The sequence below is a fragment of the Klebsiella sp. D5A genome (assembly GCF_001620885.1).
Lineage (GTDB): Bacteria > Pseudomonadota > Gammaproteobacteria > Enterobacterales > Enterobacteriaceae > Klebsiella > Klebsiella variicola.
In genome coordinates, this window is record NZ_KV407481.1 from 1 (window position 1) to 113680 (window position 113680).

At 56.0% G+C, this 113680-nt stretch carries 111 protein-coding genes, 3 tRNA genes and 2 rRNA genes (1 of these 116 cut by a window edge); 71 read left to right on the forward strand and 45 right to left on the reverse strand.

What is annotated here, in order from left to right:
• The first annotated feature begins 83 nt into the window (after positions 1 to 83).
• The 3 genes from rrf (AS136_RS00005) to rrf (AS136_RS00015) all read left to right on the forward strand — a co-directional run bounded on the left by rrf (AS136_RS00005) (position 84) and on the right by rrf (AS136_RS00015) (position 443).
• A 5S ribosomal RNA gene (gene rrf, locus AS136_RS00005) occupies positions 84 to 199 on the forward strand.
• A 14-nt stretch (positions 200 to 213) separates the two neighbouring features.
• Positions 214 to 289, forward strand: a tRNA-Thr gene (locus AS136_RS00010).
• A gap of 38 nt (positions 290 to 327) precedes the next feature.
• Positions 328 to 443, forward strand: a 5S ribosomal RNA gene (gene rrf, locus AS136_RS00015).
• A gap of 431 nt (positions 444 to 874) precedes the next feature.
• On the opposite strand, the gene AS136_RS26050 is transcribed toward rrf (AS136_RS00015), so the two are convergent.
• From AS136_RS26050 to AS136_RS00025, 3 genes are all read right to left on the reverse strand, one after another.
• Positions 875 to 1096: a hypothetical protein gene (locus AS136_RS26050; RefSeq protein WP_015369447.1), complete on the reverse strand. Its 222-nt coding sequence runs from the start codon at positions 1094 to 1096 to the stop codon at positions 875 to 877.
• Positions 1097 to 1372: 276 nt separating this feature from the next.
• Positions 1373 to 4483 (reverse strand): efflux RND transporter permease subunit, encoded by a 3111-nt coding sequence (locus AS136_RS00020; RefSeq protein ID WP_063266630.1) that lies wholly within the window; start codon positions 4481 to 4483, stop codon positions 1373 to 1375.
• A 12-nt stretch (positions 4484 to 4495) separates the two neighbouring features.
• Positions 4496 to 5635, reverse strand: coding sequence for an efflux RND transporter periplasmic adaptor subunit (locus AS136_RS00025; protein WP_008806702.1), 1140 nt, complete (start codon positions 5633 to 5635; stop codon positions 4496 to 4498).
• A 378-nt stretch (positions 5636 to 6013) separates the two neighbouring features.
• Between AS136_RS00025 and envR the strand changes: the two genes are divergently transcribed.
• Positions 6014 to 6667 (forward strand): acrEF/envCD operon transcriptional regulator, encoded by a 654-nt coding sequence (envR, locus tag AS136_RS00030; protein WP_023298283.1) that lies wholly within the window; start codon positions 6014 to 6016, stop codon positions 6665 to 6667.
• Between the two features lie 84 nt (positions 6668 to 6751).
• Here the strand turns inward: envR and fis are convergent, their stop codons facing one another.
• The 10 genes from fis to msrP form a co-directional block, all read right to left on the reverse strand.
• Positions 6752 to 7048 (reverse strand): DNA-binding transcriptional regulator Fis, encoded by a 297-nt coding sequence (gene fis, locus AS136_RS00035; RefSeq protein WP_000462905.1) that lies wholly within the window; start codon positions 7046 to 7048, stop codon positions 6752 to 6754.
• Positions 7049 to 7072: 24 nt separating this feature from the next.
• Positions 7073 to 8038: a tRNA dihydrouridine synthase DusB gene (gene dusB / locus AS136_RS00040; protein WP_008806700.1), complete on the reverse strand. Its 966-nt coding sequence runs from the start codon at positions 8036 to 8038 to the stop codon at positions 7073 to 7075.
• 357 nt (positions 8039 to 8395) lie between these two features.
• A complete protein-coding gene (prmA, locus tag AS136_RS00045) occupies positions 8396 to 9277 on the reverse strand; it encodes a 50S ribosomal protein L11 methyltransferase (protein WP_008806699.1) in 882 nt (293 codons plus the stop codon).
• Between the two features lie 11 nt (positions 9278 to 9288).
• A complete protein-coding gene (gene panF, locus AS136_RS00050) occupies positions 9289 to 10740 on the reverse strand; it encodes a sodium/pantothenate symporter (RefSeq protein ID WP_012540444.1) in 1452 nt (483 codons plus the stop codon).
• Positions 10730 to 10972: a YhdT family protein gene (locus AS136_RS00055; RefSeq protein ID WP_012540445.1), complete on the reverse strand. Its 243-nt coding sequence runs from the start codon at positions 10970 to 10972 to the stop codon at positions 10730 to 10732. The genes panF and AS136_RS00055 overlap by 11 nt, the downstream gene beginning before the upstream one ends.
• A 110-nt stretch (positions 10973 to 11082) precedes the next feature.
• Positions 11083 to 12432, reverse strand: coding sequence for an acetyl-CoA carboxylase biotin carboxylase subunit (accC, locus tag AS136_RS00060; RefSeq protein WP_008806697.1), 1350 nt, complete (start codon positions 12430 to 12432; stop codon positions 11083 to 11085).
• A gap of 10 nt (positions 12433 to 12442) precedes the next feature.
• Complete coding sequence (accB, locus tag AS136_RS00065; protein ID WP_008806696.1) at positions 12443 to 12910, reverse strand: acetyl-CoA carboxylase biotin carboxyl carrier protein; 468 nt, start codon at positions 12908 to 12910, stop codon at positions 12443 to 12445.
• Positions 12911 to 12932: 22 nt separating this feature from the next.
• Positions 12933 to 13385 (reverse strand): type II 3-dehydroquinate dehydratase, encoded by a 453-nt coding sequence (aroQ, locus tag AS136_RS00070; protein ID WP_012540446.1) that lies wholly within the window; start codon positions 13383 to 13385, stop codon positions 12933 to 12935.
• Between the two features lie 232 nt (positions 13386 to 13617).
• Entirely contained in the window at positions 13618 to 14217 is a 600-nt protein-coding gene (gene msrQ / locus AS136_RS00075; RefSeq protein WP_023323329.1) for a protein-methionine-sulfoxide reductase heme-binding subunit MsrQ, read from the reverse strand.
• Positions 14217 to 15218, reverse strand: coding sequence for a protein-methionine-sulfoxide reductase catalytic subunit MsrP (gene msrP / locus AS136_RS00080; protein ID WP_012540448.1), 1002 nt, complete (start codon positions 15216 to 15218; stop codon positions 14217 to 14219). The genes msrQ and msrP overlap by 1 nt, the downstream gene beginning before the upstream one ends.
• Before the next feature lie 228 nt (positions 15219 to 15446).
• Here msrP and AS136_RS26060 point away from each other — a divergent pair, with 228 nt between their 5' ends.
• The 9 genes from AS136_RS26060 (at position 15447) to tldD (ending at position 27988) form a co-directional block, all read left to right on the forward strand.
• A complete protein-coding gene (locus AS136_RS26060) occupies positions 15447 to 15638 on the forward strand; it encodes a hypothetical protein (RefSeq protein ID WP_032691257.1) in 192 nt (63 codons plus the stop codon).
• Positions 15639 to 15717: 79 nt separating this feature from the next.
• A complete protein-coding gene (gene csrD / locus AS136_RS00085) occupies positions 15718 to 17658 on the forward strand; it encodes an RNase E specificity factor CsrD (protein ID WP_008806692.1) in 1941 nt (646 codons plus the stop codon).
• 305 nt (positions 17659 to 17963) lie between these two features.
• Complete coding sequence (gene mreB, locus AS136_RS00090; protein WP_002918653.1) at positions 17964 to 19007, forward strand: rod shape-determining protein MreB; 1044 nt, start codon at positions 17964 to 17966, stop codon at positions 19005 to 19007.
• Positions 19008 to 19077: 70 nt separating this feature from the next.
• Positions 19078 to 20070: a rod shape-determining protein MreC gene (gene mreC, locus AS136_RS00095; RefSeq protein WP_008806690.1), complete on the forward strand. Its 993-nt coding sequence runs from the start codon at positions 19078 to 19080 to the stop codon at positions 20068 to 20070.
• Positions 20070 to 20558 carry a rod shape-determining protein MreD gene (gene mreD / locus AS136_RS00100; protein ID WP_008806689.1) on the forward strand — a complete coding sequence of 163 codons (489 nt, stop codon included), beginning with the start codon at positions 20070 to 20072 and terminating at the stop codon, positions 20556 to 20558. Before mreC ends, mreD begins: the two co-directional genes overlap by 1 nt.
• A 7-nt stretch (positions 20559 to 20565) precedes the next feature.
• On the forward strand, positions 20566 to 21147 hold the full coding sequence (locus AS136_RS00105; protein WP_023323328.1) for a Maf family protein: 582 nt from the start codon (positions 20566 to 20568) through the stop codon (positions 21145 to 21147).
• A 2-nt stretch (positions 21148 to 21149) separates the two neighbouring features.
• Entirely contained in the window at positions 21150 to 22619 is a 1470-nt protein-coding gene (gene rng / locus AS136_RS00110) for a ribonuclease G (protein WP_008806687.1), read from the forward strand.
• Positions 22620 to 22656: 37 nt separating this feature from the next.
• The gene (yhdP, locus tag AS136_RS00115) at positions 22657 to 26454 is read left to right on the forward strand and encodes an AsmA2 domain-containing protein YhdP (RefSeq protein WP_063266631.1); all 3798 of its coding nucleotides are present in this window, start codon (positions 22657 to 22659) and stop codon (positions 26452 to 26454) included.
• Between the two features lie 88 nt (positions 26455 to 26542).
• Positions 26543 to 27988, forward strand: a complete 1446-nt coding sequence (gene tldD, locus AS136_RS00120; protein ID WP_008806685.1) for a metalloprotease TldD — start codon at positions 26543 to 26545, stop codon at positions 27986 to 27988.
• A gap of 35 nt (positions 27989 to 28023) precedes the next feature.
• Here the strand turns inward: tldD and aaeR are convergent, their stop codons facing one another.
• Positions 28024 to 28953, reverse strand: coding sequence for an HTH-type transcriptional activator AaeR (gene aaeR / locus AS136_RS00125; protein ID WP_008806684.1), 930 nt, complete (start codon positions 28951 to 28953; stop codon positions 28024 to 28026).
• Positions 28954 to 29084: 131 nt separating this feature from the next.
• Here aaeR and aaeX point away from each other — a divergent pair, with 131 nt between their 5' ends.
• From aaeX to AS136_RS00145, 4 genes are all read left to right on the forward strand, one after another.
• On the forward strand, positions 29085 to 29288 hold the full coding sequence (gene aaeX, locus AS136_RS00130) for a p-hydroxybenzoic acid efflux pump operon protein AaeX (RefSeq protein WP_002918640.1): 204 nt from the start codon (positions 29085 to 29087) through the stop codon (positions 29286 to 29288).
• 7 nt (positions 29289 to 29295) lie between these two features.
• On the forward strand, positions 29296 to 30228 hold the full coding sequence (gene aaeA / locus AS136_RS00135; RefSeq protein ID WP_008806683.1) for a p-hydroxybenzoic acid efflux pump subunit AaeA: 933 nt from the start codon (positions 29296 to 29298) through the stop codon (positions 30226 to 30228).
• Between the two features lie 5 nt (positions 30229 to 30233).
• Positions 30234 to 32201, forward strand: coding sequence for a p-hydroxybenzoic acid efflux pump subunit AaeB (gene aaeB / locus AS136_RS00140; RefSeq protein ID WP_008806682.1), 1968 nt, complete (start codon positions 30234 to 30236; stop codon positions 32199 to 32201).
• Positions 32202 to 32280: 79 nt separating this feature from the next.
• Positions 32281 to 32556 carry a barstar family protein gene (locus AS136_RS00145; protein WP_008806681.1) on the forward strand — a complete coding sequence of 92 codons (276 nt, stop codon included), beginning with the start codon at positions 32281 to 32283 and terminating at the stop codon, positions 32554 to 32556.
• Between the two features lie 38 nt (positions 32557 to 32594).
• Here the strand turns inward: AS136_RS00145 and AS136_RS00150 are convergent, their stop codons facing one another.
• The gene (locus AS136_RS00150) at positions 32595 to 32813 is read right to left on the reverse strand and encodes a hypothetical protein (RefSeq protein ID WP_012540453.1); all 219 of its coding nucleotides are present in this window, start codon (positions 32811 to 32813) and stop codon (positions 32595 to 32597) included.
• On the opposite strand from AS136_RS00150, the gene AS136_RS00155 reads away from it, so the two are divergent.
• On the forward strand, positions 32812 to 33834 hold the full coding sequence (locus AS136_RS00155; protein ID WP_063266632.1) for an alpha/beta hydrolase: 1023 nt from the start codon (positions 32812 to 32814) through the stop codon (positions 33832 to 33834). The two genes, AS136_RS00150 and AS136_RS00155, sit on opposite strands and share 2 nt — an antisense overlap.
• A gap of 111 nt (positions 33835 to 33945) precedes the next feature.
• Here the strand turns inward: AS136_RS00155 and yhcN-B are convergent, their stop codons facing one another.
• The 3 genes from yhcN-B to argR form a co-directional block, all read right to left on the reverse strand.
• On the reverse strand, positions 33946 to 34212 hold the full coding sequence (yhcN-B, locus tag AS136_RS00160) for a DUF1471 family stress response protein YhcN-B (RefSeq protein ID WP_008806680.1): 267 nt from the start codon (positions 34210 to 34212) through the stop codon (positions 33946 to 33948).
• A gap of 98 nt (positions 34213 to 34310) precedes the next feature.
• Positions 34311 to 34574, reverse strand: coding sequence for a peroxide/acid stress response protein YhcN (gene yhcN, locus AS136_RS00165; protein ID WP_008806679.1), 264 nt, complete (start codon positions 34572 to 34574; stop codon positions 34311 to 34313).
• Positions 34575 to 34947: 373 nt separating this feature from the next.
• Positions 34948 to 35418, reverse strand: a complete 471-nt coding sequence (argR, locus tag AS136_RS00170; RefSeq protein WP_002918625.1) for a transcriptional regulator ArgR — start codon at positions 35416 to 35418, stop codon at positions 34948 to 34950.
• A 414-nt stretch (positions 35419 to 35832) separates the two neighbouring features.
• Here argR and mdh point away from each other — a divergent pair, with 414 nt between their 5' ends.
• The 10 genes from mdh (at position 35833) to AS136_RS00220 (ending at position 45478) form a co-directional block, all read left to right on the forward strand.
• Positions 35833 to 36771, forward strand: a complete 939-nt coding sequence (gene mdh / locus AS136_RS00175; protein WP_008806678.1) for a malate dehydrogenase — start codon at positions 35833 to 35835, stop codon at positions 36769 to 36771.
• Positions 36772 to 36902: 131 nt separating this feature from the next.
• Complete coding sequence (locus AS136_RS00180; RefSeq protein WP_008806677.1) at positions 36903 to 37532, forward strand: GntR family transcriptional regulator; 630 nt, start codon at positions 36903 to 36905, stop codon at positions 37530 to 37532.
• On the forward strand, positions 37519 to 38184 hold the full coding sequence (locus AS136_RS00185; RefSeq protein ID WP_063266633.1) for a GntR family transcriptional regulator: 666 nt from the start codon (positions 37519 to 37521) through the stop codon (positions 38182 to 38184). Before AS136_RS00180 ends, AS136_RS00185 begins: the two co-directional genes overlap by 14 nt.
• 211 nt (positions 38185 to 38395) lie before the next feature.
• Positions 38396 to 39664 carry an SLC13 family permease gene (locus AS136_RS00190; RefSeq protein ID WP_008806675.1) on the forward strand — a complete coding sequence of 423 codons (1269 nt, stop codon included), beginning with the start codon at positions 38396 to 38398 and terminating at the stop codon, positions 39662 to 39664.
• A 32-nt stretch (positions 39665 to 39696) separates the two neighbouring features.
• Positions 39697 to 40596, forward strand: a complete 900-nt coding sequence (ttdA, locus tag AS136_RS00195; protein ID WP_008806674.1) for a L(+)-tartrate dehydratase subunit alpha — start codon at positions 39697 to 39699, stop codon at positions 40594 to 40596.
• Positions 40596 to 41213, forward strand: coding sequence for a L(+)-tartrate dehydratase subunit beta (gene ttdB / locus AS136_RS00200; protein WP_012967163.1), 618 nt, complete (start codon positions 40596 to 40598; stop codon positions 41211 to 41213). Before ttdA ends, ttdB begins: the two co-directional genes overlap by 1 nt.
• A 141-nt stretch (positions 41214 to 41354) precedes the next feature.
• Positions 41355 to 41606 carry an oxaloacetate decarboxylase subunit gamma gene (locus tag AS136_RS00205; RefSeq protein ID WP_012540458.1) on the forward strand — a complete coding sequence of 84 codons (252 nt, stop codon included), beginning with the start codon at positions 41355 to 41357 and terminating at the stop codon, positions 41604 to 41606.
• Between the two features lie 15 nt (positions 41607 to 41621).
• Entirely contained in the window at positions 41622 to 43391 is a 1770-nt protein-coding gene (gene oadA / locus AS136_RS00210) for a sodium-extruding oxaloacetate decarboxylase subunit alpha (RefSeq protein WP_023323326.1), read from the forward strand.
• A 15-nt stretch (positions 43392 to 43406) separates the two neighbouring features.
• Entirely contained in the window at positions 43407 to 44708 is a 1302-nt protein-coding gene (locus AS136_RS00215; RefSeq protein ID WP_023323325.1) for an oxalacetate decarboxylase subunit beta, read from the forward strand.
• A gap of 59 nt (positions 44709 to 44767) precedes the next feature.
• Positions 44768 to 45478 carry a hypothetical protein gene (locus tag AS136_RS00220; RefSeq protein ID WP_008806668.1) on the forward strand — a complete coding sequence of 237 codons (711 nt, stop codon included), beginning with the start codon at positions 44768 to 44770 and terminating at the stop codon, positions 45476 to 45478.
• 25 nt (positions 45479 to 45503) lie between these two features.
• Here AS136_RS00220 and degS read toward each other — a convergent pair whose 3' ends face one another.
• From degS to zapG, 3 genes are all read right to left on the reverse strand, one after another.
• Positions 45504 to 46562 carry an outer membrane-stress sensor serine endopeptidase DegS gene (gene degS / locus AS136_RS00225; protein WP_008806667.1) on the reverse strand — a complete coding sequence of 353 codons (1059 nt, stop codon included), beginning with the start codon at positions 46560 to 46562 and terminating at the stop codon, positions 45504 to 45506.
• 87 nt (positions 46563 to 46649) lie between these two features.
• The gene (gene degQ / locus AS136_RS00230; RefSeq protein WP_008806666.1) at positions 46650 to 48017 is read right to left on the reverse strand and encodes a serine endoprotease DegQ; all 1368 of its coding nucleotides are present in this window, start codon (positions 48015 to 48017) and stop codon (positions 46650 to 46652) included.
• Between the two features lie 173 nt (positions 48018 to 48190).
• Positions 48191 to 48589: a Z-ring associated protein ZapG gene (gene zapG, locus AS136_RS00235; protein WP_012540461.1), complete on the reverse strand. Its 399-nt coding sequence runs from the start codon at positions 48587 to 48589 to the stop codon at positions 48191 to 48193.
• Between the two features lie 190 nt (positions 48590 to 48779).
• Here zapG and zapE point away from each other — a divergent pair, with 190 nt between their 5' ends.
• From zapE to AS136_RS00265, 7 genes are all read left to right on the forward strand, one after another.
• Positions 48780 to 49910, forward strand: coding sequence for a cell division protein ZapE (gene zapE / locus AS136_RS00240; RefSeq protein WP_008806664.1), 1131 nt, complete (start codon positions 48780 to 48782; stop codon positions 49908 to 49910).
• 266 nt (positions 49911 to 50176) lie between these two features.
• Positions 50177 to 50605: a 50S ribosomal protein L13 gene (gene rplM, locus AS136_RS00245; RefSeq protein WP_002918559.1), complete on the forward strand. Its 429-nt coding sequence runs from the start codon at positions 50177 to 50179 to the stop codon at positions 50603 to 50605.
• A 15-nt stretch (positions 50606 to 50620) separates the two neighbouring features.
• Complete coding sequence (rpsI, locus tag AS136_RS00250; protein ID WP_000829815.1) at positions 50621 to 51013, forward strand: 30S ribosomal protein S9; 393 nt, start codon at positions 50621 to 50623, stop codon at positions 51011 to 51013.
• A gap of 57 nt (positions 51014 to 51070) precedes the next feature.
• Positions 51071 to 51283 (forward strand): hypothetical protein, encoded by a 213-nt coding sequence (locus AS136_RS28035; RefSeq protein WP_136047529.1) that lies wholly within the window; start codon positions 51071 to 51073, stop codon positions 51281 to 51283.
• 41 nt (positions 51284 to 51324) lie between these two features.
• Complete coding sequence (sspA, locus tag AS136_RS00255) at positions 51325 to 51963, forward strand: stringent starvation protein SspA (protein ID WP_002918467.1); 639 nt, start codon at positions 51325 to 51327, stop codon at positions 51961 to 51963.
• A gap of 3 nt (positions 51964 to 51966) precedes the next feature.
• Positions 51967 to 52461 (forward strand): ClpXP protease specificity-enhancing factor, encoded by a 495-nt coding sequence (gene sspB, locus AS136_RS00260; RefSeq protein ID WP_008806663.1) that lies wholly within the window; start codon positions 51967 to 51969, stop codon positions 52459 to 52461.
• 119 nt (positions 52462 to 52580) lie between these two features.
• Positions 52581 to 53285 carry an N-acetylmannosamine-6-phosphate 2-epimerase gene (locus AS136_RS00265; protein ID WP_023323324.1) on the forward strand — a complete coding sequence of 235 codons (705 nt, stop codon included), beginning with the start codon at positions 52581 to 52583 and terminating at the stop codon, positions 53283 to 53285.
• A 55-nt stretch (positions 53286 to 53340) separates the two neighbouring features.
• Here the strand turns inward: AS136_RS00265 and gltD are convergent, their stop codons facing one another.
• Both gltD and gltB read right to left on the reverse strand, forming a co-directional pair.
• Positions 53341 to 54759 carry a glutamate synthase subunit GltD gene (gene gltD / locus AS136_RS00270; protein WP_008806661.1) on the reverse strand — a complete coding sequence of 473 codons (1419 nt, stop codon included), beginning with the start codon at positions 54757 to 54759 and terminating at the stop codon, positions 53341 to 53343.
• A 9-nt stretch (positions 54760 to 54768) separates the two neighbouring features.
• The gene (gltB, locus tag AS136_RS00275; RefSeq protein WP_008806660.1) at positions 54769 to 59229 is read right to left on the reverse strand and encodes a glutamate synthase large subunit; all 4461 of its coding nucleotides are present in this window, start codon (positions 59227 to 59229) and stop codon (positions 54769 to 54771) included.
• Positions 59230 to 59902: 673 nt separating this feature from the next.
• On the opposite strand from gltB, the gene mnmL reads away from it, so the two are divergent.
• Positions 59903 to 60838, forward strand: coding sequence for a tRNA modification radical SAM protein MnmL/YtqA (gene mnmL / locus AS136_RS00280; RefSeq protein WP_008806659.1), 936 nt, complete (start codon positions 59903 to 59905; stop codon positions 60836 to 60838).
• A 46-nt stretch (positions 60839 to 60884) separates the two neighbouring features.
• Here mnmL and AS136_RS00285 read toward each other — a convergent pair whose 3' ends face one another.
• Together AS136_RS00285 and AS136_RS00290 are read right to left on the reverse strand one after the other, a co-directional pair.
• Complete coding sequence (locus AS136_RS00285) at positions 60885 to 62168, reverse strand: MFS transporter (protein ID WP_008806658.1); 1284 nt, start codon at positions 62166 to 62168, stop codon at positions 60885 to 60887.
• An 86-nt stretch (positions 62169 to 62254) separates the two neighbouring features.
• Positions 62255 to 63271, reverse strand: a complete 1017-nt coding sequence (locus tag AS136_RS00290) for a Zn-dependent oxidoreductase (RefSeq protein WP_023323323.1) — start codon at positions 63269 to 63271, stop codon at positions 62255 to 62257.
• Between the two features lie 288 nt (positions 63272 to 63559).
• Between AS136_RS00290 and uxuA the strand changes: the two genes are divergently transcribed.
• The 4 genes from uxuA to mtgA all read left to right on the forward strand — a co-directional run bounded on the left by uxuA (position 63560) and on the right by mtgA (position 68722).
• Positions 63560 to 64624 carry a mannonate dehydratase gene (gene uxuA, locus AS136_RS00295; RefSeq protein ID WP_023323322.1) on the forward strand — a complete coding sequence of 355 codons (1065 nt, stop codon included), beginning with the start codon at positions 63560 to 63562 and terminating at the stop codon, positions 64622 to 64624.
• A gap of 149 nt (positions 64625 to 64773) precedes the next feature.
• Complete coding sequence (gene arcB / locus AS136_RS00300) at positions 64774 to 67113, forward strand: aerobic respiration two-component sensor histidine kinase ArcB (protein WP_023323321.1); 2340 nt, start codon at positions 64774 to 64776, stop codon at positions 67111 to 67113.
• Between the two features lie 233 nt (positions 67114 to 67346).
• Positions 67347 to 68000: an isoprenoid biosynthesis glyoxalase ElbB gene (gene elbB / locus AS136_RS00305; RefSeq protein ID WP_023298275.1), complete on the forward strand. Its 654-nt coding sequence runs from the start codon at positions 67347 to 67349 to the stop codon at positions 67998 to 68000.
• Positions 67997 to 68722: a monofunctional biosynthetic peptidoglycan transglycosylase gene (gene mtgA, locus AS136_RS00310; protein WP_008806653.1), complete on the forward strand. Its 726-nt coding sequence runs from the start codon at positions 67997 to 67999 to the stop codon at positions 68720 to 68722. Before elbB ends, mtgA begins: the two co-directional genes overlap by 4 nt.
• 63 nt (positions 68723 to 68785) lie before the next feature.
• On the opposite strand, the gene npr is transcribed toward mtgA, so the two are convergent.
• From npr to AS136_RS00365, 11 genes are all read right to left on the reverse strand, one after another.
• On the reverse strand, positions 68786 to 69058 hold the full coding sequence (gene npr / locus AS136_RS00315; protein WP_002918431.1) for a PTS phosphocarrier protein NPr: 273 nt from the start codon (positions 69056 to 69058) through the stop codon (positions 68786 to 68788).
• On the reverse strand, positions 69055 to 69909 hold the full coding sequence (gene rapZ, locus AS136_RS00320; RefSeq protein ID WP_002918428.1) for an RNase adapter RapZ: 855 nt from the start codon (positions 69907 to 69909) through the stop codon (positions 69055 to 69057). The genes npr and rapZ overlap by 4 nt, the downstream gene beginning before the upstream one ends.
• A 45-nt stretch (positions 69910 to 69954) precedes the next feature.
• Entirely contained in the window at positions 69955 to 70443 is a 489-nt protein-coding gene (gene ptsN, locus AS136_RS00325) for a PTS IIA-like nitrogen regulatory protein PtsN (protein WP_004144926.1), read from the reverse strand.
• A gap of 70 nt (positions 70444 to 70513) precedes the next feature.
• The gene (hpf, locus tag AS136_RS00330) at positions 70514 to 70801 is read right to left on the reverse strand and encodes a ribosome hibernation promoting factor (protein WP_004206206.1); all 288 of its coding nucleotides are present in this window, start codon (positions 70799 to 70801) and stop codon (positions 70514 to 70516) included.
• A 22-nt stretch (positions 70802 to 70823) separates the two neighbouring features.
• Complete coding sequence (gene rpoN, locus AS136_RS00335) at positions 70824 to 72257, reverse strand: RNA polymerase factor sigma-54 (protein ID WP_012540467.1); 1434 nt, start codon at positions 72255 to 72257, stop codon at positions 70824 to 70826.
• Positions 72258 to 72304: 47 nt separating this feature from the next.
• Complete coding sequence (lptB, locus tag AS136_RS00340; protein ID WP_002918417.1) at positions 72305 to 73030, reverse strand: LPS export ABC transporter ATP-binding protein; 726 nt, start codon at positions 73028 to 73030, stop codon at positions 72305 to 72307.
• A 6-nt stretch (positions 73031 to 73036) separates the two neighbouring features.
• Positions 73037 to 73582, reverse strand: a complete 546-nt coding sequence (gene lptA, locus AS136_RS00345) for a lipopolysaccharide ABC transporter substrate-binding protein LptA (RefSeq protein ID WP_002918415.1) — start codon at positions 73580 to 73582, stop codon at positions 73037 to 73039.
• Entirely contained in the window at positions 73551 to 74126 is a 576-nt protein-coding gene (gene lptC, locus AS136_RS00350) for an LPS export ABC transporter periplasmic protein LptC (RefSeq protein WP_008806651.1), read from the reverse strand. The genes lptA and lptC overlap by 32 nt, the downstream gene beginning before the upstream one ends.
• Positions 74123 to 74689: a 3-deoxy-manno-octulosonate-8-phosphatase KdsC gene (gene kdsC / locus AS136_RS00355; RefSeq protein ID WP_008806650.1), complete on the reverse strand. Its 567-nt coding sequence runs from the start codon at positions 74687 to 74689 to the stop codon at positions 74123 to 74125. Before kdsC ends, lptC begins: the two co-directional genes overlap by 4 nt.
• Positions 74690 to 74703: 14 nt before the next feature.
• On the reverse strand, positions 74704 to 75708 hold the full coding sequence (kdsD, locus tag AS136_RS00360; RefSeq protein ID WP_075206807.1) for an arabinose-5-phosphate isomerase KdsD: 1005 nt from the start codon (positions 75706 to 75708) through the stop codon (positions 74704 to 74706).
• On the reverse strand, positions 75705 to 76682 hold the full coding sequence (locus AS136_RS00365; protein ID WP_008806648.1) for a calcium/sodium antiporter: 978 nt from the start codon (positions 76680 to 76682) through the stop codon (positions 75705 to 75707). Before AS136_RS00365 ends, kdsD begins: the two co-directional genes overlap by 4 nt.
• 209 nt (positions 76683 to 76891) lie before the next feature.
• Between AS136_RS00365 and mlaF the strand changes: the two genes are divergently transcribed.
• The 7 genes from mlaF (at position 76892) to murA (ending at position 81698) form a co-directional block, all read left to right on the forward strand.
• Entirely contained in the window at positions 76892 to 77704 is an 813-nt protein-coding gene (gene mlaF, locus AS136_RS00370; protein ID WP_012540470.1) for a phospholipid ABC transporter ATP-binding protein MlaF, read from the forward strand.
• A 7-nt stretch (positions 77705 to 77711) separates the two neighbouring features.
• Entirely contained in the window at positions 77712 to 78494 is a 783-nt protein-coding gene (gene mlaE / locus AS136_RS00375) for a lipid asymmetry maintenance ABC transporter permease subunit MlaE (protein ID WP_004150949.1), read from the forward strand.
• Positions 78495 to 78498: 4 nt separating this feature from the next.
• The gene (gene mlaD / locus AS136_RS00380) at positions 78499 to 79050 is read left to right on the forward strand and encodes an outer membrane lipid asymmetry maintenance protein MlaD (RefSeq protein ID WP_004206195.1); all 552 of its coding nucleotides are present in this window, start codon (positions 78499 to 78501) and stop codon (positions 79048 to 79050) included.
• Between the two features lie 18 nt (positions 79051 to 79068).
• A complete protein-coding gene (mlaC, locus tag AS136_RS00385) occupies positions 79069 to 79704 on the forward strand; it encodes a phospholipid-binding protein MlaC (RefSeq protein ID WP_002918386.1) in 636 nt (211 codons plus the stop codon).
• The gene (gene mlaB, locus AS136_RS00390; protein WP_008806646.1) at positions 79704 to 79994 is read left to right on the forward strand and encodes a lipid asymmetry maintenance protein MlaB; all 291 of its coding nucleotides are present in this window, start codon (positions 79704 to 79706) and stop codon (positions 79992 to 79994) included. The genes mlaC and mlaB overlap by 1 nt, the downstream gene beginning before the upstream one ends.
• Before the next feature lie 136 nt (positions 79995 to 80130).
• Entirely contained in the window at positions 80131 to 80385 is a 255-nt protein-coding gene (gene ibaG / locus AS136_RS00395; RefSeq protein WP_004144910.1) for a BolA family iron metabolism protein IbaG, read from the forward strand.
• 53 nt (positions 80386 to 80438) lie between these two features.
• Positions 80439 to 81698 carry a UDP-N-acetylglucosamine 1-carboxyvinyltransferase gene (murA, locus tag AS136_RS00400; protein WP_008806645.1) on the forward strand — a complete coding sequence of 420 codons (1260 nt, stop codon included), beginning with the start codon at positions 80439 to 80441 and terminating at the stop codon, positions 81696 to 81698.
• Between the two features lie 54 nt (positions 81699 to 81752).
• On the opposite strand, the gene sfsB is transcribed toward murA, so the two are convergent.
• Together sfsB and ispB are read right to left on the reverse strand one after the other, a co-directional pair.
• Positions 81753 to 82025, reverse strand: coding sequence for a DNA-binding transcriptional regulator SfsB (gene sfsB, locus AS136_RS00405; protein WP_008806644.1), 273 nt, complete (start codon positions 82023 to 82025; stop codon positions 81753 to 81755).
• Between the two features lie 196 nt (positions 82026 to 82221).
• Positions 82222 to 83193 (reverse strand): octaprenyl diphosphate synthase, encoded by a 972-nt coding sequence (gene ispB / locus AS136_RS00410; protein WP_008806643.1) that lies wholly within the window; start codon positions 83191 to 83193, stop codon positions 82222 to 82224.
• Between the two features lie 260 nt (positions 83194 to 83453).
• Here ispB and rplU point away from each other — a divergent pair, with 260 nt between their 5' ends.
• From rplU to cgtA, 4 genes are all read left to right on the forward strand, one after another.
• Complete coding sequence (rplU, locus tag AS136_RS00415) at positions 83454 to 83765, forward strand: 50S ribosomal protein L21 (protein WP_002918379.1); 312 nt, start codon at positions 83454 to 83456, stop codon at positions 83763 to 83765.
• Positions 83766 to 83785: 20 nt separating this feature from the next.
• Positions 83786 to 84043, forward strand: coding sequence for a 50S ribosomal protein L27 (rpmA, locus tag AS136_RS00420; protein ID WP_002434222.1), 258 nt, complete (start codon positions 83786 to 83788; stop codon positions 84041 to 84043).
• 92 nt (positions 84044 to 84135) lie between these two features.
• Positions 84136 to 85101: a DMT family transporter gene (locus AS136_RS00425; protein WP_008806642.1), complete on the forward strand. Its 966-nt coding sequence runs from the start codon at positions 84136 to 84138 to the stop codon at positions 85099 to 85101.
• 15 nt (positions 85102 to 85116) lie between these two features.
• Positions 85117 to 86295 carry an Obg family GTPase CgtA gene (gene cgtA / locus AS136_RS00430; protein ID WP_008806641.1) on the forward strand — a complete coding sequence of 393 codons (1179 nt, stop codon included), beginning with the start codon at positions 85117 to 85119 and terminating at the stop codon, positions 86293 to 86295.
• Between the two features lie 51 nt (positions 86296 to 86346).
• On the opposite strand, the gene dacB is transcribed toward cgtA, so the two are convergent.
• Entirely contained in the window at positions 86347 to 87780 is a 1434-nt protein-coding gene (gene dacB, locus AS136_RS00435; protein ID WP_008806640.1) for a serine-type D-Ala-D-Ala carboxypeptidase, read from the reverse strand.
• A 235-nt stretch (positions 87781 to 88015) separates the two neighbouring features.
• On the opposite strand from dacB, the gene greA reads away from it, so the two are divergent.
• Complete coding sequence (gene greA, locus AS136_RS00440) at positions 88016 to 88492, forward strand: transcription elongation factor GreA (RefSeq protein ID WP_008806639.1); 477 nt, start codon at positions 88016 to 88018, stop codon at positions 88490 to 88492.
• A 152-nt stretch (positions 88493 to 88644) separates the two neighbouring features.
• Here the strand turns inward: greA and yhbY are convergent, their stop codons facing one another.
• Positions 88645 to 88938 (reverse strand): ribosome assembly RNA-binding protein YhbY, encoded by a 294-nt coding sequence (gene yhbY, locus AS136_RS00445; RefSeq protein ID WP_002918374.1) that lies wholly within the window; start codon positions 88936 to 88938, stop codon positions 88645 to 88647.
• A 123-nt stretch (positions 88939 to 89061) separates the two neighbouring features.
• Here yhbY and rlmE point away from each other — a divergent pair, with 123 nt between their 5' ends.
• From rlmE to AS136_RS28520, 7 genes are all read left to right on the forward strand, one after another.
• Positions 89062 to 89691, forward strand: coding sequence for a 23S rRNA (uridine(2552)-2'-O)-methyltransferase RlmE (gene rlmE / locus AS136_RS00450; RefSeq protein WP_008806638.1), 630 nt, complete (start codon positions 89062 to 89064; stop codon positions 89689 to 89691).
• 99 nt (positions 89692 to 89790) lie between these two features.
• Positions 89791 to 91725 carry an ATP-dependent zinc metalloprotease FtsH gene (gene ftsH, locus AS136_RS00455; RefSeq protein ID WP_008806637.1) on the forward strand — a complete coding sequence of 645 codons (1935 nt, stop codon included), beginning with the start codon at positions 89791 to 89793 and terminating at the stop codon, positions 91723 to 91725.
• Between the two features lie 98 nt (positions 91726 to 91823).
• The gene (folP, locus tag AS136_RS00460; protein ID WP_012540474.1) at positions 91824 to 92672 is read left to right on the forward strand and encodes a dihydropteroate synthase; all 849 of its coding nucleotides are present in this window, start codon (positions 91824 to 91826) and stop codon (positions 92670 to 92672) included.
• The gene (gene glmM / locus AS136_RS00465; RefSeq protein ID WP_002918370.1) at positions 92665 to 94002 is read left to right on the forward strand and encodes a phosphoglucosamine mutase; all 1338 of its coding nucleotides are present in this window, start codon (positions 92665 to 92667) and stop codon (positions 94000 to 94002) included. The genes folP and glmM overlap by 8 nt, the downstream gene beginning before the upstream one ends.
• Before the next feature lie 229 nt (positions 94003 to 94231).
• Complete coding sequence (gene secG / locus AS136_RS00470) at positions 94232 to 94561, forward strand: preprotein translocase subunit SecG (RefSeq protein ID WP_002918369.1); 330 nt, start codon at positions 94232 to 94234, stop codon at positions 94559 to 94561.
• 9 nt (positions 94562 to 94570) lie between these two features.
• Positions 94571 to 94657: transfer RNA gene (locus AS136_RS00475), tRNA-Leu, on the forward strand.
• 297 nt (positions 94658 to 94954) lie between these two features.
• A complete protein-coding gene (locus tag AS136_RS28520) occupies positions 94955 to 95203 on the forward strand; it encodes a hypothetical protein (protein WP_162493299.1) in 249 nt (82 codons plus the stop codon).
• 41 nt (positions 95204 to 95244) lie between these two features.
• Here the strand turns inward: AS136_RS28520 and AS136_RS00485 are convergent, their stop codons facing one another.
• The 3 genes from AS136_RS00485 to argG form a co-directional block, all read right to left on the reverse strand.
• Positions 95245 to 95796: a YfaZ family outer membrane protein gene (locus AS136_RS00485; protein WP_008806633.1), complete on the reverse strand. Its 552-nt coding sequence runs from the start codon at positions 95794 to 95796 to the stop codon at positions 95245 to 95247.
• A gap of 349 nt (positions 95797 to 96145) precedes the next feature.
• Entirely contained in the window at positions 96146 to 96775 is a 630-nt protein-coding gene (locus AS136_RS00490; RefSeq protein WP_023323319.1) for a winged helix-turn-helix transcriptional regulator, read from the reverse strand.
• A gap of 171 nt (positions 96776 to 96946) precedes the next feature.
• The gene (gene argG / locus AS136_RS00495) at positions 96947 to 98290 is read right to left on the reverse strand and encodes an argininosuccinate synthase (RefSeq protein ID WP_008806631.1); all 1344 of its coding nucleotides are present in this window, start codon (positions 98288 to 98290) and stop codon (positions 96947 to 96949) included.
• Between the two features lie 307 nt (positions 98291 to 98597).
• Between argG and AS136_RS00500 the strand changes: the two genes are divergently transcribed.
• From AS136_RS00500 to mtr, 12 genes are all read left to right on the forward strand, one after another.
• Positions 98598 to 98674, forward strand: a tRNA-Met gene (locus AS136_RS00500).
• 208 nt (positions 98675 to 98882) lie between these two features.
• Positions 98883 to 99335, forward strand: coding sequence for a ribosome maturation factor RimP (rimP, locus tag AS136_RS00505; protein WP_002918364.1), 453 nt, complete (start codon positions 98883 to 98885; stop codon positions 99333 to 99335).
• Positions 99336 to 99362: 27 nt separating this feature from the next.
• Positions 99363 to 100850 (forward strand): transcription termination factor NusA, encoded by a 1488-nt coding sequence (gene nusA / locus AS136_RS00510; RefSeq protein WP_008806630.1) that lies wholly within the window; start codon positions 99363 to 99365, stop codon positions 100848 to 100850.
• 24 nt (positions 100851 to 100874) lie between these two features.
• Positions 100875 to 103565, forward strand: coding sequence for a translation initiation factor IF-2 (gene infB / locus AS136_RS00515; RefSeq protein ID WP_008806629.1), 2691 nt, complete (start codon positions 100875 to 100877; stop codon positions 103563 to 103565).
• 102 nt (positions 103566 to 103667) lie between these two features.
• Complete coding sequence (gene rbfA, locus AS136_RS00520; protein ID WP_002918248.1) at positions 103668 to 104069, forward strand: 30S ribosome-binding factor RbfA; 402 nt, start codon at positions 103668 to 103670, stop codon at positions 104067 to 104069.
• Positions 104069 to 105013, forward strand: coding sequence for a tRNA pseudouridine(55) synthase TruB (gene truB / locus AS136_RS00525; RefSeq protein WP_023323318.1), 945 nt, complete (start codon positions 104069 to 104071; stop codon positions 105011 to 105013). The genes rbfA and truB overlap by 1 nt, the downstream gene beginning before the upstream one ends.
• A 148-nt stretch (positions 105014 to 105161) precedes the next feature.
• A complete protein-coding gene (rpsO, locus tag AS136_RS00530; RefSeq protein WP_012540479.1) occupies positions 105162 to 105431 on the forward strand; it encodes a 30S ribosomal protein S15 in 270 nt (89 codons plus the stop codon).
• Between the two features lie 242 nt (positions 105432 to 105673).
• Positions 105674 to 107809 (forward strand): polyribonucleotide nucleotidyltransferase, encoded by a 2136-nt coding sequence (gene pnp, locus AS136_RS00540; protein ID WP_008806626.1) that lies wholly within the window; start codon positions 105674 to 105676, stop codon positions 107807 to 107809.
• A gap of 108 nt (positions 107810 to 107917) precedes the next feature.
• The gene (gene nlpI, locus AS136_RS00545; RefSeq protein WP_002918241.1) at positions 107918 to 108802 is read left to right on the forward strand and encodes a lipoprotein NlpI; all 885 of its coding nucleotides are present in this window, start codon (positions 107918 to 107920) and stop codon (positions 108800 to 108802) included.
• 104 nt (positions 108803 to 108906) lie between these two features.
• Positions 108907 to 108987, forward strand: coding sequence for a protein YrbN (gene yrbN / locus AS136_RS28040; protein ID WP_085903200.1), 81 nt, complete (start codon positions 108907 to 108909; stop codon positions 108985 to 108987).
• Positions 108980 to 110911: an ATP-dependent RNA helicase DeaD gene (gene deaD / locus AS136_RS00550; protein ID WP_012540481.1), complete on the forward strand. Its 1932-nt coding sequence runs from the start codon at positions 108980 to 108982 to the stop codon at positions 110909 to 110911. The genes yrbN and deaD overlap by 8 nt, the downstream gene beginning before the upstream one ends.
• A 143-nt stretch (positions 110912 to 111054) precedes the next feature.
• Positions 111055 to 112299 carry a tryptophan permease gene (gene mtr, locus AS136_RS00555; RefSeq protein WP_012540482.1) on the forward strand — a complete coding sequence of 415 codons (1245 nt, stop codon included), beginning with the start codon at positions 111055 to 111057 and terminating at the stop codon, positions 112297 to 112299.
• Positions 112300 to 112343: 44 nt separating this feature from the next.
• On the opposite strand, the gene AS136_RS00560 is transcribed toward mtr, so the two are convergent.
• Positions 112344 to 113351, reverse strand: coding sequence for a luciferase-like monooxygenase (locus tag AS136_RS00560; RefSeq protein ID WP_022066332.1), 1008 nt, complete (start codon positions 113349 to 113351; stop codon positions 112344 to 112346).
• A 143-nt stretch (positions 113352 to 113494) separates the two neighbouring features.
• Positions 113495 to 113680, reverse strand: partial view of a U32 family peptidase gene (locus AS136_RS00565; protein ID WP_008806623.1) — the 3' portion only. It continues 693 nt past the right edge of the window; only the last 186 of its 879 coding nucleotides appear in the window; the start codon falls outside the window, past its right edge; its stop codon occupies positions 113495 to 113497.

A 113680-nucleotide genomic window follows, 5' to 3' on the forward strand; every position in this document is an offset into this window, starting at 1 on the left:
TGTTTTGGCGATTTGAGAGAAGATTTTCAGCTCTGATACAGATTACTCGATGCGTCCGTGAGACGTGTTGAAAACAGAATTTGCCTGGCGGCGATAGCGCGGTGGTCCCACCTGACCCCATGCCGAACTCAGAAGTGAAACGCCGTAGCGCCGATGGTAGTGTGGGGTCTCCCCATGTGAGAGTAGGGAACTGCCAGGCATCAAATTTAGCGTGCTGATATGGCTCAGTTGGTAGAGCGCACCCTTGGTAAGGGTGAGGTCCCCAGTTCGACTCTGGGTATCAGCACCACTTTTTAGGTTAAAGTTCGGCACGTTGTAAAGAATTTGCCTGGCGACAATAGCGCGGCGGTCCCACCTGACCCCATGCCGAACTCAGAAGTGAAACGTCGTAGCGCCGATGGTAGTGTGGGGTCTCCCCATGTGAGAGTAGGGAATCGCCAGGCATCAAATAAAACAAAAGGCCCAGTCGAAAGACTGGGCCTTTTGTTTTTGTTATATCTGTTGTTTGCCGATGAGCGCTCTCCGGAGCAGGACAAATCCGCCGGGAGCGGATTTGAACGTTGCGCAGCAACGGCCGGAGGGTAGCGGGCAGGACGCCCGCCATCATTCCCAGGCATCAAATAAAACGAAAGGCTCAGCGGAAGACCGGGCTTTTTTGTTTTTTGCGGCCAGACGCGCCGCCAGCTCCCCCGGTGGCGCTGCGCTTACCGGGGCTACAGACCCGTAGCCCGGGAAAGGCGCATCGCGCCGCCCCCGGGAAAATGACCATATCAATATAAATGAAAGGCCCAGTCGTGAGACTGGGCCTTTTGTCTTTCTGGCGGCTAAGCCAAAGGGAACGCATCCCGGCTGTAGCGTTTGTGGAGAGGTATCACTAACGCGTAAGCGCCACGATTCCTAACGTGAGACCGGCAACCGCTGCGGCCCCACCGGCGATCGCACCAGCGGTTTCCCAGTTATCCTGAGTTGTGCCTTTTACACAGGTATTGGTATGCACCAGTCGGCCCTGCGAGTCATAGACCGGCACGCACGGGGAATCATGGGCACAGCCAGCAAGCAACGTTGCTAACAATGTCACTAATATTAATTTTTTCATGGTATTACCTCTAAATAACCGTTTGCAGTCAACGATGTCAACACATAACGGAATAGCTTATTTTACCACCGCAATGACCCAGGCCCGGAAGGGGAAATAATCTCAAATTATGAGCAGAGTAAATATCGTGAAGAGAAATGAGAAATAATGAAGAAAATATGTAGAAAGGGATATTTTCAATGCGTCAGGTGGGGATGGGAATTAATATTTCTACTAACTTGTTGTTCTGATAGAAATAAAAAAGGCGCCGGTTGGCGCCTTGATAATGGTAGTCGATTATTCTACGTGGCGGGTAAAGCGACGCCTAACGACCACGAAGAACACCGGAACAAAGAAGATCGCCAGCAGTGTCGCGGTAAGCATCCCGCCCATCACGCCGGTGCCCACTGCATTCTGAGCCCCGCTACCGGCACCATGGCTAATCACCAGCGGCATGACCCCTAGAATAAAGGCTAGTGAAGTCATTAATATAGGGCGTAGACGCATACGAGATGCTTCCAGGGTCGCCTCAATAATGCCTTTCCCTTCTTTATCCATAAGATCTTTAGCGAACTCGACAATAAGAATAGCGTTCTTCGCAGATAAACCAATAGTCGTTAACAGGCCAACTTGGAAATAAACGTCATTATTCAACCCTCTAAGCGAAGCTGCTAATAATGCGCCGATAACCCCTAATGGCACAACCAGCATCACTGAGAACGGAATCGACCAGCTCTCATAGAGCGCCGCCAGGCACAGGAAGACGACAATCAATGAGATGGCATAGAGTGCAGGCGCCTGGTTGCCGGAGAGCCGTTCCTGGTAAGACATCCCGGTCCAGTCGTAACCGATGCCGCTCGGCAGTTTACTGGCCAGTTGTTCCATCAGCGCCATAGCTTCCCCGGTACTTTTGCCTGGCGAGGCTTCACCGAGGATCTCCATGGACGGCAAGCCGTTGTAGCGCTCCAGACGCGGCGAGCCATAGATCCAGCGTGAAGTGACAAAGGCGGAGAACGGAACCATTTCGCCGTTGGCGCTACGAACGTACATGTTGTTAATGTCGCTCGGCAGCATACGGAAATGGGCATCAGCCTGGACGTACACTTTTTTCACGCGGCCGCGGTCGATAAAGTCATTGACGTAGTACCCCCCTAGCGCCGCGGATATCGTTTCATTGATATCGGAGAGGGATACGCCCAGCGCCTGCGCTTTTTCCTGATCGACATCCAGTTTGAACTGCGGCGTATATTCCAGCCCATTGGGCCGTACCCGGACCAGCTGATCCGGATGCTGTTTCACCATGCCGAGCAGTTGGTTTCGCGCCTGGGTCAGGGCGGTATGGCCAAGCCCACCCTGGTCGATCAGCTCAAAGTCGAAGCCGGTGGCGGTACCCAGCTCAATAATTGCCGGCATGTTGAACGGGAAAACCATGGCGTCTTTTATCTGGCTGAAGGCCACGGTGGCCCGTTTAATAATCGACTCCACGTTGTTTTCATCACCGCTACGCGCTTCCCAGGGTTTCAGGCTGACAAACGCCATGCCGGAGTTTTGCCCCTGGCCGCTGAAGCTGAAGCCGTTAACGGTAAAGACGCTTTCAACATTGGCCTTCTCGTTATGCAGATAGTAGTCGGTTACGGTATCCAGCACCTTCTGCGTGCGCTCCTGGGTCGCGCCGGAAGGCAGCTGGATCATGGTCAGGAAGACGCCTTGATCCTCGTCGGGCAGAAAGGACGTGGGCAAACGCATGAACAACACGGCCATCCCCACGACTATCACCAGGTAGATCACCAGATAACGGCCTGTTCCACGCAGAATGCCGCTAACGCTGTTGGTATAGTGATTGACGCTCTGGTCAAAGCGGGCGTTAAACCAGCCGAAAAATCCTTTTTTCTCATGGTGTTCGGCTGAGGCTGGCTTCAACAACGTGGCGCAGAGCGCCGGCGTCAGTACCAGCGCAACCAGCACGGAGAGCGCCATGGCGGAGACGATAGTGATCGAAAACTGACGATAAATCGCGCCAGTCGAGCCGCCGAAAAAGGCCATCGGGACGAATACCGCAGAGAGCACCATGGCGATACCCACCAGCGCCCCCTGGATCTGCGACATCGACTTTTCTGTCGCTTCTTTTGGCGAGAGCTTCTCCTCAACCATTACACGTTCGACGTTTTCCACCACCACGATGGCGTCATCGACCAACAGGCCTATCGCCAGCACCATGCCAAACATCGTCAGGGTGTTGATGGAGTAGCCAAACATCGACAGTACCGCAAAGGTACCCAACAGCACGACAGGAACGGCAATCGTCGGAATGAGCGTTGCGCGCATGTTCTGCAGAAACAGATACATGACAAGAAAGACGAGGATAATTGCCTCAAAGAGCGTTTTAACCACTTCGTGGATGGAGATTTTGACGAAAGGGGTCGTATCGTACGGATAGACAACCTTCATCCCCTGAGGGAAGTAGGGCTGTAGCTCGGCCAGCTTCGCTTTAATCGCGGTGGCAGTATCCAGCGCGTTGGCGCCGGTCGCAAGCTTAATACCCAGACCAGAGGCGGGTTTACCGTTAATTCTCGCGACGACGTTGTAGTTTTCTCCCCCCAGCTCAATGCGGGCGACGTCTTTCAGATGGACGACCGAACCATCGGCATTGACCCGGAGTGTAACCTTGCCAAACTCCTGCGGATCTTTAAGCCGGGTCTGAGCGATGATCGACGCGTTCAGCTGCTGGCCTTTCAGCGCTGGCGTACCGCCGAGCTGGCCGGCGGCGATCTGATCGTTCTGGACCTGCAGCGCATTGATGACGTCGACCGGCGTGAGGTTGTATTTATTCAGCAAATTGCCGTCCAGCCAGACGCGCATGGCGTACTGCGCGCCGAACAGCTGCACATCGCCCACGCCGTTGAGGCGGCTGATAGGGTCTTTCACGTTGGAGGCGACATAGTCAGAGATATCGTCCTGGGTGGTGGCCGGGTTATCAGAGATAAAGCCGGCAACCAGCAGGAAGCTGCTGCTGGATTTTTCGACGCTAATCCCTTGCTGTTGTACTTCCTGAGGCAGCAGCGGCGTAGCCAACTGCAGTTTGTTTTGCACCTGCACCTGGGCGATATCCGGATCGGTGCCGGACTTAAAGGTGAGCGTAATGGTTACCGAGCCAGCGGAGTCGCTGGTCGACGACATATACATCAGGTTGTCGATACCGTTCATATTCTGTTCGATAACCTGAGTGACCGTATCCTGCACGGTTTGGGCATCCGCACCCGGGTAGGTGGCGGAGATCGCCACCGCAGGGGGCGCAATCGTCGGATACTGCGCTATCGGTAGCTGCAGGATGGCCAGGCCGCCGGCAATCATCATAATGATGGCCAGCACCCAGGCGAAGACCGGTCGATGGATAAAAAACTTAGACATGGCTGAGTATCCTTATTGTGCGGCCGGTGCCGCACGCTCCGCTTCCGCTTTGACGGTGACGCCTGGACGGACTTTCTGTAAGCCGCTGACAATCACTTTATCGCCCGGCTTCAGTCCGCTGGTGATGAGCCATTTATCGCCAACGGCCTGAGTCGCGACCACTTCCCGGGTTTCAACCTGGTTTTTGTCATTCACCAACATCACGGAGGCATCGCCCCGCGGCGTGCGGGTCACTCCCTGCTGCGGCACCAGGATGGCCTGCGGATCGACACCTTCGTCTATGCGAGCACGGACGAACATCCCCGGCAGCAGGGCATGCTGCGGGTTAGGGAAGATAGCGCGTAGCGTGATAGAGCCCGTGCTTTCATCGACAGTGACGTCAGAGAACTGCAGCGACCCTTTAAGCGGATAGGCCTGGCCGTTCTCCATCACCAGCTCAACGCTTTTTGTATCACCGCCGCGCTGCAGGCTTTCCTGCTTAAGGCGCATAAAGTCATTGCTGGACTCCGTCACGTCGACATAGATGGGGTCGAGCTGCTGGACGGTGGCCAGGGCATCCGACTGACCGTTGGTGACCAGCGCGCCCTCGGTGACGCTCGATTTGCCGATGCGCCCGCTTATGGGGGAGGTCACTTTGGTGTAGGCCAGGTTGATACGGGCGGTGTCTACGGCGGCTTTGGTGGCGATGACGTCGGCGTCGGCCTGGCGTGCAGTGGCCACCGCCTGATCGTATTCCTGCTGGCTGATATATTTGGTACCCAGCAGTGGAACGTAGCGTTTCACCGTCAAATGGGCGATGGCGGCTGCGGCTTCGGCCTTGGCCTCATCGCCTTTCGCGCTGTTCCAGGCGGCCTGATAGGTTGCCGGATCGATCTGATAGAGCGACTGACCTGCTTCGACATCACTTCCTTCAACAAAGTTACGCTTCAGGATGATACCGCTCACCTGGGGGCGGACTTCCGCCACGCGAAAAGCAGAGGTGCGGCCTGGCAGTTCGGTGGTGACCGACAACGGCGCACTGTTCACGACATGGACCGTCACCTGCGGCGCCTGTGCATGGGGTTGCGGGTTGCCCGAATTATCGCAGCCGGTAAGCAACAAGGCAGAGATAATTAAACCGGATAAAAGTGTCACTCTGGCGTGAGTTGTCATTGCGGTTCCTTATAGATTACGTGCCAAATTCGGCGGCGAATCTGTGAAAGAAAGAGGGAATCAAAAAGCAGTTTGCCATCCTACAAATAAACGCCATTGGATGTAAGAGTTACTTATTTTTAAGCAATCAGCAAGGCACGCAAAAACAAAAAAATGGCCGATCTGTTTTTACTATTTATCTTAATTGTAAAACATAATAAACAGACATTGTTTTAATGAATGAGTTGGCTATTAATATTCATTAAGGTGATTCGTTGGTTTTCTACATCAGAATTAGCTTGTCTGCATTTTTGCTAAATAATATTGTGCACCGAATGTTAGATTAAGGGATCTTCAGAAAAATCTATATTGCCTGTTAATCGGGAACTGAGATCTTATATGGCGAGAAAAACCAAAGAGGAGGCGCTGCGCACGCGGCAGCTCCTGATTGAGTCCGCGATCCAGCAGTTCGCCCTGCGGGGGGTGACCAATACGACCCTGACGGATATCGCTGATGCGGCGGGGGTGACTCGCGGTGCCGTATACTGGCATTTTGCCAGTAAGACCGAGTTGTTTAATGAGATGTGGCAGCAGCAGCCACCGCTCAGGGATTTGATTCAGCAAAACCTGGCGACAAGGAATGAGCAGGAGCCCTTAAAAGATTTGCGCCAGCGATTTATTGCCGGCCTGCGCTATATTGCTGAGAATCCTCGCCAGCGTGCCCTGATGCAAATCCTTTATCAACGCTGTGAGTTTGCCAGCGATATGTTATCGGAGAGCGAAATTCGCCAACGCATTGGATTTAACTATTCCGTTATTGGCGGCATTCTGCAGCGCTGTGTGCGTAACAATATATTGCCAGCCGAAACAAATATCGACGTGATATTAATTGTTTTACATAGCGCCTTTTCCGGCTTGATTAAAAACTGGCTGCTTGAACCGCAACGCTTCGATCTGTATCAGCAGGCACCTGCGCTGGTGGATAATATTATGGCGGTGGTCTGTGTTGCTCGTTTATCGCAGGAGCCTGTACTGCGGGTAGTGAATCAGTAATGTGTTCTGTCGGCGCAGATAATAAAAAAGGCGCTTCCCCATGCCGAAGAGCGCCTTTTATATCAAGCAAGCAACTGACTAGTATCAGTTCATGCCGTATTTTTTCAGTTTTTTACGCAGTGTACCGCGGTTGATGCCCATCATCAGGGCTGCGCGGGTCTGGTTACCACGGGTGTATTGCATCACCATGTCCAACAGGGGCTGTTCAACTTCAGCCAGTACCAGCTCATACAGGTCATTCACATCCTGACCGTTCAGTTGAGCAAAATAGTTCTTCAGTGCCTGTTTAACCGAGTCACGCAGGGGTTTTTGAGTTACCTGATCCTGAGAGTTAACGGTAGAAACGGTCAGTACGTCAGAATTTACGCGTTGTTCGAACATAGTTCTGTCAGCTCTTTATTTCTATTACGCAAAATTTTCGAAGTATGCCTCCAACGCCTCCAGCTGTTCGCTGGCATCCTCAATGGCGTTGAATGTGCGCCGAAACTGGTCATCTGGAGCATGTTCCTGAAGATACCAGGAGACGTGTTTACGCGCGATTCGGTACCCTTTTGCCTGACCGTAAAAGTCATGCAATTCCCGAACGTGCGCACAAAGCAAGCGCTTAACCTCTGCCAGTGGCAGCGGGGGCAGCAGCTCTCCAGTGTCCAGATAATGCTGGATTTCCCGAAAGATCCAGGGTCTTCCCTGAGCTGCACGGCCTATCATCAGGGCATCAGCCCCTGTATAGTCGAGCACAGCTCTGGCTTTAAGCGGGTCAGTAATGTCACCATTCGCGATAATCGGAATGGAAACTTTCTGCTTAACTGCCCGAATACTGTCGTACTCAGCGTCTCCGTTAAACAAGCAGGCGCGGGTGCGTCCGTGAATAGTCAGAGCCTGAATGCCACACTCTTCGGCCAGTTGGGCAATCTCTACGCAGTTACGGTGTTCCGGTTCCCAACCGGTGCGAATCTTGAGAGTCACAGGAACGTCCACCGCGTTGACGACCGCCGTCAGGATTGACTTCACCTGCTCGGGGTACTGCAAGAGGGCTGAACCTGCAAGCTTGCGATTCACCTTTTTCGCCGGGCATCCCATATTGATATCTATAATCTGGGCGCCACTTTCCACGTTAATCCGCGCGGCTGCAGCCATCTCTTCCGGTACGCTACCGGCGATTTGCACGGTACGAATACCGGGCTCATCAATATGCACCATCCGTAAACGGGACTTGTCGCTCTCCCACACCTGTGGATTAGAGGACATCATCTCGGAAACGGTTAAACCCGCTCCCATCTCATAGCACAGCGTCCGGAATGGTCTGTCAGTAATGCCAGCCATGGGCGCTGCGATCAGGCGATTTCTGAGCTGGTGGTGTCCGATGCGCATGAGTTAAGAAATGACCATACTGTGACTGCAAGGCGGCGTATATTACGCATTTTTTGCACGAGATGAAAGGCCAAACTTTGAGCAATCCTCTGTTGCAGATCAATGAATCCGGGACTAGCGTAAAAGCGATGAATAAATACTTATATTAATCATTACTTTAATTGATGATGGGTAATTTGTGTCCATTTATAAAATCGTAAAACTTCTCGATTTTTCTTAGATAAACTCGCTGCCTGACGGCATAAAACGCTGTTTTTGTAGCCAAAAAAGTACTCTGTAGTGCGATCTGCCTCTCATTTCCAGGCATTATTTGGTGGCTACTGGAAACAAAAATGCGGCCCGCAGGCCGCATTGTGCTTAGTTTTTCCGGCCGGTGATCCGGCACCACTCCTCTTTCTCCACCACCGGGTCGAGGGTGAAGAGCGGGGCGTAGGCTTCGCAGACGCTTTCCGCCTGGCTTGCCAGAATGCCGGAAAGGCCCAGCAGGCCGCCTGTAACCGGCAGGACGCTGATTAATGGGGCCAGCTCACGTAACGGGCCCGCGAGGATGTTTGCGACCACGACATCGGCTTTCATGGCTTCTGGCTGATCCTGCGGCAGATACAGTTCAAGACGCTCGGAGACGCCGTTACGCTGGGCGTTATCACGGCTGGCCTGGATGGCCTGTGGGTCGATATCAATCCCGATCGCTTTAGCGGCACCCAGTTTCAGGGCGGCGATCGCCAGGATGCCGGAACCGCAGCCAAAATCGATAACGGTTTTGCCCTGCAGGTCGAGACCGTCGAGCCACTGCAGACACATGGCGGTAGTGGGATGAGTGCCGGTACCAAAAGCCAGTCCCGGATCAAGCATCACGTTGACCGCGTTCTCATCGGGGACATCGCGCCAGCTCGGACAAATCCACAGGCGCTCACCGAAACGCATCGGGTGGAAGTTATCCATCCACTCGCGCTCCCAGTCTTTATCTTCCAGCTGTTCAATTTTATGCGCAAAGCCGGCGCCGAGCAGCGGATGCTGCTCCAGTTGGGCAACGACCGCTTTCATATCGGTTTCGGCATCGAACAGGCCGATCACGTCGGTATCGCCCCACAGCCGGGTTTCCCCGGGCAACGGCTCAAATACCGGCGTATCGTGCGTATCCTGGAAGGTGATGGAGACCGATCCGGCCTCCATCAGCGCATCGCTAAGATCTTCTGCGTTCGCGCCGGTAGTATTTAGTTTCAGTTGGATCCATGGCATAGCAAAACTCTTTATTTATCAGTAGTCATCACAGGGGCTGGCGGGACGGGTTGGCCGAAACGGTTCCCGACGACAAAAGCCAACAAACTTAGCAGTAGCGAGGGCACGATAGGATGGAAGCCCAGGAACTGAATATGAAACGTCGCGAGCACGGCATACAGCACGCCGCCCACCAACATCGCGCTGAGCGCCCCGGCAGCGTTTGCTCGCTCCCAGTAAAGGCCCAGCACCAACGGCCATAAAAACACCGCTTCCAGGCCGCCGAAGGCCAGCAGATTGAGCCAGATAATCATTTCCGGCGGCCGCCAGGCGGCCAGCATCATTAATATACCCAGCACTAAGGTGGCGATCGTTGAGATCCGCTTGAGCTTCTGCTCATTGCGTTTTTTTGTTGGCTGCGCGCTGAGCCACAGATCTTTAATGATCGTAGCCGATGCCTGCAGTAAATGGGCGTTCACGTTCGACATAATCGCGGCCATCGGCGCGGCTAAGAACAGTCCTGCAGCCCACGGCGGCAGCACCTGGACCATCAACGTGGGGATCACCAGATCGGGCACGGTGAGGCCCGGCAGGACGGCGCGGCCAAGGGCGCCGGCGAGATGCATGCCGAACATCAGAATCGCCACGACGATCGTGCCAATGACAATCCCGCGGTGCACGGCTTTGCTGTCTTTATAGGAGATACAGCGTACGGCGGTATGCGGCAGGCCGATAACGCCGAAGCAAACCAGCACCCAGAACGAGGTCATAAAGGTGGGGGACAGGATATCATCCGCACCGTGCGGCGACACCAGCTGTGGGTCGATCCGCTGCAGTGTGTCCACCGCCTGATGCAGGCCGCCGGCAGCATGGACGACACCAACCAGCAGGACGATCGTCCCGATCAACATCACCATTCCCTGCATCGTATCGTTGAGTACGCTGGCGCGGAAGCCGCCGAAAGCGGTATACAGCGCGATGGTGATCCCAAAGATCAGCAGACCGGTTTCGTACTTGATCCCGGCAGCGGTTTCCAGCAGGCGCGCGCCGCCAATAAACTGCACCGCGATGGCCCCGACAAAGGCCACCAGCAGGCTGACGCTGGCAATCCATACCACCGCGCGGCTTTGGTAGCGCGCCTGCAGCATATCGTTAAGGGTAATAGCATTGTAGCGTCGCGCCAGGATCGCGAACTTCTTGCCGAGGATCCCGAGAGAGAGCCAGATCGTCGGTACCTGGATCATCGCCAGCAGTACCCAACCCAGCCCATATTTATAGGCGGCGCCGGGGCCGCCTATAAACGAGCTGGCGCTAATATAGGTGGCGGTGAGGGTCATGGCTAATACAAACCCCCCCATCGATCGACTGCCGAGGAAATACTCGCTAAGGAAGTTCCCGGTGCTGCGTTTACGCATCGCGTAAATCGACAGTCCGAAGACCACAAACAGATAAGCGATCAGCACCACGATAATCTCAAGCTGCATCGTTATCCTCCAGAGAGATATCACGGAAGATAAAGCGCACCATCGCCCAGCACAGCAGTATAAACAGCAGCGGCACCAGCAGGCAGGCCATTTCAAACCAGTGCGGCAGGCCGGTAAAACCGATACTGACGCCCGGCAGATAAGCCGCCGCCAGCCAGGCGGCAAGATAGAGAAGGGTCAGCCACAGCGCCCAGCGCGCTTCTTTATGGGCCTGAACAAAGCGTTTGTCCATTTTTTGTCCCTTGAGGATGAAGAAAGCGGGGATTGTACCGCATGGAAAAGTCGAGGGGAGAGAAAAAGAAAAAAGGCCGGATTAACCGGCCTTTTGCAGCAAATACAGGATTATTTTTCCTGCAGTCCGAGCTTTTTCTCCAGATAGTGGATGTTAGTGCCACCATGCTGGAAGTTCTCGTCGCTCATAATGCGCATCTGCAGATCGACGTTGGTTTTGATGCCATCGATGATCAGCTCCTGCAGCGCATTCTTCATGCGGGCAATCGCCACGTCACGGCTTTCGCCGTAGCAGATCAGTTTACCGATCATGGAGTCATAGTACGGCGGTACGGTGTAACCGGCGTAAATATGAGACTCCCAGCGCACGCCAAAACCGCCCGGCGCGTGGAAGCGGGTAATTTTACCCGGGCTCGGCAGGAAGGTGTTCGGGTCTTCGGCGTTGATACGGCATTCCACCGCATGGCCTCTGACGACCACTTCATCCTGCTTGATGGACAGCGGCTGGCCAGCTGCAATACGCAGCTGCTCTTTGATCAGGTCAACGCCGGTGATCATTTCGGTAACCGGGTGTTCTACCTGAATACGGGTGTTCATTTCAATGAAGTAGAACTCGCCGTTTTCGAACAAGAACTCGAAGGTGCCCGCTCCGCGGTAGCCGATATCCACACAGGCTTTCGCGCAACGTTCGCCGATGTAGCGACGCAGTTCCGGGGTGATGCCCGGCGCCGGCGCTTCCTCGACCACTTTCTGGTGGCGACGCTGCATGGAGCAGTCACGCTCTGCCAGATAGATAGCGTTACCCTGACCGTCCGCCAGTACCTGGATCTCGATGTGGCGAGGATTTTCCAGGTATTTCTCCATGTAGACCATGTCGTTATTGAAAGCCGCTTTCGCTTCCGCTTTGGTCATGGAGATAGACTGCGCCAGTTCGGCGTCGCTACGCACAACGCGCATACCGCGACCGCCGCCGCCGCCGGAGGCCTTGATGATCACCGGATAACCAATGCGTTTGGCATGGGCGCGGTTAGCGTCCATATCGTCGGTCAGCGGGCCGTCAGAACCTGGAACGGTCGGGACGCCGGCTTTCTTCATCGCGGTGATTGCGGACACTTTGTCGCCCATCAGGCGGATAGTGTCGGCTTTCGGACCGATGAAGATAAAGCCGGAGCGCTCAACCTGCTCGGCAAAGTTGGCGTTCTCGGAGAGGAAACCATAACCCGGGTGAATCGCTATCGCGCCGGTGATTTCCGCCGCACTGATGATAGCCGGGATGTTGAGATAGCTTTTTACGGACGGAGCCGGGCCAATACAGACCGTCTCATCCGCTAACAATACGTGTTTTAGATCGCGATCCGCGGTGGAGTGCACAGCGACGGTCTTGATGCCCAGTTCTTTACAGGCACGCAGGATGCGCAATGCGATCTCGCCACGGTTAGCGATGACAATTTTATCCAGCATGTTCGCCTCGTTACTCGATAACTACCAGCGGCTCGTCGAATTCTACCGGTTGGCCGCTTTCGATCAGAATGGCTTTCACCACGCCGGCTTTGTCGGCTTCGATCTGGTTCATCATTTTCATCGCTTCGACGATGCACAGGGTGTCGCCCACGTTAACTTTCTGGCCAACTTCCACAAACGCTTTCGCGTCCGGGCTTGGCGTACGATAGAAAGTACCAACCATCGGGGAACGTACGATGTGACCACTGATTTCCGCTTTTGCCGGCGCTTCAGCTGCAGCAGCTGGTGCGGCAGCCGCGGCGGCAGGCGCCTGAGGCTGCATCATCGGCGCAGCATAAGCCTGCTGCATAACCGGATAGCTTGCGACCGGTGCAGAGCGGCTGATGCGAACAGACTCTTCGCCTTCAGAAATTTCCAGTTCGGAGATACCTGATTCTTCAACCAGCTCGATCAGTTTTTTAATCTTACGAATATCCATGAGTGGGTTCCGTACTCTTTGTTTAGTGTGATTGTGACAGGCGTTTTACCGCCGTCTGTAAAGCGTATGAATAGCCGTCCGCCCCCAGTCCGCAAATGACGCCAGCGGCGACATCTGACAGGTATGAGTGCTGGCGGAAGGGTTCGCGTGCATGCACGTTGCTCAAGTGAATCTCGATAAACGGGATGTTCACGGCAAGCAACGCGTCACGGATTGCTACGCTGGTATGCGCGAACGCGGCCGGATTAATCAGGATATAGTCCACGTTGTCTTTAGCCTGATGAATTCGGTCGATTAACGCATACTCCGCGTTGGACTGCAGGTGATCCAGGCTCACATTCAGCGCCGCCGCCTCAGATGTCAAACGGTTAACAATTTCAGCCAGCGAGAGGGTGCCATACTTATCAGGCTCGCGGGTACCGAGCATGTTAATGTTTGGACCATTCAAAAGCAAAATGTGAAACTTGTCAGCCATCGTGTGGCGATCTCCTGCCATCTTCGGGTAAAAAACAACATATACCTTCAATGCGCCCTTGTCACCTTTTCAGGGTCAGAAAACCCCGTCAGGAAAACCAAAGTCGCACATTATAACGATTTCGTAGCAATTGGCAGCTAAATACTGGTCTTATCAGGGAAGATTATCAACCGCTATCGTAAAAAGAGTCGCGGTTGATAAAAGATCTGCGGGAAACTGCACATTACCGGATTCAGCGCCACCACTGGCGGAACTTCTTATAACGGCATGCCAAAAGCACCACCGCCAGCAGGGCATAAATGATGGGCTGCGGCGAGACGATCTTCACTGACCACAGGTAGTGAATCGGCGCGAGGATCGCCACCAGATAGACGAAATTGTGCAAAAGTTGCCAACGACGGCCCAGTTTTCGCTGCATCGCCTGCGTCGAAGTCGCCGCCAGCGCCAGCAGGATCACCCAGCAGATCATGCCTAACGTCAGATAGGGGCGATTGATAATCTCCGAGCCCAGCAGCGCCAGATTGTTAATGCCCAGCTCCAGCAAGGTGTAGCTGGTCAGGTGCAGCGTCGCCCAGGCAAAACACCATAAACCTAACAGGCGGCGAATGCGAATCAATAATGGCTGCTTCGCATAGCGCGCCAGCGGGGCGACCAGCAGAGTCGCCAGCAGAAATTTAAGCGCCATCCTGCCGGTAAAGTGCTGGATATCCTTGGCCGGATCGGCGCTAAAGTAGCCCTGATACCCGGCCCAGAACAACCAGACCAGCGGTAAAAACCCCGCCAGGTGGAGGAAGACTTTCAACCACGCGATCTGTTTGACGGTGAAACGCACTAGAAGTTCTCCCGCAAGTTCATACCGCGATACAGTGAGGCCACCTCGTCGGCATAGCCGTTAAACAGCAACGTCGGCTGACGTTTCACATCGAGCACACCGCCTGAGCCGATGAACCGCTCGCTGGCCTGCGACCAGCGGGGATGATCGACATGGGGATTAACGTTGGCAAAGAAGCCGTATTCGTCCGGCGCCGCCAGATTCCAGGTGGTCGGCGGCTGCTCGCGCGTCAGCTCAATGCTGACGATGGATTTAATGCCTTTAAAACCGTACTTCCACGGCACGGTCAGGCGGATCGGCGCGCCGTTCTGCGGCGGCAGCGCTTTGCCATACACGCCGACGGTAAGCAGCGTCAAGGGGTGCATGGCTTCGTCAAGCCGCAACCCTTCCACGTAAGGATAAGCAAGTCCCCCGCCGATAAAACGATCTTTCTGCCCGGGCATTTGATCCGGGGCGTAAAGGGTTTTGAAGGCGACATAGCGCGCGTTGCTGGTGGGTTCCACCAGCGCCAACAGTTTATGCAGCGGGAAACCGACCCAGGGAACGACCATCGACCAGGCTTCCACGCAGCGCATACGGTAAATGCGCTCCTCCAGCGGAAAGCGTTTGGTCAGATCGTCATGGTCAAGGGTCAGCGGCTTCGCCACTTCACCGCCGATGGTCAGTGTCCAGGGATCGGTGCGCAGGCTACCTGCGTTCGCCGCCGGGTCGGCTTTATCGAGGCCGAATTCATAAAAGTTATTGTAACCGGCGACCTTATCTTCCGGGGTGAGCGTCAGATTAGCCTGCCACTCGGCGGGTTTAGCAAAGTCCAGGGCCTTGCCCGCCGGGGCCGGCGGGCGGTCATTTCCTTTAAACCAGTCCAGCAGATCGGCCTGCGCGGCGGCGGGAAGCGAAAGCGCCGTCGCGCTGATACCCAGCATTTTCAGCACCTGGCGCCGCTTGAGCATAAAAACGGATTCGGCCGTGACGTCGGCTTCCGTCAGTTTTTTTCTTTTCATGGTGTCCTCCGTCATGCGTTTCCCTAAGCATGACGGAGACGACGATTTATCGCGAATATGTCACGAAAAATTGCAGATTAGGATGAGGAGCCGCCGCCGAAGCAGAGGCGCGGTCGTCCAGGAATCATCGGAAAGTGGCGCAAGACGTTTCCTTTACCGCGCATGACCCGGCATCTTTAGCAGGGAAAAGAGGGCGGTAAGCTGGCCAGACGGTAAACCGGTAATAATTTGCGTCGCTGGCGCGGGTTTGCCATCCTGCGTCTAAAATTAAAGCGCTTCTGGCGCAGGCCGCAGGCGGGCAATGATTGGCAAATTTTTTCTGCCGACTATACTCGCTATCGGCATACTTTCGCCGATAATACGCATTCCATTGCCAGACTCGCCATCTTTGATAGTATGCGTCGCGCTTTAAAAGGTTAATGCTAGCGGCAAGGCGCGCGCCAGCACGGGAGCCTGATGGTTCATCGGGCAGTCATTCACTCGCGGAGTTAACACAGGGATGCGATTAACGACGAAGTTCTCAGCCTTTATCACGCTGCTAACTAGCCTGACCATCTTTGTCACGCTGATTGGCGCTTCGCTGAGTTTTTATAACGGCATTGAGAACAAGGTCGAAAACCGGGTTCAGGCGGTGGCGACCATGCTGGATAACCGGCTCATCACCACCTCTTTTGATCAGCTTGAGCCGCAGCTGGATGAGCTGATGACGCCGATCGAGATCGTGCATATCGATTTCATGCTTAACGGCAAACCACTCTACAGCCACTCCCGAACCGACAGCTACCGCCCGCTTGGCAGCCATGAGCAATTCCGTGAGATCACGGTCCCGTCGCTTAAACACCCCGGTATCACTCTGCATCTGGTCTACGTTGACCCAATGGTGAACTATTTCCGCTCGCTGTCGATCACGGCCCCGCTGTCGATCTCCATCGGCTTTATGGTGGTGATTATTTTCTTCGCCGTCCGCTGGATCCGCCGCCAGCTGGCTGGTCAGGAGCTGCTTGAGCTGCGTTCCACGCGCATCCTGAGCGGCGAGCGCGGGCCGCAGGTGCGCGGATCGGTCTATGAATGGCCAGCCAGCACCAGCAGCGCGCTGGATATGCTGCTGTCGGAGCTGCAATTCGCCAGCGATCAGCGCAGCCGTATGGATACGCTGATTCGCTCCTATGCGGCACAGGATTCTAAAACGGGCCTGAATAACCGCCTGTTCTTTGATAATCAGCTGGCCACGCTGCTGGAAGACCAGGAGAAAGTGGGCGCCTACGGCATCGTCATGATGATCCGTCTGCCGGAGTTCGATCTGCTACGGGACAACTGGGGACGGGCGGCCGCCGAAGAGCATTACTTCACGCTTATCAACCTGCTCTCTACCTTTATTATGCGTTATCCCGGCGCGCTACTGGCGCGCTATCACCGTAGCGACTTCGCCGTGCTGCTGCCGCACCGCACGTTAAAAGAGGCGGATAGTATCGCCGGGCTGTTGCTGAAGGCCATGGACGCACTGCCGCCGACGCGCATTCTCGATCGCGACGATATGATGCATATCGGGATCTGTGCTTTCCGCAGCGGGCAATCGACAGCGCAGGTGATGGAGCACGCGGAAGCGGCAACGCGCAACGCGGTGCTGCAGGGTAGCAATAGTTGGTCGGTTTACGATGACACCCTTCCTGAGAAAGGTCGCGGCAACGTTCGCTGGCGGACGCTGATCGAACAGATGCTGAGCCGCGGGGGACCGCGGTTGTACCAAAAACCTGCCGTTACCCGCGATGGCCGGGTGCATCACCGTGAACTGATGTCGCGGATGTACGACGGTAAAGAAGAGGTGATCGCCGCCGAGTACATGCCGATGGTGCTGCAGTTTGGTCTGGCGGAGGAGTATGACCGCCTGCAGGTGACGCGCCTGCTGCCATTTTTAGGCTTCTGGCCTGAAGAAAACCTGGCGTTACAGCTGTCGGTGGAGTCGCTGATCCGTCCCCGTTTTCAGCGCTGGCTGCGCGATGCCTTAATGCAGTGTGAAAAATCGCAGCGTCAGCGGATTATTTTTGAACTTGCGGAGGCAGATGTTTGTCAATATATCGGCCGTCTGCAGCCGGTTATGCGGTTGGTTAACGCCCTGGGCGTTCGGGTGGCGGTCGTTCAGGCGGGACTAACCCTGGTGGGAACCAGCTGGATCAAGCAGCTGGATGCGGAGTTGATCAAACTGCATCCTGGGCTGGCGCGCAACATTGAAAAGCGCAGTGAGAACCAGCTGCTGGTGCAAAGTCTGGTGGAAGCCTGCAAAGGCATGCCTATGCAAGTTTTTGCGACGGGCGTACGCAGCCGCAGCGAGTGGTTAGTGCTGTCCCAATGCGGTGTCACAGGCGGTCAGGGGGAATTTTTTGCGGCCTCACAGCCACTTGACACAAATGTGAAAAAATATTCGCAAAGATACTCGGTTTGATCTGCCGTTTAGCGTGATTTCACGTAGAATAACGCGCGCCATCGTGAAGGGGGTGTGCTTGTCTACTCGCCGGATCATCGCAATGTAAATGCCAGTGACCCTCCTTTGACAGGTTACAAATTCAGGCGTGGAGCGCTGCTGAAGATTTCAGCAATGAACGGAGTCGGAAAAATTTGTAACAAAGGAAATGAACTGCACTAATTTTCACCGCAGCAGGTGATTTTTGCGCCTTGTCGCTGCTGCGTGTGGTTGGTAAAGTAAGCGGATTTTGTTTTCCGCCCCAGCTTTCAGGATTATCCCTTAGTATGTTAAAAAAATTTCGTGGCATGTTTTCCAATGACCTGTCCATTGACCTGGGTACCGCGAATACCCTTATTTACGTAAAAGGACAAGGCATCGTATTGAATGAGCCTTCCGTGGTGGCCATTCGTCAGGATCGTGCCGGATCGCCGAAAAGCGTCGCCGCCGTAGGTCATGAAGCGAAGCAGATGCTCGGCCGTACCCCGGGTAATATCGCGGCGATTCGCCCGATGAAGGACGGCGTCATCGCTGACTTCTTCGTGACGGAAAAGATGCTGCAGCACTTTATCAAACAAGTGCACAGCAACAGCTTTATGCGCCCGAGCCCGCGCGTGCTGGTGTGCGTACCGGTTGGCGCCACCCAGGTTGAGCGTCGTGCGATCCGTGAATCCGCGCAGGGCGCTGGCGCTCGTGAAGTCTTCCTGATCGAAGAGCCGATGGCGGCAGCGATTGGCGCAGGCTTACCGGTTTCTGAAGCGACCGGTTCTATGGTTGTCGATATCGGCGGCGGTACTACCGAAGTCGCGGTTATTTCCCTGAACGGCGTGGTCTACTCTTCTTCCGTGCGTATCGGCGGCGACCGTTTCGACGAAGCCGTGATTAATTACGTGCGTCGTAACTACGGCTCCCTGATCGGTGAAGCGACCGCTGAGCGTATCAAACACGAAATCGGTTCGGCTTACCCGGGCGATGAAGTGCGTGAAATCGAAGTTCGCGGCCGTAACCTGGCGGAAGGCGTACCACGCGGCTTTACCCTGAATTCCAACGAAATTCTTGAAGCGCTGCAGGAGCCGCTGACCGGCATCGTGAGTGCGGTCATGGTTGCTCTGGAACAGTGCCCGCCGGAACTGGCTTCTGATATCTCCGAGCGCGGGATGGTTCTTACCGGCGGTGGTGCGCTGCTGCGCAACCTGGACCGTCTGTTAATGGAAGAAACCGGTATTCCAGTCGTGGTTGCTGAAGATCCGCTGACCTGCGTAGCGCGTGGCGGCGGCAAGGCGCTGGAAATGATCGACATGCACGGCGGCGACCTGTTTAGCGAAGAGTAGTCAGCCTGAAGGTCTGGGGTGGCTTAGCGGCTGCCCCTGGTCTTTACTGACACGAGAATACGCATAGCCTATGAAGCCAATTTTTAGCCGTGGCCCCTCGCTACAGATTCGCCTTATTCTGGCGGTGCTGGTGGCGCTTGGCGTCATTATCGCCGACAGCCGCCTGGGTACGTTCAGTCAAATCAGAACGTACATGGATACAGCCGTCAGCCCTTTCTACTTTGTCTCTAATGGTCCCCGGGAACTCCTCGACAGCGTATCGCAAACGCTGGCGACCCGCGATCAGCTCGAACTGGAAAACCGCGCGCTGCGTCAGGAACTGTTGCTGAAAAACAGCGATCTGCTGATGCTGGGCCAGTACAAGCAAGAGAACGCGCGTCTGCGTGAACTGCTTGGCTCGCCGCTGCGCCAGGACGAACAAAAAATGGTGACGCAGGTCATCTCAACGGTCAACGACCCCTACAGCGATCAGGTGGTTATTGATAAGGGCAGCGTGAACGGTGTTTACGAAGGCCAGCCGGTTATCAGCGATAAAGGCGTAGTGGGGCAGGTCGTGGCCGTGGCGAAAATGACCAGCCGGGTGCTGCTGATCTGCGATGCCACCCATGCGCTGCCGATCCAGGTCCTGCGTAACGACATTCGCGTGATTGCCGCCGGTAACGGCTGTACTGACGATCTCCAGCTTGAGCATCTGCCGGCGAATACCGATATTCGCGTCGGCGATGTGCTGGTGACCTCTGGTCTCGGTGGCCGCTTCCCGGAAGGGTATCCGGTCGGGGTGGTCTCCTCGGTGAAGCTGGACACTCAGCGCGCCTACACCGTGATTCAGGCGCGTCCGACGGCCGGGCTGCAGCGCTTGCGCTATCTGCTGCTGCTGTGGGGCGCCGATCGCAATGGCGCCAACCCGATGACCCCGGAAGAGGTCCATCGCGTGGCTAACGAGCGCCTGATGCAGATGATGCCGCAGGTGCTGCCTGCGCCGGATGCCATGGGGCCGCAGATGCCGGCGCCAGCCACCGGGCTGACGCCATCGCAGCCGTCTCTGCCTGCAGGGGGGCAATAGTGGCAAGTTATCGTAGCCAGGGACGCTGGGTTATCTGGCTCTCGTTTCTTATCGCGCTATTGCTGCAAATTATGCCCTGGCCGGCGGACATCAGCGTTTTCCGGCCCAACTGGGTATTATTGATCCTGCTGTACTGGATCCTCGCCCTGCCGCACCGGGTGAACGTGGGGACGGGCTTCGTGATGGGGGCTATTCTTGATCTCATTAGCGGCTCGACGCTGGGCGTTCGCGCCCTGTCCTTAAGCATTATCGCCTATCTGGTCGCGCTGAAATATCAGCTGTTCCGTAACCTGGCGCTGTGGCAACAAGCGCTGGTGGTCATGCTGTTATCCCTGGCCGTGGATATCATTGTTTTCTGGGCAGAGTTTTTAGTGATCAACGTCTCTTTCCGTCCGGAAGTATTCTGGAGTAGTGTAGTAAACGGTGTCCTCTGGCCATGGCTCTTCCTGCTGATGCGCAAAGTGCGTCAGCAATTTGCAGTGCAATAAGGTTGATATGACAACTCTGTATCTTGCTTCAGGTTCCCCGCGTCGGCAGGAACTGCTGACTCAGCTTGGTCTCACTTTCGAGCGTCTGGTTCCCGGTATTGAGGAACAGCGCCAGCCGCAGGAGAGCTCCGAGCACTATGTTGTCCGCCTGGCGCGCGAAAAAGCGCAGGCCGGGGTGGCGATGGCATCGCGCGATTTGCCGGTGCTGGGGGCGGATACGATTGTCATTCTTAACGGCGAAGTGCTGGAGAAACCGCGCGACGCTGAACACGCTGCAGCAATGCTGCGTCTGCTTTCCGGCCAAACGCATCAGGTCATGACGGCGGTGGCGCTGGCAGATACGCAGCAGACGCTGGACTGTCTGGTGGTCACGGACGTGACCTTCCGGCTGCTTAGCGAGCAGGATATCGCCGAATATGTGGCCAGCGGCGAGCCTTTAGATAAAGCAGGTGCATACGGTATTCAAGGGTTGGGTGGTTGCTTCGTCAGGAAGATTAATGGCAGCTATCACGCCGTAGTCGGCTTACCGCTGGTGGAAACGTATGAGTTGCTCAGTAACTTTAACTCACTGCGTAAAGAAAAGGGATAAAGATGACGGCTGAATTATTAGTTAACGTAACGCCATCCGAAACGCGCGTCGCGTATATCGATGGCGGTATTCTGCAGGAAATCCATATTGAGCGTGAAGCGCGACGCGGAATAGTAGGCAATATCTACAAAGGTCGTGTTAGCCGAGTGCTGCCGGGAATGCAGGCGGCTTTTGTAGATATTGGTCTCGATAAGGCGGCGTTCCTCCACGCCTCCGATATCATGCCGCATACCGAATGTGTCGCTGGTGAGGAGCAAAAGCAGTTTACCGTACGCGATATTTCGGAGCTGGTGCGCCAGGGCCAGGACCTGATGGTCCAGGTGGTCAAAGATCCGCTGGGCACCAAAGGCGCGCGTCTGACCACGGATATCACCCTGCCTTCCCGTTATCTGGTGTTTATGCCAGGCGCCTCCCATGTGGGAGTATCCCAACGCATTGAAAGCGAAGCCGAGCGTGAGCGGTTGAAGAAGGTTGTCGCAGATTACTGCGACGAGCAGGGCGGATTTATCATTCGCACCGCTGCGGAAGGGGTTCACGAGCAGGAAATGGCCGCCGATGCCGCCTATCTGAAGCGCGTCTGGACCAAGGTGATGGAGCGCAAAAAGCGCAATCAGACCCGTTATCAGCTGTACGGCGAGCTGGCCCTGGCTCAGCGCGTGCTGCGTGATTTTGCCGATGCGCATCTCGACCGTATTCGCGTCGACTCTCGCCTGACCTACGAGGCGTTACTTGAGTTCACAGCTGAATATATCCCGGAAATGACCAGCAAGCTGGAACACTACAGCGGCCGCCAGCCGATTTTCGATCTCTTTGATGTGGAGAACGAAATTCAGCGCGCGCTGGAGCGTAAGGTTGAGCTGAAGTCCGGGGGCTACCTGATCATCGACCAGACCGAGGCGATGACTACCATTGATATCAATACCGGGGCGTTTGTCGGGCACCGGAATCTTGACGATACTATCTTCAATACCAATATCGAAGCCACCCAGGCGATAGCCCGCCAGCTACGTTTGCGTAACCTCGGCGGCATTATCATCATTGATTTCATTGACATGAACAATGAAGACCATCGGCGACGGGTACTGCACTCCTTAGAGCAGGCGCTGAGTAAAGATCGGGTGAAAACCAGCATCAACGGTTTCTCTCAACTGGGGCTGGTGGAGATGACCCGCAAGCGGACGCGTGAAAGCGTGGAGCATGTGCTGTGCAACGAGTGCCCGACCTGCCACGGACGCGGAACGGTAAAGTCGGTTGAAACGGTATGCTATGAGATTATGCGTGAGATCGTCCGCGTGCATCATGCTTATGATTCCGATCGCTTCCTGGTCTATGCTTCCCCTGCGGTGGCGGAAACCCTGAAAGGGGAAGAGTCGCACGCGCTGGCGGAAGTGGAAATCTTTGTCGGTAAGCAGGTCAAGGTACAAATTGAGCCGCTCTATAATCAAGAGCAGTTCGATGTGGTTATGATGTAAGACACCGCGTCATTGTGCGGCTGACAAGGAGAGAGGCGTGAGGCGACTGCCCGGGATTTTATTGCTCACCGTGGCAACATTGATTGTTATCGTCGCGCTGCTGGTGAGTGGCTTGCGTCTCGTGTTGCCGCAGCTCGACGCCTGGCGTCCGCAGCTGCTGGAGAAGATCTCCACGCTTACTGGCACGCCGGTGGATGCCTCGCAGATCACCGCCAGCTGGCAAAATTTTGGTCCGACGTTAGATGTCCGTGATATTCAGGTCGGGCTGAAAGACGGCGGCAAAATGGCGGTGAAGCGCGTGACCCTGGCGCTGGACGTCTGGCAGAGTTTGCTGCATATGCGCTGGCAGTTCCGCGATCTTACCTTCTGGCAGCTGCAGGTTCATACCAACACCCCTATTCAGACCAATGACGGCGGCGAAAGCCTGAAAACCGACCGCATCAGCGATCTCTTTTTACGTCAGTTCGACCACTTTACCCTGCGCGACAGCCATCTGAGCTTCCTGACCATTTCCGGTCAGCGGGCGGAGCTGGCAGTCCCGCAGCTGACCTGGCTTAACGGCAGGAACCGTCACCGCGCCGAGGGGCAGCTTAGCCTCTCCAGTCTCACCGGCCAGCATGGCGTGATGCAGGTGCGGATGGATCTCCGCGATGAGGATGGCCTGCTGAATAAAGGGCGAGTCTGGCTACAGGCTGACGATATTGACGTCAAACCGTGGCTCGGCCGCTGGATGCAGGACAATATCGCTCTGAAGAGCGCCCGCTTCAGCCTTGAAGGTTGGATGACCATTGAAAAAGGCGATGTGGCAAGCGGTGACGTATGGCTGAAAAAAGGGGGCGCCAGCTGGCAGGGGGATGACGAAGTTCATCACCTGTCAGTGGATAACCTGACGGCGCATCTCTCCCACGACAAGCAGAGCTGGGGCTTCTACATTCCCGATACGCGGATCGCTATCGACGATAAACCCTGGCCAAGCGGCGCGCTGGCGATGGCCTGGATCCCGGCGCAGGACGTCGGTGGCGACGACCATCAGCGTAGCGATGAATTACGCATTCGTGCCAGCAACTTAACCCTCAGCGGCCTCAGCGGATTACAGCCCTTCGCCGATAAGCTGGCGCCTTCCCTGGGCGAGCTCTGGCGCACCACGCAGCCCAGCGGCAAAATCAACCTGCTGGCGCTCGATATTCCCCTGCAGGCGACGGAGAAAACGCGCTTTCAGGCGCAGTGGAGCGATCTGGCATGGAAGCAGTGGAAACTCCTGCCGGGAGCGGAACACTTTTCCGGCAGTCTGAATGGCAGCGTTGAGCACGGGGAACTGCGCGCCCGCATGACGCAGGCGCTGATGCCTTATACCGGTGTTTTCCGCGCCCCGCTGGAGATCGCCGCTGGCGAAGCCACCCTCAGCTGGGTGAAAAACGACAAAGGGTTTATGCTTGATGGCCGCGATATTGACGTGCAGGCGACGGGTGTCCGCGCCCGCGGCGGCTTCCGCTATCTGCAACCGCAGGGAGATGATCCCTGGCTGGGCATTCTGGCGGGCATCAGCACCAATGATGGTGGCCAGGCATGGCGTTACTTCCCGGAAAACCTGATGGGCAAGGCGCTGGTGGACTATCTCAGCGGCGCGATTAAAGCCGGACAGGCTCGCGATGCGACGCTGGTGTATGGCGGCAATCCGCATCTTTTCCCTTACCCGCACAATGAAGGGCAGTTCCAGGTTTATGTCCCGCTGAAGAACGCCACTTTTGCCTTCCAGCCGGACTGGCCGGCGCTGACCGGGCTGAACATCGACCTCAACTTCATCAATAACGGGTTGTGGATGCGGGCGGATAAAGCGATGCTCGGCAATGTCACCGCCAGCAATCTCGATGCCGCGATCCCGGACTATACCGCTGAAAAGCTGTTGATTGATGCCGATATCAAAGGCCCGGGCAAAGAGGTGGGACCTTATTTCAACAATACGCCGCTGAAAGAGACCCTGGGAGCGGCGCTGGATTCCCTGCAACTGGACGGGGATGTGAGCGCTCGCTTACATCTTAACATCCCTTTAGATGGCGAAATGACCACCGCGAAAGGCGATGTGCGTCTGCAGAATAACAGTCTGTTTATCAAGCCGTTAGACACCACTCTGCAAAACCTGAGCGGGAATTTCAGCTTCGTGAATGGCGATCTCAATAGCGAAACGTTGAGCGCGACCTGGTTTCATCAGCCGCTGAATCTCAATTTTTCCACCCGGGAGGGCGAAAAAGCGTTTCTGGTGGACGTCGGGATGAACGCCAACTGGCAGCCATCGCATACCGGGTTGCTGCCAAAAGCCGTCAACGAGTCGCTGAGCGGCAGCGTGCCGTGGGAGGGCAAGGTCGCTATCGAACTGCCGTACCATGGCAACGCCAGCTATAAGGTTGATATCAACGGCGACCTCAAGAATGTGAGCAGTCACTTACCTTCGCCGGTCAATAAGCCCGCTGGAGAGCCGATGCCGATCAAAATTAACGTCGCCGGCGGTTTGAGCAGCTTCGACCTGACCGGCTCCGTCGGCGCGAAGAATCATATCAACAGCCGCTGGTTGCTGAACCATAAGCTGACGTTGGATCGGGCAATCCTTACTTCGGACAGCAAGGGGCTCTCTCCGCTGCCTGACCAGCCTGGGGTTGAACTCAATTTGCCACCGATGGATGGCGCTCAATGGCTGGCGCTCTTTCAAAACGGGGCGGCGAATGAAGTCAGCAGCACCATACTCTTTCCCCAGCGCATTGTGCTGCGTACGCCGTCGCTGGCGCTTGCCGGTCAACAGTGGAACAACGTCAGTCTGATGTCGCAGCCGGTCGCCGGCGGCTCGCAGGTCGAGGCGCAGGGGCGTGAAATCAACGCTACCCTCACGATGCGCGACAATGCGCCCTGGCTGGCGAATGTGCGTTATCTCTATTTCAACCCGACCAGCGCCAATGGCCAGACCGGTGAGAAGAACGCAGCCCCGCAGGCAGAGACGCGGCTGGATTTCCACGGCTGGCCCGATCTGCAGCTGCGCTGTGCGGAATGCTGGTTGTGGGGGCAAAAATATGGCCGTATTGACGGCGATGTGGCGATTAAGGGCGATACCTTAACGCTCTCCAATGGTCTGGTGGATACCGGGTTTGGCCGACTGACGACCGATGGCGTCTGGGTCAGCGCGCCGACCGGTGTACGCACGTCGCTGAAAGGCAAACTGCATGGCAATAAAACGGATGAGTTTGCCAGTTTCTTCGGCGTTTCCACGCCGGTGAAGGATTCGCCGTTTGACATCGACTATGATCTGCACTGGCGCGCGCCGCCCTGGTCGCCCGATGTCGCATCGCTCAATGGGATCATTAAAAGCCACCTCGGCAAGGGACAGTTTACCGACCTGAGTACTGGACACGCTGGCCAGCTGCTGCGTTTGCTGAGCGTTGATGCCCTGCTGCGTAAGCTGCGCTTCGACTTTAGCGATACCTTCAGCGAGGGCTTTTACTTCGACTCGATTAACAGTACGGCATGGATCAAGGATGGCGTGCTGCATACCGACGATACGCTGGTGGATGGCCTGGAAGCGGATATTGCCATGAAAGGTTCGGTCGATTTGGTGCGTCGCCGGCTGGATCTGCAGGCGGTGGTGGCGCCGGAGATCTCTGCGACCGTCGGCGTGGCGGCGGCTTTTGCCGTCAACCCTATCGTCGGCGCGGCGGTGTTTGCCGCCAGCAAGGTGCTGGGCCCGCTGTGGAACAAAGTCTCGATTCTGCGCTATCGCATTACTGGTCCGATTGACCAGCCGCAGATCAATGAGGTGCTGCGCCAGGCGCGTAGCAACAAAAAGCAATGATTTGACGATTGCCGGGAATTGCCGCAATCTCAATAGATCGCCTTCTGTATTTCCGCCTGTCAGGCGGCAACAAACGAGTAGCATAACGATGAGTCTGAACCTGGTAAGTGAACAATTACTGTCGGCAAATGGCCTGAATCATCAGGATCTGTTTGCCATTCTTGGTCAACTGACCGAGCGCCGCCTCGATTACGGCGATCTCTATTTTCAGTCGAGCTATCACGAATCCTGGGTTCTGGAAGACAGCATCATTAAAGATGGGTCGTACAACATTGACCAGGGCGTAGGCGTGCGCGCCGTCAGCGGCGAAAAAACGGGCTTTGCCTATGCGGACCAGATTAGCAAGCTGGCGCTGGAGCAGAGCGCCCAGGCGGCGCGGACGATTGTGCGTGATACCGGTAATGGCAAAGTGCAGACCCTGGGAGCCGTTGAGTACAGCCCTTTGTACACCAGCATCGACCCGCTGCAGAGCATGAGTCGGGAAGAGAAGCTGGATATTCTGCGCCGGGTGGACAAAGTCGCCCGGGCGGCGGACAAGCGCGTGCAGGAAGTTTCGGCCAGCCTGAGCGGCGTTTATGAGCTGATTCTGGTGGCCGCCACCGACGGCACCCTCGCCGCGGACGTTCGCCCGCTGGTGCGCCTTTCGGTCAGCGTGCTGGTGGAAGAGGATGGCAAGCGTGAGCGCGGCAGCAGCGGCGGCGGTGGACGCTTTGGCTATGACTATTTCCTCGCCTCCCAGGAGGGCGACGTGCGGGCTGATGCCTGGGCGAAAGAAGCCGTGCGCATGGCGCTGGTGAACCTTTCGGCAGTCGCCGCCCCGGCGGGGATGCTGCCGGTGGTGCTCGGCGCCGGCTGGCCTGGCGTCCTGCTGCACGAAGCGGTCGGCCATGGGCTGGAAGGTGATTTCAACCGTCGCGGCACCTCGGTCTTTAGCGGCCATATGGGGGAATTAGTTGCCTCTGAGCTGTGCACCGTGGTGGATGACGGCACCATCGTCGATCGTCGCGGGTCGGTTGCCATCGATGACGAAGGCACGCCGGGGCAATACAACGTGCTGATCGAAAACGGCATCCTGAAAGGCTATATGCAGGATAAGCTCAATGCGCGTCTGATGGGCGTCGCGCCGACCGGTAACGGCCGTCGCGAGTCGTATGCTCATCTGCCGATGCCGCGTATGACCAATACCTATATGCTGGCGGGCCAGTCGACGCCGCAGGAGATTATCGAGTCGGTCGACTACGGTATCTTCGCGCCTAACTTTGGCGGCGGGCAGGTGGATATCACCTCCGGTAAGTTTGTCTTCTCTACCTCCGAAGCCTATCTGATCGAAAAAGGGAAGGTCACGAAGGCGGTGAAAGGGGCCACGCTGATCGGCTCCGGGATTGAAACCATGCAGCAGATTTCGATGGTAGGGAATGACCTGCGGCTGGATAACGGCGTTGGCGTTTGCGGCAAAGAGGGCCAGAGCGTGCCGGTGGGCGTCGGCCAGCCGACCCTGAAGGTCGATAATCTTACCGTCGGCGGTACCGCCTGATCCTGACCAGGTTCCCGGCGCTGCCGGGAACCGCTTCACCGGGCGATCCCGCGCCCGTGCATGCCCTGATAGATCTTCGCCACGTCGACAAAATACTCTGTCAGATAGTTGATACAGACCTGCACTTTCAGCGGCAGTTTATCCTTTTCCGTATACAGCGCGTAGACCGGCCGCGGATCGGACTGGTAGCTGGGCAACAGGATCTCAAGCTCGCCGCGGTTGATCTCTTCGATCGCCCACATCAATGGTACATAAGCGATACCCACCCCGGCTGTCAGCCAGCGTATCAGCGTCATGGGATCGTTGGTCACAAAGCGCCCCTGCGGGATCAGGCGGGTTGAGATCCCTTCCGGGGCGATAATTTCAAATTCGTTATCCGGACGTACGCTATATTCGAGCCATGAATGGCTGGCGAGGTCGGCCGGTTTCTCCGGATTGCCTGCCTGCGCCAGATAGCTTTTGGCGGCGCATAATACCATCGGCATTGAGCCCAGGCGGCGGGAAAAAAGGCTGGAATCCTGCAGGGCCCCCACGCGGATCACCACGTCAAGGCCGTCGGCGATCAGGTCAGGGGCTGGTATGCCGGTGACCAGATTGACGGAGAGTCCGGGGTATTCTTTCAGCATTTCCGCCGTTATGCGCGCCAGAACATTTTGTGCCATAGTTGAAGAGCAACCGATGCGCAGCGTCCCGATGGGGGTGTTATTAAATGCGTATAATTGCTCATGGACATCCTGCGCTTCAAACAGCATCCTACGGCAGCCCTGGTAATAGATTTTACCTGCTTCAGTTAAGCCAAGGCTGCGGGTGCTGCGGTTGAGCAGCTTTACCTGCAGCTCATCTTCCAGTTTGGCTACGGTCTGACTGATCGAAGAAACGCTCATCTGAAGCTGGCGGGCCGCCGCGGTGAATGAACCTAATTCGACCACTTTGGCGAAAACGGACATGCGTTTTAATCGTTCCATTATTCACTCTGGCTTAAAAGTGATTTAGATCACACATTGTAGATAATGCGGCAATCGTTACGTTAATATATTGTTAGCTACATAATAAACGCATCTGCTCACTACCTGTACGCTTCTTATTCAAGGTCATCATGAGTCTGTTTCCTGTCATCGTGATTTTCGGCTTATCGTTTCCGCCGATCTTCTTCGAGTTGCTTTTGTCGCTGGCCATCTTTTGGCTGGTGCATCGACTGCTGGTTCCGACCGGCATTTACGATTTTGTCTGGCACCCTGCACTGTTTAATACGGCGCTATATTGCTGCCTTTTTTATTTGATATCGCGCTTGTTCGTTTGAGGTTGATGTGAAAACACTAACAAGAAATATCCTCCGTACCGCTATTACCGTGATACTGGTCATTTTGGCTTTCGTGGCGATTTTCCGCGCCTGGGTCTATTACACCGCTTCGCCGTGGACGCGGGATGCGCGCTTTAGTGCTGACATTGTGGCGATTGCCCCTGACGTCTCCGGGCTGATTTCCCAGGTAAACGTCAAGGATAACCAACTGGTTAAGAAAGACCAGGTATTGTTCGTTATTGACCAACCTCGTTACCAAAAAGCGCTGGCGGAGGCGGAAGCCGATGTCGCCTACTACCAGACCTTAGCGCAGGAGAAGCGCGTTGAAGCGGGTCGGCGTAATAAGCTGGGCATACAGGCGATGTCGCGGGAAGAAATAGACCAGGCGAACAACGTGCTGCAAACCGTTGAGCATCAGTTGGCGAAAGCGGTAGCCAGCCGCGATCTGGCCAGGCTGGACCTCGAGCGCACAGAAATTCGCGCCCCCGCGGATGGCTGGGTGACCAACCTTAACGTCTATACCGGGGAGTTTATTACCCGTGGCTCCACGGCGGTGGCGCTGGTGAAAGAGAATACGTTTTACGTCATGGCCTATCTGGAAGAGACCAAGCTGGAAGGCGTCCGCCCTGGCTACCGTGCGGAGATTACCCCGCTTGGCAGCAGCAAAACCATTAAAGGGACAGTGGACAGTATCGCTGCAGGGGTGACCAACGCCAGCAGCAGCAGCGACTCGAAAGGGATGGCCTCGGTCGACTCCAACCTTGAGTGGGTGCGTCTGGCGCAGCGTGTGCCGGTGCGTATTCGCCTCGACCAGCAGCAGGGCAATCTGTGGCCATCGGGCACCACGGCGACGGTGGTGATCACCGGTAAAGAAGACCGCGATACCAGCCGGGCCAACTTCTTCCAGAAACTGGCTATGCGCCTGCGCGAATTCGGTTAATCGCTATGGGGACATATACCATTGCTCCCCGGCATCTCCGCTTTGCCATTAAGCTTGCATGCGCGGTGGTGCTGGCGCTGTTCGTCGGTTTCCATTTTCAGCTCGAAACACCGCGCTGGGCAGTACTGACGGCAGCGATCGTCGCCGCCGGGCCGGCCTTTGCTGCCGGCGGCGAACCTTACTCGGGCGCGATCCGCTATCGTGGGATGTTGCGAATTGCCGGGACCTTTATTGGCTGTATTGCGGCGCTGATTATCATCATCCTGATGATCCGTGCGCCTCTGCTGATGATGCTGGTTTGCTGCCTGTGGGCCGGGTTTTGTACCTGGATTTCGTCGCTGGTTAAGGTCGAGAACTCCTATGCCTGGGGACTGGCCGGGTACACTGCGCTGATTATCATTATCACCATCCATACCAATCCGATGCTGGCGCCGCAGTTTGCGGTCGAACGCTGCAGTGAAATTGTCATCGGTATTGTCAGCGCTATCGTCGCCGACCTGCTGTTCTCTCCACGTTCGATTAAAAAAGAGATCGACCTTGAGCTGGATAACCTGCTGATTGCGCAATATAAGCTGATGCAGTTATGCGTCGCCCACGGCGAAAAAGAGGAAGTGGATCAGGCCTGGGGCGCGCTGGTCCGTCGCACTACGGCGCTGGAAGGTATGCGCAGTAATCTGATCATGGAATCCTCTCGCTGGGCGAAGGCGAATCAGCGCCTGAAGGCGATCAATACCCTTTCATTAACGCTTATCACCCAGGCTTGCGAGACCTACCTGATTCAGAACTCGCGCCCGGAAATGGTGACGGATGACTACCGTGAGCTGTTCGCCGAGCCGGTGGAGACAGTGCAGGACGTCCACCAGCAGCTGAAGCGTATGCGCCGTTTTCTGACCTGGAAAGGCGAGCATAATACGCCCGTCACCATCTACAGCTGGGTGGGTGCCGCTACGCGCTACTTATTGCTTAAGCGTGGCGTGGTGGGTAACACCAAAATCAGTCGCATTGAAGATAGTGTGCTGCGCGGCGAAGCGGTGGTCAAAGTGGAATCTGCTGAGCGCCACCATGCGATGGTGAACTTCTGGCGTACCTCCGTCTCCTGTATCCTCGGGACGCTGTTCTGGTTGTGGACAGGCTGGACCTCAGGCAGCGGCGCGATGGTGATGATTGCCGTCGTTACCGCGCTGGCGATGCGCCTGCCTAACCCCCGAATGGTGGCGATGGACTTCCTTTATGGCACCCTGGCGGCGTTACCGCTGGGTACCCTGTACTTCCTGGTGATCATGCCGGCGACGCAGCAGAGCATGCTGCTGCTTTGCATCAGCCTGGCGGCGATGGCGTTCTTTATCGGTATCGAAGTGCAGAAAAGGCGTCTCGGATCGCTGGGAGCGCTGGCGAGCACCATTAACATTCTGGTGCTGGATAACCCGATGCAGTTTCAGTTCAGTCAGTTCCTCGACAGTGCGCTGGGGCAGATCGTCGGCTGTTTCCTTGCCCTGATGGTCATTCTCATTGTCAGGGATAATTCTCGGGCCAGAACCGGTCGGGTGCTGTTGAATCAGTTTGTCTCTGCGGCGGTCTCTTCGCTGACAACGAACTCGGCGCGTCGTAAAGAGAACCATCTGCCCGCGCTCTATCAGCAGTTGTTTTTATTGCTCAATAAGTTCCCCGGCGATGTCGCCCGCTTCCGTCTGGCATTGACGTTGATTATTGCCCATCAGCGCCTGCGTGATGCGCCCGTGCCGGTGAACGACGATCTGTCGGCCTTCCATCGACAGCTGCGACGTACCGCAGATCATGTGATCTCTGCCGGGAGTGATGATAAGCGTCGGCGCTACTTTACCCAGCTGCTGGCTGAGCTTGATGTCTATCAGGAGAAGTTGCGGGTCTGGGAGGCTTCGCCCCAGGTGACCGAGCCCGTGCGGCGGCTGGTTGAGATGTTGCACAAGTACCAGCATGTGCTGACCAGCAGTTAACCCCTAAACCGACGCCCAGGCGTCGGTTTTTTTATCGCTATACTTAACGGCGACAGGAAGAGAAGCGGGAGGGGCTGCCATGACCACCTATACGTTTGATTTTGACGAAATCGCCGAACAACAGGATTTCTACCGGGAGTTTTCCCGAACCTTTGAGCTGGCTCAGGATAAGGTCAACAACCTCGATTCACTGTGGGACGCGGTGACTGGTGGGCTGCTGCCATTGCCGCTGGATATTGAGTTTATTCATTTAAACGACAAGCAGCGTCGGCGCTTCGGCGCGCTGATTTTATTATTTGATGAAGCAGAAGAGGAGCTGGAGGGGGAGTTGCGCTTTAACGCCCGGCATGGCTAAACGTTCATCTTTTAAACCGAGAAACACGGCTTTGATTTTCAGGATGACGTCATCTGTATCCTGCCGGCCACTAACATTGTGCTGTCGTTCGTGACCAGTGTTGAGCGATAAATGGCTGTTTTCATCAAAAAAGTAGATGAATTTAATACAAAAAGCGCATTATTCATGGTGATTTTTCGGGGATACACTGCCTGAAACGCGATCGCATTTTGTATTTGACCTGCTATTGGCAGGTATTCTCCAGGACTGAATACCATGAAAACCCTTCCTTTGTTATTCACCAGCGGCCTGATGCTGGGCACCATGTCTGCGACAGCCTACGCTGCGGAACTCCCTGGTTATGCTGATGGTGCGCAGGTTATTCACGTGGACCAGACTCGTGGCCGTATCGACACATTCAATGGCGTGGTTTATGGCCAGGTTAAAAACGCGGTCTCTGTGCGTCAGATGCATATGTCTTTGCTGGTGCCGCGCAATCACGATCTAAAGCCCGCCATTGTCTACTTCCCTGGTGGCGGCTTTACCAGCGCGGCATGGGATAAATTTATCGAAATGCGCATGGCGCTGGCGGAAGCCGGATTTGTCGTCGCAGCGGCGGAATACCGCACGGTACCAGACACGTTTCCGGCGCCGGTTGTCGATGGTAAAGCGGCTATCCGCTACTTGCGCGCCCACGCGGCGGAATATGGCATTGATCCTAAACGTATCGGCGTGTTGGGCGATTCTGCTGGCGGCTATATGGCGCAGATGATGGCGCTGACGCACGGCGAGAAAGCCTGGGAGCAGGGCGATTTTCTCGACCAGTCTTCCGATGTCCAGGCCGCAGCGACGCTATATGGCATCTCTAATCTATTGAATATTGGTGAAGGCTTCTCACCAGAGGTTCAGCACGTGCACGCCTCGCCGGCCGTGACGGAGGCGCTCCTGGTCCATGGCAGCGCTTTTCGCGACTGGCCTGGCGCGGCTATCGGCAGTGACCGGCAAAAAGCGCTCAATGCCAGCCCGATGGGGCATATCTCTCGTAACGAACCGCCAATGTTGATTATGCATGGCAGCGCTGACACCCTGGTTTCACCTGTCCAAAGCGCGCAGTTATATAAGGCATTAAAAGCGGAAGGTAATAAGGCAGACTATGTACTGGTCGAAGGCGCTGAACATGGCGACGATAGCTGGTATCAGAAGCCGGTTATCGATCGCGTGGTCAACTGGTTTAAAGCGACGCTCGGCGCGCCGGTTCACACTGCCAACGGGACGAAAGATAAGGACGCCAATCTGTAAATCGCTGTTCCGTTATGGAAGCGGAACGCATTGTTCGGACGGGTCTGGCGATGAACCAAAAAAAAGCCCCCGGCAGGCGGGGGCAAGTCGTCGAAATAAGACGACGAGGGTTTATTTGTACAGCTCAGCGGTGGCGTGCCAGCTATCGCCGGTACGTGCTTCAATAATACGGTAGCTGCTGGCGCCTTCTTTCTCGGCTTTAGCGGCCAGCTCCTGACGCATGTCCATTGGCGCACTACCTACCTGGGATACGGAGATGGTGCCCATGGACTGCAGGTTTTGTGCTTGTTCAGCGTTAACTTGCTGAACGGCCGCGCTTGCGCCGAAAGAGAGAACGGAAGCCAGGCCAAGGGATGCGATGATCATTGCGCGTTTCATAATCTTTACTCCAGTCTTTGTTTTGCCGCGGCGGGGGATGTATGCGCCCAGGCCGCGGTAGAGAATCTGTGTCGGGTTAGTCGTTGACGAACTACAACTTATTTATAAAGCTCAGCGGTGGCATGCCAGTGGTCGCCAGTGCGGGCTTCGATAATGCGATAAGAAGAAGCCCCTTCTTCCTGCGCTTTCTTGTTCAGCATTTCATGCATATCCATCGGGGAAGAGGCTACCGCGCCGACGGAAACTGTGCCGATGGCCTCGCGGCCCTGGGCTTGCTCGCTGTTGATAACGTCAGCGGCAAAAGCGCCAAACGACACGACGGACAGGATGCTGAGTGCTGCTACAGTGGTTTTGATTTTCATGATGTTCACCTCGTCGAATCTTTTTGTTGAGGGTCTTTGTTTCGTGACCCTCATCACAAAACCAAGTATACACTAATCACCAAAAATATTAATACCATGCTAATTGTTTTGCGCGTTAATAGTTACAATGAATTGCGCTTTTTATAACCTATAAGAATTAAAAATGACAACTTATCCGCAGTGATAAGATTTATTTCTAATAAAATCATAAAGGTATGCGAATTTGATCTTTTGTGCGTTTTAGGCGTTTCCCTTAAGTAAAAGAACGTATAGACGCGTTAAATCACACAAAATGTTAAATAATTGTTGGATTGAGGGGCGTGAGAGAGAAAGAAAGGGGAGTCGCCCTCTGACGATTGCCAGAGGGGAATACTCAGAGTTCCTGTTCGAACAGGACCAGGATGGCGTCGTGCAGATCTTTCACCGTAAAGCCGCGCGCAGGGGTGGTGAAGATGGTGTCATCCCCGGCGATGCTGCCGAGAATACCTTCCGCCTTGCCCAGCGAGTCGAGAAGACGGGCAATCAGCTGCGCCGCGCCGGGGCTGGTGTGAATCACCACGACGGCATCGTTATAGTCGATATCCAGCACCAGATTTTTCAGCGGGCTGGAGGTGGTCGGCACGCCAAGCTCAGCAGGCAGGCAATAGACCATTTCCATTTTGGCGTTACGGGTACGAACCGCGCCAAATTTGGTGAGCATGCGGGAGACCTTCGATTGGTTGATATTCTCGAAGCCTTCTTCCTGCAGCGCCTGGACGATCTCACCCTGCGAGCTGAATTTTTCTTCTTTAAGCAGCGCTTTAAACGCTTTAACCAGTTCTTCTTGTTTTGCCGAACTTCGCATAAGTCACCCAGATTATGGTGGTAAAAACAACATCATTATGCATAATCGTGAATTTTTATGCAAATAATCCGCAACGGGATAGGTCAATAATGTTATGAAGGGGGCATATTTTAGCAAAAAAACCATATAAGGAACATGTTCACATCACAACGCTTAAAGCCATGTAAAAGTAAATGAAATGTTATTGAGTTGGTGTTGTTTTGCGCAACTGGCTGGGTGTATTGTAACCAACAGTCGATCCGGTACTTCGCTTTGCTGGATGGTCAGTCAGGAAGCATAAAGTGCGCCGCTGTTCTATTGCTACGCACAATAATGCATTCTTCAGCCATAATCATTGTAATTGTTCATCTTGTGAATTAAGGTCCAGGCGACGGAATAACGAAAGACTAAATTAACCATAATAAGGAGTTTAGGATGAAAGTTGCAGTCCTTGGCGCCGCCGGTGGTATCGGCCAGGCGCTTGCCCTACTACTTAAGACCCAACTGCCTTCAGGTTCAGAGCTCTCGTTGTACGACATCGCTCCGGTTACGCCGGGCGTGGCGGTAGATCTAAGTCATATCCCCACAGATGTAAAAATTAAAGGATTTTCCGGTGAAGATGCTACCCCGGCGCTGGAAGGCGCTGATGTGGTGCTGATCTCCGCGGGCGTAGCGCGTAAGCCCGGCATGGATCGTTCCGACCTGTTTAATGTGAATGCCGGCATCGTTAAGAACCTGGTGCAGCAGATTGCCAAAACCTGCCCACAGGCCTGCATCGGTGTTATCACCAACCCGGTGAATACCACCGTGGCTATCGCCGCCGAAGTGCTGAAAAAAGCCGGCGTGTACGATAAAAACAAGCTGTTCGGCGTCACCACGCTGGACATTATCCGCTCCAATACCTTTGTCGCTGAGCTGAAAGGTAAATCGGCAACCGAGGTGGAAGTCCCGGTCATTGGTGGTCACTCCGGCGTCACCATTCTGCCATTATTGTCGCAGATCCCGGGCGTCAGCTTCAGCGATCAGGAAGTGGCCGATCTGACTAAACGCATTCAAAATGCCGGTACCGAAGTCGTGGAAGCGAAAGCGGGCGGTGGGTCGGCGACGTTGTCGATGGGTCAGGCGGCTGCGCGCTTTGGTCTCTCTCTGGTTCGCGCGATGCAGGGAGAGAAAGGTGTGGTGGAGTGCGCCTACGTGGAAGGCGACGGCCACTATGCGCGTTTCTTCTCCCAGCCGCTGCTGCTGGGAAAAAACGGCGTGGAAGAGCGACAGTCTATCGGCAAACTCAGCGCCTTTGAGCAGCAGGCGCTGGAAGGCATGCTGGACACCCTGAAGAAAGATATCGCGCTCGGCGAAGACTTCGTCAACAAGTAACCTCGCACGTGCAAAAAAGCCGGAACCGTTGTTCCGGCTTTTTATTGCCTCACTTTTCGCCTCCATGCGCCAGCGGTCGGGCAAATCTGCTAAAATCCCCCGCGTTTTAAGCCACCAGCCATGAGGACAGCGTGAAAAAGATCGAAAGAAAACAGACCCGGGACCAAATCGCGCAGATGATTCGTTATCAGATCCTCTCCGGCGCCATGAAACCCGGGGAGGAACTGACTCAGGAGAACATCGCGGAACAATTGGGACTTTCACGTATGCCGGTTAGGGAAGCGCTACAGTCCCTTGAACAGGAAGGATTTCTGGTGCGCTTGCCTAACCGACATATGCAGGTCTCCACGCTGGCCGTCGAGGATGTGAGCCATATTTTTCGCGTTATCGCGGTGATGGCTGCTGAACTGTTTGCCCTCGTGCCGGCAAATCAGGGGGAATTACTTCGCGCGCGCGCGCAGGAGCTGGCGCGTGCTGGCGATAATGCCGGTGAACTGGCGTTTCATCAGTTGCTGATTTCCTATCTTGATAACCGCTATCTGGCAAAGGCGTATCAGCAATTTTTGGACGGTTATATTTCCTATGTCATTCTGTACCTGAAAGAGGATGGCCAGGAGTCGGCGCAGATCCTGAACGAACTGGCGAGCGCCATTGGCCATGGCGAAGGCGAAAAAATTGCTCAGGCAACACAGCGTTATTTCCTTATGCTTGCGGAGATAATGCGTCAACATATGAAGGATTGGGAAAGTGCAGAAGCCTAAATTAGGGAAAATTAAGCTTCTTTCCGCGAAGGAGCAGGTGGCGGCGGTTTTGCGTAAAGCGATCCTTTCGCGGGATTTAGTGGAAGGGAAGGAAATTACCCTTGAAGGGATTGCCAAAATGGTTGGCGTTTCCAGCATGCCGGTACGTGAAGCGTTTCAGATTTTAGCCGCCGATGGTCTGATTCAAGTGCGGCCGAATAAAGGTGCGGTGGTGCTGGGGATTAATGAGCAGACTATCCGCGAGCATTACGAAATTCGCGCTGTACTGGAAAGTGAAGCGGTGGCGAAAGCTTCTCGTCCAGGGACCGATATTTCACGCATCGCTCAGGTTCACTATGCCGCAGAGAAGGCGCTGGCAGACAATAATTCTGCTGAATATTCCGACCTGAACCAGGCCTTCCACATGGAGATCTGGAACGCGGCGGGAAATGAAAAAATGAAGATGCTGCTCTGCAACATGTGGAACGGACTGTCGATGGGGCACAAGGTGACCGAAGAAGAGTACGCCGTCATTTCCCTCCGTGAACATAAAGCGATCTTACAAGCGCTTGAGCAGCATAACGAAGCGCTGGCCCGTCAGCGAATGCATGAGCATATCATCCGCTCGATGGAGAATATGCTCACGCGTTACCTGCCCGATCCTGCTCCCTGACCGGATCGATCGCCAGCGAATAGCTGGCGTTTGTTATATTTATCAACGTTATTAATTCCTCAACGTGACGATCTGCGCAGGATCTTGATGTAGATCTCATTGCGCGATCATTCCACAAAAACGCATTGACTTACTTTTTGCATGGGAATAATTTCTCCCTCGTCAATATTGGATACAATATCATATATCATTGATAGGAAGAATTATAAGTATGGAACCGATTACCATCACCCTATGTTTGCTGGTGTTCGCTATCGTCATGTTCGTCTGGGAGAAAGTGCCGCTGGCAGTGACTTCCATGGTGGTTTGTGTGGCGTTAGTGGTCACTGGCGTATTGGATCTGAAGCAGGCCTTTGCCGGTTTTATCGACAGCAATGTCATTCTTTTTGTCGCCATGTTCGTCGTCGGCGGGGCGTTATTTGAAACCGGGATGGCCAATAAAGTCGGCGGGGTGATCACTCACTTCGCCAAAACCGAAAAACAGCTGATTTTCACCATCATGGTGGTGGTCGGCGTGATGTCGGGCTTTCTTTCCAACACCGGTACGGCGGCGGTGCTGATCCCGGTCGTCATTGGCGTGGCCGCCAAATCGGGGTTTTCCCGCTCGCGTCTGCTGATGCCGCTGGTGTTTGCTGCCGCGTTGGGCGGCAACCTGTCGCTGATTGGCGCCCCGGGCAACCTGATCGCGCAATCGGCCTTACAGAACATCGGCAGCGGCTTCGGTTTCTTTGAGTATGCGAAAGTGGGTCTACCGATGCTGGTCTGCGGCATCCTCTATTTCCTGACCATCGGCTATAAGTTTTTGCCCAATAATCCAAACAGCGGGGAAGTGGGCAGCGTCGGCGAACAGCGGGATTACAGCCACGTTCCACGCTGGAAGCAGATCCTGTCCCTGGTGGTGTTGATCGCCACGATCCTCGGCATGATTTTCGAAAAACAGACCGGCATTAGCCTGGCGGTGGCCGGCTGTATCGGTGCCCTGGTGCTGGTGGTTACCGGGGTGCTGACGGAAAAGCAAGCTTACAAAGCTATTGATTCACAGACTATTTTTATTTTCGGCGGCACCCTGGCGCTGGCAAAGGCGCTGGAAATGACCGGGGCGGGCAAGCTGGTGGCTGACCAGGTTATCGGTCTGCTGGGCAACAACTCCTCGCCGTTCATGCTGCTGGTGGTGGTCTTTGCCCTCTCCGTGGTGATGACCAACTTTATGTCCAATACCGCCACCGTCGCGCTGTTGGTGCCGGTGAGCCTGTCGATTGCCGCCGGTATGGGCGCCGATCCGCGTGCGGTGCTGATGGCGACGGTGATTGGCAGCTCCTGCGCCTATGCGACGCCGATCGGGATGCCCGCCAATATGATGGTGCTGTCGGCCGGGGGCTATAAGTTCGTCGATTACGCCAAATCCGGCATCCCTCTGATTATCGTTTCCACCATTGTCAGCCTGATCCTGCTGCCAATCCTTTTCCCTTTTCATCCGTAACTTACGGACGCTGTTCTGACTAAGGAGCCTTTATGAGCAAAAGCGAACAGATATCCCGCATGACCGACATCATGGCCAGATTTGTGGGATATACCGGCAAAGTATTGCCTGATGACGTCACGGCAAAACTAAAAGAGTTGCATAAGAAAGAGACCAGCCAGCTGGCGGACGTCATCTTTACCACCATGATTGAAAACCAGCGTCTGGCGAAAGAGCTGGATCGTCCCTCCTGCCAGGATACCGGCGTGATCCAGTTTCTGGTGGAGTGCGGCGCCAACTTTCCGCTGATCGGCGAACTGGAAGCGCTGCTGCGCGAATCGGTGATCAAAGCCACCGTCGACTCCCCGCTGCGTCATAACAGCGTCGAGACCTTTGATGAATACAACACCGGTAAAAACGTCGGTAAAGGTACGCCGACGGTCTTCTGGGAGATCGTTCCCAATTCCGATCAGTGCAGCATCTACACCTATATGGCTGGCGGCGGCTGCTCGCTGCCGGGTAAAGCGATGGTGTTAATGCCTGGCGCTGGCTATGAAGGGGTGACCCGCTTTGTGCTGGATGTGATGACCAGCTATGGCCTGAACGCCTGTCCGCCATTGCTGGTTGGCGTTGGGGTGGCAACGTCGGTGGAAACCGCGGCGCTGCTGTCGAAGAAAGCGCTGATGCGCCCGATTGGCTCGCACAATGATAACGAACGGGCGGCATCGCTGGAAAAAATGCTCGAAGACGGCATCAACAAAATCGGTCTGGGCCCGCAGGGGATGTCCGGCAATACCTCCGTGATGGGCGTCAATATCGAAAATACCGCACGCCATCCTTCCACCATTGGCGTGGCGGTCAACGTCGGCTGCTGGTCGCACCGCAAAGGACATATCGTTTTCGATAAAGACCTGAACTACACCATTACGTCTCACACAGGAGTGGCATTCTGATGGCTAAAAAAATACTCACTACGCCCATTAAAGATGAAGATTTAGCTGATATTAAAGCGGGCGATATCATTTATCTCAACGGCCATATTGTGACCTGTCGCGATGTGGCTCATCGTCGCTTAATTGAGGGCGGGCGTGAATTACCGGTCAATGTTGCCGGTGGCGCGATATTGCATGCCGGGCCGATTGTGCGACCGATTAAAGGTTCGGAAGATAAATTTGAAATGGTCTCCGTTGGGCCGACCACCAGTATGCGCATGGAGAAATTTGAAAAAGAGTTTATTGCCAGGACTGGCGTGAAATTAATCGTTGGTAAAGGCGGTATGGGGAAGGGAACCGAAGAGGGTTGCGCCGAGCATAAAGCCTTGCACTGCGTGTTCCCGGCCGGCTGCGCGGTCGTCGCCGCGGTCTGCGTGGAAGAAATCGAAGATGCGCAGTGGCGTGATTTAGGGATGCCGGAAACCTTATGGGTATGTCGTGTGAAAGAGTTCGGGCCGTTAATTGTCTCAATCGATACCCACGGCAATAACCTGTTTGAGCAGAATAAAGTGATCTTTAATCAGCGCAAAGACATGGTCGCCGATGAAATCTGCAAACATGTGAGCTTCATTAAATAACCCCGATTGAATATATAGCGCAGTAATGGCAGCGGCAGCTGACTGCTAAACAGAGGCTTCTGACCAGGCGGTCCGGGGAAATCCACTCGGCTAACGCGGTCTGCTGTTAGCCATTATTGCGCCCCTCCCAAAGGCTATTTTATGACTGACAATGCCGTCCTGTTAGGCGAAGGCTTCACCCTGATGTTTCTCGGCATGGGCTTTGTGCTGGTGTTCCTGTTGCTGCTCATTTTCGCCATCCGGGGAATGTCCCTCGCCGTCAACCGCCTGTTTCCCGAGCCGCCTGCCGCCCCCAAACCGGCCCCGGCCGCCGTCGCGCCCGCCGACGACTTCGCCCGCTTAAAGCCGGCGATTGTCGCCGCCATTCACCACCATCGCCGTCTTCACCCTTAATTCACGGAGGAATTTATGACCGTTGCCATTACCGATGTCGTCCTGCGCGACGCCCACCAGTCCCTGTTCGCCACCCGTCTGCGTCTCGACGATATGCTCCCCGTCGCCGCTCAGCTGGATGACGTCGGCTACCGCTCCCTTGAGTGCTGGGGCGGCGCCACCTTTGACGCCTGCATCCGCTTCCTCGGCGAGGACCCGTGGGTCCGCCTGCGCGAGCTGAAAAAGGCGATGCCGAAGACCCCGCTGCAGATGCTGCTCCGCGGCCAGAACCTGCTCGGCTACCGCCACTACGCCGATGACGTGGTGGAGCGCTTCGTGGAGCGCGCCGTCAAAAACGGCATGGACGTCTTCCGCGTCTTCGACGCCATGAACGACCCGCGCAACATGCAGGCCGCCCTGCAGGCGGTCCGCCGCCACGGCGCCCACGCCCAGGGTACGCTTTCGTACACCACCAGCCCGGCGCACACCCTGCAGACCTGGCTCGACCTCACCGAACAGCTGCTGGAGACCGGCGTTGACTCCGTCGCCATCAAGGACATGTCCGGCATTCTGACGCCGCATGCCGCCTTTGAGCTGGTCAGCGAAATCAAAAAACGCTACGACGTCACCCTGCACCTGCACTGCCATGCCACCACCGGGATGGCGGAGATGGCCCTGCTGAAGGCCATTGAAGCCGGGGTCGACGGCGTGGATACGGCGATTTCGTCCATGAGCGCCACCTACGGCCACCCGGCCACCGAGGCGCTGGTCGCCACCCTCGCCGGCACGCAATATGACACCGGGCTGGATATCCACAAGCTGGAGAGCATCGCGGCCTACTTCCGCGAGGTGCGTAAGAAGTACCACGCCTTCGAAGGCCAGCTGAAGGGCACCGACAGCCGTATCCTCGTCGCCCAGGTCCCGGGCGGGATGCTCACCAACCTCGAAAGTCAGCTGAAGCAGCAGAACGCCGCCCACCGTCTGGATGAGGTGCTGGCGGAAATCCCCCGCGTGCGCGAGGACCTCGGCTTCATCCCGCTGGTCACCCCGACCTCGCAGATTGTCGGCACCCAGGCGGTGCTCAACGTCCTGACCGGCGAGCGCTACAAAACCATCGCGAAGGAGACCGCCGGTATCCTGAAGGGCGAGTACGGCCACACCCCGGCGCCGGTGAACGCCGCCCTGCAGGCGCGGGTGCTCGACGGCGCTGAAGCCATCACCTGCCGCCCGGCCGACCTGCTGAAGCCGGAGCTGGCGCAGCTGGAAGCCGACGTCAGACGCCAGGCGCAGGAGAAGGGCATCACGCTTGCCGAAAACGCCATCGACGACGTGCTCACCGTGGCCCTGTTCCCGCAGCCCGGCCTCAAGTTCCTCGAAAACCGCCACAACCCGGCAGCCTTTGAGCCGGTACCGCAGGTGGAAGAAGCCAGACCTGCCGCGAAGGCTGAGAAACCAGCCGCCTCCGGCGTCTACACCGTGGAAGTGGAAGGCAAAGCCTTTGTGGTCAAAGTCAGCGACGGCGGCGACGTCAGCCAGCTCAGCGCCGCGCCGGTGGCCGCTGCGCCTGCTGCCGCCCCGGCTCCGGCCGGCGCCGGCACCCCGGTGACCGCCCCGCTGGCGGGCACTATCTGGAAGGTGCTGGCCGCGGAAGGCCAGACGGTGGCCGAAGGCGAGGTGCTGCTGATTCTGGAAGCCATGAAGATGGAGACCGAAATCCGCGCCGCGCAGGCCGGGACCGTGCGCGGTATCGCGGTGAAAGCCGGCGACGCGGTGGCGGTCGGCGACACTCTGCTGCAGCTGGCGTAAGGACGAGGAGCGGAAATGGAAAGTCTGAACGCCCTGATTCAGGGCATGGGGCTGATGCACCTGGGGGCCGGCCAGGCGGTGATGCTGCTGGTCAGCCTGCTGCTGCTGTGGCTGGCGATTGCGAAGAAGTTCGAGCCGTTACTGCTGCTGCCGATTGGCTTCGGCGGCCTGCTGTCGAACATCCCGGAGGCCGGGCTGGCGCTCACCGCCCTGGAGAGCCTGCTGGCCCACCACGACCCGGCGCAGCTGGCGGTGATTGCCGCGAAGCTCCACTGCGCGCCGGACGTCCACGCCATTAAGGAGGCGCTGGCGCTGGCCCTGCCGTCGGTGCAGGGGCAGATGGAGAGCCTCGCGGTGGACATGGGCTACTCCGCCGGGGTGCTGGCCATCTTCTATAAGGTGGCGATTGGCTCGGGCATTGCGCCGCTGGTGATTTTTATGGGCGTTGGGGCAATGACCGATTTCGGCCCGCTGCTGGCCAACCCGCGCACCCTGCTGCTGGGGGCGGCGGCGCAGTTCGGGATCTTCGCCACCGTGCTCGGGGCGCTGACGCTGAACTACTTCGGCATCATCAGCTTCACCCTGCCGCAGGCGGCGGCCATCGGCATCATCGGCGGCGCCGACGGCCCGACGGCGATTTACCTGTCGGGCAAGCTGGCGCCGGAGCTGCTGGGGGCCATCGCGGTGGCCGCCTACTCCTACATGGCGCTGGTGCCGCTGATCCAGCCGCCGATCATGAAGGCGCTGACCAGCGACAGGGAGCGGAAGATCCGCATGGTGCAGCTGCGCACGGTGAGTAAGCGGGAGAAGATCCTGTTCCCGGCGGTGCTGTTGCTGCTGGTGGCGCTCCTGCTGCCGGACGCCGCGCCGCTGCTGGGGATGTTCTGCTTCGGCAACCTGATGCGCGAGAGCGGTGTGGTGGAGCGGCTGAGCGATACGGTGCAGAACGCGCTGATCAACATCGTGACCATCTTCCTCGGGCTGTCGGTGGGGGCCAAGCTGGTGGCGGACAAGTTCCTGCAGCCGCAGACGCTGGGGATCCTGGTGCTGGGGGTGATCGCCTTCTGCGTGGGCACCGCGGCCGGGGTGCTGATGGCGAAGCTGATGAACGTGTTCAGCCGGCACAAAATCAACCCGCTGATCGGCTCGGCGGGGGTGTCGGCGGTGCCGATGGCGGCGCGGGTGTCGAACAAAGTGGGTCTGGAAGCGGACGGGCAGAACTTCCTGCTGATGCACGCCATGGGCCCGAACGTGGCCGGGGTGATCGGCTCGGCGATCGCCGCCGGGGTGATGCTCAAGTACGTGCTGGCGATGTAGGCCAGCCTGTTCCCGCGGCTGGCATACCGGCCGCGGAGATTTCTCATAAGGAGACGGTGATGAATGAAGCCATAGCATGCTGTCCGGAAAACCGGACATCAACACGGGAGGCGGTGGTTGACGCCATGCTGGCGTCAGGCGATGAACTTGCACAACTGCAGCCGGCGCTGAACCTGCTTTCGCCCCCGCTGAACGCCACGCCTGGTGAAGCGCTGCTGGCCAGCTGTTATGAGGCCGGCGCTGACCATAACGCTGACGAGGCGACACGGGCGGTGATCGCCTTACCGGCGGCGGTCGTGCGCTCTGCGACGCCCTCGCTGCAGCGCAGCGGTCTGCTGTGCATGGCGGCCGGGGCGCTCAGCGCCCGGCAACTTCCGCTGACGCACAACCGGCTGTGCGACGTGGCGGGGCAGTTCGCCCGCGCAATCCCTGAAGGCGATGAAGAGGCGGGCAGTGGATTTTATACCGTGCGCAGCGTGTCCCTGCCCGTCTACCGGCGGCTGCGGCGGGATAACCATTCCCACAGCGTCTGTCTGCAGCAGGCGCTGCTGCATTTGCTGGCCTGGAAGAGTGAGTCGCCCTGGGCGCGGCAGCAGGCGCAGCGCCTGCTCTGGCAGGGTGGCGTGCTGGGTGAGAAGGGGGAATTTGCGCTACTGACGCTGGATGATGAGCTTCGTGAGCGACAGATAGTCTGGCCCGGGCTGAGATCGCTGCTGGCGGTGACCGGGTTTCTGGTCAGATTCCCGGCCGGTCCGGTATTTAGCGATTAACGTGGCTCCCCAAACGGGGAGCCGTTTAGTTGGTGGCCGGGTATTCCTGAACGGCGATATGGAGCGTAATTTTCTTATCATCACGCATGATGACTACCGGAATTTCCGATCCCGGGCGGATCTCGGCCACCTGATCCATCGTCTCCAGTGCAGAAACCGCAGGTTTGTCATTCACGGAGATGATCACGTCGTTGGCGCGGATCCCGGCTTGTGCTGCGGGGCCATCAGGCGCCACATCGTTAACCACGATCCCCTGGATCTGATCGATCCCGCCGCCCTGCGCGTGCAGCGGGGCGATCTCCCGGCCGCTAATGCCGATATAGCCGCGGATCACCCGGCCATCCCGGATCAGCTTATCCATAATTTTGGTCGCTAACTGGAACGGGATCGCAAAGCCAATGCCTTCCGGCGTTTCGCCGTCATTGCTTTTGTCAAAGGAGAGGGTGTTAATCCCCATCAGCTCGCCGAGGGAGTTCACCAGCGCCCCACCCGAGTTACCGTGGTTAATCGAGGCGTCAGTTTGCAGGAAGTTCTGGCGGCCGGTCGGGTTGAGGCCAATGCGCCCTGTGGCGCTGATGATCCCCTGAGTGATGGTCTGCCCCAGGTTATAGGGGTTGCCAATCGCCAGGACGACATCGCCAATATGCGGCGTGCGTTTCGGGTTGATCGGGATCACCGGCAGCCCGCCGGTGGCGTTGATCTTCAGCACGGCGAGGTCAGTCAGGGTGTCGGATCCGACCAGCAGCGCTTCGAAGACGCGGCCGTCCTGCAGTGCGACAATGATCTGATCGGCATCATTGATAACATGCTTGTTGGTCAGGATATAGCCGCGCTGATCCATGATCACCCCGGAGCCAAGCGTCAGCTGATTATGGCTGGTGCTGTTCAGGGCGCGGTTATAGACGTTCACCACGGCGGGCGCCGCGCGGCGTACGGCGGCGTTATAGCTCACAGGGGAGTCGTCTGCCGTATCGTTTTGGGTGGTCGGCGTCAGCTGCCACTGGCGCAGCGATGGCATCAGGGCCAGCAGCAGTCCCCCGACAATCAAACCGATGAGTATCGAACGTAATAACTTTCCAGGCATGATGCAAATATCGTTAATGAATGGTCAGACGCAGCATAGCATGAGTTGTCCGGACATCGCACATGGCGGCGATGTCCGGGAAGACAATCAGCGTAGCAGCAGATAGATGCTTTCGTTGCCGCGGATCACATTCAGGGCGATGACCGGCGGTTTGCCTTCAAGCACTTTGCGCAGTTCGGCAATCGAATGAATACGTTCCCGGTTAAGGCCAATGATAATGTCATCCTTATGCAGGCCGACCTGGGCGGCGGCGCTGCCTTTATCGACATTATCGATCACCACGCCTTTGGTACCGTCCTTCATCTGACCATCGCTGAACGAGGCTCCCTGCAGGGCAGGGATAATCAGCTCGGCGCTGGCGGTGGAGGAGGTGCTCTTATCCAGCGTCACTTCGACATCGACCGGTTTTCCGTCGCGCAGCAGGCCCAGTTTGACCTTGGTCCCCGGTTCGGTGGTGGCGATGCGCGAGCGCAGTTCGGCAAAACTGTTCAGCGGCTTGCCGTTCAGACTGACAATGACGTCGCCGGATTTGATCCCTGCTTTGGCGGAACCGGAGTTTGGTAACACTTCACTGACGAAGGCGCCGCGCTGAACGTCGAGATTCATCGCCTTAGCGATATCGGCGCTCATTTCCATGCCTTTAATGCCCAGCAGGCCGCGCTTGATTTCGCCAAACTGAATGAGCTGGTCGGCGAGGGTTTTCGCCATGTTGCTTGGAATGGCGAAGCCGATGCCGATGCTACCGCCGCCCGGCGCCAGGATCGCGGTGTTGATCCCGATAAGCTCGCCGTTGAGGTTCAACAGCGCGCCGCCGGAGTTACCGCGGTTAATCGAGGCATCGGTCTGGATGAAATTCTCCAGCCCTTCCAGGTTCAGGCCGCTGCGGCCAAGGGCAGAGATAATGCCGGAGGTGGCGGTCTGGCCAAGGCCGAACGGGTTGCCGACGGCGACGGCGAAGTCGCCGACGCGGAGTTTATCGGAGTCAGCAATGGCGATTTGCGTCAGGTTCGCCGGCTTGATCAGCTGCAGCAGAGCGATATCGCTCTGTTCATCGCTGCCGACCAGTTTGGCATCAAATTCACGGCCATCGTTCAGCTGGACGCTGATCTTCTGCGCCTGATTGATGACGTGATTATTGGTTAGCACGTAGCCTTTCGCTGCGTCGATGATGACGCCGGAGCCGAGCCCTTCAAACGGCTGCGCCTGCTCCTGCGGGGCGTTATCACCAAAATATTTCTTCAGCTCTTCCGGCATATTGAGCGTCGGCGAGGCGGTGCCTTCCACCTGCACGCTGACCACCGCTGGCAGGACCTTTTCCAGCATCGGCGCCAGGCTCGGTAACGCGCCCTGGCCGGGCACCTGAGTCGGTAAGGATGCTGCTGCCGGAGGCAGGGCCGACAACGATAACCCAATGCTTAACGCTAACGCACTCAACAGCAAAGTCTGTTTCTTCATTAGATGCTGGCTCTCGTAACCTGAGGTGTATGGAAAAACGTCCTGAATAACCTGATGTTATTGAATTTTTGCACAGGTAACAATGTGGGTACTGGTTTAAATTGTAGCCGGGAAGTGGGGGAAGGAGCGGGCGCGGTGGGCGCGCCCGGAGATATTTTATCAGACGCGATCAGTTAATCGCGTTTTGCGCCACCGCGCAGTAAACCGGATGCGCCTTCAGAGTAGTCGCGCGGCATCTGGACCGGCGCCTGATCGTTGCTGGCTTCAGACTCTTCCAGACGGTTGCGGAACGGGTTGGCGTCTGCCATAGAGTCCGGCAGCAGGTTGTTAGAGCTTTTCGCCATATGCTGATACAGCTGACGATAGTCATGCGCCATGTTATCCAGCAACTCGGCGCTGCGCGCGAAGTGGCTGACCAGCTCTTCACGGTATTCTTCAAGCTCGGCTTTATTCTTTTCCAGTTCGAACTGCAGCGCCTGCTGCTGGCGCAGTTTGCGGTTGCCGAAACGCATGGCGACGGCACCAATAATGATACCGACGACTAACCCAATTAGCGCGTATTCCCAGGTCATGAACATCTCCCGTTGTTTTGTGGTTCCGTAGGGTGGCTCTTAGGCTCTCCGCCTGCGCCCGATAGTGCCACTATAACCGCTAATTCCACAGAAGTGGAATCCTGGCGTATCATCGCGTAGTGTAGAACGGCCTTTTTTTCGTCAATCGTGAGCTTCGGCATTACGGTTTTCAAGGAATAACAATTAGATCATGCAAAGCCTGTCTCCAACATCGCGTTACCTTTTAGCCCTGAAAGAGGGCAGCCATCAACCCGACGACGTCCAGCAAGAAGCGGTGAGCCGCCTTGATACCATTTACCAGGAACTGCAGACTCAGCCCGCGCCCGTCGCGTCAGGCGGCGGTTTGCGCGCGAAATTCGGCAAACTGCTGGGCAAGCGCGAACCGGTTGTCGAGGCGGCACCTGTCCGCGGCCTGTATATGTGGGGCGGCGTGGGGCGGGGGAAAACCTGGCTGATGGACCTGTTTTACCAGAGTCTGCCGGGCGAGCGTAAGCAGCGCCTGCATTTCCATCGCTTCATGCTGCGCGTGCACGAAGAGCTGACCACCCTGCAGGGACATAGCGACCCGCTGGAGATTGTCGCCGACCGTTTCAAGGCGGAAACGGATGTGCTCTGTTTTGACGAGTTTTTCGTCTCTGATATTACCGATGCCATGCTGTTAGGCGGGTTGATGAAAGCCCTGTTTGCCCGCGGCATCACCCTGGTCGCCACTTCCAATATTCCGCCGGATGAGCTCTATCGCAATGGCCTGCAACGGGCCCGTTTTCTGCCGGCGATCGACGCCATCAAGCAGCATTGCGATATTATGAACGTCGATGCCGGCATCGATTATCGTCTGCGTACGCTGACGCAGGCGCACCTGTGGCTGTCGCCACTGAACAGCGAAACCCGCGAACAGATGGATAAACTGTGGCTGGCGCTGGCCGGGGCGCCGCGCGCTGCTGCCGGGCCGACGCTGGAGATCAATCACCGCGAGCTGCCCACGCTTGGCGTCGAAAACCAGACGCTGGCGGCGTCGTTCGCCACGCTGTGTGTGGATGCCCGTAGCCAGCATGACTATATTGCCCTCTCCCGTCTGTTCCACACCGTGATGCTGCTCGACGTGCCGGTGATGACCGCGCAGCTGGAGAGCGAAGCGCGGCGCTTTATCGCCCTGGTGGATGAGTTCTATGAGCGCCACGTGAAGCTGGTGGTCAGCGCCGCGGTGCCGCTGTACGACATTTATCAGGGAGAGCGGCTGAAGTTTGAGTTCCAGCGCTGTCTGTCGCGTCTGCAGGAGATGCAGAGCGAAGAGTATCTCAAGCGTCCGCATATGCCCTGACAGGGCGCTTTTTCCCGACGGATTGAGAGCCGGAAGGCCACCCCGGGGCCTGCCTGAAAAATCTCATAAAGGGGTCGATCTTTGACCCCGACTTCTCTATAATCTTGCGACCCCACGTTACGAGAAGGTTTTTTTCCCGAAACTTTCTATGCGCCGGCATAGGCTATTCGAAGGGGTAGGTTTGCTGGACAATGTCGTGTGAACCTCAACTGACTAAACGTTTGGGTGTTCACCAACGTGTAACTTATTATTTGGGTAAGCTTTTAATGAAAACTTTTACAGCTAAACCAGAAACCGTAAAACGCGACTGGTATGTTGTTGACGCGACCGGTAAAACTCTGGGCCGTCTGGCTACTGAACTGGCTCGTCGCCTGCGCGGTAAGCATAAAGCGGAATACACTCCGCACGTTGATACCGGTGATTACATCATCGTTCTGAACGCAGAAAAAGTTGCTGTAACCGGCAACAAGCGCGAAGACAAAATGTACTACCACCACACCGGCCACATCGGTGGTATCAAAGAAGCGACCTTTGAAGAGATGATTGCCCGCCGTCCTGAGCGTGTGATTGAAATCGCGGTTAAAGGCATGCTGCCAAAAGGCCCGCTGGGTCGTGCTATGTACCGTAAACTGAAAGTTTACGCGGGTAACGAGCACAACCACGCGGCACAGCAACCGCAAGTTCTTGACATCTAATCGGGATTATAGGCAATGGCTGAAAATCAATACTACGGCACTGGTCGCCGCAAAAGTTCCGCAGCTCGCGTATTCATCAAACCGGGCAACGGTAAAATCGTTATCAACCAGCGTTCTCTGGAACAGTACTTCGGTCGCGAAACTGCCCGCATGGTAGTTCGTCAGCCGCTGGAACTGGTCGACATGGTTGAGAAACTGGATCTGTACATCACTGTTAAAGGTGGTGGTATCTCTGGTCAGGCTGGTGCGATCCGTCACGGTATCACCCGCGCTCTGATGGAGTACGATGAGTCCCTGCGTGGCGAACTGCGTAAAGCAGGCTTCGTTACTCGTGACGCTCGTCAGGTTGAACGTAAGAAAGTCGGTCTGCGTAAAGCACGTCGTCGTCCGCAGTTCTCCAAACGTTAATTGTCTTCTGCTCACGCAGAACAATTTGCGAAAAAACCCGCTCCGGCGGGTTTTTTTATGGATAAAACGGCTGTTATCCACAATCATGCCGCCGGTTTTCGCCACTTTTTCAGCATTTCCAGAATCCCCTCACCACAACGTCTTCAAAATCTGGTAAACTATCATCCAATTTTCTGCCCAAATGCTGGTGATTGTTCATTTTTTGTTTTATTCGTGAACGAAGGTGACATCGCGCTACTGGGGTTTTTACATCTGGCCGGTCATGAGTGACTGGCAGCAGTACAAAATTCTGAATATACCTGGAGGTTTTCATGGCTGTCGCTGCCAACAAACGTTCGGTAATGACGCTGTTTTCTGGTCCTACTGACATCTATAGCCATCAGGTCCGCATTGTGCTGGCTGAGAAGGGTGTCAGTTTTGAGATAGAGCACGTGGAGAAGGACAACCCACCTCAGGATCTGATTGACCTCAACCCGAATCAAAGCGTACCGACGCTGGTGGATCGTGAGCTCACTCTGTGGGAATCTCGCATCATTATGGAGTATCTGGATGAGCGTTTCCCGCATCCGCCGTTAATGCCGGTTTATCCGGTGGCGCGTGGAGAAAGCCGCCTGTATATGCAACGTATCGAGAAGGACTGGTATTCGCTGATGAACACCATCCAGAGCGGTACCGCAGCGCAAGCTGATGCTGCGCGTAAGCAGCTGCGTGAAGAACTGCTGGCCATCGCGCCGGTCTTCACCCAGAAACCTTACTTCCTGAGCGACGAGTTCAGCCTGGTGGATTGCTACCTGGCGCCGCTGCTGTGGCGTTTGCCGGTTCTCGGTGTGGAACTGGTTGGCGCAGGCGCGAAAGAGCTCAAAGGCTACATGACTCGCGTATTTGAGCGTGATTCCTTCCTCGCTTCTTTAACTGAAGCCGAGCGTGAAATGCGCCTCGGTCGGGGCTAAATAATGGATGTATCACAGCTGACGCCGCGTCGCCCGTATCTGTTACGGGCGTTTTATGAGTGGCTGCTGGATAACCAGCTGACGCCGCACCTGGTGGTGGATGTCACTCTGCCGGGCGTGCTCGTACCGATGGAGTACGCGCGCGACGGACAAATCGTTCTCAATATTGCCCCACGTGCGGTCGGCAATCTGGAGCTGGCGAATGACGAGGTGCGTTTTAACGCGCGCTTTGGCGGCGTGCCGCGTAACGTGTCTGTTCCGCTGGCTGCGGTACTCGCCATCTATGCCCGTGAGAACGGCGCCGGCACGATGTTTGAACCGGAAGCGGCCTATGACGAAGATGTCAGCAGCCTCAACGATGATGACGTCGCGCCTGAGAGTGAAAGCGAAACGGTGATGTCGGTGATCGATGGCGATAAGCCGGATAATCACGACGACGATCCTGACGACACGCCGCCGCCGCGCGGTGGTCGCCCGGCGCTCCGCGTTGTGAAGTAACGCCTGACAGGCCCTCCGGGGCCTGTTTTTTTTCCTGCCTGCTTTGTTAACCCCGCCACACACGACGCGCCCCTGCGGCTGGTACTGTTATTGCCACACTTATCTTTCAGGGAGCAGTCATGTCTTTACTTGCACAACTGGATCGGCGTATTCGCCATTACGGTGGGTTAATTGTCTCCTGTCAGCCGGTGCCGGGCAGCCCGCTGGATAACCCCGCCATCGTCGCGGCGATGGCGCTGGCGGCGGAACAGGCGGGGGCGGTGGCGCTGCGCATAGAAGGTTTGGCCAACCTGCAGGCCGTTCGTCCGTTAGTGACGGTGCCTGTTATCGCGCTGATTAAGCGCGATCTGCATGATAGCCCGGTGCGTATTACGCCGTGGCTTGAGGATGTGAATGCCCTGGCGCAGGCGGGGGCCGATATCATTGCGGTTGACGGCACGCGGCGCCAGCGTCCGGCCTCTGTCGCATCGTTGTTGGCGGCAATTCACCGCCAGGGGAAAAACGCGATGGCAGATTGTTCCTCTCTCGACGATGCCCTGGAATGCTGGCAGTTGGGCTTCGATATGGTTGGCACTACTCTCTCCGGCTATACCGCAGAGGAGACACCGGACGAACCGGACCTGGCGCTGGTGAAAAGCCTGAGCGCCGCGGGCTGCCGAGTGGTCGCAGAGGGGCGCTACAATACGCCTGCGCAGGCGGCTGAAGCGATGCGCTGCGGCGCGTGGGCGGTGACCGTCGGCTCGGCGATCACCCGCTTAGAGCATATCTGCGGCTGGTATAATACGGCGCTGAAAGCGGCGGTTTGTCCGGCGAATGAGCAATAAAAAAGCCCGATGGCGTTAACCATCGGGCTTTTATGCGCTGAGGCTCAGAGTCTAATCAGACTTCAAGGTAGTTGAGGATCCCGTCCGCCGCTTTACGGCCTTCGGCAATCGCGGTGACCACCAGGTCGGAACCGCGAACGATATCGCCACCGGCGAAGATTTTCGGGTTGCTGGTCTGGAACGCGTTGTCGCTGCCTTCCGGCGCGATGATGCGGCCCTGAGAGTCCAGCTCGACGCTGTGCTTCGCCAGCCACTCCATGCTGTGCGGACGGAAGCCAAAGGCCATTACCACCGCATCAGCCGGCACCACGTGTTCAGAACCAGCGACGATCTCCGCGCGACGGCGGCCTTTCGCGTCCGGCTGGCCCATCTCGGTGCGCGCCATCTTCACGCCGCACACTTTGCCATTGGCATTCACTTCCACGCCCAGCGGCTGGACGTTGAACTGGAACTCAACGCCTTCTTCACGCGCGTTTTTCACTTCGCGTTTTGAACCGGGCATGTTCTCTTCGTCACGACGATAGGCACAGATCACGTGCGCCGCATTCTGACGAATGGAGGTCCGCACGCAGTCCATCGCGGTGTCGCCACCGCCGAGCACGACCACGCGTTTGCCTTCCATGCTGACGTAGGGCTCATCAGCTGTTTCGCCAAAGCCCATGATCTGCTTGGTGTTAGCGATCAGGAACGGCAGCGCGTCGTAGACGCCCGGGGCGTCTTCGTTGTCCAGTCCACCGCGCATCGACTGATAGGTCCCGACGCCGAGGAACACGGCATCGTACTCTTTCAGCAGGTCGTCGAGCTGTACGTCGCGACCCACTTCGGTATTGAGTTTGAACTCAATGCCCATGCCGGTGAAGATTTCACGGCGGCGGGTCATCACCTCTTTTTCCAGCTTGAACGCCGGGATACCGAAGGTCAGCAGGCCGCCGATTTCCGGATGGCGGTCAAACACCACCGCCTTGACGCCGTTGCGGGTCAGCACGTCGGCGCAAGCGAGGCCCGCCGGGCCAGCACCGATGATCGCGACGGTTTTACCGGTCGGCTTCACGCCGGAGAGATCCGGACGCCAGCCCATTTCGAACGCTTTGTCATTGATATAGCGTTCGATGTTGCCGATGGTCACCGCGCCGAACTCATCGTTCAGCGTACAGGAGCCTTCACACAGGCGATCCTGCGGGCAAACGCGCCCGCAGACTTCCGGCAGGGTGTTGGTCTGATGCGACAGCTCAGCCGCCTCAAAAATACGTCCCTCGTTGGCCAGCTTCAGCCAGTTCGGGATGTAGTTATGCACCGGGCATTTCCATTCACAGTACGGGTTGCCGCAGGAGAGGCAGCGATCTGCCTGCGCCTTGGCCTGGCCTTCTGAAAACGGCTCGTAAATTTCCACAAACTCAATTTTACGGATCTTCAGCGGTTTCTTTGGCGGATCAACGCGCTGCAGGTCGATAAATTGATAAACGTTCTGACTCATCTTAACCCCTTACTGCGCCTGCACCCGCAGCTCAGCTGCGGAACGACTACGGTGACCCAACAGTGCTTTAACATCGCTGGACTTCGGTTTAACCAGCGCAAACTTCGCGGAGAAGGCCGGCCAGTTGGCGAGGATCTCTTCGCCACGTTGCGAACCGGTAAGCTGCACATGTTCGGTGATTAAACCGCGCAGGTGCTCTTCATGGATAGCCAGAGAATCAACGTCCAGCACTTCCACCAGTTCCGGGTTCACGCGTTTACGGAAGTCGCCATCTTCATCCAGGACATAAGCAAAGCCGCCGGTCATCCCTGCGCCAAAGTTGACGCCGGTTTTACCGAGCACGCAGACGATGCCGCCGGTCATATATTCACAGCCGTTGTCACCGATGCCTTCCACCACGGTAATGGCGCCGGAGTTACGCACGGCGAAACGCTCGCCTGCGCGGCCTGCGGCGTACAGACGACCACCGGTCGCGCCGTACAGGCAGGTGTTGCCGATAATGCTGGCTTCATGGCTGCGGAACGCAGAGCCGACCGGAGGACGAATGGCCAGCAGACCGCCCGCCATGCCTTTCCCGACATAGTCGTTGGCATCGCCGGTCAGATGCAGCTCTACGCCACCGGCGTTCCACACGCCGAAGCTCTGGCCTGCGGTGCCGCTAAAGTGGGCGACGATCGGATCCCCGGCCAGTCCCTGGTCACCATGGGTCTGGGCAATATACCCGGACAGCGAGGCCCCCACGGAGCGGTCGGTATTGCGGATATCGAACCAGAACGTTTTGCTCTGCTTTTCATCCACGTACGGTTTCGCCTGCTGCAGCAGCTGCGCGTTGAGTACACCGTTATCGAACGGTGGGTTGTTCTCGGTGCAGTACAGCGCTTTGCCCGGATGCGGCTCTGCGGTCTCCAGCAGTTTACCCAGATCCAGTTTCTGCTGTTTGGCAGTAAACCCATCCAGCTCTTTGAGCAGATCGGTGCGGCCAATCAGATCCACCAGACGCTTGACGCCCAGCTGGGCCATCAGCTCGCGGGTCTCACGGGCGATAAATTCAAAGTAGTTGGTCACTTTGAACGGCAGACCGTGATAGTGGTTCTTACGCAGTTTGTCATCTTGAGTCGCCACGCCGGTCGCGCAGTTGTTCAGGTGGCAAATACGCAGGTATTTACAGCCCAGCGCGACCATCGGGCCGGTACCGAAACCGAAGCTCTCTGCGCCGAGGATCGCCGCTTTGATGATATCGAGGCCGGTTTTCAGTCCGCCGTCCACCTGCAGACGGATCTTATGACGCAGACCGTTAGCGACCAGCGCCTGCTGGGTTTCCACCAGGCCAAGCTCCCACGGACAGCCGGCATATTTCACCGATGAGAGCGGGCTCGCCCCGGTACCGCCGTCGTAGCCGGCGATGGTGATCAGATCGGCATAGGCTTTGGCCACGCCGGTGGCGATGGTGCCAACGCCCGGTTCAGAAACCAGTTTGACCGAAATCATCGCTTTCGGGTTGACCTGCTTGAGGTCGAAAATCAGCTGCGCCAAATCCTCGATAGAGTAGATATCGTGGTGCGGCGGCGGGGAAATCAGCGTCACGCCCGGTACGGAATAGCGCAGTTTGGCGATATACGGGGTGACTTTATCACCCGGCAACTGACCGCCTTCACCCGGTTTCGCCCCCTGGGCGACTTTGATCTGGATGACGTCGGCATTGACCAGATAGGCTGGCGTGACGCCGAAGCGGCCGGACGCGACCTGCTTGATGCGCGACACTTTATTGGTGCCGTAGCGCGCCGGGTCTTCACCGCCTTCACCGGAGTTAGAGAAACCGCCGATGCTGTTCATCGCTTCCGCCAGCGATTCGTGTGCTTCCGGGCTCAGCGCGCCGATCGACATCGCCGCGGTATCGAAGCGTTTAAACAGCTCTTTCGCCGGTTCTACGTCGTCGATACTGATAGCGTCTTCGCCTGGATTGAGCGCCAGCAGATCGCGCAGCGTGGCCGCCGGACGTTCGTTAACCAGTTTCGCGTATTGTTGATAGTCGCTGTATTCGCCGCTCTGCACGGCCTTCTGCAGGGTCTGAACCACGTCCGGGTTGTAGGCGTGATATTCACCGCCGTGCACGAACTTCAGCAGGCCGCCCTGAGCCAGTGGCTTACGTGCCAGCCAGGCGCGTTTCGACAGATTCAGCAGATCCTGCTGGAAATCGTCGAAGCCGGCGCCGCCGATGCGGCTGACCACGCCCTGGAAGCAGAGATCGGAAACCTCGCGATGCAGACCGACGGCTTCGAACAGCTTCGAGCAGCGGTAGGACGCGATGGTGGAGATCCCCATCTTCGACATGATTTTGTACAGACCTTTGTTGATACCGTTGCGATAGTTCAGCATCACCGCACGGTAGGCTTTATCGATAGCTTTGCTGTCGACCAGCTTCGCCAGCGTTTCATAGGCGAGGTACGGATAGATAGCGGTCGCGCCGAAGCCGAGCAGGACCGCAAAGTGATGCGGATCGCGGGCGCTGGCGGTTTCAACGATGATGTTGGCATCGCAGCGCAGACTTTTATCGACCAGACGGGTCTGGATCGCGCCAACGGCCATCGGCGCCGGTACCGGCAGACGGTCTTTGGCGATGTTGCGGTCGGACAGCACCAGCAGCACGGTACCCTCGCGCACCATTTGCTCTGCTTTGTCACACAGGGCTTTCACCGTCTCGCTGAGCGAGGCCTCTGCCGGGTTAAACGTGATGTCGAGGACGTCGGCACGATAGTGCTCTTCTTCCATCGTCGTCAGCTGTTTGAAATCGGAGTACAGCAGGATCGGCGATTTGAAGCTCAGGCGATGGGCCTGGCCTTCCGCTTCGCAGAAGACGTTCATTTCGCGACCGATGCTGGTGGCCAGCGACATGACGTGCGCTTCACGCAGCGGATCGATAGGCGGGTTAGTCACCTGGGCGAACTGCTGACGGAAGTAATCGTAGATAATGCGCGGCTGGCTGGAGAGCACGGCGAAAGGTGTGTCATCGCCCATCGAACCGACTGCTTCCTGGCCATTTTCGCCGAGCACGCGCAGGACGGAGTCCAGCTCTTCCGCGCTGTAGTTAAACTGTTTCTGGTAGCTGGCGAGCGTGTCGTCATCCAGTTGGCGGCTGCCGACTTCTTCTTCCGGCAGATCTTCGAACGGCACCAGGCGACGAACGTTTTTCTCCATCCACTCTTTGTACGGGTGGCGGCTCTTCAGATCGTCATCGGTTTCCGCCGAGTGCAGAATGCGTCCGGCGCGGGTATCGATAACCATCAGCTCGCCCGGGCCCACGCGGCCTTTCTCGACCACTTCGTCCGGCTGGTAGTCCCAGATACCGACTTCAGAGGCGCAGGTGATGAGCTTATCTTTGGTAATGACGTAGCGCGCCGGGCGCAGGCCATTACGATCGAGGTTACAGGCAGCGTAGCGGCCATCGGACATGACGATGCCCGCCGGGCCGTCCCACGGCTCCATGTGCATAGAGTTAAAGTCGAAGAACGAACGCAGCTCCGGATCCATATCCGGGTTGTTCTGCCAGGCTGGCGGCACCAGCAGGCGCATGGCGCGCACGATATCCATCCCGCCGGCCAGCAGCAGCTCCAGCATGTTGTCCATTGAACTGGAGTCAGAGCCGGTTTCGTTAACGAACGGCGCGGCGTCGTGCAGATCCGGGATCAGCGGGGTCTGGAACTTATAGGTACGGGCGCGGGCCCACTGGCGGTTGCCGGTGATAGTGTTGATTTCACCGTTGTGCGCCAGGTAACGGAACGGCTGCGCCAGCGGCCAGCGCGGCACGGTGTTGGTGGAGAAGCGCTGGTGGAACAGGCAGATAGCCGACTCCAGGCGCAGGTCCGCGAGGTCCAGGTAGAAGCGCGGCAAATCCGCCGGCATACACAGACCTTTATAGATGTTGACCAGGTTGGACAGGCTACAAACGTAGAAATCTTTGTCTTCCTGCAGGCGTTTTTCAATGCGACGACGCGCAATAAACAGACGGCGCTCCATATCGCGCGGGCGCCAGCCAGCCGGGGCGTTCACAAAGATTTGCTCAATACGGGGCAGCGAGGAGAGGGCGATTTCACCGAGGACGCCTTCGTTGGTCGGCACATCGCGCCAGCCGACAATCGACAGGGTCTCAAGCTGAAGTTCTTCTTCAACGATGCGGCGCGCCGCTTTAGCCAGCTCAGGATCTTTATTCAGGAACAGCATCCCAACGGCGTAGTTTTTGGCTAAACGCCAGCCGCGCTCTTCAGCAACGATGCGGAAGAAACGATCGGGTTTTTGCAGCAGCAGACCGCAACCGTCGCCGGTTTTACCATCGGCAAGGATTGCGCCACGGTGCTGCATGCGGGCCAGTGCGTGTATCGCGGTTCGCACTACCTTGTGGCTAGGTTCGCCTTCTATGTGGGCGATCAGGCCGAAACCACAGTTATCCCTCTCAAGGGATTTGTCGTACAACATATCAGTGAACCTCCCCAGGCTCTGCGGACACCCTCCGATACCGATTGCGCACAGGCACAGAAAGAGTATGGCGACGGGGTTTGCACCTCGCATTCGCCCTCTTTAAATCCTTTTCGCATCGGTACACAAGTTTGAGGACTTGCTGTTAAGAGGGAATCTCAATTACTGCATAAATATGATGAGCAGAGTGCTCATCCAGAAAGCTTCCAGCGGATTCCCAACTTATCGGGAATCCACACTTACGTCAAATGGCAATCTTATTAATACAAAAATGTGCTATACAGGTGTTAACTTGTTGTTTTAAAAATAAATAGTGCCATTTTTCGTGCTATGAATACGCCTCAGGAAGGTCAGGCTAGTGTGATCTGTCTCACTGTGCACGCGGCTTTGCATTACCGTTATGCGCTGAAATGCATGTCATCATTAGCATATTTGACTGCCATATATTTTCTCAATGGATATTAATACTGTTTTTTGCCGTGAAGAAGATTAGGGCTATCCGCAGGTGAAATATAAGGAAAACTCATCACCACAGAGGTGAATGAAATTGCAGTAATCATGATTGTTTATGCAATGAGGGTGGCCGCCGCGCTGACGATTGATCCAGGTCATCGCCGTCGGTGACAAAAAGTGGCAGGCTTGGCCCCCTTTGTTGAGGCCGGTCTATCAGATTATGCAGTTACAGAAATTAGTCAATATGTTTGGTGGGGATCTTATGCGCCGCTATGGCGAAAAGGTCCATAAGCTGACGCTGCACGGCGGTTTTAGCTGCCCGAACCGCGACGGCACGCTGGGCCGCGGCGGTTGCACTTTCTGTAATGTGGCTTCCTTTGCCGATGAGGCGCAGCAGCATCGCTCCATCGCCGAACAGCTCGCTCATCAGGCGCAGCTCGTCAACCGGGCAAAGCGCTATCTGGCCTATTTCCAGGCCTATACCAGCACCTTCGCTGAAGTGCAGGTGCTCCGCTCGATGTATCGTCAGGCCATCAGCCAGGCGAATATTGTCGGCCTCTGCGTCGGCACCCGCCCGGACTGCGTGCCGGAGGCAGTCCTCGATCTGCTGAGTGAATATCATGAGCAAGGATATGAGGTATGGCTGGAGCTGGGACTGCAAACCGCGCACGATAAAACCCTGCATCGGATTAACCGTGGGCATGATTTCGCTTGCTACCAGCGTACTGCGCGTCTGGCGCGAGCGCGAGGGCTGAAGGTCTGCGCACATCTGATCGTCGGCCTGCCCGGAGAGACCCAGGGCCATTGCCTGGAGACGCTGGAGCGGGTGGTGGCGACCGGCGTGGACGGCATCAAGCTGCACCCGCTGCACATTGTCAAAGGCAGTATTATGGCCAAAGCGTGGCAGGCCGGGCGTCTCAATGGCATTGAGCTGGAGGCGTATACCGTGACCGCCGGGGAGATGATTCGCCATACGCCGCCGGAGGTGATCTATCACCGGATATCGGCCAGCGCCCGTCGACCCACGCTATTGGCGCCGCTGTGGTGCGAAAATCGCTGGACCGGAATGGTTGAACTGGATCGCTATCTGAATGAGCAGGGCGCTCAGGGCTCGGCGCTAGGCCGCAGCTGGGCTGTGCCCCTGGCGGAGAAGTAGAAGCAGACGATGTCCGGGCCAAGGCCGGACATCGCTCTTCAGCCATTTATGCCTGACTGGCTTTCATCGTCATCCGTGGGGTTTTAATCACCAGTAGCACCAGCACGGCGCCAAGCGCGGCGATAGTGCCGGCGAGAATAAAGGCGCTGTCGAATTTGCCGGTGGACTGCACGATATAGCCCGTGACAATCGGCCCCACGATGCCGGAGACGCTGCCGATAAGATGGATAAAGCCGCTGGCGCCGCCGACGCGGGATTTATGCACCACGTCCTGAATAATCGCCCAGTAGATCGCCCCGGTCACATAGAGGAAAAAGATGGAGACCGACATCAGCAGAACGGCAGGAACGACGCTGCTAACGGTACCGGCGAGCCCCACGCAGAGCGCGGCCATTAGCAGGCATACCACCAGCACGATTTTGCGCGACAGCAGCAGCCTTCCGGTAAGGTTAAATATTTTATCGGATATATAACCCCCCAGCGCCAGACCGACAAAACCGACGATCCACGGGATCATGGTGGTGAGACTCATCTGTTTAATATCCAGATGGTGCTGCTGGACCAGATAGGACGGAAACCAGCTGAGAAAGAAAAACAGAATATAGTTGTAGCAGAAGAAGGCAAATGCCGTCACCAGAATAATAGGCTGCTTGAGATAATAACCCAGTGAGTGGGCCGTTTGATTTTCTACGGTTTCCAGGGCGTCCTCCTCTTGCTTCATTTTATTAATGAGCATGAGCTCTTCCTGACTGACATGCTTATGTTTGTCAGGCGAGTTGGCGGCAATAAAAAACCACACGACCATCCACACAATACCGATGGCGAAAATAATCATAAACGCGGGACGCCAGCCGAAAGCCAGGGCCAGATAACCGACGATAGGTCCGGCGACCGCGCCGCCCAGCGGAGAGCCGGCGCTGAGGAACCCCACTGCGGTTGCTGCTTGCTTTTTAGGAAACCAGCCGTTAATCATCTTGTTCGCTGAGGCGCAAATCGGGCCCTCTGCCATCCCGAAGAGCACGCGGAGCACCAGCATGGAATAAAAGCCGGTGGCAACCGCGGTTAAGCCGCAAAACAGCGACCATAACCCAACCGCCAGGCCCATCACCAATGTGGCGCCAAATTTATCGACGGCGAGGCCGCCAATAAAATTAAAGACCGCGTAGCCGAAGAAAAAGCTGCCGAAAATCATACCAAATTGTTCAGCGTTAAGTGCAAGGTCCTTTTCAATCATCGGCACCGTAATGGATAACGCCACCCGGTCCAGATAATTTATCATATACACTAAAAATAATAACAGGACGATAATCCAGCGAATATTTTTTCCCATGATAGCACCATGCTCATTATATGATTTATATCAGGCGCGGCGGATCTACAGATATCCGTCGGCCGTTATTTAAAAATAATGTTGGCTTAGCTTAATTGCAGCAGCACTTTGCAACAGGTCTTCCGATCGTTGGCGAAAATCTCCATGGCTTCTTTCACCTGCTCCAGCGGCATACAGTGGGTGATTAACGCCTCAGGATGGATAAGGCCTTTTTCCATCCAGTCGATGACCAGCGGAAAGCGCCCGCTGTTCAGCCGCGAGGAGAAAATGGAGATCTCTTTACTGGTGATGCTTTGCTGGGTCAGCGTGGACGCCTCGCCGGAGAAACCGAGTATGCCGATGCGGGCTGCAGGGGAGGCGAGGAGGATTGCCTCCTGCAGAATGGCTGGGTGGCAGGCGGCATCAATGACCAGCGTGGGGGCTATCTGCCGCTGCGCCAGCTGATCCGCCAGCGGCTGATGGGTGTTATCGAGCGTCAGATCGGCGCCGTTGTCCCGTGCCATCTGTAGACGTTCGGCAATGCGGTCCACGACGATCACCTGCTTAACGCCATACACCCCCTTCAGCGCCTGGATCACCGTCAGGCCCATTGGGCCAGCGCCGTAAACCAGGGCGATATCCTGCGGCGTGGGCTGCAGCTGGGCGGTAATATTTGCCGCAATAGTAAAAGGCTCAACCATTGTCGCCTGACGATCGCTGATAGCCTCCGGAATGCGCCAGGCATTTTTGGCCGGCACGCAGGCATAGTCGCTGAATCCCCCATCGCGGTGCACCCCGATGACCTGGAGCTGCGCGCAAACATTCGGCCGACCAACCGAGCAGGGATAACAATGGCCGCAGCTGACCACCGGATCGACCGCGACGCGTTCGCCAATACGCGCCGGAGAGACCTGCTCGCCGACGGCATCGACAATGCCGAAGAATTCATGACCAATAACGCGGGGATATTTCGCGAAGGGGTTGTGGCCCTGATAGATGTGTACATCGGAACCGCAGATCCCGGCAAAGGCGATTTTCACCCGTACTTCATGGCTGCCCGGAACGGGAACCGGACGTGATGCAATGTTCAGTTGGCCTGGCTCTTTGACGATGACGCTTCTCATTTCTGTTCCTTCCATTGTCTGTTTCGCGAACGAATTTCGCCTGTTTTTATTACCATACAAGTATGCATTTGATCATAAATAGCTCTGGATCACATTTGGAAGAGGTCGTCAGAAAAAGCCAGACTATTATTAATCTATTGAAATAAATTGAAAAAAAATATGAATGCGCCGGGATGGGCTTGCCCGGTGCAGGAATGTGATCGTTATCACGACAGGAAAGGGCAATTCGATTATGATTTCTGGTATGGTAGTAGGGTAAAAACACAAATTATGAAGCAGGTGATAACGATGCAGATGACAATGCGCTGGTTTGGGCCAGAGGAAGACAAGGTTTCATTAGAGCATATACGACAGGTGCCCGGCGTGGAGGGGGTCGTCGGCGCGCTCTATGACGTCGCGGTGGGTGAGGTATGGCCAGTCGATAAAATTGAGCGTCTGGTCAGCCAGGCCCATGCCGCGGGCCTGAAAATGGAGGTGATAGAGAGCGTCAACATTCATGATGACATTAAAATCGGCCTTCCTTCCCGTGACCGCTATATTGCCAACTATCAGCAGACCATTCGCCACCTTGCCCGCTTCGGCGTCAAAGTTATCTGTTATAACTTCATGCCGGTTTTTGACTGGATGAAGACAGATATGAACTACGTCCTGCCGGATGGTTCGTTGACGATGGCTTTTGAGAAGAAAGATATCGATAAACGGCTGGAAGACGTAGTGAAGGAGGTACTGGAGAACTCAAACGGCTTCGCCTTGCCGGGCTGGGAGCCAGAAAGGCTGGCGGAGGTGCAGACCCTGTTTGCCAAATATAGCGCGGTGGATGACCACAAGCTGCGGGAGAACCTGGTCTATTTTCTGCGGGCGGTGATCCCGGTCTGTGAAGAGGTCGGGGTGAAAATGGCGATCCATCCGGACGATCCGCCGTACTCCATTTTTGGCCTGCCGCGGGTGGTCAAAAACCGCGACGATCTGGACTGGATCTGCCGGGCCATCGATTCGCCCGCTAACGGCATCACGCTCTGCACCGGCTCGATTGCCGAAGATCCGGATAACGATGTGTACGCCATCCTGGCAGAGTTTACCCGGCGCAAACGGATCCACTTTGCCCACGTCCGCAATATTAAGCTGATACGGGATAAAGATTTTTACGAGTGCGCCCATCCGTCAGAGTACGGTTCCCTGGATATGTACAAGGTGATGCAAGCGCTGTATGACAACGGGTTCGACGGCTATATTCGCCCGGATCATGGCCGCTTTATCTGGGGAGAGACCGGACGGCCAGGCTATGGCTTGTACGACCGCGCTCTCGGCGTGACCTACCTGAAGGGGCTCTGGGAGGCGTTAAGCAAGCGCTAATCGTTCTCCTGACCTTGCCTCTTTTTAGCGGCTGGTTCGCCTTGGCGACCAGCCGTCATATCAGCTCCTTCCCGCATTTTTTGCACAACTTACAGCGCATTGCTCAGAATTGAGTATTATTGTGCGGAGTTGTCGTGAAGGAATCCCCTATGAAGCAAATTCGTATGCTGGCGCAGTATTATGTCGACCTGATGATGAAGCTGGGTCTGGTCCGCTTTTCGATGCTGTTGGCTCTTGCGCTGGTGGTGCTGGCCATTGTGGTACAGATGGCGGTCACCATGGTGCTGCATGGCCAGGTAGAAAGTATCGACGTTATCCGCTCTATCTTCTTTGGTCTGTTGATTACCCCCTGGGCGGTCTACTTTCTCTCGGTGGTGGTGGAGCAACTCGAAGAGTCTCGCCAGCGTCTTTCGCGGCTGGTGGACAAGCTGGAGGAGATGCGCGAGCGCGATCTGAAGCTGAATGTGCAGCTGAAAGATAACATCGCGCAGTTGAATCAGGAGATAGGCGAACGTGAAAAAGCAGAAGCCGAGCGCGAGACCACTCTCGAGCAGTTGAAGATCGAGATGAAAGAGCGTGAAGAGACGCAGATCCAACTCGAACAGCAATCCTCCTTTCTGCGCTCTTTCCTCGACGCTTCGCCAGATCTGGTTTTCTACCGCAATGAGGATAAGGAGTTTTCAGGCTGTAACCGGGCGATGGAGCTGTTGACCGGCAAAAGTGAGAAACAGCTGATCCATCTCAAACCGCAGGACGTCTATAGCGAAGAGGCCGCGGAAAAGGTGCTGGAAACCGACGAGAAGGTGTTCCGCCACAATGTATCGCTGACCTATGAGCAGTGGCTGGACTATCCCGATGGTCGCAAAGCGTGCTTCGAAATCCGCAAGGTCCCGTACTACGATCGCGTCGGTAAGCGTCGCGGCCTGATGGGCTTCGGGCGCGATATCACCGAACGAAAACGCTATCAGGACGCCCTCGAGCGCGCCAGCCGGGATAAAACTACCTTTATCTCGACCATCAGCCATGAGCTGCGTACCCCGCTAAACGGGATCGTCGGGCTGAGCCGTATTTTGCTGGATACCGAACTGACCAGCGAGCAGGAGAAATACCTGAAAACCATCCATGTCTCGGCGGTGACGCTGGGGAATATCTTCAATGATATTATCGACATGGATAAAATGGAGCGCCGTAAGGTACAGCTCGATAACCAGCCGGTGGACTTCACCAGCTTCCTTGCCGACCTTGAAAACCTCTCCGGTCTGCAGGCCCAGCAGAAGGGCCTGCGCTTTGTATTGGATCCCTCGCTACCGCTACCGCATAAAGTGATCACCGACGGTACGCGTTTGCGCCAGATCCTGTGGAACCTTATCAGCAACGCCGTGAAGTTTACCCCCCAGGGCGGCGGGGTGAATGTCCGCGTGCGCTATGACGAAGGCGATATCCTGCACTTCGAAGTGGAAGACTCCGGAATTGGTATTCCTGAAGCGGAACAGGACAAAATTTTCGCCATGTATTACCAGGTCAAAGACAGCCACGGCGGCAAACCAGCCACCGGAACCGGCATTGGTCTCGCCGTCTCGCGTCGCCTGGCGCGCAATATGGGCGGCGATATCAGCGTAACCAGCCAGCCGGGTAAAGGGGCGACCTTTACGCTCACCGTCCATGCGCCTGCCATTGCGGAAGAAGTGGAAGATACGTTGGCGGAAGACGACATGCCATTACCCGCGCTTAACGTGCTGCTGGTGGAAGACATTGAGCTCAACGTCATTGTGGCCCGTTCGGTGCTGGAAAAGCTGGGCAACAGCGTGGATGTCGCCATGACCGGGAAAGCCGCGCTGGAGATGTTTGAGCCAGGCGAGTACGACCTGGTGTTGCTGGATATTCAATTGCCGGATATGACGGGGCTGGATATCTCTCGCCAGCTAAAACAGAACTTTGCCGCGGATGAGCTGCCGCCGCTGGTGGCCCTGACCGCCAACGTACTGAAGAATAAGAAAGAGTATCTCGACGCCGGGATGGACGATGTGCTGAGCAAGCCGTTGTCGGTGCCAGCGCTCACGGCCATGATCAAGAAATTCTGGGATGCGCCGGAAGAGGAAGCGCAGGAAGCGCCGGCGGCCGATCTGCATAAAGCCGACGCGGTGCTGGATACCGATATGCTGGAGCAATATATCGAACTGGTGGGACCGAAGCTTATCAACGATGGCCTCGCGGTGTTTGAGAAGATGATGCCGGGCTATATGTCTGTCCTCGAGTCCAATCTCACCGCCCGCGATCAAAAAGGGATTGTCGAAGAGGGGCATAAGATCAAAGGGGCGGCGGGTTCTATTGGTCTGCGCCACATCCAGCAGCTGGGGCAGCAGATCCAGACGCCGGATCTGCCAGCCTGGTCTGATAATGTCGCTGAATGGGTTGAAGAGATGAAATCTGAGTGGCAAAACGACGTGGCGGTACTGAAGGCGTGGGTGGCGAAGGCCGGGAAAAAATGACCCCGGACAGACCGGGGTGCGCGAATACTGCGCCAACACCAGGGAACTGGTGGTTGAGCCAGTGTTATTTGAGTGATGTTGTTACGTGGCGCAACCTGAGAAGTGGATTGCTCGCTCATTAAGATAGCAAAGCTTAACTAATTTGTTACATGAATCAGTAAAATATGTGAAGCATAGCGAGTAAATCGACATTTTTGACTGGTTTCAGCGAGTTGCATGGAGGAGCGAAAGCGATGAAAAAAATTGGTGTGGTACTGAGCGGCTGCGGCGTGTACGACGGCAGTGAAATTCATGAAGCGGTGATTACCCTGCTGGCGATCGCGCGCAACGGCGCGCAGGCGGTGTGCTTTGCACCCGATAAACCGCAGCGCGACGTCATCAACCATCTGACGGGGGAACCGCTGACGGAGCAACGCAATGTGCTGGTGGAAGCGGCGCGAATTGCCCGCGGCGACATCTTACCGCTGACGCAGGCGCGTGCGGAGACGCTGGACGCGCTGATCGTCCCCGGCGGCTTCGGCGCGGCGAAAAATTTAAGCAGCTTCGCCGCCGAGGGCAGCGAATGTCAGGTGGACCGCGATCTGCAGGCTCTGGCACTGGCGATGCATCAGGCCGGCAAACCGCTGGGTTTCATGTGCATTGCCCCGGCGCTGCTGCCGAAGATTTTTGCGTTTCCGCTGCGCATAACCATCGGGACCGATCTCGATACTGCCGATGTGGTCGAAGAGATGGGGGCGGAGCACGTGCCTTGTCCGGTCGACGACATCGTGGTGGATGAAGAGAACAAAGTGGTCACCACCCCGGCGTATATGCTGGCAGATAATATTGCTCAAGCCGCCACCGGGATCGAAAAGCTGGTCGCCCGCGTGCTGGCGCTGAGCGCATGAGGCTCCGCGTTGCGCCCTTTGCGCTGCTAAAACGACTGGCGCTGCGTCTGCTGCTGATCGCCGCCGTCTTCTGGGGCGGGGGGATCGCGCTGTTTAGCGTGCTGCCGGTGCCGTTTTCGGCGGTGATGCTTGAGCGGCAGGTGAGCGCCTGGCTCTCCGGAGATGTCCACTATCTGGCGCACTCTGATTGGGTCGGCATGGATGAGATCTCTCCGTGGATGGGGCTGGCGGTGATTGCCGCCGAAGATCAAAAGTTCCCGGAACATTGGGGGTTCGACGTATCGGCGATAGAAAAAGCGCTGGCGCACAATGAGCGTCATGATACCCGCATCCGCGGCGCGTCAACGCTGTCGCAGCAGACGGCGAAAAACCTGTTTTTATGGGATGGCCGCAGCTGGTTGCGTAAGGGGCTGGAAGCCGGGCTGACGGTCGGTATAGAAACCGTCTGGAGTAAAAAGCGGATCCTGACCGTCTACCTGAATATTGCCGAGTTTGGCGATGGGATATTTGGTGTGGAAGCGGCCGCGCAGCGCTATTTTCATAAGCCTGCCAGCCAGCTGACGCCGGGGGAAGCGGCTCTGCTGGCCGCGGTACTGCCAAATCCGATCCGCTATCGCGCTGACGCGCCTTCGGGCTATGTGCGCAGCCGCCAGGCTTGGATCTTACGCCAGATGCGACAGCTGGGCGGGGAAGGGTTTATGCGCGAGCATAAGCTGTATTAGCGCGTGAATCCGGCGCCGGGGCTGGCACTGTCGCCAGTCGGCCGTCGCCGGGAAGCGTGACGCTTAGTCTTCATCAAATCCGGCATTAAAAAGAGCAATCACCGCGGCGAGCGCCTCAACTTCCTGCGGACCGCTGGCTTCCACCTCTATCTGCCGCCCTTTCGCGGAGTCCAGCATCAGCAGGGCAATCACGCTGTTTGCTTCCGCCTCCGTGCCTTCATCGTTGCGCAGCAGTACTTCGGCATCGAAATTCTGCATCAGCTCAAACAGTTTCATCGCCGGGCGGGCGTGCATGCCCAGCTTATTGGTGATTTCAACGGTCTGCTTTACGGTCATGATTTACGTTTTTCCAGCGTCCGATGACGAGACTGTACGTTCTTGCCGCGGGAGCGGAAGTAGTCAGCCAGTTGTTCAGCAATATAAACCGAACGATGTTTACCGCCGGTGCAGCCAATGGCCACCGTCAGATAGCTGCGATTGTTGGTCTCCAGCATCGGTAACCATAGCTCAAGATAGCTCCGGGTCTGGTAAATAAAGTTGTGCACTTCAGTGTGCCGGTCAAGGAAGGCGGCCACCGGTTTATCCAGACCGGTCATTGGACGCAGTTTCGGATCCCAGTGCGGGTTTGGCAGAAAGCGCACGTCAAAGACGTAATCAGCATCGATCGGAATACCGTGCTTGAAGCCGAAGGATTCGAAGACCATCGTCAGTTCGCGCTCGCGTTTGCCTAACAAGCGAGTACGCAGCATTTCCGCCAGCTCATGCACCGACATTTCGGACGTATCGACGATCAGATCCGCACGGGAGCGCAGTGGCTCCAGCAAGTCGCTCTCTTCGTCGATGGCGCTTTCGAGCGACAGGTTCTTGCTGGAGAGCGGGTGTAAGCGACGAGTATCGCTGTAACGGCGGATCAGGGTATTACGATCGGCATCAAGGAACAGCAATTGCGGAGAAAAGCATTCCGGCAGGTTCTGCATCGCCTGTTCAAAGATTTCCGGTGATTCCGGCATGTTACGCACGTCGATGCTGACGGCCGCGGAGATATTGCGGTCAGCCAGCGACCGCGCCAGATCGGGCAGCAGCACGACCGGCAGGTTATCCACGCAGTAAAAGCCCATATCTTCCAGCGCTCGCAGAGCGACGGATTTCCCCGAGCCCGAGCGGCCGCTGACGATCATCAGTACCATGTACCGTTTCTCCTCAGTACGATAAAGGATAAGGTGCGACTGCCGTTATGCGTCATCGCTGCTTCCTGCTTCGGTGATGATCTCATACAACTCTTCATCGCTCTGCGCCGCGCGCAGGCGACGGCAAATCGCTTTGTCCGCCAGCCGTTTGGCCACCAGGGAGAGCGTATGCAGGTGAGTCTTTGTCTGGTCGGCTGGCACCAGCAGCGCGAACAGCAGGTCGACAGGCTGATTGTCGATCGCGTCGAAGGCGATGGGGGTTTCCAGCTGGACAAAAACGCCGACAGCACGCAGCGTATCCTCTTCCAGTTTACCGTGAGGAATGGCAATACCATTGCCAATCCCGGTACTGCCCATTTTTTCGCGGGTGAGGATCGCTTCGAACACCACCTGCGGCGGCAAACTTAACTGTTTGGCGGCCAGTTCGCTAATGATTTCCAGAGCACGCTTCTTGCTCTGGCAGTGAACCTGGCTACGGGTACATTCCTGGTTCAGGACGTTGCTCAGTTGTAGAGCCGAATCGTTGTTCATCATAATTTCACCTGAGCGCCCCCGCGCCCGCCGCCGATGTTAAACCACGACGGACGCAGGGGGGCCCGGACAATTAGTGTTGTTTTAGTTTATCTTTGTGCTTCGTTAACTGCCTTGCCAGCTTGTCGATAAGACCATCGACAGCTGCATACATATCCTGCCCTTCCGCACTGGCATGGATTTCGCCACCGTTGACATGCAGATTCGCGTCCGCAATTTGCGTCACTTTCTCTACTTTTAACACAATATAGACCTGATTGATCCGGTCGAAAAATTGCTCCAGTTTGCTGAACTTCGCCGTGACGAAGTCGCGCATCGCGGGGGTGATCTCGACGTTGTGTCCTGTAATGTTGAGCTGCATAGTGTCTTCCTTATCGGTTGTGTCAGACCAGTTGTTTACGCTGGTTTGACGGCGGAATGGATAAAGACTCTCTGTACTTCGCGACAGTGCGGCGCGCGACCATGATACCCTGCTCGGACAGCATGGAGGTGAGCTTACTGTCGCTCAACGGCTTCGCGGGGTTTTCCGCGGCGATTAACTTCTTCACCAACGCGCGAATGGCCGTCGACGAGGCTTCGCCGCCGCCTTCGGTATTCACATGGCTGGAGAAGAAATACTTCAGTTCAAAAATACCGCGCGGACTGTGCAGATATTTTTGCGTGGTGACACGGGAAATGGTGGATTCATGCATCTCGACAGCCTGGGCGATATCGGCCAGCACCATCGGCTTCATATACTCTTCACCCTGTTCGAAAAAAGCCTGCTGCTGTTCAACGATGCAGCGGCTGACGCGCAGCAGCGTATCGTTGCGGCTTTCGAGACTTTTGATTAGCCAGCGGGCTTCCTGCAGATTGCTGCGAATGAACTGGCCGTCGGCGTCATTGCGGGCGCTGTTGCCCATTGCCGCATATTGCTGATTAATCTTCAGCCGGGGAATGCTGTCGGCGTTGAGCTCCACGGTCCAGCGGCCACTGACCTTGCGGACCAGTACGTCGGGAATGACATATTCCGGTTCACTGGTATGAATGGACTGGCCAGGGCGGGGATCCAGTGACTGGATCAGATTCACCGCCTCTTTCAGCACCTCTTCTTTCAGGCGCGTTACTCGCATCAGGGTGCGGAAATCGTGGTTAGCCAGCAGATCGAGATGGTCGCTGATAATCAACCGGGCCTCTTCCAGCCACGGCGTCTCTTTAGCGAATTGCGACAGCTGGATCAGCAGGCAGTCGCGCAGATCTTTCGCCGCGACGCCAACCGGATCAAAACGCTGGATGCGCTTCAGAACGGCCTCCACCTCTTCCAGGCCGATTTCGTCATCGCCAATGCTGTCGACGATGTCTTCAATCTGAATGGTGAGATAGCCCGTATCGTCGACGGCGTCGACGATGGAGGTGGCAATGGCGCGGTCAGTGTCGGTGAAGGGCGTCAGCTCGACCTGCCACATCAGATAATCCTGCAGCGTCTGAGTGGTTTCGCCTTGATAGACGGGCAGCTCGTCGTCCTGATAATCCACGCCGTTGCCTGACGGCGTACCGGCGGTATAGATTTCATCCCAGCTGGCATCGAGAGGGAGCTCGTCCGGCATCTCTTTTTGCTCAAGCGCATCGACGGTATCGAGGGACTCGCGGTCCTCCACTTCTTTCGCCTCTACCTCGTCGTGAAGATCGGTTTGCTCAAGCAATGGGTTACTTTCCAGCGCTTGCTGGAGCTCTTGCTGGAGTTCTAACGTGGACAACTGCAGCAAACGAATAGCCTGCTGCAGTTGCGGCGTCATGGCAAGCTGTTGGCTAAGCCTTAATTGCAAACCTTGCTTCATGTTCAGGGTAAATATCTCCGGCTAAAACGTCTGTAACCTCTACCCTATCAGAGTCTGAAGTCTTCCCCAAGATACACGCGCTTAACCTGCTCATCTTCGAGGATCTGCTGCGGCGTACCATGAGCAATAAGGTGTCCCTGACTGACAATATACGCCCGTTCGCAGACGGCGAGGGTCTCTCTGACGTTATGGTCGGTGATCAGTACGCCGAGGCCGCTGTCGCGCAGGTGTTCAATGATGCGTTTGATATCGATAACGGAGATGGGGTCAACACCGGCAAAGGGTTCATCCAGAAGGATAAATTTCGGGTTCGCCGCCAGCGCGCGAGCGATTTCGACACGGCGGCGTTCACCACCGGAGAGCGCCTGACCGAGGCTGTCGCGCAGGTGCTCAATATGAAACTCTTCCATCAGCTCTTTGGCGCGATCTTCCCGCTGTTCGCTGGTTAAATCGTCACGGATCTGCAGGACCGCCATCAGGTTGTCATAGACGCTCAGACGACGAAAAATAGAGGCTTCCTGCGGCAGATAGCCGATGCCCCGGCGCGCGCGCGCGTGCAGCGGTAGCAGACTGATGTCTTCGTCATCGATAATAATATTGCCCGCGTCGCGCGGCACAATGCCGACCACCATGTAGAAGGTGGTGGTTTTACCGGCGCCGTTCGGGCCGAGCAAGCCGACAATCTCTCCGGAGTTAACGGTGAGACTGACATCTTCCACCACGCGGCGGCCTTTATAAGCTTTGGCGAGGTTCTTCGCAGTTAAGGTTGCCATAACGAATTAGTTACTCTTCTTTTGCTGATTGCCGCTTTTATCCTGCAGCTCAGACGGCACCAGAACGGTGGTGACGCGTCGACCTTTGTCGCTGAAGGCCTGCATTTTTTGCTCTTTCACCAGATAGGTGATCTTATCGCCCTTGATATTGCTGTCGAGCTGCTCAAGGTAAGCGTTGCCGGTCAGCACGACGTAATCATTCTGCAGCTCGTAGCGCATTTTCGACGCCCGGCCTTTTACCGGCTTGCCGTTATCCTGCATCTGGTAGAAGGTGGCCGGGTTACCGAAGCCTTCGATCACCTCTTTACCTTTCTCATTGCCCGGACGGGTGACCACCACTTTATCAGCGTTAATTTTGATCGTCCCCTGGGTGACGACCACGTTACCGGTGAAAGTGACGACGTTGCCCTGCATATCCAGTGACTGCTGATCGGACTCGATATGGATCGGCTGATCGGTATCTCCCGTCTTGGCCAGGGCCGGCAGGCTGGCGGCCAGTAAAGCGCCGGCGAGCGCAATCTTAAGGCTGAGTTTGTTTGTTCTGAATTTCATAAGAGGTTCTCACCTTTTCAATCAGCTCGGCATTTTTGCTGCGAAGGTTTCCACGCATTTTCAGGCCGCTGGAATTAAATGTGGTGCCGTATAACGTCACCATGTCATCGGAGGTAACGTCCTGTGTGACCAGATTTATCTGGGCGTTATCCGTCGTAATTTTGCGCAGTTGAGAGTCAGGCGCGAGCGCATTCACCTCAACGTGCCCGTAAAGATAGAGCATACGGTCATTCGTCAGCTTCGCTTTATCTGCCCTGATTGACCAGGTTGGCACCTTATTGGTATCAAAGGTGGTCATCACCGGCTTGGTAAACCAGGAAACCTCCTGATCGGAAAAGTATTCCACATGCTCGGCAATCAGCCGATAGCTCAGGGCGCCTTCCGGGCTGTACACGACGGTGTCGGTATGTTCGCTTTTATACGTCGGGTCGTTGGGATTGACCTCCGGCTGGGCCGTGTCGTCCGTATTCGCCAGATTCAGGCCGATGAGGATCAGCGCGAGCAGCGACAGTAAAATGATAACCCAACGTCTGGTTTTACTCATATTGATTGCCCTTTGGCCTCATCCAACTTGCCCTGCGCCAATAGTAACAAATCGCAGACTTCGCGTACCGCGCCGCGTCCGCCGTTAATGCGCGTGACATAATTCGCCCGCGGCAGCAGCAGCGGATGCGCATCGGCGACGGCGACGCTTAAACCCACTTCCGCCATCACCGGCCAGTCGATCAGATCGTCGCCGATATACGCCACTTCATCCGGACGAACCGCCAGTTTGCTGACTAATTCGCGAAACGCCAACAGCTTATCCGACTGACCTTGATAGAGATGCGTAATGCCCAGCGTCTGGCAGCGGTCTTCTACCAGTTTAGCTTTTCGCCCGGTAATAATCGCCACTTCGATGCCGGAGGTCAGCGCGCAGCGGATACCATAGCCATCGCGGACGTTGAACGCTTTCAGCTCCTCGCCGTGATTACCCATATAGATAAGTCCGTCGGATAATACACCGTCAACATCGAGGATCAGTAGACGGATCTTAGCCGCGCGATCGAGAAACGCCTGGCTTACCGGCCCATAGCATGTCGCTAACTGAGCATCAGCATTATTCATTATTTTTTCCTTACTTACACTACGCCCGCGCGCAGGAGATCGTGCATATGTACCACACCTAGCAGGTGGTCGCCATCGGCAACCAGCACGCAGGTGATATGACGGGATTGCATCAGGTTTAGCGCATCTACCGCCAGGGTGCCGGGACGGATGCGGATCCCTCCCCGGGTCATGACATCGGCAATGCTGGCATTACGCATATCGACGCCGGTATCAAAGACCCGGCGCAGGTCACCATCGGTGAAGATCCCGATGATGTTCATATCGTCATCGCAGACGGCGGTCATGCCTAAATTTTTACGCGTGATTTCCAGCAGCGCATCGCGCAGGGTGGCCTGCAGGCCGACGTGCGGGATTTCATCACCGGTATGCATAATATCATTGACGCGCAGCAACAGCTTACGACCGAGTGCGCCGCCAGGATGAGACAGGGCGAAATCTTCGGCGGTAAAGCCACGGGCTTCCAGCAGAGCGACGGCGAGGGCATCACCCATCACCAGCGCCGCGGTGGTGCTGGAGGTGGGCGCCAGCCCTAACGGGCAGGCCTCTTTGGGCACTTTCACGCACAGATGGATATCCGCTGCGCGCGCCATGCTGCTCTCAGGCCGGCTGGTGATGCAGATAAGCTTCACCTGCTGGCGCTTCAGGACCGGGATCAGCGCCAGAATTTCATTCGATTCGCCGGAATTCGACAGCGCAATCACCACATCCTGTGGAGTGACCATTCCTAAATCGCCGTGCGCCGCTTCGCCGGGGTGGACAAAAAAAGCCGAGGTGCCGGTACTGGCGAACGTCGCCGCCATTTTGCGGCCGATGTGGCCGGATTTGCCCATCCCCATCACCACGACTTTGCCGCCGCAGCGGAAAATCGTTTCGCAAGCATGGGTAAAGTCTTCATTTATATATTGATCGAGCTGGGCCAGACCTTCACGTTCAATTTCCAGCACCTGACGGCCTGCCTGTTGAAAGTCAAAATCCGTGGGCAAATCTATTTGCGACATGATGTTATCCCGAGTCATTCAACGAAGAGCGGCGCTGTCCAGAACAGCATCGCCAACCAAACCACAAAGCCGCCGACCAGCAGTGCGCCAACCAGCCGTCCCGGCTGCTGCTGGCGGCGCCAGCACAGCACCGCGAAGATCAGGCTGACCAGCAGCATCACGCCATAATCGCGAGTGAAGGCTTCGCTCGCAAAGCTCCCCGGCGCGATCAGCGCCGGTAAACCCAGCACCAGCGCAATATTGAGGATATTGGCGCCGATGATATTGCCGATAGCAATGTCATCTTCCCCTTTCCGCGCCCCGGCGATAGCGGTGGCCAGCTCTGGCAGGCTGGTACCTATCGCCACCACCGTCAGACCGACGGTCAGCTCGCTAATGGCAAAAAAGTTTGCCAATACCGTGGTGTTATCCACCACCATACGGGTAGCCATGGGCATGACAATCATCGCGACCCCTAACCAGAGCAGAGCGACCGGCAGCGATCCTTCACGCGGCAGCTCCGCCAGCTGTTCGCGAGTCAGGCTATCGCTGCCCTGGCGCTCCGCCAGACGGGCGATTTTGATGGTAAACAGCAGCCACAGAAGCGCTAACGCCAGTAAAAACAGCCCGTCGAGACGGGACAGCTGTCCATCGTAGAGCACCAGCCCGGCCAGCACACTGACCAGCAACATTAGCGGTAATTCGCGGCGCAGAATATCAGAATGCACGGTAAATGGCCTGAGTAAGGCGGCGAGTCCGAGGATCAGAAGAATATTGGTAATGTTGGAGCCGAGCGCGGTGCCGACCGCCAGATCGATCTGCCCATGCAGCGAGGCCGTGGTGGAAACCATGATCTCGGGCAGGCTGGTGCCGATACTCACCACCGTCATACCGATGATCAGCGGCGGGATCCCCAACATACGACACAGGATGGAAGCGGCATAGACCAGACGATCGGCGCTGTAGACAACCAGCAGTAAACCAATAATTAACAGAGCCGTCGCTAAGAGCATCTAAAGTCCTTTCTTCAGGTATAATCGTCGCCTCGCTGGGTTATCCCTACGCAGCGTAACGAATTCTTAATTTTGACTTTATGTGTGCCAAAAGTAAAACAAATGCCAGCTTTCGCTAACCTGTGCAGGTAAGATTCTGTAAAAATGTTGTGATTGTGGCGCAAGAAAGGGCCATGCTTGCCCGTCAGGTGTTTAGTAAGGATGATTTTATGAGCCAAACTCAGGCGAATTTAGTTGAAGTGCGCGGTATCCGCTTTTCACGCGGCGATCGTGTGATCTTCGACGACATCTCGCTGTCGGTGCCGCGCGGTAAAATTACTGCGATCATGGGACCTTCGGGGATCGGCAAGACTACCCTGTTACGCCTGATCGGCGGGCAGATCCCGCCGGACAGGGGAGAGATCCTGTTTGATGGCGAGAACGTGCCGCAGATGACGCGATCGCGTCTTTATACGGTGCGTAAGCGGATGAGCATGCTGTTCCAGTCCGGCGCGCTGTTCACCGATCTCAATGTCTTTGATAATGTTGCCTATCCGCTGCGCGAGCATACGCAGCTGCCGCCTGCGCTGCTGCATACGACGGTGATGATGAAGCTGGAAGCGGTGGGGTTGCGTGGGGCGGCGAAGTTAATGCCTTCCGAGCTTTCCGGCGGGATGGCGCGCCGCGCCGCCCTGGCGAGAGCGATTGCCCTTGAGCCGGATCTGATTATGTTCGACGAACCATTTGTCGGGCAGGATCCCATCACCATGGGCGTGCTGGTGAAGCTGATTTCTGAACTCAACAACACGCTGGGTGTCACTTGCATCGTGGTTTCGCACGATGTGCCTGAGGTGCTTAGCATTGCGGACTACGCGTATATCGTGGCGGATAAAAAGATTGTCGCCCACGGTAGCGCCCAGTCGCTGCGGGAGAATACCGATCCTCGGGTTCGTCAGTTTATTGATGGTATTGCCGACGGCCCGGTGCCGTTCCGTTATCCGGCTGGCGACTATCACCATGATTTATTAGGCATAGGGAGTTGAGCGACTCATGCTGTTTAATGCGCTGGCCGCGCTAGGGCATCGCGGGATTAAAACCACCGCGACGTTTGGACGCGCCGGATTAATGCTTTTCAACGCCGTTGTGGGCAAACCAGAGTTTCGCAAGCACGCGCCGCTGCTGGTTCGTCAGCTCTATAACGTTGGCGTTCTGTCGATGCTGATTATCATTGTATCGGGCTTGTTTATCGGTATGGTGCTCGGGCTGCAGGGGTATCTGGTCTTAACCACCTACAGCGCAGAGACCAGTCTTGGCATGCTGGTGGCGCTGTCGCTGCTGCGCGAGCTGGGGCCGGTTGTCGCTGCGCTGCTGTTTGCCGGGCGCGCCGGATCGGCGCTGACCGCCGAAATTGGCCTGATGCGGGCCACGGAGCAGCTCTCGAGTATGGAGATGATGGCGGTGGATCCGCTGCGTCGCGTGATTTCTCCACGCTTCTGGGCTGGCGTCATTTCGCTGCCGCTGTTGACGATTATCTTTGTCGCGGTAGGGATCTGGGGTGGTGCGCTGGTAGGCGTAAGCTGGAAAGGCATTGACGGTGGTTTTTTCTGGACCGCGATGCAAAATGCCGTCGACTGGCGAATGGACCTGGTGAACTGCCTGATTAAGAGTCTGGTATTCGCCATTACGGTAACCTGGATTGCGTTATTTAACGGTTATGACGCTATCCCCACTTCCGCCGGGATTAGCCGGGCGACAACACGCACCGTGGTGCATGCGTCGCTGGCGGTTCTGGGGCTGGATTTTGTGCTGACTGCGCTGATGTTTGGGAATTGAGTTCATGCAAACGAAAAAAAATGAAATCTGGGTAGGGGTGTTCTTACTGGTGGCGCTGCTGGCGGCGCTGTTTGTCTGCCTGAAGGCGGCGAACGTCACCTCGCTACGTACTGAGCCGACTTACCGCCTTTACGCGACCTTCGATAACATCGGCGGCCTGAAGGCGCGTTCGCCGGTACGCATCGGCGGTGTGGTTGTGGGACGGGTAGCGGACATCACTCTCGACCCGAAAACCTATCTGCCACGCGTGGAGCTCGATATCGATGAGCGCTACAACCATATCCCGGATACCAGTTCGTTGGCGATCCGCACCTCGGGTCTGCTGGGCGAACAGTATCTGGCGCTGAACGTCGGTTTTGAAGACCCGGACCTTGGGACGACTATCCTTAAAGACGGCGGTACTATCCAGGACACCAAGTCCGCCATGGTGCTGGAAGATCTGATTGGTCAGTTCCTTTATAACAGCAAGGGCGGCGACAATCAGAATTCTGGCAATGATAAGGCCGAGGCAGAAGGTCATACTGACGCGACGCCGGCAGCCGGCACGACGCATTAATTTCAGGAGAAACACGATATGTTTAAACGCTTACTCATGGTCGCCATGCTGGTGATTGCCCCGCTGACCGCTGTCCAGGCGGCAGACCAGTCCAACCCGTATAAGCTGATGAATGAAGCGGCGCAGAAAACCTTCGATCGCCTGAAGAATGAACAGCCGAAGATCAAAGCCAACCCTAACTATCTGCGCGACATCGTCGACCAGGAGCTGTTGCCGTATGTGCAGGTGAAATATGCTGGCGCGCTGGTGCTGGGCCGCTATTACAAAGAAGCGACCCCCGCGCAGCGTGAGGCCTACTTTGCCGCCTTCCGTGAATATCTGAAGCAGGCCTACGGCCAGGCGCTGGCGATGTACCACGGGCAGACTTACCAGATTGCGCCGGAGCAGCCGCTGGGCAGCGCAACCATCGTTCCGATCCGCGTCACTATCATCGACCCGAACGGTCGTCCGCCGGTGCGTCTGGACTTCCAGTGGCGTAAAAATACCCAGACCGGTAACTGGCAGGCCTACGATATGATCGCCGAAGGCGTCAGTATGATCACTACCAAACAGAATGAGTGGAGCGATCTGCTGCGCACCAAGGGCGTTGACGGCCTGACCGCGCAGCTGAAAGCGATCTCCGCTCAGCCGATCACGCTGGAACAGAAAAAATAATGACCGGGCAGCTGAGCTGGACTCGCGAGGGCGAGACGCTGGCGCTGCACGGAGAGCTGGACCAGGATCTGCTGGTCCCGCTCTGGGAAGCACGCGCCAGGGCGACGGAGGGGGCGACGATCATCGATCTCAGCCAGACTACGCGCGTGGACACGGCGGGCCTGGCGCTGTTAGTGCATTTTGTGGCACTGATCCGCCGTCAGGGGCGGGAAGCGCAGCTGATCGCGAAGAGCGAAAATCTGCAAACGCTGATCGGTCTTTACAACCTGCCTGTCGATATGATCCCATAATCTTTTCAGTGCCTTAGCGTTGAAGCTATTCCGAAAGCCCCGGCAATCTTTTCGTCGGGGCTTTTTGCTTGTTTAAGACCGCGCCACTTTCCTCTAAGATGTTGGGCTGTTTTCACTATCAGATAAATTTGAGCCCATGGAAAATCATGAAATTCAGACCGTGCTGATGAACGCACTCCCCCTCCAGGAAGTCCACGTCTCTGGCGATGGCAGCCACTTTCAGGTTATTGCTGTGGGTGAGATGTTCGATGGCATGAGTCGGGTTAAAAAGCAGCAGAGCGTCTACGCGCCGCTGATGGAATATATTGCTGACAACCGTATCCATGCGCTGTCGATCAAGGCCTTCACTCCGCAGGAGTGGGCGCGAGACCGCAAACTAAATGGCTTCTAAGCTGTGGGGGGTCCCCTGCAGCGTATGTGAATTTTTAATAGAGAACAGAATCAATGGATAAATTCCGTGTTCAGGGGCCGACTCGCCTTCAGGGCGAAGTCACCATTTCTGGTGCAAAGAACGCCGCCCTGCCAATCCTCTTTTCCGCGCTGCTTGCCGAAGAGCCGGTAGAGATCCAGAACGTACCTAAGCTGAAAGATATCGATACCACCATGAAGCTGCTGAGCCAGCTGGGCGCGAAGGTTGAGCGCAATGGTTCGGTATGGATTGACGCCGGCCCGGTTGATGTATTCTGTGCTCCGTACGACCTGGTGAAAACCATGCGTGCCTCCATCTGGGCGCTGGGCCCGCTGGTGGCGCGTTTTGGTCAGGGACAAGTTTCTCTGCCAGGCGGCTGCGCCATCGGCGCGCGTCCGGTCGACCTGCACATTAGCGGTCTGGAACAGCTGGGCGCCGAGATCAAACTGGAAGAAGGTTATGTCAAAGCCTCGGTCAACGGTCGCCTGAAAGGCGCGCATATCGTGATGGATAAGGTGAGCGTCGGCGCTACCGTAACTATCATGAGCGCAGCGACCCTCGCGGAGGGGACGACGATTATCGAAAACGCCGCACGCGAGCCGGAAATTGTCGATACCGCCAACTTCCTTAACGCGCTGGGCGCGAAAATCAAAGGCCAGGGCACCGATCGCATTACCATCGAAGGCGTGCAGCGTCTGGGTGGCGGCGTATACCGTGTACTGCCGGACCGTATCGAAACTGGCACCTTCCTGGTGGCCGCGGCGATTTCCGGCGGCAAGATCCTCTGCCGTAACGCGCAGCCGGATACTCTGGATGCCGTTCTGGCGAAACTGCGTGACGCCGGGGCTGACATCGAAACGGGAGAAGACTGGATTAGCCTCGATATGCACGGCAACCGTCCGAAAGCGGTCAACGTGCGTACCGCGCCGCACCCGGGCTTCCCGACCGATATGCAGGCCCAGTTCACGCTGCTTAACCTGGTGGCGGAAGGGACCGGCGTGATCACCGAAACGATCTTTGAAAACCGCTTCATGCACATTCCGGAACTGATCCGTATGGGCGCGCACGCGGAGATCGAGAGCAATACCGCTATCTGTCACGGCGTGAAGCAGCTTTCGGGCGCGCAGGTGATGGCGACCGATTTGCGTGCGTCGGCGAGCCTCGTGCTGGCAGGCTGTATCGCTGAAGGGACCACCATCGTTGATCGCATCTACCACATCGATCGTGGCTATGAGCGTATCGAGGATAAACTGCAGGCGTTGGGTGCCAATATTCAGCGCGTGAAGGGCGAGTAACCGTGTCCTGACAGGGCCCCGGGGCGTTGGTTCGGGACCCTGTCGATTATCACATCACCTGTCTGTCTTCTTTTGACGCATCATCTGCGTTCTGTCGATAAACTCATGAGTCACCGGGTCGTGGTAGCGTGACGGCCAGATGACCCACGGCTGCGTTTCCAGCGCCGTGGCGATAATCAACTCGCCTTTCGGCCAGGGGCGGGTCAGGGCGTTCGCCAGCGTTGAAGAACTCAGGCCGTGCCGTCGCGACTCTGCCGCCAGCGATGTTCCCCGTTTACGTAACCCAGCAACAATATCGGCGGGATGCCAGTCGATGAACTTATCCATAAATTCTCCTGGTGTTAAAGGTCCAGATCGTCCACATGGGCGATGAGGACACTATACCCGCGTACTATGTAGGGTTCTAACAAGTTCTGTTAAGGCGCCAGAATATTCAGAATCTATCAAGATATTCGGAAGTTTAGGGAGAGAAGTGGCATTTTACTGGAACTTTCCCGCGCATCGCGCGGGAAAGGAGGAGGGATTAATGATCGCGCTGGACCGCAATATGTGCCAGTCCAATCAAAGCTTCGCGCCACGGTGTGTCCGGGAGGATCTGCAGGGCTGCAATCGCTTTATCGGCTTCTTCTTCAGCGCGCTTCTGCGTCCATTCCAGCGAACCGCAGGTGGCCATGGTTTCCAGAACAGCATCCAGCAGATGGCGACCATTGCCCTGCTCGATCGCCCCGCGGATCATCGCCGCCTGATCGGGGGTGCCGTGATGCATAGCATGCAGCAGCGGTAGCGTCGGTTTGCCTTCGTTCAGGTCATCACCGACGTTTTTACCGAGTCGTTCTCCGTCGGAGCTGTAGTCGAGTAAATCGTCGATCAGCTGGAAAGCGGTGCCGAGATAGCGACCATAATCCTGCAACGCGCGCTCTTCTTCCGCGGAGCAGTCGGCCAGCATTCCCGCACACTGCGAGGCCGCCTCAAACAGGCGCGCCGTCTTGCTGTAGATGACGCGCATATAGTTCTCTTCCGTGATATCCGGATCGTTGACGTTCATCAACTGCAGCACTTCGCCTTCGGCAATGACGTTCACCGCCTCCGACATGACCTCGAGGATCTTCAGTGAGCCTAGCTGGGTCATCATCTGGAAGGCGCGGGTATAGATGAAATCGCCAACCAGCACGCTGGCGGCATTGCCGAACGCCGCATTGGCCGTGGCTTTGCCGCGACGCATGTCAGACTCATCGACGACGTCGTCATGCAGTAGCGTGGCGGTATGAATAAATTCAATCAGCGCAGCAATAGTGACATGCGCGCTCCCTTGATAGCCCACCGCGCGCGCGGCAAGCACAGCAATCATCGGGCGAATGCGTTTGCCGCCGCCGCTGACGATGTAATAGCCTAACTGATTGATAAGCTGAACATCGGAGTTGAGTTGCTCAAGAATCGTCGCATTGACACCCGCCATATCTTGCGCGGTTAACTCATTGATTTTTTCTAAATTCATCGCAAAAGCCGGGCCAAATGTCCTGTTACCATGAATCCAGGTGGGATCACAGAAGGATTAAGACAGAATTAAAAGAAGATATGATTGTACTGAAAAATTGCCGTAGATAAACGTTGTCGTGAAAGTTGTGTTTTTTTTCTGCATTGATCGCTAATCGCTCTTGTCAAAGGCTCGCGTTTTGCGTAATATTCGCGCCCTATTGTGAATATTTATAGCGCACTCTGAATCACATAAAGAGGTGCGCGGAAGCGGAGTTTTATATGTACGCGGTTTTCCAAAGTGGTGGTAAACAACACCGAGTAAGCGAAGGTCAGACCGTTCGCCTGGAAAAGCTGGACATCGCAACTGGCGAAGCTGTTGAATTCGCTGAAGTGCTGATGATCGCAAACGGTGAAGAAATCAAGATCGGCGTTCCTTTCGTTGAGGGCGGCGTAATCAAAGCTGAAGTTGTTGCTCACGGTCGTGGCGAGAAAGTTAAAATCGTTAAGTTTCGTCGTCGTAAACACTATCGTAAGCAGCAGGGCCATCGTCAGTGGTTCACTGATGTGAAAATCACTGGCATCAGCGCCTAAGACCTGAGGAGTAGATTTAAATGGCACATAAAAAGGCTGGCGGCTCGACTCGTAACGGTCGCGATTCAGAAGCTAAACGTCTGGGCGTAAAACGTTTCGGCGGTGAAGCAGTTCTGGCAGGTAGCATCATCGTTCGTCAACGTGGTACCAAATTCCACGCTGGCACCAACGTTGGTTGCGGCCGTGACCACACTCTGTTCGCTTTGACTGACGGTAAAGTCAAGTTCGAAGTTAAAGGCCCGAAAAACCGTAAATTCATCAGCATCGTTGCTGAATAAGTTTTTCGCGTCCCGGTAACGGATGAAAGCCCCGCAACACGTTGCGGGGCTTTTTACATTCGTCTACTGGAAAATTTTGCAGGGAAACAGGCATGAAGCAGCAGGCTGGGATTGGCATTATTCTGGCGCTTACCACCGCGATGTGTTGGGGAGCGTTGCCGATTGCGATGAAACAGGTTCTTGAGGTGATGGAGCCGCCTACGGTGGTGTTTTATCGCTTCCTGATGGCCAGCATTGGGCTTGGCGCGATCCTCGCGATCAAAGGCAAACTGCCGCCGCTGCGAATTTTTCGCAAGCCGCGCTGGCTGGTTTTGTTAGCCATTGCCACCGGTGGCCTGTTCGGTAACTTCATTCTGTTCAGTTCTTCCCTGCAATATCTCAGCCCCACTGCTTCTCAGGTCATCGGCCAGCTATCGCCGGTGGGCATGATGGTGGCAAGCGTCGTGATTCTGAAAGAGCGCATGCGCGGTACCCAGGTGGTGGGCGCGTTGATGTTGCTCAGCGGGCTGGTGATGTTTTTCAACACCAGCCTGATTGAAATCTTTACCCGCCTGACGGATTACACATGGGGGGTAATTTTCGGCGTTGCTGCTGCAACGGTGTGGGTAAGCTATGGCGTCGCGCAAAAGGTGTTATTGCGCCGTCTGGCATCACAGCAGATACTATTTTTGCTGTACACTTTATGTACGATTGCATTACTGCCGCTCGCTAAGCCCGGGGTGATATCCCAGCTAAGCGACTGGCAACTGGCATGCCTGATTTTTTGCGGGCTAAATACCCTGGTCGGCTACGGGGCGCTGGCGGAAGCCATGGCGCGCTGGCAGGCGGCGCAGGTCAGCGCGTTAATCACCTTGACGCCACTGTTTACGCTACTGTTTTCTGATTTATTATCAATGGCCTGGCCCGATGTTTTCGCCAGACCGATGTTAAACCTGATTGGTTATCTCGGTGCGTTTGTCGTGGTTGCGGGCGCGATGTATTCCGCCATCGGCCATCGTCTTTGGGGGCGTTGGCGTAAGCGAGAGGCGGTAGTACCGCTGCCCCGCTCAGGCGAATGATTTACGGAGAGTAAAATGAAGTTTGTAGATGAAGCAACGATCCTGGTCGTAGCAGGTGACGGCGGCAATGGTTGCGTAAGCTTCCGCCGCGAAAAGTATATTCCGAAAGGCGGTCCGGACGGCGGCGATGGCGGTGACGGCGGCGATGTCTGGCTGGAAGCGGACGAGAACCTGAACACCCTGATCGACTACCGTTTTGAAAAATCGTTCCGCGCCGAACGCGGGCAGAATGGCCAGAGCCGCGACTGTACCGGTAAGCGTGGTAAAGACGTGACGGTGAAAGTGCCGGTCGGGACCCGGGTTATCGACCAGGGAACCGGCGAGACCATGGGCGACATGACCAAACACGGTCAGCGTCTGATGGTGGCGAAAGGTGGCTGGCACGGTCTGGGCAACACCCGTTTCAAATCATCCGTTAACCGCACCCCGCGTCAGAAGACCATGGGTACCCCGGGTGATAAACGCGACCTGCAGCTGGAGCTGATGCTGCTGGCCGATGTCGGGATGCTGGGGATGCCGAACGCCGGCAAATCCACCTTCATCCGCGCGGTCTCCGCCGCCAAGCCGAAAGTGGCTGACTATCCGTTTACCACCCTGGTGCCGAGCCTGGGCGTGGTGCGTATGGACAACGAGAAGAGCTTCGTGGTCGCCGATATCCCGGGGCTGATTGAAGGCGCAGCGGAAGGCGCAGGCCTTGGTATCCGCTTCCTCAAGCACCTTGAGCGCTGCCGTGTGCTGCTGCATCTCATCGACATCGAGCCTATCGATGGTTCCGATCCGGTTGAGAATGCCCGCATTATCATTGGCGAGCTGGAGAAATACAGCGAGAAGCTGGCCTCCAAGCCACGCTGGTTAGTCTTTAACAAGATTGACCTGATGGACAAAGCGGAAGCCGAAGCCAAAGCGAAGGCGATTGCCGAAGCGCTGGGTTGGGAAGATAAATTCTACCTGATCTCAGCGGCCAGCCAGCAGGGCGTGAAAGAGCTGTGCTGGGACGTGATGACCTTTATCATCGAAAACCCGATCGTGCATGTGGAAGAAGAGCAGAAGCCGGAGAAAGTCGAGTTCATGTGGGACGACTATCACCGTCAGCAGCTTGAAGAAGCCGAAGTCGAAGTGGAAGATGACGAAGACTGGGATGACGACTGGGACGAAGACGACGAAGAAGGCGTCGAATTCATCTACAAACGCTAATCCTGACTTCTCTGGATCAAAAAGGGCCGCATCTGATGCGGCCCTTTTGTTTTAGTTGTTCTGGTACAAATCTTTATACAAGCGGCTTTCAAAGCGGACCAGTGGGATGCGGCGATTGCGCTGATCAGCTGGCTCCACGGCGTAGCCGGAGAGATATTGCACGAAGGCCACCTTTTGTCCGCTGGCGGTAGTGATGAAGCCTGCGAGGTTATAAACCCCCTGGAGCGACCCGGTTTTCGCCGAGACTTTGCCATCCACGCCCGCCTGATGAAGACCGGCGCGATACTGCAGCGACCCGTCGTGGCCCGCCAGCGGCAGCATGGAGATGAAGTTGAGCTCGGTATCGTGCTGGGCGATATACTGCAGCACCTGCATCATGGTCGCCGGGGCGATCAGGTTGTGGCGCGACAAGCCAGAGCCGTCGGCGATGATCGTGTTGCCGAGATCGACCCCAGCCTGTTGACGCAGGATCTGGCGTACGGCATCGGATCCTGCCCGCCAGGTGCCTGGTACGCCGAAGCGGGCGTGGCCGATGGTACGAAAGACGGTGTCGGCAATCATGTTATCTGACTTCTTCAGCATGATCCGCAGCAGATCGTGCAGTGGAGCCGACTGGGTGGTGGCTAATACCGTTCCGGGGTCATTGGCCAGCGTCTGGCGCAACAGCGTGCCGCTATAGGTGATCCCCGCCTGGGTCAGCTCCGCTTTGAGGATCGCCCCGGCGTAGCTGGCGCCGTCCTGAATGGCGAAGGCCAGCGGCAGCGGCTCGCTACGCTGCGGCAGGCAGCCAGTGAGGGTATAGCGATTGAGATCGCCTGGCACTACGTCGAGCTCGCAGTACTGTGCTTCTGCTGAGCCGCGCGCCAGCGTTCGCACCTGGCTGAACATGGTGACCGGATAATAGGACGCAACGCGAATGAAGGCGAGATCGCCCGGTTTCTGCGCGCTATACAGCGAGACAGAGAAGCAGTTACGGTCGACAATTGCGGCCGCCGGCGGGGCGCTGAAGCACTGCGTCAGGTCGTTCCACGGCCAGCCCGGTGCTTTGTCATGGCTGGCGAAGACCGAGGTATCGATGAGCACATTGCCTTCGATACGCTGCACGCCAGCTTTTTTCAGCGTCGCCACCATATTGCGAATATCCTGCCGTTTGAGCGTCGGATCGCCGCCGAAGCGCGCAATCAGATCGCCTTTCAGCACGCCGCCGTCAAGTGAGCCTTTGGTTTCCAGCGTGGTGGTAAAGCGGAAATCGGGCCCCAGCTGCAGCAGAGCCGCCAGCGCGGTGATAACCTTTTGCGTACTGGCCGGGAGCGCCATTTGCTGGCTGTGATAGTCGATTTCCGGCGTCGATGCGCCGACCTTTTGCGCCATAAAGGCAAGGTTCGCACCGGCGGGAAGCTGGTTGATGTACTCGTCAATATTCGCCGCCTGAGCGCTAAGCGCTATACCGGCAGTCAATCCGATGATAAATCTGGGAAATCGCATAATCTCGCGCTAACAACCTGAAGCCAGGCCGTCATACTACGGTGCAACGCCCAGTAAAGTAAACGATGACCCATAATGAACTTCGGGGTAAAATACCTATCAAATGAAAAATTGCTGCTGACCTGGGGAGTGTTTCCCGGGTCGGTTTCTTTTTGCTCGTGTCCTGCCTGTGGGCAGGGCAGGTGGCGGGGCGGAGCTCTCCGTTCCCTGAAGGAATGATAAAGAGGTATAACTAATGCAAGCGATTCCGATGACCTTACGTGGCGCTGAGAAACTGCGCGAAGAACTGGATTATCTGAAGTCTGTGCGTCGTCCTGAAATCATTGCCGCTATTGCTGACGCTCGTGAACACGGCGATCTGAAAGAGAATGCTGAGTATCATGCTGCGCGTGAGCAGCAGGGCTTCTGCGAAGGGCGTATCAAAGATATTGAAGCGAAGCTGTCCAATGCCCAGGTGATCGATATCACCAAAATGCCGAACAATGGCCGGGTAATTTTTGGCTCAACCGTCAGCGTGCTCAACCTCGATACCGATGAGGAACAGACCTACCGCATCGTGGGTGATGATGAAGCTGATTTTAAGCAGAATCTGATCTCCGTGAACTCGCCGATCGCCCGTGGTCTGATCGGCAAAGAGCAGGATGACGTCGTGACTATCCGTACCCCGGGTGGTGAAGTGGAATACGAAATTACTAAGGTTGAATACCTGTAAGGCGTATTTCCCGCTACGATGTTTATAGATTGTAAAGAAAGGAAAAAGGCCGCATAGCGGCCTTTTATCAACGTCAGGAGCATGGCATTTTGCTCGCCTGGCCGCAGAAATCCCTCGTTTTACACAAAGTTGTGTCGAGATTCAGGATATTCTTAGCGTGGCAGCGAGATCTTACGCTCTGGCGTTGGGCGGTACAGAACCAGCGTTTTACCGATGACCTGTACGTTACAGGCGCCGGTTTCACGTACGATGGCTTCCACGATCAAGGCTTTAGTTTCGCGATCTTCTGAGGCGATCTTCACCTTGATGAGCTCATGGTGCCCTAACGCTTGTTCGATCTCGGCCAGTACCCCTTCGGTCAAACCATTATTGCCAAGCATAACTACCGGCTTGAGCGGATGTGCCAGACCTTTCAGGTGCTGTTTTTGTTTAGTACTCAGATTCATCGTGTTTTTTTGCTTACGTTGGGATTGAAAACGGGTCATTCTACCGCCATCTCCCATATATCGCCAAACTACCGCGTCGATTTTTACGCAGTAAAGTACGATGAACCCGAACGGGAATGTTAAATGACAGGTAAAAAGCGTTCTGCCAGCTCAAGCCGCTGGCTTCAGGAACACTTTAGCGATAAATATGTTCAACAGGCACAGAAAAAGGGGTTACGTTCCCGTGCCTGGTTTAAACTTGATGAAATACAGCAAAGTGACAAAATTTTTAAGCCGGGGATGACGATAGTCGATCTCGGTGCTGCTCCCGGTGGCTGGTCGCAGTATGCGGTCACGCAGATCGGCAACAGCGGCCGCATCATCGCTTGCGATCTTTTACCAATGGATCCAATCGTTGGTGTGGACTTCCTTCAGGGCGATTTTCGTGATGAATTAGTCCTGAAAGCGTTACTTGAGCGAGTGGGCGACAGTAAAGTCCAAGTTGTCATGTCCGATATGGCGCCGAATATGTGCGGAACACCGGCGGTGGATATTCCCCGGGCTATGTATCTGGTAGAACTGGCGCTTGAAATGTCTCGTGATGTATTAGCGCCAGGTGGTAGTTTTGTAGTGAAGGTGTTCCAGGGCGAAGGCTTCGATGAGTATCTTCGAGAAATTCGCTCCCTGTTTACGAAGGTCAAAGTTCGTAAACCGGACTCTTCCCGCGCTCGTTCGCGTGAAGTGTATATTGTAGCGACCGGGCGTAAACCATAACCGGCAGATTTCAAACGAAAGTTTGAAAGAAACTGGATATAGAGTATCCTGACGCTGTTTTTAACACAGTTGTAATAAGAGGTTAATCCCTTGAGTGACATGGCGAAAAACCTAATACTCTGGCTGGTCATTGCCGTTGTGCTGATGTCAGTATTCCAGAGCTTTGGGCCCAGCGAGTCGAATGGCCGCAAGGTGGATTATTCTACCTTCCTGCAAGAGGTCAATCAGGACCAGGTTCGCGAAGCGCGTATCAACGGACGTGAGATCAACGTTACCAAGAAAGATAGTAACCGTTACACGACTTACATTCCGGTTAACGATCCGAAGCTGCTCGATAACCTGTTGACTAAAAACGTCAAAGTTATTGGCGAACCACCAGAAGAGCCAAGCCTGCTGGCTTCCATCTTCATCTCCTGGTTCCCAATGCTGCTGTTGATCGGCGTCTGGATCTTCTTTATGCGGCAAATGCAGGGCGGCGGCGGGAAGGGCGCGATGTCCTTCGGCAAAAGCAAAGCCCGTATGCTGACGGAAGACCAGATCAAAACCACTTTTGCCGACGTTGCCGGGTGTGACGAAGCGAAAGAGGAAGTCGGTGAGCTGGTGGAATACCTGCGTGAGCCGAGCCGCTTCCAGAAACTGGGCGGTAAGATCCCGAAAGGCGTCCTGATGGTCGGCCCTCCGGGTACCGGTAAAACGCTGCTGGCGAAAGCGATCGCTGGCGAAGCAAAAGTACCGTTCTTCACAATTTCCGGTTCTGATTTCGTCGAAATGTTCGTCGGTGTCGGTGCATCTCGTGTGCGTGACATGTTCGAGCAGGCTAAGAAAGCAGCGCCTTGCATCATCTTCATCGATGAAATCGACGCCGTCGGCCGCCAGCGTGGCGCGGGTCTTGGCGGTGGTCACGATGAACGTGAGCAGACCCTGAACCAGATGCTGGTTGAAATGGACGGCTTCGAAGGTAACGAAGGTATTATCGTTATCGCGGCGACTAACCGTCCGGACGTTCTGGACCCCGCGCTGCTGCGTCCAGGCCGCTTCGACCGTCAGGTTGTCGTTGGTCTGCCGGATGTTCGCGGTCGTGAACAGATCCTGAAAGTGCATATGCGTCGCGTACCGCTGGCGCCGGATATCGACGCGGCGATCATTGCGCGCGGTACCCCTGGCTTCTCTGGTGCGGACCTGGCGAACCTGGTCAACGAAGCGGCGCTGTTTGCTGCTCGCGGCAACAAACGTGTTGTTTCGATGGTTGAGTTCGAAAAAGCGAAAGACAAAATCATGATGGGTGCGGAACGTCGCTCCATGGTGATGACGGAAGCGCAGAAAGAATCGACCGCTTACCACGAAGCAGGCCACGCCATTATCGGCCGTCTGGTTCCGGAACACGATCCGGTCCATAAAGTGACGATTATCCCGCGCGGTCGTGCGCTGGGTGTGACCTTCTTCCTGCCGGAAGGCGATGCGATCAGCGCCAGCCGTCAGAAACTGGAAAGTCAGATCTCCACCCTGTACGGCGGTCGTCTGGCGGAAGAGATTATCTACGGTCCGGAACATGTTTCTACCGGCGCGTCCAACGACATTAAAGTGGCGACGAACCTGGCGCGTAACATGGTGACCCAGTGGGGCTTCTCCGACAAACTCGGTCCGCTGCTGTATGCGGAAGAAGAAGGCGAAGTCTTCCTCGGCCGTAGCGTAGCGAAAGCGAAGCATATGTCCGATGAAACCGCGCGTATTATCGACCAGGAAGTGAAATCGCTGATCGAGCGTAACTACGGTCGTGCTCGCCAGCTGCTGAACGACAACATGGATATCCTGCACGCGATGAAAGATGCGCTCATGAAATATGAGACCATCGATGCGCCGCAGATTGACGACCTGATGGCTCGTCGCGATGTTCGTCCGCCGGCGGGTTGGGAAGAACCGGGTTCTTCGAATAACTCTGACAACAATGGCACGCCTCGTGCGCCGCGTCCGGTTGATGAACCGCGTACGCCGAACCCGGGCAACACCATGTCAGAGCAGCTGGGCGACAAGTAAGCTACCGCTGTTGATGTCTTGTTTTAACCTTAAAAACCCCGGGGCGCCCGCTCCGGGGTTTTTCTTTTTTTAACCTCTTCAGTCTCAGGGATTTTGTGATGAAACTTGTAGCCCAGGGCTCAACCCTCGATCTCTCTCATCCGCATGTGATGGGCATTCTTAATGTGACGCCCGACTCTTTCTCAGATGGCGGCGCTCACAACTCGCTGGTTGAGGCGGTGAAGCATGCCAATCTGATGATTAACGCAGGGGCGACCATCATTGATATCGGCGGTGAATCCACGCGGCCAGGGGCGGCTGAGGTGAGCGTAGAAGAGGAACTCGCGCGGGTGATCCCGGTTGTCGAAGCGATCGCTCAGCGCTTTGAAGTGTGGATCTCGGTGGATACGTCCAAACCGGAGGTTATCCGCGAATCAGCCCGGGCCGGGGCGCATATCATTAACGATATTCGTTCGCTGACCGAACCTGGCGCGCTGCAGGCCGCTGCGGAAACCGGGCTGCCGGTGTGTCTGATGCATATGCAGGGTCAGCCGAAAACCATGCAGGAGGCGCCAAAATATGAGGATGTCTTCGCCGATGTCGAGCGCTTTTTTGCAGAACATATTGTGCGCTGCGAGCAGGCGGGGATCGCAAAAGAAAAATTGCTGCTCGACCCGGGATTCGGTTTCGGTAAAAATCTCTCCCATAATTATCAACTGCTGGCCAGGCTGGGTGAATTTCACCACTTTGGGCTGCCTCTGCTGGTCGGTATGTCGCGTAAGTCGATGGTAGGTCAGTTGCTGAACGTCGGGCCGTCGGAACGGCTGAACGGCAGCCTGGCGTGTGCCGTCATTGCAGCAATGCAGGGCGCGCAGATAATCCGCGTCCATGATGTCAAAGAAACGGTAGAAGCGCTGCGCGTGGTGGAAGCCACCCTCGCCGCTAAGGGAAAAAAACGTTATGAGTAACCGCAAGTATTTTGGCACCGATGGTATTCGTGGCCGCGTCGGCGATGCGCCGATCACTCCGGAATTTGTGCTTAAGCTGGGCTGGGCGGCGGGGAAAGTGTTAGCGCGCCACGGCTCGCGTAAAATTATCATCGGCAAGGATACCCGTATTTCGGGCTATATGCTGGAGTCCGCGCTGGAAGCTGGGCTGGCGGCCGCGGGGCTCTCTGCGTCGTTCACCGGGCCAATGCCGACACCGGCCATCGCCTACCTGACGCGTGCATTCCGCGCCGAGGCGGGGATCGTTATTTCAGCTTCGCATAACCCTTTCTACGACAACGGTATTAAATTCTTCTCCATTGAGGGCACCAAGCTGCCGGATGATGTGGAAGAGGCGATTGAAGCCGAAATGGAGAAAGAACTCACCTGCGTGGATTCGGCAGAGCTGGGCAAAGCCAGCCGTATCGTTGATGCCGCCGGGCGCTACATTGAATTTTGTAAAGGCACCTTTCCCAATGAACTGAGCCTCGGCACGCTGAAAGTGGTGGTGGATTGCGCGCACGGTGCGACCTATCACATTGCCCCCAATGTCTTCCGCGAGCTGGGCGCCCAGGTTATCGCGATGGGCTGCGAGCCTGATGGCCTCAACATCAACGAAGAGGTCGGCGCCACCGACGTGCGTGCGCTGCAGGCGCGCGTGCTGGCGGAGAAAGCCGATCTGGGTATTGCCTACGACGGCGATGGCGATCGGGTGATCATGGTTGACCATGAAGGCAATAAAGTCGATGGCGACCAGATCCTCTACATCATCGCCCGGGAAGGGCTGCGTCAGGGGCAGCTGCGCGGCGGCGCCGTTGGTACCCTGATGAGTAATATGGGACTGGAGCTGGCGCTCAAGCAGTTAGGCATCCCGTTTGCCCGCGCGAAGGTCGGTGACCGTTATGTACTGGAGATGCTGCAGGAAAAAGGCTGGCGCATTGGTGCGGAAAACTCAGGCCATGTGATCCTGCTGGATAAAACCACCACCGGCGATGGCATCGTCGCCAGTCTGCAGGTGGTCGCGGCGATGGTACGTAACCATATGAGTCTGCATGACCTTTGCAGTGGCATGAAGATGTTCCCTCAGTTACTGGTGAATGTGCGTTTTACCGAAGGCAGCGGTAACCCACTGGAGAACGAGCATGTCAAAGCGGTGACCGCAGAAGTGGAAGCAGCGTTAGGGAAACGCGGCCGTGTCCTGCTGCGTAAATCCGGAACGGAGCCGCTGATCCGCGTCATGGTGGAAGGCGAGCATGAAGATCAGGTGCACGAGTTTGCGCATCGCATCGCCGAAGCGGTAAAAAGCGTCTAAGCTTGCCGGCTAAGTGGTTAAAAAGGCGGCGCTTGCCGCCTTTTTTATGATAGAAAACCGACTTTTTGCTGTTTTTTTCTGCAGTTGATACAATGTGTCGAAATTGCCCTTGCGAAGGTCATTCGCTTTGGTTAGTATTCACACCCGCTTCAGTGGGAAACGTTAAAACGTCCCGCTTTATTGGTCGAAGCACTTGGTATGCGGCAAATCCGCAAGGAACAGGTTGATTATGTACGAAGCTCTTTTGGTTGTTTTCCTTATTGTAGCGATTGGCCTTGTTGGTCTGGTTATGCTGCAGCAAGGTAAAGGCGCTGATATGGGAGCCTCCTTCGGTGCAGGCGCTTCCGGCACACTGTTTGGGTCCAGCGGTTCTGGCAACTTCATGACCCGTATGACCGGCATCCTGGCTGCGCTGTTCTTCATCATCAGTCTGGCGCTGGGTAATATCAACAGCAACAAGACCAGTAAAGGAAGTGAGTGGGATAACCTGAGCGCACCGAAAACGGAGCAAACTCAGCCAACTGCGCCGGCTCAGCCGACCAGCGACATCCCGCACTAAGTATTCTGTACCGAGGTGGTGGAATTGGTAGACACGCTACCTTGAGGTGGTAGTGCCCTAACGGGCTTGTGGGTTCGAGTCCCATCCTCGGTACCAATATTCCAGAAAAAAGACGCTGAAAAGCGTCTTTTTTTGTTTTTGTCCCCTCCGGCCATTTAATTATAAACATCTCTTTGCTGGTTCCCTTCTTTTACTGTCGTTAAAGTCGCCTCGTCAAATTAACAGAGGTGAAGTGACATAATGAACAAGATCGGGTTGCTTATCGTCGCCGGTGTGCTCGGTTTAGCAGGGTGCAGTTCAACATCGCCCTCCCAAACGGTGGAGACGATTAATGCGCTAACGGTACCGGTATCGCACAGTGAGCCTGGGGCGACAGCGAATAATGCCCAGGCGGTGACGCGCTATTTCCAGGACAATACGGCGCTGATTGGTCGCCTTAACCATTCGTTGAAAAATCATTATTTGCAGGATGTGGAGCGCCGCGATGTGTTTGACAGACATAGTGAGGCGTACCAGGTGTATGGCGCCCTGACCCGTCTGGAGCAGATGGCGTCCATGAATGATGTTTACCGTAAAGAGAATAATGTTGCCGGTCTGCAGGAGATCAACCGCGTGCTGAAAAGCGTGCCGTTGGCCAGCTGAGAGAAGACAGGGACTGCCGGACAGCAATCCCTGTGTAAGGATTAAAAGCGGAAATTAACCCCGGCATAGGCCCCGTCGGCAAGGGTATTGTCACGATTGCCATCTTTCCCCGCCATATCGATATAACGATAGCCTGCTTCGATATTCAGAGACGGGAGTACGTTAATACGTAATCCGGCATTGGCCTCCACATAATCATCGACGCCGCTGGACATTGAGTCCGGCGAGTAATACCCCTCACCGAAGAGCGTGAAGTACTGGCCGAGGGGCAGTTCTGCGCCGCCGCCAGCGGCGATGGCGTAGCCTTCATCACCATCTTTGGGATTCAGATAGACGCCTTTACCGCCCAGCGTCATCAGAAAAGGTCCAAGGTTAAAGTTGTAGCCCATTCCCAGCCCTACGCTGTCCCCGTCATTGTCGCTGTGAGCCCACTGGGTATTGAACGTCATACCCGGTTCCCCGGCGCCAAAGCTGGCGGACAGATTGGTGAACTCGGCACCGGCTTCACCATGCAGGTTAACGGATGCGCAGACGGCGCTGCTGGCCCCCAGGGCGATCATCACGGCAAACAATTTTGGAGCAATCGACTTCATTGTTGAATTCCTTCAGATAAAAAAAAGCCCGATACGGGCGTTCGGGCAAAATTAACGGGTTCTTGGATCTCATCGTTATGGTCGCTGCAGACGGCAGGCGAGGGGGTCAACTCCCGCTACCGCTGCTCACGCCTGGCCGATTTCCGGGGCATATCCTGAGCCGGTGCAGGCCCGGCGGTTAACACCGTGAGTGGTTGCCTGCTGGTCGAGCCCAGGGACATGTTGTCCGCCGGTAAATTCAGGTGCTCAGCATAAAATTTTTCTTTTTTTACCGTTAGCGTTTATTAATTTAAATTTAAACATTTTCAACATTGAGGCGAGTAACAACAAATAAAGGTGACTGACGCGGTCAAAATTTTTCAGGAAGTGAGGCGATGCTTTGCAAATAACCGCCGCGGGCGAAAGCAATATAACCACCTTTCTTTAATGCTGACAAGACATTGAGAATACTGCTGCGCGAGAGATGGGTCCTGTCCTGAATATATTCAAGTATAGACACGCGCTGTCGGGTCTCTTCGGTTAATAACATCATTTCCAGCAGATGGTTACGGATCACCGAATAGGTTCGCTGTTGCAGGACCAGATCGTCACGATATACCAGGTAGGAAGTATGATAGGCCAGCAGGCTGGTCACCTCCTCCCACAGATTATGCTGACGAAAGAGCGCGGAAGCCAGGTCATAGTCGATGCGTAGCAGTTCGGAAGAGACTTCCGCTCGCAGGCTATGGCTGCGGCTGGGCTGTAGCATTTCCGCCACGCCGAAAAGGTGGGGCTCATAGACGGTCACCATCAATAGCTTGTCGGAATTCCGAATAATCGATAGCTCGCCTTTTTTAAAAATAAAGAGCTGGGTTTTGCCTTTATATTCCCAGGTGAGTCTTTTTCTGGCGATCGCGTTAACGGGCGTCGCGTGTGGCTCAAGCACATCGATCAGTCGGTCAATGGCCTTTTGCGGCCTGATCGGCGGTTTAATATTCATGATGTTTATCACCAGATATGAATTAATCAATTGAGGCTATTATAGTCAACAATTTTGCTGACCGGGCGATAAGGAAAAAATGCCTCTTTTCAATTTTTCTGGCGCTGACAGGGAACAAAAAATAAAAAGCCGGCGGAGGGCCGCCGGCGGGGAGCAAACATCGTCAGGCGATTATTTGCCTTTGTTTTCCAGATTCTCAACCTGCGGTAAACCGGTTGCCGAGGAGGCGCTCAGCAGGCCTGACTGGGCATAGCCGAACAGCTTCTCGCGGGTATCGGTGATATCCAGATTACGCATGGTCAGCTGACCGATACGGTCTTCGGCGGTAAACATGGAATCGCCTTTTTCCATGGTCAGACGCTCTGCTTTATAGGTCAGGTTGTCTGAAACGGTATTGAGGATCGAGTAGTCGTTACCGCGACGCAGCTCAAGGGTAACTTCGCCGGTGATCTGGCTCGCGACCCAGCGCTGCAGAGAATCACGCAGCATCAGCGCCTGGGAATCGAACCAGCGTCCCTGATACAGCAGGCGGCCCAGCTGACGACCGTGGGCATGGTATTGCTCGATTGTGTCTTCGTTATGGATACCGGTCAGCAGACGCTCGTAGGCGATATGCAGCAGCGCCATCCCGGGGGCTTCATAAATACCGCGGCTTTTCGCTTCGATAATGCGGTTTTCAATCTGATCGCTCATTCCCAGACCGTGGCGGCCGCCGATGCGGTTGGCTTCCAGCATCATCTCGACGTCGTCAGCGAAGGTTTTGCCATTCAGCGCCACCGGATGGCCTTGCTCAAAGCGTACGGTTACCTCTTCCGCCGGGATCTTCACGTTTTCGTCCCAGAACTTCACGCCCATAATCGGGTTGACGATTTTCACGCTGGAATTGAGGAATTCGAGGTCTTTCGCTTCGTGCGTCGCGCCGAGCATATTGGAGTCAGTGGAATAGGCTTTTTCAACCGACATCTTGTAGTCAAAGCCGCAGGCGATCATAAATTCGGACATTTCGTGCCGGCCGCCGAGCTCATCGATGAAATCACTGTCCAGCCACGGCTTGTAAATCTGCAGTTCAGCATTGGTCAGCAGGCCGTAACGATAGAAACGTTCGATATCGTTGCCTTTATAGGTGCTGCCATCGCCCCAGATGTTGACGCCATCTTCTTTCATTGCCGCCACCAGCATGGTGCCGGTGACCGCGCGGCCCAGCGGCGTGGTGTTGAAGTAGGTCAACCCACCGGTGGTGTTATGGAAAGCGCCACACTGAATCGCCGCGATCCCTTCTGCGACCAGCTGTTTGCGGCAGTCGATCAGACGGGCACCTTCAGCGCCATACTCTTTCGCGCGGCGCGGAATAGCATCGTAGTCGTCTTCGTCCGGTTGACCCAGGTTAGCGGTATATGCATAAGGCACGGCGCCTTTTTTGCGCATCCATAACAGCGCGGCGCTGGTATCCAGTCCACCAGAGAAAGCGATACCAATACGTTGACCAACCGGGAGATGCTTGAGAATCGTCGTCATAAAATAAAACCCTGCTCGATAGACTGTGGTGAGTTCGACTCAACAACCTTAACTGCATTTTTATGCATTAATTGTGAGTATTCATTTAACCATCTTTTACTGGCGACAGGAAGGGCTTCATCATCTTTTTGCTAAAAAAGCCTGAAATACCAGCACAAACGGCAATCGGGGGCGATAAAAAGCATGTTGACAAAATATACTAATTGCCGATACAATTCACCCCGATTTTATGTCCCGTCTTCGGTACCAAATCCCAGCAGTATTTGCGTCTTTTGCTCAATAAGAGTAAAATATGCCACGTTTCAGGCGCGGGGTGGAGCAGCCTGGTAGCTCGTCGGGCTCATAACCCGAAGGTCGTCGGTTCAAATCCGGCCCCCGCAACCACTTTCCCATTAAGTACTTTTTCAAATATACTGTGAGGACTAAGTGTCCTTCGTAGCCGAATTTGAAAGAATTCTTGCGGAAGGTGTTCCAGATCGCCATGGCGATCTCAGGGTTCAGTTATCTAAAGCCCCGATTTATCGGGGTTTTTTGTTATCTGACTTCAGAATAACTGGGCTATACGCCCTTTTTTTATGTCTTGGGGGTGGGTTTGTCCACATTAGAGCAAAAATTGACAGAGATGCTCACAGCGCCGGTTGAAGCGCTTGGCTTTGAGCTGGTCGGCATCGAATTTATTCGCGGTCGCACATCCACACTGCGCATCTATATTGATAGTGAAGATGGCATCAACGTTGATGATTGTGCTGATGTGAGCCACCAGGTAAGCGCCGTCATGGATGTTGAAGACCCGATCACTGTCGCTTACAACCTGGAAGTCTCTTCGCCTGGTCTCGACCGTCCGATGTTCACCGCCGAACACTACCAACGTTTCACTGGCGAAGAAGTTGCGCTGGTGCTGCGCATGGCGGTTCAGAACCGTCGCAAATGGCAGGGCATTATCAAAGCGGTAGACGGTGAAATGATCACGGTAACCGTCGAAGGCAAAGATGAAGTGTTCGCGCTGAGTAACATCCAGAAGGCGAACCTGGTTCCCCACTTTTAACAGTCTGGATTGAGGTGAAAGGCCCCGATGAACAAAGAAATTTTGGCTGTTGTTGAAGCCGTTTCCAACGAAAAAGCGCTGCCGCGCGAGAAAATTTTCGAAGCGCTGGAAAGCGCGCTGGCAACGGCCACCAAGAAAAAATACGAACAAGAGATCGACGTTCGCGTAGAAATCGACCGTAAGAGCGGCGATTTCGACACCTTCCGTCGCTGGCTGGTTGTTGAAGAGGTGACTCAGCCGACGCGCGAGATCACGCTGGAAGCAGCGCGTTACGAAGATGAAAGCATGAACGTCGGCGACTATGTCGAAGATCAGATTGAATCTGTTACCTTCGACCGTATCACCACGCAGACCGCTAAACAGGTTATCGTGCAGAAAGTCCGCGAAGCCGAGCGCGCGATGGTGGTCGATCAGTTCCGCGAGCACGAAGGTGAGATCATCACCGGCGTGGTGAAAAAAGTGAACCGCGACAACATCACCCTGGATCTGGGCAACAACGCTGAAGCCGTGATCCTGCGTGAAGATATGCTGCCGCGTGAAAACTTCCGTCCGGGCGACCGCATCCGCGGCGTACTGTACGCTGTCCGTCCGGAAGCGCGTGGCGCCCAGCTGTTCGTGACCCGTTCCAAACCTGAGATGCTGATCGAATTGTTCCGCATTGAAGTGCCGGAAATCGGTGAAGAAGTGCTGGAGATCAAAGCGGCGGCTCGCGATCCGGGCTCTCGTGCCAAAATCGCGGTGAAAACCAACGACAAGCGCATCGACCCGGTTGGCGCTTGCGTCGGTATGCGCGGTGCGCGCGTGCAGGCCGTCTCTACTGAGCTGGGCGGCGAACGCATCGATATCGTCCTGTGGGATGATAACCCGGCGCAGTTCGTGATCAACGCCATGGCGCCGGCAGACGTCGCGTCTATCGTGGTGGATGAAGATAAACACACCATGGATATCGCGGTAGAAGCTGGCAACCTGGCGCAGGCGATTGGCCGTAACGGTCAGAACGTTCGTCTGGCTTCGCAGCTCAGCGGCTGGGAACTCAACGTGATGACCGTTGACGACCTGCAGGCTAAGCACCAGGCGGAAGCGCATGCCGCTATCGATACCTTCACCAAATATCTCGATATTGATGAAGATTTCGCGACAGTGCTGGTTGAAGAAGGCTTCTCCTCGCTGGAAGAGCTGGCCTATGTGCCGATGAAAGAACTGCTGGAAATCGACGGTCTGGATGAAGCCACCGTTGAAGCACTTCGTGAGCGTGCGAAAAACGCACTGACTACGCTGGCGCTGGCTCAGGAAGAAAGCCTGGGAGATAACAAACCTGCCGATGATCTGTTGAATCTGGAAGGTCTGGATCGTGCCCTGGCATTCAAACTGGCTGCCCGTGGTGTTTGTACGCTGGAAGATCTCGCCGAGCAGGGCGTTGATGACCTGGCTGATATCGAAGGGATGACCGACGAGAAAGCTGGCGAGCTCATCATGGCCGCTCGCAACATTTGTTGGTTCGGCGACGAAGCGTAATAAACTGTAGCAGGAAGGAACAGCATGACAGATGTGACTATTAAAGCGCTGGCCTCAGAGATTCAGACCTCTGTGGATCGCCTGATACAGCAATTTGCTGACGCAGGCATCCGCAAATCGGCTGATGATTCTGTGACCGCGCAAGAGAAACAAACTTTGTTGACGCACCTGAACCGTGAACACGGCTCGGCGCCCGACAAGCTGACGTTGCAGCGTAAAACACGCAGCACGTTGAATATTCCAGGTACCGGTGGAAAGAGTAAATCGGTACAAATCGAAGTCCGCAAGAAACGCACCTTTGTGAAACGCGATCCGCAAGAGGCTGAACGTCTGGCCGCGGAAGAGCAGGCGCAGCGTGAAGCGGAAGAGCAGGCCCGTCGTGAAGCTGAAGAAGCAGCGAAACGCGAGGCGCAATTAAAAGCTGAACGTGAGGCCGCAGAACAAGCTAAACGTGAAGTCGCTGATAAAGCGAAACGTGAAGCTGCGGAAAAAGACAAAGTGAGCAATCAACATACCGACGAAATGACCAAAACCGCCCAGGCTGAAAAGATCCGCCGTGAGAACGAAGCTGCGGAACTGAAGCGCAAATCGGAAGAAGAAGCACGCCGCAAACTTGAAGAAGAAGCGCGCCGTGTAGCGGAAGAAGCACGCCGTATGGCAGAAGAAAACGAAAAAAATTGGTCTGAAACCTCAGACAGCCCGGAAGATAGCAGCGACTATCACGTCACTACGTCACAGCATGCTCGTCAGGCTGAAGATGATAACGATCGTGAAGTTGAAGGCGGTCGCGGCCGTAGCCGTAGCAGCAAAGCGGCGCGTCCGGCGAAGAAAGGCAACAAACACGCTGAATCTAAAGCTGATCGTGAAGAAGCCCGTGCGGCCGTTCGCGGCGGTAAAGGCGGTAAGCACCGTAAAGGTTCCGCTCTGCAGCAGGGCTTCCAGAAGCCGGCGCAGGCCGTTAACCGTGACGTTATCATCGGCGAAACCATCACCGTTGGTGAACTGGCTAACAAGATGGCGGTGAAAGGTTCTCAGGTCATCAAAGCGATGATGAAACTGGGCGCCATGGCGACCATTAACCAGGTCATCGACCAGGAAACCGCGCAGCTGGTTGCCGAAGAGATGGGCCACAAAGTTATCCTGCGTCGTGAAAACGAACTGGAAGAAGCGGTAATGAGCGACCGTGACACCGGCGCTGCGGCTGAACCGCGCGCACCGGTCGTGACCATCATGGGTCACGTTGACCACGGTAAAACCTCGCTGCTGGACTATATTCGTTCTACTAAGGTTGCCTCCGGCGAAGCGGGTGGTATTACCCAGCACATCGGTGCTTACCACGTAGAAACCGACAACGGCATGATCACCTTCCTGGACACCCCGGGCCACGCCGCGTTTACCTCCATGCGTGCTCGTGGTGCGCAGGCGACGGATATCGTGGTTCTGGTGGTGGCGGCAGACGACGGCGTGATGCCGCAGACCATCGAAGCTATCCAGCACGCTAAAGCGGCGCAGGTACCGGTGGTGGTTGCGGTGAACAAAATCGATAAGCCAGAAGCTGATCCGGATCGCGTGAAGAATGAACTGTCCCAGTACGGCATTCTGCCGGAAGAGTGGGGCGGCGAGAGCCAGTTCGTCCACGTTTCCGCGAAAGCCGGTACCGGCATCGACGACCTGCTGGACGCGATTCTGCTGCAGGCTGAAGTTCTCGAACTGAAAGCTGTACGTAACGGTATGGCGAGCGGCGCGGTCATCGAGTCCTTCCTCGATAAAGGTCGTGGCCCGGTGGCTACCGTTCTGGTTCGCGAAGGTACTCTGCATAAGGGCGATATTGTCCTGTGTGGCTTTGAATATGGCCGCGTGCGTGCGATGCGTGACGAACTGGGTCGCGAAGTGCTGGAAGCGGGTCCGTCCATTCCGGTGGAAATCCTCGGTCTGTCCGGTGTGCCGGCTGCGGGTGATGAAGTGACTGTGGTTCGTGACGAGAAAAAAGCGCGTGAAGTGGCACTGTATCGTCAGGGCAAATTCCGTGAAGTTAAGCTCGCGCGTCAGCAGAAATCTAAGCTGGAAAACATGTTCGCTAACATGACCGAAGGCGAAGTTCACGAAGTGAACATCGTGCTGAAAGCGGACGTACAGGGTTCTGTCGAAGCGATTTCCGATTCCTTACTGAAACTGTCTACCGACGAAGTGAAAGTGAAGATCATCGGTTCCGGCGTAGGTGGTATCACCGAAACCGACGCGACCCTGGCAGCAGCATCCAACGCGATTCTGGTTGGCTTCAACGTTCGTGCCGATGCCTCTGCGCGTAAAGTTATCGAAGCGGAAAGCCTGGATCTGCGTTATTACTCCGTCATCTATAACCTGATCGACGAAGTGAAAGCGGCGATGAGCGGCATGCTGTCTCCGGAACTGAAACAGCAGATCATCGGTCTGGCTGAAGTGCGTGATGTGTTCAAATCGCCGAAATTCGGCGCCATCGCGGGCTGTATGGTTACCGAAGGGACGATCAAACGTCACAACCCAATCCGCGTCCTGCGCGACAACGTGGTTATCTATGAAGGCGAGCTGGAATCCCTGCGCCGCTTCAAAGATGACGTTAACGAAGTCCGTAACGGCATGGAATGTGGTATCGGTGTGAAGAACTACAACGACGTTCGCGTTGGCGATATGATCGAAGTGTTCGAAATCATCGAAATCCAGCGTAGCATCGATTAATCATTTGATGGCTAAGCAGCCGGGGAAGCGAAGCGCCACCCGGCAATCATTTTAAAAAGGGGCTTTTGGCCCCTTTTTTGTCTTTATTCTGGAGAACTTATTATGGCGAAAGAATTTGGTCGCCCGCAGCGTGTGGCCCAGGAGATGCAAAAAGAGATTGCCATCATCCTGCAACGTGAAATCAAAGATCCGCGTCTGGGTATGATGACCACCGTTTCCGGTGTGGAAATGTCCCGTGACCTGGCCTATGCCAAGGTGTATGTCACCTTCCTCAACGACAAAGATGAAGCCGCGGTGAAAGCGGGCATCAAAGCGCTGCAGGAAGCTTCTGGTTTTATCCGCTCCCTGCTGGGTAAAGCGATGCGTCTGCGTATCGTGCCGGAACTGACTTTCTTCTACGACAACTCGCTGGTGGAAGGGATGCGTATGTCCAACCTGGTCACCAGCGTGGTGAAACACGACGATGAACGTCGTGTGAACCCGGACGACAGCAAGGAGGACTGATGAGTCGTCCTCGTCGTCGCGGCCGCGACGTGCACGGCGTATTGTTGCTGGACAAGCCTCAGGGCGCTTCCAGCAACGATGTGCTGCAGAAAGTAAAGCGTATTTATAACGCCAACCGCGCTGGCCACACCGGCGCGCTGGATCCGCTGGCGACCGGTATGCTGCCAGTGTGTCTTGGCGAAGCGACCAAGTTTTCCCAGTATCTGCTGGACTCCGATAAGCGTTATCGCGTGATCGCCAAACTGGGCCAGCGCACGGATACCTCCGATGCCGACGGTCAGGTGGTGGAAGAGCGTCCGCTAACCTTTAGCGACGAGCAGCTGGCGGCGGCGCTGGATAGTTTCCGCGGCGAGACGCAGCAGGTACCGTCGATGTACTCGGCGCTGAAGTATCAGGGCAAGAAGCTGTACGAGTATGCTCGTCAGGGCATTGAGGTCCCGCGTGAAGCCCGGCCGATTACGGTCTATGAGCTGCTGTTTATTCGCCATGAAGGCGATGAACTGGAGCTGGAGATCCACTGCTCGAAAGGCACCTACATCCGGACGATTATCGATGATTTAGGTGAAAAGCTCGGCTGCGGCGCGCACGTGATTTTCCTGCGTCGCCTGGCGGTGAGCAAATACCCGGTTGAGCGGATGGTGACCCTCGAGCAGCTGCAGGCGCTGGTCGATCAGGCGGTAGCGCAGGATATTCCTGCCGCGCAGCTGCTTGATCCGCTGCTGATGCCGATGGACAGCCCGGCGTCGGACTATCCGCTGGTGGCGATTCCGGAGACCTCCGCGGTTTACTTTAAAAACGGTAACCCGGTTCGTCAGTCAGGCGCGCCGCTTAACGGGCTGGTGCGGGTGATGGAAAACGAATCCGGCAAGTTTCTCGGCATGGGCGAAATTGACGATGAAGGCCGCGTGGCGCCGCGTCGTCTGGTGGTGGAATACCCGGCGTAAGCGCTTTTCTTGCGATAAAAGCCTGCTACGAGTAGAATATCGCCGCTTAACGTCCGCTAAAGTGTTTTAACATTTTCGGGCGTTGCATCAGGGGTCGCTGAATTAGAGATCGGCACCCTTTCTTTCTTTTAATTTTTGGAGTTCTAAAATGTCTCTAAGCGTTGAAGCTAAAGCAAAAATCGTTTCTGAGTTTGGTCGTGGCGAAAACGACAGCGGTTCTACCGAAGTTCAGGTTGCACTGCTGACTGCACAGATCAACCACCTGCAGGGCCACTTTGCAGAGCACAAAAAAGATCACCACAGCCGTCGTGGTCTGCTGCGCATGGTTTCTCAGCGTCGTAAACTGCTCGACTACCTGAAACGTAAAGATGTTGCACGTTACGCTGCGCTGATCGAGCGTCTGGGTCTGCGTCGCTAATTCTGCGAGTTTCAGAAAAAGGGGCCTGACGGCCCCTTTTTTCGACCGGGCGGCAGCAATTCATTCAAAACTCATGTATTGTTGCTAGTAATGATCTTCATGCAGAGGTTCGCGCGGCTAATGAGAGGCTTCATCCGCAGGGGCGGGTAAAGGTTGTCATTAGTCGCGAGGATGCAGAGGATCGGGTCAATAGACGCTATGTCTTTGATATGGCGTGATTTATAGATAAAAAGGATAGAATTTTGCTTAATCCGATCGTTCGTAAATTCCAGTACGGCCAGCATACCGTAACCCTGGAAACCGGCATGATGGCGCGCCAGGCAACGGCCGCTGTGATGGTTAGCATGGATGACACCGCGGTATTCGTGACCGTTGTGGGTCAGAAAAAAGCGAAGCCAGGCCAGGACTTTTTCCCGCTGACTGTTAACTACCAGGAGCGTACTTACGCTGCCGGTAAAATCCCGGGTGGTTTCTTCCGTCGTGAAGGCCGTCCAAGCGAAGGCGAAACCCTGATCGCGCGTCTGATTGACCGCCCGGTTCGCCCGCTGTTCCCGGAAGGCTTCGTTAACGAAGTTCAGGTTATCGCCACCGTCGTTTCCGTTAACCCGCAGGTTAACCCGGATATCGTCGCGATGATCGGCGCTTCCGCTGCGCTGTCCCTGTCTGGTATTCCGTTCAATGGCCCAATCGGCGCCGCGCGCGTGGGTTACATCAACGACCAGTACGTACTGAACCCAACCCAGGAAGAACTGAAGTCCAGCAAACTGGATCTGGTGGTTGCCGGTACTGAAGCGGCCGTGCTGATGGTTGAATCCGAGGCTGAACTGCTGAGCGAAGACCAGATGCTGGGCGCGGTGGTCTTCGGCCACGAGCAGCAGCAGATTGTTATTCAGAACATCAACGACCTGGTGAAAGAAGCCGGTAAACCGCGTTGGGACTGGCAGCCGGAAGCCGTCAACGAAGCGCTGAACGCGCGCGTGGCTGCGCTGGCTGAATCCCGCCTGAGCGATGCTTACCGTATCACCGACAAACAAGAGCGTTACGCTCAGGTTGACGTGATCAAATCTGAAACCATCGCCACGCTGGTAGCAGAAGATGAAACCCTGGACGCTAACGAGCTGGGTGAAATCCTGCACGCCATCGAGAAAAACGTGGTTCGTAGCCGCGTACTGGCAGGCGAGCCGCGTATCGATGGCCGCGAAAAAGACATGATCCGTGGTCTGGACGTTCGTACCGGCGTACTGCCGCGTACTCATGGTTCCGCACTGTTCACCCGTGGCGAAACGCAGGCGCTGGTTACCGCGACTCTGGGTACCGCACGCGACGCGCAGAACATCGACGAACTGATGGGCGAGCGCACCGACTCCTTCCTGTTCCACTACAACTTCCCTCCGTACTCCGTAGGCGAAACTGGCATGGTGGGTTCTCCGAAGCGTCGTGAAATCGGTCACGGTCGTCTGGCTAAGCGCGGCGTATTGGCCGTGATGCCGACTATCGACGAATTCCCGTACACCGTTCGCGTGGTGTCTGAAATCACCGAATCCAACGGTTCTTCTTCCATGGCCTCCGTCTGTGGCGCCTCTCTGGCGCTGATGGATGCGGGTGTGCCGGTGAAAGCCGCCGTTGCGGGTATCGCAATGGGTCTGGTGAAAGAAGGCGACAACTTCGTCGTTCTGTCTGACATCCTGGGTGACGAAGACCACCTTGGCGATATGGACTTCAAAGTTGCGGGTTCCCGCGACGGTATCTCTGCGCTGCAGATGGATATCAAAATTGAAGGTATCACCAAAGAAATCATGCAGGTTGCTCTGAACCAGGCTAAAGGTGCGCGTCTGCACATCCTGGGCGTGATGGAGCAGGCGATTAACGCGCCGCGCGGCGATATCTCTGAATTCGCACCGCGTATCCACACCATCAAGATCAACCCGGACAAGATCAAAGACGTTATCGGTAAAGGCGGTTCTGTTATCCGTGCCCTGACCGAAGAAACCGGCACCACCATCGAAATCGAAGATGACGGTACCGTGAAGATCGCAGCGACCGACGGCGATAAAGCACAGCATGCTATCCGTCGTATCGAAGAGATCACCGCTGAGATCGAAGTTGGCCGCATCTACAATGGTAAAGTGACCCGTATCGTTGACTTTGGCGCGTTCGTTGCCATCGGCGGCGGTAAAGAAGGTCTGGTTCACATCTCGCAGATCGCTGATAAGCGCGTTGAGAAAGTGACTGACTACCTGCAGATGGGTCAGGAAGTGCCGGTTAAGGTTCTGGAAGTTGACCGCCAGGGCCGTGTTCGTCTGAGCATCAAAGAAGCAACTGAACAGACTCCGTCTGCCGCAGCGCCGGAAGCTCCGGTCGCCGAGCAGGGCGAGTAAGGTTGCCGTTAGCCCTCCGCTTTTGCGGAGGGCGTTTTACGGGCAGGACGCCTCGTTTGCAGCCGGGGAACAGGACGTTCATCCAATCGTTGTCTTCGGGAGTGGGAAATGAAGCCTTTTTTGCGCTGGTGTTTCGTGGCGACAGCTCTCACGCTGGCAGGATGCAGTAGCACCGCCTGGCGTAAGGACGCCGTCCTCGCAGTACCATTGCAACCGACTTTACAGCAAGAAGTGATTCTGGCACGCATGGAACAAATTCTTGCCAGTCGGGCTTTATCCGATGACGAACGCGCACAGCTTTTATATGAGCGCGGAGTGTTGTATGATAGTCTCGGTCTGAGGGCATTAGCGCGAAATGATTTTTCACAAGCGCTGGCAATCCGACCCGATATGCCTGAAGTATTCAATTACTTAGGCATTTACTTAACGCAGGCAGGCAATTTTGATGCTGCCTATGAAGCGTTTGATTCTGTACTTGAGCTTGATCCAACTTACAACTACGCGCACTTGAACCGCGGTATCGCCCTGTATTACGGCGGTCGGGCTAAGTTAGCGCAAGATGATCTGCTGGCGTTTTATCAAGACGATCCCAATGATCCTTTCCGTAGCCTGTGGCTTTATATCGCCGAGCGTAAACTCGACGAGAAGCGGGCGCTTGAAGCACTCAGAGAGCGCTTAAACAAGTCGGACAAAGAGCAATGGGGATGGAACATTGTCGAGTTCTACCTTGGCGACATTAGCGAAAAAGAGCTGATGACTCGTCTGAAGGCAGACGCAACGGATAACACCTCGCTCGCTGAGCATCTCAGTGAAACCAACTTCTATTTAGGTAAGTACTACCTAAGTCTGGGGGACAAGGACAGCGCTACGGCACTGTTCAAACTGGCGGTCGCTAACAACGTACATAACTACGTTGAGCACCGATACGCATTGTTGGAATTATCGCTCTTGGGCCAGGAGCAAGATGACCTGGCAGAATCGGACCAGCAATAGCTGACGAACACATCAGCCCATAGTTTTTTGCTTGCCATCACCTTTGCGGGTGAGGGCGTTGTTGTTCGTTAATACACCTACTTTGAGCCGGTTCACACTTTTCAATGAAAATTACCGTAAATTTTCACGATGAGTTATGTAGACTGGCCGCCATTAATTTTGAGGCACACGTACTACATGGCTGAATTCGAAACCACTTTTGCAGATCTGGGCCTGAAGGCTCCAATCCTTGAAGCGCTTAACGATCTGGGTTACGAAAAACCATCTCCGATCCAGGCTGAGTGCATTCCGCATCTGCTGGACGGCCGCGATGTTCTGGGTATGGCCCAGACCGGTAGCGGTAAAACCGCAGCGTTCTCTTTACCGCTGCTGAACAATATTGATCCTGAGCTGAGAGCACCACAGATTCTGGTGCTGGCGCCGACCCGCGAACTGGCGGTACAGGTTGCTGAAGCAATGACGGAATTCTCTAAACATATGCGCGGCGTAAACGTGGTTGCCCTGTACGGCGGCCAGCGTTATGACGTGCAGCTGCGCGCTCTGCGTCAGGGTCCGCAGATCGTTGTCGGTACCCCGGGTCGTCTGCTGGACCACCTGAAGCGCGGCACGCTGGATCTCTCTAAACTGAGCGGTCTGGTACTGGACGAAGCCGATGAAATGCTGCGCATGGGCTTTATCGAAGACGTAGAAACCATTATGGCGCAGATCCCGGAAGGTCATCAGACCGCGCTGTTCTCTGCCACCATGCCGGAAGCGATTCGTCGCATTACCCGCCGCTTTATGAAAGAGCCGCAGGAAGTGCGCATTCAGTCCAGCGTCACCACGCGCCCGGACATCAGCCAGAGCTACTGGACGGCCTACGGCATGCGTAAAAACGAAGCGCTGGTGCGCTTCCTGGAAGCGGAAGACTTTGATGCGGCGATTATCTTCGTGCGTACCAAAAACGCGACCCTGGAAGTGGCTGAAGCGCTGGAGCGTAGCGGCTATAACAGCGCCGCGCTGAACGGCGATATGAACCAGGCGCTGCGTGAGCAGACGCTGGAGCGTCTGAAAGACGGTCGTCTGGACATTCTGATCGCTACCGACGTTGCGGCCCGTGGTCTGGACGTTGAGCGTATCAGCCTGGTTGTTAACTATGACATCCCGATGGATTCCGAGTCTTACGTTCACCGTATCGGCCGTACCGGTCGTGCGGGTCGTGCTGGCCGCGCCCTGCTGTTCGTTGAGAACCGCGAGCGTCGCCTGCTGCGTAACATCGAACGTACGATGAAACTGACGATCCCTGAAGTAGAACTGCCAAACGCAGAACTGCTGGGCAAACGTCGCCTGGAAAAATTCGCGGCTAAAGTTCAGCAGCAGCTGGAAAGCAGCGATCTGGACCAGTACCGTGCGCTGCTGGCGAAAATCCAGCCGACGGCGGAAGGCGAAGAGCTGGACGTGGAAACGCTGGCCGCCGCGCTGCTGAAAATGGCCCAGGGCGAACGTTCTCTGATCGTCCCGCCGGATGCGCCGATGCGTCCTAAGCGTGAGTTCCGCGATCGTGATGACCGTTTCGAGCGTCGTGGCGACCGTAATGACCGCGGCCCGCGTGGCGATCGTGAAGATCGTCCGAAGCGTGAGCGTCGTGATGTTGGCGAGATGGAACTGTACCGCATTGAAGTAGGCCGTGATGACGGCGTTGAAGTTCGTCATATCGTTGGCGCGATCGCTAACGAAGGCGATATCAGCAGCCGTTACATCGGTAACATCAAGCTGTTCGGTTCTCACTCCACCATCGAACTGCCGAAAGGTATGCCGGGCGAAGTACTGCAGCACTTTACTCGCACCCGCATCCTGAACAAACCGATGAACATGCAGCTGATGGGCGATGCGCAGCCGCGCACTGAACGTCGTGGCGGCGGTGAACGTCGTGAAGGCGGTCGTGGTTTCGGCGGTGAGCGTCGTGAAGGCGGCCGTAGCTTCGGTGGCGAACGTCGTGAAGGCGGTCGTGGTGATGGTCGTCGTTTCAGCGGCGAACGTCGTGAAGGCCGTGCGCCGCGTCGTGACGATGCAGCTGCGCCGCGCCGTGATGACTCCGCTGGTCGTCGTCGTTTCGGTGGCGATGCGTAATTAGCGCAACACGCTAGCGTAAAGTAAATAATACAGCCCCGATCGCCATGATTGGGGCTTTTTTTATTCCTTTTGTACTCGTGTACTGGTACAGTGCGTCGCACCCACTGTGGGAAAGTTTTTTTGACTGGAGATTTCGGTAAATGGCGACACTAACCACTACAACCACCCGGCCGTCCCTGTTTGGCGGCGTGGTGATTATCGGCGGCACGATTATTGGCGCGGGCATGTTCTCGCTGCCGGTGGTGATGTCCGGCGCGTGGTTCTTCTGGTCGCTGGCGGCGCTGGTTTTTACCTGGTTCTGCATGTTGCACTCCGGTCTGATGATCCTGGAAGCCAACCTCAACTACCGGATTGGCTCCAGTTTCGACACCATCACCAAAGACCTGCTCGGCAAGGGCTGGAACCTGGTGAACGGCGTGTCGATCGCCTTTGTGCTGTATATCCTGACTTACGCCTATATTTCGGCGAGCGGTTCGATCCTGCACCATACCTTCAGTGAAATGTCGCTGAACGTACCGGCGCGCGCGGCGGGCTTCGGCTTTGCGCTTCTGGTGGCATTTATTGTCTGGATGAGCACCAAAGCGGTGAGCCGCATGACGGCTATCGTGCTCGGCGCCAAGGTCATCACCTTCTTCCTGACCTTCGGCAGCCTGCTGGGACACGTCGAACCGACGACGCTGTTTAACGTCGCGGAGAAGAATGCCTCCTATGCGCCCTACCTGCTGATGACGCTGCCGTTCTGCCTGGCCTCGTTTGGCTATCACGGTAACGTGCCGAGCCTGATGAAATATTATGGTAAGGATCCACGCACCATTACCCGCTGTCTGATTTACGGTACGCTGCTGGCGCTGGGTCTGTACGTGGTCTGGCTGCTGGTGACGATGGGCAATATCCCGCGTCCGCAGTTTATCGATATTGCGCAGAAGGGCGGTAACATTGATGTACTGGTACAGGCCCTGAGCGGCGTACTGAATAACCGCGGCCTGGATCTGCTGCTGGTAGTGTTCTCCAACTTTGCCGTCGCGAGTTCGTTCCTCGGCGTGACGCTGGGTCTGTTCGACTATCTGGCGGATCTGTTTGGCTTTGACGATAGCGCGATGGGGCGCTTTAAAACCGCGCTGTTGACCTTTATCCCGCCGATGCTCGGTGGGCTGGTGAAACCAGATGGTTTCCTTTACGCCATCGGCTATGCCGGCCTGGCGGCGACGGTATGGGCGGCCATTGTGCCGGCGCTGCTGGCCCGCGCTTCGCGTAAACGCTTCGGCAGCCCACAGTTCCGCGTGTGGGGCGGAAAAGCGATGATTGTGCTGATCCTGCTCTTTGGTCTCGGCAACGCGGTGGTGCACTTCCTGTCGAGCTTTAATCTGCTGCCGGTTTATCAGTAAGGTTAATGCCCGGTGGCATAACATCCACCGGGCTGACGTTTGTGTTACCCCAACAGCTCCTCTTTCACCTGCATCGCCAAATCAAACGAATGCAGGCGAGCCTGATGGTCGAAGATCTGGCCGTTGACCATGATTTCGTCCGCCTTGGTTTCGCGCAGAATGGACTCTAAGCCGTGGCGGACTTTCGTTTTATCGCCGACCAGCGACATGCTTAACGCCTGCTGCACGCCATACTGCTCGGACGCTGACCACAGCTGATGCATATTTTCCACCGGCGGCGGCAGCTGTCCGGTTTCGCCGCGCCGCAGCTTAACGAACGCCTGCTGCATAGAGGTAAAGAGGAACTCCGCATCGCGGTTGCTGTCGGCGGCGATAATATTGATACACACCATCGCGTACGGTTTTTCCAGCCGCGCCGAAGGTTTGAAATTGCTGCGATACAGATGCAGCGCCTGGAACAGCATATCCGGCGCGAAATGCGAGGCGAAAGCAAACGGCAGGCCGAGCTGCGCCGCCAGCTGGGCGCTGTACAGGCTTGAGCCCAGCAGCCACACCGGAATTCGTTCGCCATAGCCGGGAACCGGACGCACGTGCGGGTTCGGATCGCGGGCGTCAAACCAGTCCACCAGTTCCGCCACGTCGCGCGGGAAGTTATCGACATCGCCGCTCATATGGCGGCGCAGGGCGCGCATGGTCGGCTGATCGCTGCCTGGCGCGCGGCCAAGGCCGAGATCGATACGCCCGGGATAAAGGGTATTCAGGGTGCCGAACTGCTCGGCGATCACCAGCGGTGAGTGGTTGGGCAGCATCACCCCGCCGGAACCGAGATGCAGAGTGGTGGTATTGGCGGCGAGATAGCCTATCAGCACCGAGGTCGCCGCGCTGGCAATGCCGACCATATTATGGTGCTCCGCCAGCCAGTAGCGGTGATAGCCGCGCGATTCGGCCAGCCTGGCGAGATCCAGAGAGTGGGTAAAGGCTTCTTTGGCAGAAGAGCCTTGCGGGATCGGCGCCAGGTCGAGCACCGAGAACGGAACAGATTTGTCAGTCATAAAGGCTCACTTTGCTACAGCATCGTCATCAGATTGAAGGTCTTCTTCCAGCCTGGCGCATCCTGGACGCGCCAGCCAGAAAAGCTGCATCTTTAATAATGCATTAAAATCTGAGCACTGTTGTTAACAAAGTGAGCGGTTTATCAGGCTTGCAGCACCAGACCGGGCAGCCGTTTCCAGTAGCCGTTGCAATCACTATTGCTGGTAAGATCCAGTGGCGCAGCACCGTTTTCGTTGGCGCGGAAGGCCTCGAGCATAGCGAAGGTTTCGTTGCCCATCGGCGACAGGCGCACCATATCCACCAGGCCGTGCATCGAGGTTAACTCGTT

What these genes read in the sequence shown, in the direction of transcription:
- mlaE (WP_004150949.1), top strand. Translation starts at nt 77,712, where the DNA reads ATGCTGTTTAATGCGCTGGCCGCGCTAGGGCATCGCGGGATTAAAACC.
- gltD (WP_008806661.1), bottom strand. Translation starts at nt 54,759, where the DNA reads ATGAGTCAGAACGTTTATCAATTTATCGACCTGCAGCGCGTTGATCCG.
- aaeX (WP_002918640.1), top strand. Translation starts at nt 29,085, where the DNA reads ATGAGTCTGTTTCCTGTCATCGTGATTTTCGGCTTATCGTTTCCGCCG.
- hpf (WP_004206206.1), bottom strand. Translation starts at nt 70,801, where the DNA reads ATGCAGCTCAACATTACAGGACACAACGTCGAGATCACCCCCGCGATG.
- glmM (WP_002918370.1), top strand. Translation starts at nt 92,665, where the DNA reads ATGAGTAACCGCAAGTATTTTGGCACCGATGGTATTCGTGGCCGCGTC.
- mdh (WP_008806678.1), top strand. Translation starts at nt 35,833, where the DNA reads ATGAAAGTTGCAGTCCTTGGCGCCGCCGGTGGTATCGGCCAGGCGCTT.
- rpmA (WP_002434222.1), top strand. Translation starts at nt 83,786, where the DNA reads ATGGCACATAAAAAGGCTGGCGGCTCGACTCGTAACGGTCGCGATTCA.
- AS136_RS00150 (WP_012540453.1), bottom strand. Translation starts at nt 32,813, where the DNA reads ATGGTATTCAGTCCTGGAGAATACCTGCCAATAGCAGGTCAAATACAA.
- AS136_RS00055 (WP_012540445.1), bottom strand. Translation starts at nt 10,972, where the DNA reads ATGGACAAACGCTTTGTTCAGGCCCATAAAGAAGCGCGCTGGGCGCTG.
- fis (WP_000462905.1), bottom strand. Translation starts at nt 7,048, where the DNA reads ATGTTCGAACAACGCGTAAATTCTGACGTACTGACCGTTTCTACCGTT.
- rpsI (WP_000829815.1), top strand. Translation starts at nt 50,621, where the DNA reads ATGGCTGAAAATCAATACTACGGCACTGGTCGCCGCAAAAGTTCCGCA.
- rapZ (WP_002918428.1), bottom strand. Translation starts at nt 69,909, where the DNA reads ATGGTACTGATGATCGTCAGCGGCCGCTCGGGCTCGGGGAAATCCGTC.
- ispB (WP_008806643.1), bottom strand. Translation starts at nt 83,193, where the DNA reads ATGAATTTAGAAAAAATCAATGAGTTAACCGCGCAAGATATGGCGGGT.
- mtr (WP_012540482.1), top strand. Translation starts at nt 111,055, where the DNA reads ATGGCGACACTAACCACTACAACCACCCGGCCGTCCCTGTTTGGCGGC.
- secG (WP_002918369.1), top strand. Translation starts at nt 94,232, where the DNA reads ATGTACGAAGCTCTTTTGGTTGTTTTCCTTATTGTAGCGATTGGCCTT.
- ttdB (WP_012967163.1), top strand. Translation starts at nt 40,596, where the DNA reads ATGGCTAAAAAAATACTCACTACGCCCATTAAAGATGAAGATTTAGCT.
- AS136_RS00425 (WP_008806642.1), top strand. Translation starts at nt 84,136, where the DNA reads ATGAAGCAGCAGGCTGGGATTGGCATTATTCTGGCGCTTACCACCGCG.
- elbB (WP_023298275.1), top strand. Translation starts at nt 67,347, where the DNA reads ATGAAAAAAATTGGTGTGGTACTGAGCGGCTGCGGCGTGTACGACGGC.
- kdsD (WP_075206807.1), bottom strand. Translation starts at nt 75,708, where the DNA reads ATGACTCGGGATAACATCATGTCGCAAATAGATTTGCCCACGGATTTT.
- AS136_RS00105 (WP_023323328.1), top strand. Translation starts at nt 20,566, where the DNA reads ATGACAACTCTGTATCTTGCTTCAGGTTCCCCGCGTCGGCAGGAACTG.
- rpsO (WP_012540479.1), top strand. Translation starts at nt 105,162, where the DNA reads ATGTCTCTAAGCGTTGAAGCTAAAGCAAAAATCGTTTCTGAGTTTGGT.
- mlaF (WP_012540470.1), top strand. Translation starts at nt 76,892, where the DNA reads ATGAGCCAAACTCAGGCGAATTTAGTTGAAGTGCGCGGTATCCGCTTT.
- AS136_RS00490 (WP_023323319.1), bottom strand. Translation starts at nt 96,775, where the DNA reads ATGAATATTAAACCGCCGATCAGGCCGCAAAAGGCCATTGACCGACTG.
- uxuA (WP_023323322.1), top strand. Translation starts at nt 63,560, where the DNA reads ATGCAGATGACAATGCGCTGGTTTGGGCCAGAGGAAGACAAGGTTTCA.
- dusB (WP_008806700.1), bottom strand. Translation starts at nt 8,038, where the DNA reads ATGCGCATCGGACACCACCAGCTCAGAAATCGCCTGATCGCAGCGCCC.
- kdsC (WP_008806650.1), bottom strand. Translation starts at nt 74,689, where the DNA reads ATGAATAATGCTGATGCTCAGTTAGCGACATGCTATGGGCCGGTAAGC.
- mnmL (WP_008806659.1), top strand. Translation starts at nt 59,903, where the DNA reads ATGCAGTTACAGAAATTAGTCAATATGTTTGGTGGGGATCTTATGCGC.
- accB (WP_008806696.1), bottom strand. Translation starts at nt 12,910, where the DNA reads ATGGATATTCGTAAGATTAAAAAACTGATCGAGCTGGTTGAAGAATCA.
- AS136_RS00025 (WP_008806702.1), bottom strand. Translation starts at nt 5,635, where the DNA reads ATGACAACTCACGCCAGAGTGACACTTTTATCCGGTTTAATTATCTCT.
- ptsN (WP_004144926.1), bottom strand. Translation starts at nt 70,443, where the DNA reads ATGATGAACAACGATTCGGCTCTACAACTGAGCAACGTCCTGAACCAG.
- AS136_RS00145 (WP_008806681.1), top strand. Translation starts at nt 32,281, where the DNA reads ATGACCACCTATACGTTTGATTTTGACGAAATCGCCGAACAACAGGAT.
- yrbN (WP_085903200.1), top strand. Translation starts at nt 108,907, where the DNA reads ATGAAAATTACCGTAAATTTTCACGATGAGTTATGTAGACTGGCCGCC.
- mlaB (WP_008806646.1), top strand. Translation starts at nt 79,704, where the DNA reads ATGACCGGGCAGCTGAGCTGGACTCGCGAGGGCGAGACGCTGGCGCTG.
- AS136_RS00265 (WP_023323324.1), top strand. Translation starts at nt 52,581, where the DNA reads ATGTCTTTACTTGCACAACTGGATCGGCGTATTCGCCATTACGGTGGG.
- ttdA (WP_008806674.1), top strand. Translation starts at nt 39,697, where the DNA reads ATGAGCAAAAGCGAACAGATATCCCGCATGACCGACATCATGGCCAGA.
- rlmE (WP_008806638.1), top strand. Translation starts at nt 89,062, where the DNA reads ATGACAGGTAAAAAGCGTTCTGCCAGCTCAAGCCGCTGGCTTCAGGAA.
- AS136_RS00285 (WP_008806658.1), bottom strand. Translation starts at nt 62,168, where the DNA reads ATGGGAAAAAATATTCGCTGGATTATCGTCCTGTTATTATTTTTAGTG.
- aaeB (WP_008806682.1), top strand. Translation starts at nt 30,234, where the DNA reads ATGGGGACATATACCATTGCTCCCCGGCATCTCCGCTTTGCCATTAAG.
- mlaD (WP_004206195.1), top strand. Translation starts at nt 78,499, where the DNA reads ATGCAAACGAAAAAAAATGAAATCTGGGTAGGGGTGTTCTTACTGGTG.
- argG (WP_008806631.1), bottom strand. Translation starts at nt 98,290, where the DNA reads ATGACGACGATTCTCAAGCATCTCCCGGTTGGTCAACGTATTGGTATC.
- AS136_RS00190 (WP_008806675.1), top strand. Translation starts at nt 38,396, where the DNA reads ATGGAACCGATTACCATCACCCTATGTTTGCTGGTGTTCGCTATCGTC.
- AS136_RS00365 (WP_008806648.1), bottom strand. Translation starts at nt 76,682, where the DNA reads ATGCTCTTAGCGACGGCTCTGTTAATTATTGGTTTACTGCTGGTTGTC.
- infB (WP_008806629.1), top strand. Translation starts at nt 100,875, where the DNA reads ATGACAGATGTGACTATTAAAGCGCTGGCCTCAGAGATTCAGACCTCT.
- accC (WP_008806697.1), bottom strand. Translation starts at nt 12,432, where the DNA reads ATGCTGGATAAAATTGTCATCGCTAACCGTGGCGAGATCGCATTGCGC.
- zapE (WP_008806664.1), top strand. Translation starts at nt 48,780, where the DNA reads ATGCAAAGCCTGTCTCCAACATCGCGTTACCTTTTAGCCCTGAAAGAG.
- murA (WP_008806645.1), top strand. Translation starts at nt 80,439, where the DNA reads ATGGATAAATTCCGTGTTCAGGGGCCGACTCGCCTTCAGGGCGAAGTC.
- AS136_RS00020 (WP_063266630.1), bottom strand. Translation starts at nt 4,483, where the DNA reads ATGTCTAAGTTTTTTATCCATCGACCGGTCTTCGCCTGGGTGCTGGCC.
- argR (WP_002918625.1), bottom strand. Translation starts at nt 35,418, where the DNA reads ATGCGAAGTTCGGCAAAACAAGAAGAACTGGTTAAAGCGTTTAAAGCG.
- mlaC (WP_002918386.1), top strand. Translation starts at nt 79,069, where the DNA reads ATGTTTAAACGCTTACTCATGGTCGCCATGCTGGTGATTGCCCCGCTG.
- rng (WP_008806687.1), top strand. Translation starts at nt 21,150, where the DNA reads ATGACGGCTGAATTATTAGTTAACGTAACGCCATCCGAAACGCGCGTC.
- AS136_RS00290 (WP_023323323.1), bottom strand. Translation starts at nt 63,271, where the DNA reads ATGAGAAGCGTCATCGTCAAAGAGCCAGGCCAACTGAACATTGCATCA.
- rplU (WP_002918379.1), top strand. Translation starts at nt 83,454, where the DNA reads ATGTACGCGGTTTTCCAAAGTGGTGGTAAACAACACCGAGTAAGCGAA.
- AS136_RS28035 (WP_136047529.1), top strand. Translation starts at nt 51,071, where the DNA reads ATGGATAAAACGGCTGTTATCCACAATCATGCCGCCGGTTTTCGCCAC.
- mreB (WP_002918653.1), top strand. Translation starts at nt 17,964, where the DNA reads ATGTTAAAAAAATTTCGTGGCATGTTTTCCAATGACCTGTCCATTGAC.
- AS136_RS00485 (WP_008806633.1), bottom strand. Translation starts at nt 95,796, where the DNA reads ATGAAGTCGATTGCTCCAAAATTGTTTGCCGTGATGATCGCCCTGGGG.
- prmA (WP_008806699.1), bottom strand. Translation starts at nt 9,277, where the DNA reads ATGCCATGGATCCAACTGAAACTAAATACTACCGGCGCGAACGCAGAA.
- gltB (WP_008806660.1), bottom strand. Translation starts at nt 59,229, where the DNA reads ATGTTGTACGACAAATCCCTTGAGAGGGATAACTGTGGTTTCGGCCTG.
- rplM (WP_002918559.1), top strand. Translation starts at nt 50,177, where the DNA reads ATGAAAACTTTTACAGCTAAACCAGAAACCGTAAAACGCGACTGGTAT.
- npr (WP_002918431.1), bottom strand. Translation starts at nt 69,058, where the DNA reads ATGACCGTAAAGCAGACCGTTGAAATCACCAATAAGCTGGGCATGCAC.
- yhcN-B (WP_008806680.1), bottom strand. Translation starts at nt 34,212, where the DNA reads ATGAAACGCGCAATGATCATCGCATCCCTTGGCCTGGCTTCCGTTCTC.
- degQ (WP_008806666.1), bottom strand. Translation starts at nt 48,017, where the DNA reads ATGAAGAAACAGACTTTGCTGTTGAGTGCGTTAGCGTTAAGCATTGGG.
- lptB (WP_002918417.1), bottom strand. Translation starts at nt 73,030, where the DNA reads ATGGCAACCTTAACTGCGAAGAACCTCGCCAAAGCTTATAAAGGCCGC.
- sfsB (WP_008806644.1), bottom strand. Translation starts at nt 82,025, where the DNA reads ATGGATAAGTTCATCGACTGGCATCCCGCCGATATTGTTGCTGGGTTA.
- nusA (WP_008806630.1), top strand. Translation starts at nt 99,363, where the DNA reads ATGAACAAAGAAATTTTGGCTGTTGTTGAAGCCGTTTCCAACGAAAAA.
- csrD (WP_008806692.1), top strand. Translation starts at nt 15,718, where the DNA reads ATGCGATTAACGACGAAGTTCTCAGCCTTTATCACGCTGCTAACTAGC.
- mtgA (WP_008806653.1), top strand. Translation starts at nt 67,997, where the DNA reads ATGAGGCTCCGCGTTGCGCCCTTTGCGCTGCTAAAACGACTGGCGCTG.
- dacB (WP_008806640.1), bottom strand. Translation starts at nt 87,780, where the DNA reads ATGCGATTTCCCAGATTTATCATCGGATTGACTGCCGGTATAGCGCTT.
- aaeR (WP_008806684.1), bottom strand. Translation starts at nt 28,953, where the DNA reads ATGGAACGATTAAAACGCATGTCCGTTTTCGCCAAAGTGGTCGAATTA.
- aroQ (WP_012540446.1), bottom strand. Translation starts at nt 13,385, where the DNA reads ATGGCTGACAAGTTTCACATTTTGCTTTTGAATGGTCCAAACATTAAC.
- arcB (WP_023323321.1), top strand. Translation starts at nt 64,774, where the DNA reads ATGAAGCAAATTCGTATGCTGGCGCAGTATTATGTCGACCTGATGATG.
- AS136_RS00215 (WP_023323325.1), top strand. Translation starts at nt 43,407, where the DNA reads ATGGAAAGTCTGAACGCCCTGATTCAGGGCATGGGGCTGATGCACCTG.
- AS136_RS00560 (WP_022066332.1), bottom strand. Translation starts at nt 113,351, where the DNA reads ATGACTGACAAATCTGTTCCGTTCTCGGTGCTCGACCTGGCGCCGATC.
- oadA (WP_023323326.1), top strand. Translation starts at nt 41,622, where the DNA reads ATGACCGTTGCCATTACCGATGTCGTCCTGCGCGACGCCCACCAGTCC.
- yhcN (WP_008806679.1), bottom strand. Translation starts at nt 34,574, where the DNA reads ATGAAAATCAAAACCACTGTAGCAGCACTCAGCATCCTGTCCGTCGTG.
- cgtA (WP_008806641.1), top strand. Translation starts at nt 85,117, where the DNA reads ATGAAGTTTGTAGATGAAGCAACGATCCTGGTCGTAGCAGGTGACGGC.
- truB (WP_023323318.1), top strand. Translation starts at nt 104,069, where the DNA reads ATGAGTCGTCCTCGTCGTCGCGGCCGCGACGTGCACGGCGTATTGTTG.
- yhbY (WP_002918374.1), bottom strand. Translation starts at nt 88,938, where the DNA reads ATGAATCTGAGTACTAAACAAAAACAGCACCTGAAAGGTCTGGCACAT.
- AS136_RS00220 (WP_008806668.1), top strand. Translation starts at nt 44,768, where the DNA reads ATGAATGAAGCCATAGCATGCTGTCCGGAAAACCGGACATCAACACGG.
- envR (WP_023298283.1), top strand. Translation starts at nt 6,014, where the DNA reads ATGGCGAGAAAAACCAAAGAGGAGGCGCTGCGCACGCGGCAGCTCCTG.
- rbfA (WP_002918248.1), top strand. Translation starts at nt 103,668, where the DNA reads ATGGCGAAAGAATTTGGTCGCCCGCAGCGTGTGGCCCAGGAGATGCAA.
- folP (WP_012540474.1), top strand. Translation starts at nt 91,824, where the DNA reads ATGAAACTTGTAGCCCAGGGCTCAACCCTCGATCTCTCTCATCCGCAT.
- lptA (WP_002918415.1), bottom strand. Translation starts at nt 73,582, where the DNA reads ATGAAATTCAGAACAAACAAACTCAGCCTTAAGATTGCGCTCGCCGGC.
- nlpI (WP_002918241.1), top strand. Translation starts at nt 107,918, where the DNA reads ATGAAGCCTTTTTTGCGCTGGTGTTTCGTGGCGACAGCTCTCACGCTG.
- AS136_RS00205 (WP_012540458.1), top strand. Translation starts at nt 41,355, where the DNA reads ATGACTGACAATGCCGTCCTGTTAGGCGAAGGCTTCACCCTGATGTTT.
- AS136_RS00155 (WP_063266632.1), top strand. Translation starts at nt 32,812, where the DNA reads ATGAAAACCCTTCCTTTGTTATTCACCAGCGGCCTGATGCTGGGCACC.
- msrP (WP_012540448.1), bottom strand. Translation starts at nt 15,218, where the DNA reads ATGAAAAGAAAAAAACTGACGGAAGCCGACGTCACGGCCGAATCCGTT.
- sspB (WP_008806663.1), top strand. Translation starts at nt 51,967, where the DNA reads ATGGATGTATCACAGCTGACGCCGCGTCGCCCGTATCTGTTACGGGCG.
- ibaG (WP_004144910.1), top strand. Translation starts at nt 80,131, where the DNA reads ATGGAAAATCATGAAATTCAGACCGTGCTGATGAACGCACTCCCCCTC.
- ftsH (WP_008806637.1), top strand. Translation starts at nt 89,791, where the DNA reads ATGGCGAAAAACCTAATACTCTGGCTGGTCATTGCCGTTGTGCTGATG.
- sspA (WP_002918467.1), top strand. Translation starts at nt 51,325, where the DNA reads ATGGCTGTCGCTGCCAACAAACGTTCGGTAATGACGCTGTTTTCTGGT.
- deaD (WP_012540481.1), top strand. Translation starts at nt 108,980, where the DNA reads ATGGCTGAATTCGAAACCACTTTTGCAGATCTGGGCCTGAAGGCTCCA.
- degS (WP_008806667.1), bottom strand. Translation starts at nt 46,562, where the DNA reads ATGCCTGGAAAGTTATTACGTTCGATACTCATCGGTTTGATTGTCGGG.
- mreC (WP_008806690.1), top strand. Translation starts at nt 19,078, where the DNA reads ATGAAGCCAATTTTTAGCCGTGGCCCCTCGCTACAGATTCGCCTTATT.
- panF (WP_012540444.1), bottom strand. Translation starts at nt 10,740, where the DNA reads ATGCAGCTTGAGATTATCGTGGTGCTGATCGCTTATCTGTTTGTGGTC.
- zapG (WP_012540461.1), bottom strand. Translation starts at nt 48,589, where the DNA reads ATGACCTGGGAATACGCGCTAATTGGGTTAGTCGTCGGTATCATTATT.
- rpoN (WP_012540467.1), bottom strand. Translation starts at nt 72,257, where the DNA reads ATGAAGCAAGGTTTGCAATTAAGGCTTAGCCAACAGCTTGCCATGACG.
- AS136_RS26050 (WP_015369447.1), bottom strand. Translation starts at nt 1,096, where the DNA reads ATGAAAAAATTAATATTAGTGACATTGTTAGCAACGTTGCTTGCTGGC.
- tldD (WP_008806685.1), top strand. Translation starts at nt 26,543, where the DNA reads ATGAGTCTGAACCTGGTAAGTGAACAATTACTGTCGGCAAATGGCCTG.
- greA (WP_008806639.1), top strand. Translation starts at nt 88,016, where the DNA reads ATGCAAGCGATTCCGATGACCTTACGTGGCGCTGAGAAACTGCGCGAA.
- lptC (WP_008806651.1), bottom strand. Translation starts at nt 74,126, where the DNA reads ATGAGTAAAACCAGACGTTGGGTTATCATTTTACTGTCGCTGCTCGCG.